This window comes from Altererythrobacter aquiaggeris, assembly GCF_037154015.1.
In the GTDB taxonomy this organism is placed as follows: Bacteria; Pseudomonadota; Alphaproteobacteria; order Sphingomonadales; family Sphingomonadaceae; genus Aestuarierythrobacter; species Aestuarierythrobacter aquiaggeris.
In genome coordinates, this window is record NZ_JBANRL010000001.1 from 856634 (window position 1) to 969662 (window position 113029).

The following is a 113029-nucleotide window of genomic DNA, read 5'->3' on the forward strand; positions in this document are numbered from 1 at the left end:
TGGCCGGTATTCTTGCTTTAGGTGCGATTGCCTACCGCTGGGTAAGCAATGTTGGCGGGCGAAAAGAATTGGCGAATTCGGCATTTGTCGCCGTTGCGATATTTATCGCGATCGATGTCGGGGTGGCCTTGACAGAGTAACCGGGGGGCGGCGCAAACTTCGCCCAAAAGTCTGATTGATTGTTGGCTGGTTGCGAGGCATCAGCGCCAGAATGGATATTCTTCAACTTTTATCGGACCCGGCAGCCTGGCTTGCCCTGCTGACTCTCATCGCGCTCGAGATAGTTCTCGGCATAGACAACCTCATTTTCATTGCGATCCTGTCCAACAAATTGCCGGTCCATCAGCAAGCCAAAGCGCGGCGGATCGGGCTATCGCTGGCACTTGTGATGCGCATCGGTCTGCTCATGGTAATCGGCTGGATCGTGACGTTGCAAACCCCGCTATTCGATTTGGGCCTGGAGGGTGCGCCGAACGAGTATGGCGCGGCCAGCTTCGAAACCGCTTTTTCCGGGCGAGATCTGATCTTGCTGGCCGGGGGATTGTTTCTTCTTTGGAAGGCAACGAAAGAAATCCACCATTCGATGGAGCCTGAAGATGATTCGGGTGAATTGCTGGACAAGACCCCGGGAATCGCATCAGCAGCGACCGCCACCTTCGGCACAGTAATCGTGCAGATCATTGCGATTGATCTGGTCTTTTCAATCGATTCCATCCTGACGGCAGTGGGCATGACAGATCACATACCCATCATGGTGGCAGCCGTGGTTATCACAGTCGGTGTGATGATGTTGGCCGCTGATCCGCTGGCCAAGTTCATTGAAAAAAATCCCACGCTGGTCATGCTGGCGCTTGCCTTCCTGGTCATGATCGGGCTCGTGTTGATCGCCGACGGTCTCGGTTTCCATGTTCCGAAAGGGTATATCTACGCCGCCATGGGTTTTTCGGTAGGGGTGGAGATACTCAATGTGGTGCAACGAAACCGGAGGATGAAAAAGAAACGGGAAGCAAGCCTGATCTTGGCTGAGTAACCGGACTGGCAGCTTCCCTCCCAATGCTGGACACCGGAGCAGTTTTATCGGTCGTTCGTGTCCGCAGCCCCTTGCCCCAAACGAAAACCGCCCCTTCTGCAGTTACAGAAGGAGCGGTCTATGTGTCAGGGCTGGTTTGCCGGCGATAGGTCCAGCAAGGTTAACCCCGGGCTGAGGACGGCGCGCCGCCTTCACCGACAACCTTCTGCATGGCCTTCAGGATTGCGCCCGATTGTTCCGCGCCCGATTGCGGGGCGATCAGATTGCTCTGCTCCGAAATCTTGTCCCAATTGGCGGCGAAGCCCTCGACCGTGCGGTCTTCTTCTTTAAGCCATACGGCATCGTTCATCGTGACCCATGCCGAATGGAAGCCGCCTGCGCCCGCGCCGACGATGGCGTTGGACGGGGCATCTTCGCTGACAAGGAAGAGTGCGGCGGGTGCCACGTTTTCAGGCGAGAACAACTTGAATGCTTCGGGCGGGAACAGGTCTTCGGTCATCCGCGTGCCGGCAACCGGCGATAGCGAGTTGCATTTGATGTTGTATTTCGCACCTTCGAGATGAAGCGTCTTGGTCAGTCCGGCAAGGCCCAGCTTGGCCGCGCCGTAATTGGCCTGACCGAAATTGCCGAACAGGCCGGTGGAACTGGAAGTCATCAGGATGCGGCCATAGGCCTGCTCGCGGAAGGTTTCCCAGCATGCCTTTGTTGCATAGGCGCTGCCCAGCAGATGAACGCGGACGACGAATTCGAAGTCTTCCGGGCTCATCTTGGCGAAGCTCTTGTCGCGCAGCACGCCGGCATTGTTGATCAGCACGTGCACGCCGCCCCATTTCTGCTTGGCATCGGCAACCATCTTTTCCATCTGGTCATATTCGGTGACCGATGCGCCATTGGCGATCGCTTCGCCGCCGGCCTTTTCAATTTCTTCGACGACCTGTGCGGAGGCATCGGATGTGCCCGTACCATCGCGCGAACCACCCAGATCGTTCACCACGACCTTCGCGCCGCGGCGTGCGAGTTCAAGCGCATATTCGCGGCCCAAGCCGCCGCCTGCACCCGTAACGATGGCAACGCGGTCCTTGAATGAAATGGTCATAGAAAGTCTCCGTATGAAGGCCGCTGGCGTTCTGTCCTGCCAGGCCGGTTGTTGGCACAAGTTGTTGCGGCAAATGGCAGGTTTGCGGCGGGCTTTCAACCGCGCTGCGACAACGGCACGGGCAGGCTCGCATGCCGTAGCGACAGTTGCAGTCGTGCTTGTCACATAGCTGTCATTTTACCGCCATAGGGGCAGCGTCACACACAAAACGAATCGGATCCGGCAGCCTTATGAACAAATCTATCCGCATTTCCGCATTTGCCGCTGCTGCGGCGCTTGGCTGGGCCGCGCCCGCGCAAGCACAGTCCGCATCCGGCGCCGAGGCCCTGCGTGCCGAAATGACGGCGATGCGCGAACAAATGGCTGCGATGGCTGCCAAGATCGATGCCTTGGAAGGCGAGTTGGATGCAACGCAAGTCAAGGCCGAGCAAGCGACCCTGGCCGCCACTTCTGCCACCCAGGCAGCGGCAACAGCCAGCGAGGCACGCAGCGATGTCAAGGTGGCCGAACTGAAAGGCAGCGGCGGGTGGAGTTTCAAACCGTTTGGCCGCCTGATGATCGATGCCGGAACGGTCAACGCACCCGATTCGATCGCCGACCCCGGTCTCGGGTTCGCCAATGAAATCCGCCGTGCGCGGATCGGCGTTGCCGGCGATATCGGCGGCGGGTTCGGATACAAGACCGAGATCGAACTGGCCGACAATGTTACCGAAATCACCGACGCCATCATCACTTATGATGATGGCGGCGCCACGATAACAGTGGGCCAGCACAACAATTTCCAGTCACTGGAAGAACTGACCTCGAGCCGCTTCATCAGTTTCATGGAACGTGCCGCCTTTACCGATGCATTCGGTTTTGCGCGCCGGGTTGGTCTGAGCGGACAGTACACATCGGGCGATGCGACCATCCAGGCGGGCGTGTTCACCGACAATATCGATGATCTTTCGAGTGATGAAAACAACAGCTACAGCCTCGATGGCCGGTTGGTTTTTGCGCCTGAAATGGGCGACACCCAGCTTCACTTCGGCGCTTCGGCGCATTACCGCGATCTCAATGATGCGGCGACTTCGGTTCGTTACCGCCAGCGGCCTTCGGTCCATTTCACCGACACCCGCTTCATCGATACCCGCAATATCGGTGCGACCGGCGAGACCGGTTTGGGTCTTGAAGGCGCGGTGATCGCCGGGCCGTTCCACGCGCAGGCGGAGGGTTATTGGCAAACGGTCAACCGGCCCGGGCTCGAAAACCCGACATTCTTCGGCGGTGCGGTGGAAGCGGGCGTGTATCTGACCAAGGGCGACACGCGCGGTTACAAGGGTAACAAGTTTGACCGAAACAAGCCGAAAAATCCGGTAGGCAGCGGCGGTATGGGCGCTGTGCAACTGAATGTGCGCTATGATTATCTTGATCTGGTCGATGCGGGCATAGTTGGCGGAATACAGAATGCCTATGCTGCATCGCTGGTTTGGTCGCCGACAGCCAACACCCGCTTCACTGCCAATTACACGCGCAATGAATATGATATGGCGAATATCGCTGCCGGGCTGGACCGCAATTACAATGTGGATGCTTTCGCCGTGCGCGCAGGATTTGATTTCTAGGCTGCGGGCCTAAAGTCTCTCCAGCGTCGCGATCAGGGCGTCGAAGCCCGTAATCACCGCATCGGCGCCCAATTCGTGTGGCGGTTTGTCGCAATAGCCATACGCGGCCGCGACCGAAGGAACGCCGGCGGCTTTGGCTGCGGCAATATCATATGTGCTGTCACCGATGAAAACGGTGCGCCCGCCGCCAAGCCGCTGCATCATTTCGATAATCGGGTCGGGCTCGGGCTTTGCGCGGCTCTTGCCTGCCGCATCCTTGCCCAGCGTGTCGCCGCCAATGATTGTCTCGAACCGGGTATCCAGCCCGAGCCGGGCGAGAATATCAGTCGCGAAACTTTCGAATTTATTGGTGACGACGGCCATTTTCACACCGCGTTGGTCCAGCGCGTCAATGGCTTCCACAACACCGGGGTAGGGCCGGGTGTGCACCGCGCTGTTTGCGCCGTAAAATGTCAGCAAGGCTTTATATAGCGGGCGGAATTCATCGTCGGAAATACCGCCGGTATCGTCCAGCGCCTGTTTCAGCATGATTTTCGCGCCGCCGCCGATCAGGCTTTCAATCCGGGCAACCGGCACTTCGGGCCGACCGGCGAGATTTAGCGCGTGATTGACCGCTGCGCCCAGATCCTGATGCGTATCCAGCAACGTGCCGTCCAGATCGAAGCCGACAATATCGAAGCGAAATTTGTCCATAATCACAGTCAGTGCATGGCGGTTCTGGAACTTGCAACAAATTGGTGGCAATGGCTTTGGTCATGACTGCAACAAAACACGCAATCGCTTCGATCATCCTTGCGGCCGGTAAAGGCACGCGGATGAAAAGCGACCTTCACAAGGTGCTGCATCCTGTGGCGGGACGCCCCATGCTCGACCATCTGCTGGCCAGCGTGGATGCGCTGGAACCGGCGCGGCAGGTGGTAATTGTGGGCAGTGGTCGCGACCAGCTCGAATCTGCGCTGGATGGCCGCGCCGAACTGGCCTTGCAGGAGCCGCAGCTGGGCACCGGCCACGCAGTCCAGCAGGCACAGGATGCGCTGGGCGATTTCGACGGCGATGTGCTGATCCTTTACGGCGATGTGCCGTTTGTGCGTCCTCAAACGATGCAACGGATGCTGGACAGGCTGCATCGTGATGACACGCCGGCGGTTGTCGTACTTGGTTTCGAACCGGCGGACACCTTGCAGTATGGCCGGGTGCTTACGGATGGCGACCGGATCACAAAGATGGTCGAACACAAGGACGCATCCGAAGAAGAGCGCGGCTGCGGCCTGTGCAATTCTGGCCTGATGGCAGTCAGGGCAAAAGATCTGTTCGCACTGCTCAGCCGCGTGGGCAATGAAAACAGCCAGGGCGAATATTACCTGGTCGATATCGTCAACGTTGCAAATGCCGACGGGCGCATGTGCGCGGCGGTAACGACGGATGACGAAACCGAGGTGGCAGGCATCAACAGCCGCGCCGAACTGGCCGAGGCGGAGCGCGTGTGGCAACAATACCGCCGCGACGAGGCTATGGCCGAAGGCGCGACACTGAAAGCGCCCGAGACGGTGTTTTTCAGCTGGGATACGAAGCTGGGGCGCGATGTTGTGATCGAACCCAATGTGGTGTTCGGTCCAGGCGTCACGGTGGCCGATAATGTGTTGATCAAAGCGTTCAGCCATCTGGAGGGCGCGACACTGGGCGAGCAGGTTGAAGTTGGCCCTTACGCGCGCTTGCGGCCCGGGGCAGCGCTCGAAAAAGGCGCAAAGATCGGTAATTTTGTCGAAATCAAGAATGCCACCCTGGGCGAGGGTGCAAAGGCCAATCATCTGGCCTATCTCGGCGATGCGGAAATCGGCGCGGGGGCAAACATCGGCGCGGGTACGATTACCTGCAATTATGACGGTTATTTCAAACATCGCACGATTATCGGCGAACGCGCCTTTATCGGCAGCAACAGCGCGCTGATCGCGCCGCTTAAAATCGGGGCCGATGCGATTGTCGGCGCTGGCAGCGCGGTCAGCCGCGATGTTGCGGATGGCGAATTGCGGATGGTGCGCGGCGAGCAACTGGTCAAACCAGGCTGGGCTGACAGCTTCCACGATGCCATGCGCAAGAAAAAGGCCGCGGCCAGGAAATGATCCTGCGTCAAGCAGTGGTCGTCATCAGCTTGCTCTCGGCGCTACCGGGCTGTGGGGCAAGCGGTGGCAGCGACCACACTGCGCGGAGCGATTCGGCTGCGCCCGCGAGAGCAGATGTCGGCGCGGCAAGTCAGGCCGTTACGGACGCCTATAATCAGACAACGTCGGATGCCGCAGGCCCACAGCCGGAATGCGCCGGCAAATCAGCCACTGCCTTTTCCTGCCGCGTCAGCGGGGGCAAGCAATTGTCGGTGTGTGTTGCGGGCGATCCCGCAGTGGCACAATACAGGTTTGGTGCACCAAGGGCACCGGGTGCACCGGGAGCACAGGGAGAAATGGGTGCTGCGCGCGATCCGGCTCAGCTGGTGCTGGTTAGCGGACCAGGCGGCGGCAGGCCTGTCACATCGCGCGCAGCCTATTCGGGCGGGGGAGAAGCGCAGATCCGGTTTGCCAATGGCGGGACGGGATATGTCGTTTTCAGCCGCATCATCCGCACACGCTTTGATGGCGAGGGTAACGAACCGGCGTTTTCAGCCGGAGTGATGATTGAAACCGGCGGTGATCTGGTTTCCGAAATTTTCTGTGTTGATCCCGCTGATGCAGAGCTGGATATTAAAATGCTTGAAGAATTTACCCTTCAGGATGACGAGGAATTTTTCGTGCCGATGCGGCTGATCAACAGATAAAGCAAAACCGGATTGACATGATATCATTGGATGATATCACTGCGGCCATGCGGACGCTGGTCGAAATTCCTGATGACGACATCAAATGGCTTGACCGGCAAGCGGAGGAGCGCGGTATTTCGCGCACGGCCATGGTGCGTGAAGCGGTCGCTCAAATGCGTAGCGGGACGTCGCAAAAGGCTGTCGATGATTTCTTCGGCATGTGGCGTGACCGGTCCGACGTGGGCGACGGGGCCTGCTTCCAGCGCCGTATCCGGTCTGGTGATGCGCAATGAATGCGGCCATTTTCGACAGCGCCATTCTGGTTGATGCGCTGGTCGGCCTGTCCACCGCGCGGACCGAAATTGTCCGCACCCCCGAACGCTGGATAACGCGGCTGGGTTGGACCGAAATCCTTGCGGGGGCCAGCGGCGATGCGGAGCGTGTGGAACAGTTTCTCGATCATTTCAAAGTCGCCGAATTGAGCGAGGACATTGCGAGGCGCGGCGCATCGCTGCGCGAACAGCGCGCCAATCTGGCGCTGGCCGATGCGATCACGCTTGCGACGGCGCAAATAACCGGGCGCATCCTTGTAACCCGCAACGCCAACGCTTTTCCGGCTGAAATGCCCGGAATTCGCATACCCTATACTCTCTGACTGAAGGCCAAATCCATGTGCGGAATTATCGGAATTGTCGGTACGGAGCCGGTAGCAGACAGGTTGGTGGACGGTCTTCGGCGGATGGAATATCGCGGCTATGACAGTGCGGGTATTTGCACGTTGGATGGGGGCAAGCTCATCCGCCGCCGGGCCGAGGGGAAACTCGCCAATCTTGTCACCGAGCTTGCGGCAAATCCGGCGACTGGAGAAGTCGGCATCGCGCACACCCGGTGGGCGACGCATGGCGCGCCCACTGCCAGCAACGCGCACCCGCACGCCACCGATCATCTGGCACTCGTCCACAATGGCATAATCGAGAATTTCAAGAGCCTGCGCGAAGGGTTGCAGGCACGCGGCAAGATTTTCGAAAGCGAAACCGACAGCGAAGTCGTGGCTCACCTGATTTCCGAACAGGTCGAGGGCGGCGCTTCTCCGCAAGAGGCGCTGAAGACCGTGCTGCCGCAGCTGCGCGGCGCATTTGCGCTGGCAATCGCGTTCAAAAGCCACCCAGACATGATTATCGGCGCACGTCTGGGATCGCCGCTGGTCGTGGGTTACGGCGATGGTGAGACATATCTGGGTTCGGATGCGCTCGCGCTTGCCCCGCTTACGCAGCAGATTACCTACCTGGAAGAAGGTGACTGGGTGGTGATCCGGCGTGACGGGGCGGAAATATTCAATTCCGAGAACGAACCCGTCGTTCGCGATATCGTCGCATCGGGTGCATCGGCAGCGGCGGTTGAAAAAGGCCCCTACCGTCATTTCATGCAGAAAGAGATTTTCGAACAGCCGACAGTGGTCGCCCAGACGCTGAATTCCTACGTCCGCCAGAGCGACCGCAGCGTGGCGTTGCCACAGATGGACTTCGATCTGTCGGAGATCAAACGGATCACGATCGTCGCCTGCGGAACAAGCTATTATGCCGGACTGGTTGCGAAATACTGGTTCGAACAGTTTGCCCGCGTACCCGTTGATATCGATGTGGCGAGCGAGTTTCGCTACCGCGATCCGGTGCTGGAGCCGGGCGGTCTGGCCCTGTTCATTTCTCAAAGCGGCGAAACCGCCGATACGCTGGCGGCGCTGCGTCATTGCAAGGAAAACGGGCAAACGATTGCGGTCGTGGTCAATGTTCCGACCAGTTCGATGGCGCGGGAGGCAGATTTGCTGTTGCCGACCCATGCCGGCCCGGAAATCGGCGTGGCATCGACCAAAGCGTTTACTTGCCAGTTGGCCGTGCTGGCTGCTTTGGCTGCACATCTGGCGGTGCGCCGTGGCCGGATGGACCGCACCGAAGAAGCCGAAGTGGTGAAACATCTGGTCGAAGCACCCGCAGCGCTGAACGCCGCGCTTGATCACGATGACGATATCGCCGCCATGGCGCATCTGATCGCGCCCGCGCGCGACGTGCTGTATCTGGGGCGGGGGCCGGATTATCCGTTGGCAATGGAAGGCGCGCTGAAGCTCAAGGAAATCAGTTATATCCATGCCGAAGGATATGCTTCGGGCGAAATGAAACATGGCCCGATCGCGCTGATCGACGAGAATGTTCCCGTCATCGTGCTGGCCCCGTCCGGACCGTTGTTTGAAAAAACCGTTTCCAATATGCAGGAAGTCCGCGCCCGCGGAGGAAAGATTGTTCTGATCTCGGATGCGGAAGGGCTGGAGGAAGCTGGCGAGGGCTGCATGGCAACCATCGAAATGCCAAAGGTTCATCCGCTCATCGCGCCGCTGGTTTACGCAGTACCGGTGCAATTGCTCGCTTACCATGTTGCAGTTGCCAAAGGGACCGATGTCGATCAGCCGCGAAACCTGGCGAAATCGGTTACCGTGGAATAACTTGCAGCGATGCCGGGCGTCGCGGTATTTACCCGAGCGGGATAACTTCAGCCACGTGTTTTTACCTGTAAACATTGGTAAATTAACTAACAAATTTACTAGCTCATAACCTTTGCCCGCTACGCGCAATGCGTGAGCGACGAAAACCCAGAATTGCCGATGCTGCCGAAGCGGATGCCGGTGATGGCTGTGCTTGGCCTGTTTGAATCGGACAGCGGTGACTGGTCGCGCCTTCGCGGGCTGCAATATGCCCATCTGTCGGAGGTTACGCTGATCCGCGTCGGTGCTCACGCATTATCCGCATTGCTCGTGATCAGCCTGTATTTCGGCAAAGTGCCGCACCTTGCGCTGCTGGGCTGGATCGCGGCACTGGCAGGCACACTGTATTACTCCGCCAGGTTCGAGCAGAGCTTTGCCGATAACGAGAAGCGCAAAATCACTGTTGCGGAGGTCCGGTCGCAGGGCACAGGAGCGGCGCTGACGGGAGCCGTGTGGGCGCTGGCCATGGTGCTGTTTCCGCAATACGCCGGGCCGATCGAACAACTGACTGTCTGGACCATTGTGGCCAGTCTGATCACCGGTTCGGCACTGCTGCTGGCCGCGGCTCCGGTTGTCACCATACCGTTCCTGCTGCTCACCGGCATACCGGCCTGCATCGCCGCTTTGCTAGGCGGGGCTTACGAACTGGCGATAACCATTGCCGTGTTTATCATCGTGGTCATTTACGGCACGATCGAGAGTGCGCGCAGCTATCTCGCAGCCCGCATTGCCGAAGCCGGAATGGTCGAAAAAGACGAGGTGGTGTCGCTACTTTTGCGCGAATTCGAGGAAAACGAAGCTGACTGGCTGTGGCAGGTGGACCCCTCGCGCCGGGTGCGCTCCGTCAGTCCGCGTTTTGCATATGCGCTGGGTCATTCCCCTGAAGCGATCGAAGGCAAACCTTTCCTCGAACTTATCGCCGGTGCAGCCTGGGAAACGGGACAGTTCCCGCCAAGTCTGCATGATCTGGCAGAACGGCTCAAACGGCGCGAAAATTTTTCGGCATTGTTGGTCAAGGTCAATATCGGCAAGGCGCAGCGTTGGTGGGAGCTTTCGGGCACGCAAATGCTGGACGAGCACGGCAAGTTCATCGGTTTCCGCGGAGTCGGCTCCGATGTGACCGAACAGCGCGAATCGTCGGAAAAGATCGCCTGGCTGGCGCGCTATGACACGCTTACCGGGCTGCCAAACCGGTTAATGGTAACCGAAGCGCTGGGCGATGCGATGAAATATGCCTCGCAGTGGCGCACCCGCTGCGCATTTCTGATGATCGATCTGGACCGGTTCAAGGCAGTCAACGATTCGCTCGGCCACCTTGTCGGCGACCGGCTGCTGGCACAGGTGTCCAGCCGTCTGAAAGCCACCATGAGCGAAAACGAACTTTGCGGCCGATTGGGAGGCGACGAATTTGCCATCGTCATCCGTGACGCGTCGGAATCGGGGATCGTGCGCCGGGTTGCCACAACAGCCATCGAAGCACTTTCAAAGCCGTACGAAGTCGATAATCACACGCTGTATATCGGGGCGAGTGTCGGTTCGGCAGCCGGACCGCGCGATGGTTCGACTGTGGAAGAATTGATGCGCAATGCCGATCTTGCGCTTTACCGCGCGAAAGACGAGGGCGGCGGCGAGCATTGGTCTTACGAGCCATCGCTGCACGCCACAGCGGAGGAACGGCGCCAGCTTGAATTTTCGCTTCGCCATGCGCTCGATCGCGGCGAGTTGGAGCTTGCCTATCAACCGGTTGTCGATGCCAATGAAGAAACGCTGGTAAGCTTCGAAGCGCTGCTGCGCTGGAACAGCCCGGAACACGGCATTGTCAGCCCCGGCAAGTTCATTCCGATCGCCGAAGACACGCGTCTGATCGTCCCCATTGGCGCATGGGTGATCCACCGTGCCTGCGAGGAAGCGGTCCATTGGCCGCAGGATATGCGGATCGCAGTGAATGTGTCGGGTGAACAGCTGCTCGAACCGGAATTCCCTGCGATTGTCGTGGCGGCCCTTTCGAACAGCGGTCTGCCTGCTCACAGGCTGGAGATCGAGGTTACCGAAAGTATTTTCCTGCGGGATGCGGCTGGCGCCCGGTCCGCACTGGAAAAAATCATGGAGCTGGGCTGCTCGGTCGCGCTTGACGATTTCGGTACCGGCTATTCCTCGCTCGGATATATCCGCAAATTACGCTTTTCCACGATCAAGGTGGATCGCAGCTTCGTGCAAGGCGCGGCCAATGGCCATGCCGAAAGCCTGGCCATTATCCGCGCGGTGGTGGCAATGGCCGACAGTCTTGAAATGTCGACGACAGCAGAAGGGGTTGAAACTGCGGAGGAAGCCGAACTTATCCGCAATCTGGGCTGCAGCAAAATCCAGGGTTATTATTTTGGCAGGCCAATGCCATCGGCAGAGGCTCGTCAGCTGTTTATCACCGAGGCGATGAAACGGGCCTGACCGGTAGTGCCCGCGTCAGGCAGAGGCCAGCGCCCGCATTGCACTTTCGAACAACGCCTTACCGCCGGTGCCGCCATGCGCGGTTTCGATCGCGCGTTCGGGATGCGGCATCATTCCCAGCACATTGCCCGCCTTGTTCAGCAGTCCGGCGATCTCGCGTGACGAACCGTTTACGGCATCGGTATACCGAAACGCTACACGGCCTTCACCCTCGATGCGGTCCAGCACGGCATCATCGGCAAAGAAATTGCCATCGTGATGCGCGACCGGAATGGTGATCCGCTGCCCGGCGTGATACCGCGACGTGAACAGCGACGAGGCGTTTTCGACAATCAGCTGCGCATCGCGGCAAACAAAATTGATGCCTTCATTCCGCATCAGCGCCCCGGGCAGAAGCCCGCTTTCGGTCAGAATCTGGAAACCGTTGCACACGCCAAGAACGGGCACGCCCCGCTCCGCCGCCTTGATAACCGAGCGCATGATCGGACTGCGCGATGCCATGGCACCCGAACGCAGGTAATCGCCATATGAAAATCCGCCGGGCAGAGCGATGAAATCAAGGCCGCCGGGCAAATCGGCATCGCCGTGCCAGACACGCACCGGCGCGGTACCGGAAACCTGTTCGATGGCAACCGCCATATCCCGGTCGCAATTGGACCCCGGAAAAGTGATGACCGCAGTTTTGAAAGCCATCAGGCGTTCTCCGATACCTTTTCGATCCGGTAATTTTCGATGACAGTGTTTGCCAGCAACTTGCGGCACATATCGTCCAGCTGCGCGTCGCTTGTACTGTCAGCAACATCCAGTTCGATCAGACGGCCGATCCGGACATCTTCGATACCGCCGAAACCAAGACCCTCGAGCGCGTGGTGCACTGCGCGGCCTTGCGGATCGAGCACCCCGGGTTTCAAGCTGACATGGACACTTATTTTCATGGCATCGGCCTCTGCAATTACCCGGGCGCGGAATGGATTAAGTTTCTATGCGCGCAGCCTATGCCGCCAGTGCCCGAAAGGTGCAAGCTGTGCGGGGCCTGTTATCATCCGCGACTTGGTGTAACCTTAGCCGGGTTAAGGGCCCCGGTGCTGGATGCGCATACAGGGCGCGCATACAGGCCGCCTGGGCCTGCGTAGGAGCTATACGAATGATCGCGACTGAAAAGTTCACCTTTACCGGTTCCGGAGGGCACGTTCTGGATGGCCGGCTGGAATTGCCGCGATACGGATCTGCGCGGGCGGCTGCGCTGTTCGCGCATTGCTTCACATGCGGAAAACAGAGCCGCGCCGCCACGCGCATTGCCGCAGCATTGGCCAAACAGGGCATCGCTGTCTTGCGGTTCGATTTTACCGGGCTTGGCAACAGCGAAGGCGATTTTGCCAATGCAGGATTTGTGTCCAACGTCGAGGATTTGACCGCTGCGGCGGCGGCCATGCGCGCGCGCGGTTTGGCGCCTTCGCTGCTCATCGGTCACAGTCTGGGCGGGGCCGCGGTCATCGCCGCTGCCAGCCGTATCCCCGAAAGCACGGCCGTGGTCACGCTGGGCGCTCCGTTTGATAGCGCGCATGTGTTTCACCACTTCGGAGACGGGGTTGCGCGCATCGAAGCCGAAGGGGAGGCCGATGTTTCGATCGCCGGCCGCAGTTTCAGAGTGGCCAGAGCATTTCTGGAACAAGGCAGAAACCAGCCGCAGGCGCAGCGGCTGGCGGATCTGGACCGCGCCTTGCTGGTGATGCATTCGCCCACCGATGATGTGGTGGGGATCGATAATGCGAGCAGCATCTTTCTGGCCGCCAAACATCCCAAAAGCTTCGTTGCGCTGGATGGTGCCGACCATCTGCTGACAACGGCCGGCGCAGCGGAATATGCTGCTTCCATAATCACGGCATGGGCGGAACGCTATTTACCCGATCAGGCCGACGTGGGCACCGCGCCCGCCGAAGGAATTGTCACCGTCGAGACTGCGGCGGGAAAATTCGCGCAAAGTGTGCGGACGGCGCACCATACCTTTATTTCGGACGAACCCGAAAGCTACGGCGGAAATGATGATGGACCTGCGCCCTACGATCTGCTGCTGGCCGCGCTGGGCACCTGCACATCGATGACAATCAAGATGTATGCGGACCGCAAGAATATCCCGCTCGATGCCGTGACCGTCGAACTGGAACATTCGCGCAATCACCAGCAGGATTGTCTGGACTGCGATCAGGGCGGCGGACAAATCCAGGCAATTGACCGCACGATAGGCTTGCGCGGAAACCTGACCGCAGACCAGCGAAGCAGGTTAATCGAAATCGCCGACAAATGTCCGGTCCACCGCACATTGGAAGGGGAATTGCACATTCACACCACATCCGCGGAATAGAACTGTCATTTCGCCTCGGGCAGGGTCAGGATTTCCAGCGCCTGTTCGATTGCGATATAACGCGCCGCCATCTGTCTGATATCCTCCGGCGTAATCGTTTCCAGCAGGCCGCGCTGCAACAGAAACCTGTCCCTTGTGTCGGGCTGGCTCTGGGCCAGATCGACCAGCGACATCCAGCCACTGTTCGACTTGAGCGCATTATCGTAATTTTCGATCATCGGACGGCGCGCGCGTTCCAGCGTGTCGTCACTTATGGCCTCACGGCGCAATTTTTCCACGACAGCTGCCATTGCCTCGCGCGCGGCAGCGACATCCGCGACATCGATCGATGCTGAAACGGCAAAGGTACCATATCCTTCATAGGTGCCGCTCGACCGGTTGCTGGCGCCGGGCGAATAGGCCTGGCCCAAAACTTCGCGCAAGCTGTCGGTCAGCTGTAAACGCATCACGCGTTCGAGCACTTCCAATTCCAGAACTTCCTTCAGATCGCTATCATCGCGGGTGGGCCAGGTCAGATAAAGCAGCGCCTGATCAGCCTCGCCGGCATGGCGCAGGATGCGCTGCGAACGGTCCTGCGTGAAACTGCGCTGGCGCCGGTCGTCATAGGGACGAAAATCGATCTCGCGCGCGGGCAGCGCGCCGAGCGTTTTGGCGGCCAGTTCGATCATTTCGTCTTCATCGAAATCACCGACAACCGACAATTCCATCGCGCCGTTGTCCAGCCGCCCTTCGATTGCCGCGCGCAGTCTGGCGAAACTCAAAGCGCGGTAATCATCCAGTGGTTGCAGCGTGAAACGCGGATCGTTGTCGGACACGATCCCGCCCAGCGCATTGCGCATTGCGGAGCCGGGTGTCGCATTGAGATTGGCAAAGAAATTCGCGATGTTGCGGCGATATTGCACTTCACCCTGCTCGCGGTAGCCGGGATCGGTTATCGCGGCAGCCAGCAGCCGCATTTGCAGGTCCAGATCGCGTTTCGTCGTGCCGCCGCCGATCAGGAAGGTCTCGCTGGCTGCGCCGATCGACCAGCCCACGCTGCGTCCTGCAAGAATGCTCTGCAATTCATCTTCGGAATGTTTCCCCAGGCCGCCAACCGCCAGACTGCCAGTCAGCGCGGTTGCCAGCGGTGCGTCTTTGGTATCGAGCATCGTGCCGCCATCGATATGAAGCCGAAAACTGATCCTGTCGGCCTGCAAGTCGGTGCGCTTCAGATTGAGCTTCAGTCCGTTGGTAAAGGTCAGCATCCGAATGCCGAGCCTGCTGTCGGTTTCGTCCGTCACCGCGCGCCCCGGGGTCCCGAAGCCGGTGTAGCCGAATTCCGCAATTGCCGCTTCGGGGGCTGTTACGGCAGGCTTGGCGAGCGCCTCCCGCCAGGCCAGTCGCAGCGCATCCGCACCGCCCTCCGGCGCGAGCCTGCCATAAAATCGGATCAGCGGATCGTCGAGGGTTACCGCGTGCCGTTTCAACGCCGCAAGCACTGTTTGCGGATTCACATCGGCGGCCGCATTTTCAAATCTGATCTGGCCGCTTTCGGGGGTGGTGGGAATAATCCCCTCGTCAAGCATTCGCAAAACGGCCTCCGCAAATACGCCGTGCGAGCGTGTCGGCGCCCCGGACACACCGTTTTCGACCTGCGTCCGGATCGCCGAAAGCTGCTCGGTAACCTCATCCTGCGTGAAGCCGCCCGTCAGCGCGCGGTTCCAGATCTCGACCGCTTTACGGAATGCCGTATCCCACTCGCCATCACCCGCATCGACGATCAGATTGGTCGTGCGCCCTTCGTCAAAAATATCTCCCGTGCCGAAACCGGCACCGCGGAAAGGCGCATTGTCCCCCCGCGCTGCGCGCTGGAAACGGCGATTGACGATGGCATATCCGACCCGTTCCAGCAGCCTTTCTTTCCGCGCGGCGACAGTGTCGGGTTCTTCGATCCACGCACCGATCCGCGATGCGGTAACCCGTTCCGAAAGTGACGGGTCAAGATATATATCGGTTACGCCCGCCCGGGCGGTGTCGATGGGGCCGGCCAGCGGCGTGGTTGGCAGCGGCGCCGGGGCCCAGCTTGCGAAATGTTTTTCAATCGCAGCCTTTACTTCCGCAGGTTCGAAATCCCCCACCACAACAAGCGCCGTATTGGCGGGCACATATTCACGTTCGTAGAACACGCGCAGATTTTCGCCATTGGCCTTGGCCAGCGTATCTGCCGTGCCGATGGGCAAGCGGTCACTATACCGGGCATCCGGGGTCAGGAACTTCATCCGGTCAACCGTTTCTTTAAGGCCGTAAGTTGTGCGGTCGCGCAATTCGGACAAGATAATTCCGCGCTCACGCTCGACCGCCTCATCGGCAATGATGAGCTCGCTCGCCGTTTCGCGCATCAGCATCAGCGCGGTATCCAGCAATGCGGGGTCATTGCGCGGCAAATCGAGCTTATAAAGCGTTTGTTCAAACCCGGTCGATGCATTGGTATCTGCGCCAAACGCCAGCCCTTCGCGTTCGAGCAGCTTGATCATCTCGCCTTCAGGCACCCGGCTCGATCCGTTGAAGGCCATATGTTCGACGAAATGCGCATAGCCGCGTTCGGCATCGGTTTCGGATAGTGAGCCCGAATCCACGGCCATACGCACCAGCGCGGTGCCTTCGGGCGTAGAATTCTGGCGGATTGCATAGCGCATTCCATTGGGCAGCGTGCCCAGTACATAAGCCGGATCAAGCGGAATATCGGTTTGTTCGATCCCCCAGACGGCGGCTGGCGGCAGTGCGGCAGACTGCATCGTTTCGGGCGCCGAGACCGATGCGCAGCCAGCCAGCGCGAGTGACGCAAGTCCGATGAAAATCCGCAACGCTCTCTCCGCAAATCAAGCAAGAAAATATAATATGGTGCAGTCGTCGAATACAGGCACTGACTTGGGCCTGGATAAAGACGCCTGCACAGACACTGACCCAAACATGGGCAGTGGCAATCGCGCAAGCCGAATTTTGTGTTTTCTCAACCCTGCCGCTTTATAGCGGCCGGATGGACAACCAGCCATCCACATCATTTGCAGCGGGGCTTGGGGGGGTCTGCCGGATTGTTGCCGGACTGATTGCCTTTGCGGCCTTTTATGCGGCCGCTAACCGGTTCCAGCTGGTTAATACGGTCTTGTACCGCGCTGCTGCCGATGACTGGGAAAACGCACTGTGGAATTTTGGCGTATTGGCCATCCAGGCCTTTGCATTACTGGCCGCTATCATGTTTCTGCCGCGCCGCTGGTTCCTTGTCGCGGCGAGCATCGCGCTGGTTTCGATCACGCTGAACATCGGGTTTGGCCAAGCCGCCGGTGCTCCGCTGGACGCTGCCGAACTGGGCTGGATGCTTGGCGAAATACGGCAAGCGGGGGCAGCCGCAGGCGAATTTGCGGGCGCGTTGGTGAAGACGGCTGCGCAAGTGGTGGCAGCTGCCGCGCTTCTGGCGATTTCCCGAACATTGCTGGCAAGGCCCGCTACGCGGCGATCGCTACCTGTGCTGGCGCTTGTGATTTTGCCCAGTCTGCTGATAAATTACCCGCAAGCTGCGGAAAGAAACACATACACATTCCTTGCCCGGCTGGTGCTGGCCGAGCCGCCGCCGGAGCGCGCCGCGGTAAAACTGGTGCCGGACACGGCAGATGCCCCGCTGCATATCGTCTGGATAATGGATGAAAGCATTGCTGCTGAGCCGTTCAAGCGGCTGATTTTGCCCGCGCTCTCCGGTATGGGCGTGACCGATTTCGGAACGGCGGCATCAATGGGGTTTTGCAGTGCACCATCCAACGTGGCCCTGCGTTCCGGGGTCGATGTGCGCGGCGCTGGTCCGCAGATGGACTTGCGAACGACGCCGTCGGTCTGGGGATATGCGCGCCGTTCAGGGTACCGGACGATCATGCTGGATGGTCAGGTCAACGGAAGCCCGCAAAATCTGTTGCTGGGCCCCGAACTGGCTCTGATCGACGAATATCGCGGTGTCGCCGGCGATCTGGATACCGATGATGTGATTGCCGCCATGCTGAACAAGCAGATGCACAGCGCCGAAAAGACCTTCACTTACGCCTTGCTGCGCGGAGTCCACTTCCAGTACCAGAGCCACTATCCGGCCGGCGCGATTCCAGCCCAAAGCAGCAAACGCGACCATTACGAGGCTGCGCTCCGATATTCGAAACGGGATTTCTTCGATATCCTGCTCGACGGGGTCGATCGCAGCAAAGTTGCGGTGGCCTATTTATCCGATCACGGCCAGAACCTGGCTGAAGGGCAACTGGCGCATTGCTCGAGCGATCCGGTGAAAGACGAATTCCGGATCCCGCTGATTGCCTTTCTGCCTGATACGCTGCGCGCGAAATACGCCGCATCGCCTGCGGGAGGCCGCAGTTCAAGCCAGCTTTTTCCCGCCACTTTGGCATGGATGGGATATGACGCGGGTCTGGTTGCAAAGCGGTATGACAATGACCTCGACCGGCCAACTGCGCGCTATGTCTGGTTTGGACGCAGCGTGACGCCGCTGAGTACCGGCGACCCGATCGAAGTGACTGCGGGGCAGAGTTTTCCGGGTAAGGGCCGGTGAGGCTGGATCTGGTTTACAACCCGGCCTCGGGCGGTTTCCGGCAGGAAAATCTCGATCAGCTGATCGCCGCGTTTAAAAACTTTGACTGGACGATCACGCCGATCGCGACGCGACCGGACGGCGTCACCTTGTCGCACAACTGCCAGTTGGTTTGTGTCCACGGCGGTGACGGTGCGTTGCGGCAGACAGTTCGCGCGCTGGGCCAGCGCGCCGGCAAGGTGCCGCTGTGCGTATCGCCTGCCGGAACCATCAACCTGGTAGCGCGCGAATTGGGCTATCACGCCGATCCCGACAAATTTGCGGTCCAGATTGCCGCAGCATGGGCGCGCGGACCGCTTAGCTGGGCAGCGTCACCGCTGTTCGAATTTGCGCAAATGCCGGTGCTGGCCTGCCTCTCCATCGGCCCTGACAGCGTCGCGGTAGCGCGCGTTTCCGGTGCGCTGAAGGCTAAAATCGGTCGCTACGCCTATGTGGTCTCGGCGCTGAAACTGCTGCTCCGCTGGCCGCAGGACCCCATGCCGGTAAAGGCACAGGGCCTCGATGGCCGGATATTCGAAACTTCGGCTGAGGCGGTTTTTGCGGCACGGGGCAAATATTACGCAGGGCCGTTTTGCCTGTCACCCAAGGCGCGTCTGACGAATCCGACGCTTGAGCTGGTGATTATAGAACGCAGCACCCGGCTGGCTTGCCTCAGGTTCGTGCTGGCGGTGCTTTCAGGCCGTGATCCCGCAGCGCACGGCATCGCAAAAACCTACACCGTCAAATGGGCGGAAATCGGCGATGGCGATCTGCCTACTCAGGTTGACGGCGACCAGGTGCCGCCGGTGATGGGCCGGATAGCGCCAAGCGGACTGATTGTCCGGTATTGCGTCTAGGAGTCTATTTGCTTTTGCCGCGTAATTTCCCGCGGTGGGCGCTAAGGTCGAACACCTCGCCCGGACCGCCATCGTCATTTTGCAGCAAGCCAAGCCTGCGCGCGACTTCCTGATAAGCGTCCTCGACACCGCCCAGATCACGGCGGAAGCGGTCCTTGTCCAGTTTTTCTCCCGTCGTCATATCCCACAGGCGGCAGCCGTCGGGGCTGATCTCGTCAGCCAGAATCACGCGGCTGTAATCACCGTCAAACACGCGGCCAAATTCAAGTTTGAAATCAACCAGGCGGATGTTGATGGCCGAGAACATCCCCACCATGAAATCATTGATCCGGATCGCCATGGAGGAAATGTCCTGCATTTCCTCATTATTGGCCCAGCCGAAACAGGCGATATGTTCTTCCGCAATCAGCGGATCGCCCAGCGCGTCGTCCTTGTAATAATACTCGATCAGCGTGTGCGGCAGCGCCTCACCCTCCTCGATACCCAGACGTTTGCTGATCGACCCTGCTGCGACATTGCGCACGACGACCTCGATAGGGATAATCTCAGCCTGACGGACCAGTTGTTCGCGCATATTCAGACGGCGGATGAAGTGGGTGGGAATGCCAATGTGCGACAGGCGCGTGAAAACATATTCGCTGATGCGGTTGTTGATCACGCCCTTGCCGTTGATCGTGCCCTTTTTCTGGGCATTGAAAGCGGTCGCGTCGTCTTTGAAATACTGGATGATCGTGCCCGGTTCGGGGCCTTCATACAAAATCTTGGCCTTGCCTTCGTAAATCTGGCGGCGACGGGACATCGGGAATTCCTTGCGATGAAAAAACCGCGCCCCGGCTGACGAAACCATGGTTTCGCGGCAGTGCCGGGGCGCTGCGCGCAGCTATATCTCGGGGCATCGATTCTGGCAATCTTGCCCTAGTGGACGGATCGCCCGATATCTGCCGCCGCATCAGGCTGCGAATTTTCGCGCAAGGTGTCGATCAGTTTGCCCAGCGTTGCGCGCTGGACCAGAACCGAAAACAGCACCGCTGCGAATGTTGCGGCCACCAGCAGATCGCGTGTTTCATTAGCGGGCAGCGACAGAACCAGCGCGATGGAAATACCGCCGCGCAGACCGCCCCACCATAGGACGCGCCCCGCGCCCTTGGTATCCAGCCGCGCAGCCGGCACGACCTTGGTCATCGCACCAACCGCGGCAGCCCGCGCTGCCAGCGTGATCACGATAGCCGCCACGGCCAGCACAATGTGCGGGATACCGGGCACCAGCACGATGAGTTCCAACCCGATCAGCAGGAACAGAACCGAATTGAGCAATTCGTCGACCAATTCCCAGAATTTGACTACGTAATCCTGCGTCACGTCGCTCATCGCGGTGTTCATACCGTGATTTCCGATCAGCAACCCCGCAACCGCCATCGCGAGCGGGCCGGATATATGAAGATAGGTACACAGCGCGTACCCGCCCATCACAATCGCCAGTGTTATCAGCACTTCGAGCGCATATTCATCCATGCTGCCCAGTGCCTTGAAGCCAAGCCAACCGAATATCAGGCCGACAAGCACGCCGCCGCCCGCCTCGATGGTGAACAACCGCGCGCCCTCGGAAACGGAAAAGTCGGCACCCGAAATTGCCGCACCCAGCAATATGGTGAAAATGACGATACCGACACCGTCGTTAAACAGGCTTTCACCGGCGACCGCAGATTGCAGCGAGAGCGGGACGTTCTCTTCCTTCAGCACGCCCAGAACCGAAACCGGATCGGTGGGCGAGATCAGCGCGCCGAACACGAAATACCAGATCGGCAATATCGGCAGGCCAAGCATCAAGCCCACGCCCCACATGGCCAGGCCGACCAGAACGGTTGAGATAATCACCCCGACCGTGGATAGCAGCAGGACCGGCAGCCAGTCGGCTTTCAACCGGTCCAGATCGACATGCAAAGCGCCCGCAAACAGCAGGAAGCTGAGCATCCCTTGCAGCAGCGTGTCGGTGAAATTCATCTGTTCGAGCAGCTGCGCGACATCATTGTCGAGCGTAATGCCCGGGATGAAGGCATCGGCAACAAGCAGTCCGATTGCCGCCAGTGCGCCCATGACAGTCAGGCCGATCACATGGGGCAATTTGATGAACTGATGGTTGAACCAGCCCAGCACGGCGGCCGCGACCACCAGCATAGCGGCAATATCGAAGGCATTAAGGCTTTGGGTTTCATGCATCGCATGGGTGTAGCCAGCCAAGCGCGCGGCGTGAAGTGCCGCGTTTGCCGGAAACGAACCTTGCTTGCAAAATCATGCGGCTGCGCTTTAGTGCGAGGCGATGCCGGAACCGCGCCTATACCATTACGCCCATTCGGGCCTGAATATTGCGTCGGAACTTGAACTGCCGGAGTGGGACGTCTTCGCTGCCAAGGTGCACGGTGATCCCGATATTTCGTTTCACATAGATCACGGGCTTTCGCCAACCGGGCTTGCTCCCCACGAACCGGTGATTTCGGGCAGCCGTCTCATATTCGATGATGACGACGCCGGAACATACGCAGCGGATGCCGGGCGCAAATTGCTGATAGCGCCAAAGCCCGAAGCATCAAGCCGCGAAATCCGCCTGTTTGCGCTTGGGTCCGGCTGGGGCGCGCTGGGCTATCAGCGCGGCCTTCAAATGCTTCACGCCAGCGCAGTAATGGGCCCGCAAGGCGCCGTTATGTTTGCGGGTGAGGCGGGGGCAGGAAAATCGACCCTTGCGGCGGCAATGGGTGATCGGGGACACGCCTGCCTGGCGGACGACCTTAGCCGCGTGGACACCGATGCAGAACGCGCACAGATATGGCCGTCGGCCGCGCGGATGAAATTATGGGACGGCGCGATCGACGCTTTAGGCTGGTCAGACAAGGCGATGGAACAGGATCATTTCCGCGACCGGAAATTCCATTTCAGGTTTGAGACCGCGCCGCCGCGCGCACCGGTATCGCTGCACGCGTGCTATGTTGCAGAATGGGGTCCGCCGGCCATAATCCGCCTGACGGGTGGGCAGGCTGTGCAGGCCCTGTTGCAATCGACAATGTACCGCTCACAGTTCCTGAGATCGCTTGGCAGATTAGGGCACTACACCGTTGAAATCGCTAATCTGGCTTCAAAAATCGAGGTCTATCGACTGTCACGCCCACGTGATTTTTCCGCGCTTGATGACAGTTGCGTGATGCTCGAAGATCACTGGTCGCCATAGCTCTGGCTCCATCTGCACCGGACAGCGTTGAAGCGGCTACTTTTCCAAAGCCTCGCCAATCGCCTGTTCCACAGCATCATGCAACCCATCAAGGTCCGCCTGCCCCGTGCAATATGGGGGCATCACATAAATGGTATTCCCTAGCGGGCGGAGCAGCACGTCCTGCCGAGCCAGAGATGCCTTGAGCCTTGACCCGACCTGCGAGAGATAGCCGGCGTCCACCCCGCTTTCCACATCGACGGCGATCACGGTACCGATTTGCCGTGCGCCGGTGACGCCCGGCAGGCTTGCCAGACGTGTTAGCCCTGCGGACTGCCGTGCGGCAAGTGTGTCGATTCGCCCTGCAACGGGTTCATCCCGCCAGATCTGCAGATTGGCGTTGGCGGCTGCGCAGGCAATCGGATTGGCGGTGTAACTGGACGAGTGGAAAAACTGCTTTGCCGGATCTTTCGAGAAATGCGCGTCAAATATTCGCGGCGTGGCCATTGTCACAGCCAGCGGGATCGCGCCGCCGGTCAGCCCTTTTGACAGACACATTATATCAGGCACCACATTCGCTTGCTCGCAGGCGAACAGGGTGCCGGTTCTGCCCCATCCGGTCATCACCTCATCCGCGATCAGCAACACGTCGGCGGCGCGGCAAATTTCCGCGAGCGAGGCCAGAACCGCGGGCGAGTATATCAGCATTCCGCCCGCGCCCAGCAGCAGTGGTTCGACGATCAGCGCAGCCACATCTCCGCCGGCGCATTCGGCTTCGAGTGCATCAATTGCCAGCTGCTCCTGACCGGCAGCGGGAAACGGGATGGTGGCGACATCGAACAGCAATTGTTCGTAAGCGCGGTTGAACACGCCGCGTTCACCGACCGACATCGTGCCGATCGTATCGCCGTGATAGGAATGTTGCATCACTGCGATGCGGCGGCGTTTTTCGCCGCGATTGACCCAGTGGCCCAGCGCCATTTTCAGTGCCACTTCGACCGCGGTTGATCCGCTATCGGAAAAAAACGCGTAATGGAGCGGGTCGGGTACCAGCGCGGCGAGGCTCGCCGCCAGCTGTTCGGCTGGTTCGTGCGTCCATCCGGCAAAGATAATCTGGTCGAGTTTTTCCGTCTGTCTGGCGATGGCAGCCATGATCCGGGGATTGCAGTGCCCGTGCGTTGTCACCCACCAGCTCGAAATTCCGTCGATTATCCGGCGTCCGTCCGCGGTAAAAATTGCGCTGCCTTCGGCGTGGGTGACCATCGGAATGGGCGCTTCGAGACCGTGCTGCGTGAACGGATGCCAGACAGACGAGAGGTTGCTCACAAGCGAACGCCTTCGGCAAAGGCCGCGTGGAGAGCCTCCGGTGTCAGCGGATCAAGCATCGGCAGCCGGCCAAGATTGCGCACTCTGCCGATCCGCGGAATCGTCTGTTCGGCCACCGGTTCGGCATCGCCGATAAATACGACGCCGTGAACCGGCACCGCGCGCGCCCGCAACGCTTCCAGCGAGAGCAGCGTGTGATTGATCGTGCCCAGTTGGGTGCGCGCGGCAAGGATTAGCGGTAGCCCCCAGATCGCGAATATATCCGCGTATAACAAGTTATCGGTAAGCGGCACGAGCACGCCGCCCGCGCCTTCCACGACCAGCGGGCTATTCCCGGCGGGAAGACCAAGGGCGCTGGCAGAAAGAGTCACACCGTCGATCCGCGCGGCTTCATGCGGCGAGCACGGCGTATTCAGCCGGAATATTTCGGGCAGAATGCTGACGCCGGGACCTGCCAGACGCTTGACCGCAGCACAATCACCGCCATCGTCCAGGCCGGCCTGCACCGGCTTCCAGTATCGCGCGCCCAGATGATGGGCCAACGCCGCCGCAAAAACGGTTTTGCCGATGCCTGTATCGGTGCCGGTTACGACGTAGCGAGACATCGAACGTCCTCTCCATCCCATATTCCGGCAAGTGCGGCACCCAGCGCCCTGATGTTATCTTCTGATGCATTGAGTGTCAGCGAAATCCTCAAACGCGAGGTTCCGTGCGGCACCGTGGGAGGACGTATGCCGCGAACATCGAATCCGGCCTGCCGAAGCTGCCGGGCAATATCCATTGTGCGGCGCTCGTCTCCCAGAACAATCGGGATGATCTGAGATCCTGTTGCGCGTCCCAGAGCAGTCTGCGCCACGGCAATGCGGCTGCGCAGTTGCGCGCGCGGTCCATCATCCTCGATCAATCTCAGCGCCTCCCGCACGCAAGCGGCCATAAGCGGGGATGGGGCGGTTGAAAAAATGAACCCGCGCGCGCGATTGATCAGGAAATCCGTCATCGCAAGCGGTCCGCAAACCAGTGCACCGTCGCAGCCGAGAGCTTTGCCGCAAGTGCGCAACGTGACGACATTCGGCGCGCCTTCGAGATGTGCCGCCAGCCCGCGGCCTGCGGGCCCGAACAAGCCCGTTGTATGCGCTTCGTCGAGCAGCAATATTGCCTCATATCGATCTGCAATCTCTGCCAGATCGTCCAGCGGGGCCTGATCGCCGTCCATGCTGTAAAGTGTCTCGGCCGCGATCCACACCTGCCCCGTACCGCCGTTGGCGCGCCAGTTTTTTATGGCATGTTCGAAAGCTGCAGGATCATTGTGCTGCGCGGCGATAAATTCCGCTCTGCCCAGCTGCATGCCGTCATGCGCGCTGGCATGGATCAGCGCATCATGCACCACCAGATCGCCGCGTTGCGGCAGGGCGGCCAGCAATGCGCCATTGGCGGAAAATCCATTGGCAAAATACAGCGCGCTTTCGCTGCCGAAATGGGCTGCCGCTTCAGCCTCCAACGCCTCGTGTTCGGGATGATTACCCCGCAGCAGCCGCGAACCGCCTGACCCGACGGGCACGCCGCGCTCGATTGCCGTTTTCGCCGCTGCCGCCAATTGGCCTGATGAAGCAAGGCCAAGGTAATCGTTCGATGCAAAGTCGATCCCGTCGCGCGCTGCAAGTGTGCGGCGGCGGCCAAGTTTGTCCAGTTGCAGCAAATCGGCGGTATGCGCGGCGAACGGCCCGGCGGCAGGGTCCGCAAACAAGAAGGAATTGGAACTCACGGATTCTTCCCTAGCGCGCTGTGCGTTCCGCCGCTAGCTCTCCAGACCACTGACAATCGGCACATCTGATTGGCATAGGCCTGGCTGGATTGACGCTGGTGTAGAGGGCCCGTCAATCGCTGGACTACTGACAAAGGATAGCCATTTGCAACTCGGCGTTTGCTATTACCCCGAACACTGGCCCGAAGAACGCTGGGCGATCGACGCGGCGCGGATGGCGGCGATCGGCCTCGCGCGTGTGCGGATCGGGGAATTCGCGTGGAGCCGCATCGAACCCGAACCGGGCCGTTTTGAATGGGAATGGCTGGACCGGGCCATCAACACGCTTGGTAATGCCGGTCTCGGGATTATCCTGGGTACGCCAACGGCAACGCCGCCGAAATGGCTGGTAGATTCGATGCCGGACATGGTCGCGGTGGATGCGCAGGGGCGCCCGCGCAAGTTCGGCTCGCGGCGGCATTACTGTTTTTCGCACCGGCCCTACCGCGATGAATGTGCGCGTATCGTGCAGGCTTTGGCAGCGCGCTATGGCGCAAACCCTGCGGTGGTGGCCTGGCAGACCGACAATGAATATGGCTGTCACGATACGACGATCAGTTATTCTGCCGCCGCGCAGATCGGCTTCCGCAGATGGCTTGCTGCAAAATACACTGACATCGGCGCACTCAACACCGCGTGGGGCAATGTGTTCTGGAGCATGGAGTATCGCAGCTTCGCCGAGATTGACCTGCCCAATTTGACCGTGACCGAACCCAACCCAGCGCAGGTGCTTGATTTCCGCCGCTTCGCTTCGGACGAAGTGGTCGGCTTCAATCGTCTGCAGGCGGAGATATTGCGAAAACATTCGCCCGGGCGCGACATCGTGCATAATTTCATGGGGTTATACACCGAATTTGATCATCATGCTGTGATGGCTGATCTCGATGTGGCGAGCTGGGACAGCTATCCGCTCGGCTTCCTGGAACGTAGCTGGATGAGCGAGGCGGACAAGATACGTTACGCTCGGCAAGGCCATCCGGATATTTCGGCATTTCACCACGATCTCTATCGCGGCTGCGGAACCGGGGATGGCAAGAATGGCCGCTGGTGGGTGATGGAACAGCAGCCCGGCCCGGTTAACTGGGCACCATACAATCCCGCGCCGCTGCCCGGCATGGTGCGGTTCTGGACGCTGGAGGCGATGGCGCACGGGGCGGAACTGGTGAGCTATTTCCGCTGGAGGCAGGCACCTTTCGCGCAAGAGCAGATGCACAGCGGATTACTCCGGCCTGACGGGTCGGGGGATGCGGCCCTTTACGAAGCCGAACAGGTCGCCCGCGAGATTGCGGTATTGGAGTTTTCGGGCGCCGCGCCGCGCCGCGTGGCATTGATATACAGCTATGAAGGGCAGTGGCTGCTGGAAACACAGCCGCAAGGCCAAAGCTTTGTCACGCTGGAACTGATGTTCGCCTATTATACTGCTCTGCGGCGGCTGGGGCTTGATGTCGATATCGTTTCCCCGCACGTGCCGCTCGACGGTTATCCGATGGTGGTGGCGCCCAGCCTGCCGATTGTACGCGCTGATCTGGCCGCCCGTCTGGCGGCGCTCGATTGCCCATTGCTGCTTGGACCGCGCAGCGGCAGTAAAACAGAACATTTTGCGTTTCCCGAAGACCTGCCGCCAGGACCGCTTCAGCAGTTGGTCCCGGTCAAAGTGATGCGGGCTGAAAGCCTGCGGCGCGGCCTCGAAGTTCCTTCCGGCGAGGGAGCGATTTCACGGTGGCTGGAGCAGATCGATTGTGAGGACGAGCCGGAGATTGCACCCGTGTTGTTCCGCCGCGCTAATTGCCGCTATCTTGGCGGCTGGGCTGATCACGCCTTGCTTAGCCAGATTCTCGGGATGATGGCAGCAGAAGCGGGCCTGCAGGCGTACAATTTGCCGCCTGATATCAGACTGCGCAGCCATGGCGATCTGCGGTATGCTTTTAACCACGGTCCAGAGGCGCTTTCGCTGGCAGATGTTCTGCCCGCGGGACGGCGTGATTACGTGCTTGGCGGTGATGACCTGCCGCCGGCGGGTGTCGCAGTCTGGCGCGAGTAACGCGGCCGCGCTATACCAATCCAGGAAAATCGCATGTGCCGGTTCAAGGCATCACGCATCTTTCAGGCGGCCGGAGGACGCACCGGAAAGAAGTGGTGCCCGAGGGCGGATTCGAACCACCGACACCACGATTTTCAATCGTGTGCTCTACCAACTGAGCTACTCGGGCTAACCGTTATCGCGATGCCCGATCAGGCGGTCACGAATGGTTGGAATGCGGGCCTATGGCGAAGCCTCGCGCCTATGGCAAGGGTGAATCAGGCGTCGCGGTCCAAATCATCGTCCGGCACAATCTCGTGCGGCGCGGCAGGCCGCCCCGGCACGGCATAACCGTCACCAAACCACTTGGCCAGATCACGGTCGCGGCAGCGCTGCGAACAGAACGGGCTATGTTCCCGGGTCCGGACCTTTTTACAGATCGGACAGGATTTACGGTCGGTGGTCATACAGGGACGTTTTGCGCGAAGGCTGCATCGACTGCAAGCCCGGGGTCGGTTTCGAGCCGAATTTCGCGTCCTGTCCGGCGGGCCAGATCATCCAGCCACTCGCTCTGCAATTTTGCGCGCACCGCGGGGTGCATGGTCAGCAGCAATGCGCCCGGATCGGCAATTTCCTCCGCGCGTCTTAGCAGCAGCCGCACGGTCGCATCCGCGCGGTGATGGCCAATTATGTGCAGCAGCGAAGGGCGCGTCATTCGGCTGACGATCTGGACAAAGCCGAAGCCGTTCATGGCCGTCCGTTCGTGTTCATGGCGTGCTAGCGCGGCAGCCAGCACATCGTCGATCAGCTTGCGGTCGCTGCGGCTTTCAATGGTCGGGAAATCGATCCCGATCGAGCCGGACAAATCGAACTTGCCGATGGCTGCGGCGATGGCCGGTACGGCAGCCAGAGCGAGCGGACCGGCTGCCATCTGGCCATCGACATCTATCAGCGTCATGGCGGGCGTGGCGGAGCAATGGATGGAACCGCCCGGAAAGGCGATTGTCCCGTCACAGGCTTCGGTCCAGATTTCCTCCCAATCTGAGCCGGAAAACTTGTGCACGACAGTGACCGATTCTGCCGCATCGCGTAATTGTTCGGTAAGGCCCGGGGCAGGGCGAGTGTCAGCCCCGGTCGGGCGAGCTTGCGCCAGCTTGACGCGGCTGCGTTCTGCAATCGCAGCGCGCGTAATCACCAGTCTGACATGCGAACCTTCCTGCGCATTGGCAGGCAACCGATCGACAAGCGCTTGCTCGCCGCTGGCAAATTCCGCCCGGCCGCGCGTCGTATCACGGGGTTTGGAGACCAGCACGGCGTCTTCGATCTGCCCTGCGGTCAGCGATCCGGGCCAGTATATCCGCGCAGCGACCGGAATGCCTTTATCCATCAGCAATGCCCGGTCTTCGGCAACACCATGTTCTACCAGCCACTCAGCCAATTTTGAAACCTGCCGAACCCAGCAGCAGCCGCGTTTCGTACAACGGCATCCCCATCACGCCGGAATGGCTACCGCGGATCCATTCGATCAGGCTTTCCGCAGATCCCTGAATGGCATAACCGCCAGCTTTTCCGCGCCATTCGCCGCCAGCAAGATAACCGGCAAGCTCTTCAGCGGAGAAACGCTTGAAACGGACCGCCGTCTCGCTCAGCTTGGCGCGCAATGTGCCGTCGGGATAGCGCAGCACGACAGCTGACAACACCCGGTGGCGGCGGCCCGAAAGCAGCCGCAGGCATTTGCGCGCTGTGGCCTCGTCTTCGGCTTTGGGCAATATTCTGCGGCCTGCAGCAACCACTGTATCACCGGCCAGCACAAAGGCATGATCGTCTGCGGCCGCAGTTGCTTTTTCGCGGGCCATACGGACCGCGTAATTGGCTGGACGTTCGCCGGGCTGCGGCGTTTCGTCTATGTCGGCCGATGTTACGCGCGCGGGCACGACCCCAAGGCGCGAAAGCAATTCGCGCCGTCTGGGGCTCGCCGACGCAAGGATTAGAGAGGGCAACCTACCCCCGGCCATTTATTGCGGGCCCGGGCCGCCCCGGCCAGGCATGAAACGATAGGTAATGCGCGCCTTGGTCAGATCATACGGTGTCAGTTCGCACAACACCTCGTCACCGACGAGCACACGAATGCGGTTCTTGCGCATCTTGCCGGCAGTATGGCCGAGCACTTCGTGACCGTTTTCCAGTTCGACCCGGAACATGGCATTGGGAAGTAGTTCCAACACCTTACCGCGCATTTCCAGAAGTTCTTCTTTGGCCATAAGGCTCAGCGTCCAATTTCGATAATGTTCATTGCCGCGCGCCATAGCTGCGCGATACGCAAAAGGAAAGCGTTTGCGCAGGAGGCGGCCGCGTCGCCAGCGGAACCGGAGGTGCGACAATTGGTTACATTGCAGTGCTTGTATCGCGCATCGGCCAAGGCCATCTGTCGCTGCGGGGACAGAATATTTTTTCGCAAGGGATTTCAATGCGCCTTTCAGTTTTACTGACGACGGCGGCTGTTGCCGCTCTGTTTCCAAATCCCTTGCTGGCCCAGAACGCGCAGGATGATGACAACGAAATCGTCGTCGTGGCGGAACGTTACCGCGGTCAGCTGGATGTTCCGCAGGCACCCATCGTGCAGCTGGAAGAAGCCGACATTGCCGCCTATGGCGCCAGCTCGATCGAGGAACTGGTCCAGGCGCTGGCGCCCGAGACGGGGTCCGCCCGCGGACGCGGCGGCGGCGGTCAACCGGTTTTCCTGATCAATGGTATCAGGATCGGCAGTTTCCGCGAATTCAGCTCCTATCCTCCCGAGGCGATCAAGCGGTTGGAAGTCTTGCCCGAAGAAACCGCCCAGCTATTCGGATTTCCGCCCGACCGAAGGGTGGTGAATTTTATCCTCAAGGACGATTATTCGGCGATCACCGCTGCCGTAGAACTGGAACAGCCGGATCGCGGCGGTTATTCCTACAACGAACAGGAACTGACGCTTCTAAAAATTGCCGGCGGGGGCCGGCTCAACCTTGATATTCAGGCCAACGATACGTCGCTGCTGACCGAACGCGAGCGCGGCGTCATCCAGAACCCTTCCAGCATACCTGATATTGCGGGTGATCCCGACCCGGCTGGATTCCGCAGCCTGGTTTCCGATAGCCGCGAGCTTGAAGCCACGGCAAACTGGGCTAAGGCCATTATCGATTCCGGATCGTCGATCAGCCTCAACGCGACGGCCAATCGAACCGACACGCGCGGCCTGTTCGGGCTTGACACTGTCTTGCTGTCCGATCCAGCGGGCAACAGCGCATTGCGGACATTGAACAAGGATGATCCGCTCGAACGCCGAAGCCGAACCGAAACCTATTCCAGTGCGGCCACTTACACGGCGCCGTTGGGAGATTTTCGTCTCACTGCGACTGCCGATGCGTCTCTTACCGACACGAATTCGGAAATCGATCAGCGTGCCGGCACGGCCGATCTGCTCGCTGCAGCAGCAGCGGGAACGCTGGCAATTGATAGTGCGCTTCCTGAGCTCACAGATGGCGGATTTGCCATCGCAGATGCCAGAACATACACCGCCGAAACGAAAGTGACCGCGCGCGGTGCGCCCGTCATTTTGCCCGCGGGAGAGCTTTCGACAACATTCGATCTTGGTTATAAATGGAACCGGATCGAAAGCAGCGACACGCGATCGGCGCTTGATACGCAATTGACCCGCGGAAGGATAAACGGCGGTGTCAACGTGGTCGTGCCGATCGCCAGCCGCCGCGAAAACGCCTGGGCCGGAATCGGCGACCTGTCGCTCAATTTGCAGGCCGGGATCGATCGGCTTTCGGATTTCGGAACGCTCTATGACTGGAGCGCAGGACTGACCTGGAAGCCATTTGAAAATCTCGATTTGCAAGCGACATATGTGAATGCCGAAGCGGCGCCCAGTCTGACGCAGCTTGGCGCAGCGACGGTGACGACCTTCAATGTGCCCGTGTTCGATTTTATCAACGGGGATACCGTGCTGGCATCGGTCACGAGCGGCGGCAATCAGGCTTTGGTGGAAGAATCGCAATCCGACTGGAAATTCTCGGCCAATTGGGAATTGCCCTTCATCAAGGATACCCGCTTCCAGGTGGACTATATCCGCAACCGCTCCGATGATGTGTCAGTTTCGTTTCCGTTGCTGACACCCGAAATTGAAGCAGCGTTTCCGGGCCGCGTTACGCGCGATGCCGGTGGAAATCTGGTTGCGATCGATCAGCGGCCGATCACTTTCTCGCAAACGCTGAATGACCGCATTTCGTTTGGCCTTTCAAGCCGCGGCCAATTTGGCAAGACGCCAGATCGGCAGGCCGGGCGGCAGGCCGGGCGCCCGGGTGGACGTCCGGGTGGACGCGGGGGCGAAGGCGCTGGTGAGGGTGCGCGCGGCGGTGCTGGCCGTCCAGGCGGCGGCGGTAATCCCATGGCCATGTTTGGCGGCGGCGGCGATTCGCGCGGGCGCTATTTCGTCAGCCTGAACCACCAGATTGAATTGAAGAACAAGGTCGTGGTCGCGCCCGGCGGCCCGGTACTGGACCTGCTCGGCGGCGACGCGCTTAGCGGAAACGGCAGTCCGCGGCACAGCACAACGCTGGAAGGCGGGATGTTCAAAAGCGGATACGGACTGCGCCTGTCCGGTCGCTATTCGGGCAGTAGCCGTGTCGATGGCAGCGGATTGCCTGGCAGCACGGATCTGCAATTCGGCGATGTCGCGACTATCGACATTCGGATGTTTGCTGATCTGGGCCGCGCTTTCGACAAGGATAGCGGCCCGCTCAAAGGTCTGCGGCTGGCGGTAAAGGTCGATAACGTGTTCGATGCCCGGCGCAGGGTAACCGATGAAAACGGCGACGTTCCGCTAAGCTACCAGCCGTTTCTGATCGATCCGGTCGGGCGCTATATCGGGATCGACATCCGCAAGCTGTTCTAACCGTTCAGTGCAGCAGCGTGCGCGGGAACAGCAGGCTGGACAGGCCGCGCGGTGCAAAAGGTGACCATTTACCCTCGGCCTGCGCCAAGCGGTCTGCCACGGCGACCATGACAGACGGGTTTACTCCAAGGCCGCAGTGGCTGGCGTAAACCTGAATGTTTTCCGTATCCGGATTGTTTTGCGCATCCGGGCGCTGAACCGAGCCGCGCCATCCGACTACGCCGTCGCTTTTCGTCAGGATCGAGGTGGTGGGGACCGGCGGGGCCTGATGCAGACCCTCGAATTGGCCGTCGCGCATCGGTTCAGGCTTCTCGCCATTGAGAAATTCGAACAACCTGCGTGCATTGGTGTGGTTCCGGTCGTCTGAAATCGGGCTGCCGAGCGAAATAACCTGGCGGACCTTTTCCGGTGCCAGTTTGGCCAGTTCGCGCGCGAATACGCCTCCAAGGCTCCAGCCGACAATCGAGATTTTCCCTCCGGTGTTGTCGGACAATTCCTCGACGCAGCCCATCATGGCTTCGATTCGCGCATTATCGACGCGCACATTACGGCCGAGTTTCCAGCCGGCAACGTCATAGCCAAGATCGGTCAGCAGCGAGCGCATCGGACGGGTCGATCCGTCAGAAGCCATAAAGCCCGGCAGAACCAGCACCCCGTGGCCATCACCCTTCGGCAGCATACCCATCGCAGGGCGCAGCGCATAAAACGCCGCCATTTCGGTGAGGGCGCGGCCCGGTTCGGCCAGCGCGAGCAGGCGACTGGGCGGCCGCGCGGGGCGGGCCATGGTAGCGGTTGAAGCGGTCATTTCTTGGGCCCGTTTGTGGTTGTTGTGGTGGTTGATGTTGTCTTGGCCGGCGGCTTGCGCCTTGGCGTGGCAGTCGTTCGCTTTGTAGCGGGCTTTCTAGCCGCTTTTGCGGAAGGTTTACGCTTGGCCGGCGGTTTTTTTCCGGCGGGCGGTTTGGGCTTTACGTCACGTGTGGTGGCCCCATGCTGAACGGCTCTTTTTGCCGCATCGCGCAATTCCTCGAAGCTTTCCTCGATGCAATCAGCGTAAAATTCCGGATCGGGCAGCAATTTGCGGCACGCGGTGAAGGCAATCGTCGCCTCGTCCACATAACTTTGGACGACATGGCCGAGGCCAAGCCCGTCAGTCAGGCACAACAGCCCCATCATGCTTTCCAGCCGCGCCCCGGTCGAATAAATCGGAACCGGCGGACCCGGCACATTGGTCACGACCGTTGTGAAGGGCGGACCCATCCGGTTGGCCAGTCCCAGACTGGTGTACAGCCGCGCGCCCAGCGACATGTAAAGTGCCGGGCTGACCTTGCTCATTTCAGTCATGTTGCGCGCGCCGACAGCTTCGGTCATTGCCTTGCTGTTCCTGGTCCGCGAGTGGACGTATTCAAGCCGTTCGAGCGGATCGGCAATATGCGTCCCCAATTGCACGACCATTGCGGCAACCTGATTGCCCATATCGCCCTTCTCTTCTTCGGAGCGGACCGAAATCGGGGCCATCGCGGTGAGTGTCTTATCGGGCAGGTCGTGCTTGGCTGCGAGATATTTCCGCATCGAGCCGCCGATAATGGCAAGGAACACGTCATTCACTTTGGCACCGGGCACGGCGTGACGGATGGCCTTTATATCGGCGAGCGCGACGCTGCGCCCTTCGACAACGCGGGCGGCGGAAATCACCTTGTTGAACCGTGTTCGCGGCGCGATCATTTCGCGGCTGACACTGAATTCCTTGGCTGCCAGACCTTTGATCGCCTTGGCCAGCCCGGGGGCTGCCTTTGCCGCGACCTCCAGCTGCTTCATCGGATTGGTCACAGCGTTCAAGTAACTTTTGCCAAGCAGTTCGGGGCCGGTCGGAATGCGTTCCGGCTTCCAGTTATCGGGTTCGCCGGGCGGCGGGGTGTCGGGATCAAGCGTATGCAGGACCTCCATCAGATCCACGCCGCTTTTTCCGTCGATGGCCGAATGGTGGACCTTGGTCACCATCGCATAGCTTCCCGGTGCAACGCCCGGAATATTATCCAACCCTTCGATTGCGGTAAATTCCCACGGCGGGCGGGTAAGGTCTAGCGGGCGGGCAAAAATCCTTGCAGCCTGAATGCACAACTGCCGCCAGTCGCCAGGTTTGGGCAAGGCCAGATGGCGGACGTGATATTCGAGATCGAAATCGGGATCTTCGATCCAATAAGGGTAGTCGAGATCGAAAGGCACCTTGACCAGGCGCTGGCGCATGGTCTTGGACATTTGCATCCGGCCTTCGAAGAAACCCAGAATATCCTTGAAGCGAACAAACCCGCCCGGCGCCGTTTCAGGATTATAAATCAGGATGGACCCGATATGCATCGGCGAGTTGCGCGTTTCGAGCGCAACAAACGATGCATCCATACCCTGTAATTGACGCAATATTTCTCTCCTGCGGCTCCGGTTATTACCGGTAGCGTGATCGAAACCTAACAGAAGCGGGTTTTGCGTCAACTAAGGGGTGTTCAATCGGCGCATAGAGTGCCTATTTTACCACCATGGCTCGCACTCCCGCAGGAACACCCACCACGCCCGCAGGGGCGGAGCGTTTTCACGAGGATCGGGCCAGCTATACCGTGCGCGGAAGCGGCCAGCCCGATCTGGAAGCGGGGGTCGCCGCTATCCGCGAGGTTGTCCAGACGCTGCGGCCCAAGCCGGGCGTTTACCGGATGCTCGATACACGCGGCGATGTGCTGTATGTGGGTAAGGCGCGGGCGCTGAAAAACCGCGTCGCCAATTATCTGCAGATCGCCAATCTGACCAACCGGTTGCAGCGGATGGTCAGCCAGACACGCGGCATGGAAATCATCACAACCAATTCGGAGGCCGAGGCGCTGCTGCTCGAAGCGCAGCTTATCAAGCGTTACCGCCCGCCTTACAATGTCTTGCTGCGCGACGATAAAAGTTTTCCGTTTATCCTGCTGCGCGCCGATCACGGTTTTCCCCGCATCATGAAGCACCGCGGTGCGCGGCGCGCAAAGGGCAATTATTATGGCCCGTTTGCCAGTGCCGGCAGCGTTAACACGACGATTAACGCGCTACAAAAGCTGTTTCTTCTAAGGTCTTGTACCGACAGCTTTTTCAGCCGGCGTGACAGACCGTGCCTGTTGTATCAGATCAAGCGCTGTTCGGCGCCGTGCGTTGGCCGCATCGACGAGGCCGGTTACGGCGAACTGGTGCAGGAGGCGAAGGATTTTCTTGGCGGGAAATCGTCGGCCGTGCAGACCAAAATCGAAGCGCAAATGGCCAAGGCTGCCGAAGATCTCGACTTCGAAAGCGCAGCGATGCTGCGTGACCGGCTGCGCGCAGCGACTTTCATCCAGGGCTCGCAAGCGATCAATGCGGAAGCAATGGGCGATGCGGATGTTTTCGCCATGCATTCCAAAGGCGGGCAGATTGCCATCCAGGCGTTTTTCATTCGCGGCGGGCAGAACTGGGGCCACCGGGCATTTTTCCCACGCAATGTTGCTGGCATGGAGGAGGGCGATGTGATGAGCGCCTTCCTCGCGCAGTTTTACGAAGAGGTGCCGCCAGCCCGGCACATTCTGGTCGATCGTAACCTGGCGGAAAGGGCGCTACTGCAAGAAGCGTTCGGCGAAGTCGCGCAGCACAGGGTCGAAATCTCCGTCCCCCAGCGCGGCGATCGGCGGCGGCTGATGGAACAGGCGCAGCGCAACGCGGTCGAATCGCTGGACCGGCGGCTGGCCGAAACCGGCACCAGGGCCAGAACGCTGCGCGAAATGGCCGAATTTCTTGATCTGGCGGAAACCCCGCAGCGCATCGAAGTTTATGACAACAGTCACATTCAGGGGGCCAAGGCAGTCGGCGGGATGATCGTTGCCGGGCCGGAGGGTTTTATCAAAGGCCAATATCGTAAATTCAATATCAAGGAGGCGCAATCGAACGACGATTTCGGGATGATGCGTGAAGTGATGCAGCGCCGATTCAGCCGGGCGATGCGCGAAGATCCCGACCGCGAAAGCGGCACCTGGCCCGATCTGGTGCTGATCGACGGCGGGAAGGGGCATATGAGCGCAGTGAAAGACACGCTGGAAGAACTGGGCATAGAGGATGTCCCGTTGATCGCCATTGCCAAGGGTCCGCATCATGGCCGGGAGGGGCGCGAAGTGTTCCATTTCCCCGATGGCCGTGAAAAAACCCTGCCCACCAATTCGCCCGTGTTGTTCCAGCTGCAGCTGCTGCGTGACGAAGTGCACCGCTATGCAATCGGGGCGCACAGGGCAAAACGCAGCCGCGCGATCACTGCTTCGCCGTTGGACGAAATTCCGGGCATCGGTCCGGCCAGAAAGCGCGCCTTGCTGCTGCATTTCGGTACTGCCGGGAAAGTTCGCGCAGCGTCACTGGAAGATCTGCAACGGGCGCCCGGTGTCAGCGCCGCGGTCGCGCAGACGATTTACGATTACTACCATACTGGCGGGTAAATCCGCCAAAAATCGGCAAATTTTGATCGACATCAAAGGTTCCGGAGCCCGAACGGGGTATTCTCCAGTCTGACCGCCGAGATACCATCGGCATCCTATCGAGGAGACACCCCATGCGATCAATTCTTGTCAATGCCTACGACGACAGCGGGCTCGATGCCCGGTTGCAGGTTTCCGCCGATCTTGTGCGCGCTTTTGAAGGCCATCTCACCTGTCTGAATGCAACCCCCTACGAAATGTCGCCGCCAGGCGATCCCTACGGCGCAGCCTTTGCAGTGATGATCCCGGTAATGCGTGAAGCAGCCGAGCAACTGGAGAAAAGGGTGGTGGCGCATCTCGAAAAGGAAGACATTGCGTGGGATTTTGTCAGTCAGGCGGGGACGGCGGAGGACCGATTGCTTGCCCACTCCGCAATCAACGATCTGGTGGTGGCGGGATCGCGGGAGCCGGTTGCCGGCGGTAAGGCGCCTTCAAGGACTGTCAGCGCGCTTGTTGTCAAAGCGCGCACGCCGGTCCTGATCGTACCCGATGATGCCAGATCGTTCGACACAGCTGCCCCTGCGGTGGTTGCATGGAATGGATCGACCGAAGCGTGTAACGCGCTGCGGGCCGCATTGCCGCTGCTGAAAAAGGCCGGTTCGGTGTTTTTGATCTGCGCCAATGAACCGGCCAAGAAGCGCGAATATGATTTTCCGTCACTTGCGGGCGCAAACTACCTCTCTCGCCACGGCATTGCGAGCGAGATTGTGGAACTGCCTAGTGGTAAACCGGAAATCGCCGACCAGATTCTCAAGGCTGCGAACGCGCGTGATGCCGGACTGATCGTGATGGGGGCCTATGGCCACCGCCGACTGACGGAAACCATCCTTGGCGGCGTGACGAGACGGATGCTGTCCAACGTCACCGTCCCGCTTTTGCTGGCTCACTAGTCAATCGGCAGATGCGCGCTTGACCCGCCTGACCATGCCTTCCTGCGCGACACTGGCGATCAGCCGCCCATCGACGCTGTAAATGCTGCCGCGATTGAACCCGCGGCCATGCCCGGTCCATGGGCTATCGCTTTGATAAAGCATCCACTCGTCAGCCCGGAACGGTTCGTGAAACCAGATCGTGTGATCCAGACTGGCGCCGACGATTTCGTCGCGCGCCCAGCTCAGCCCGTGCGGCAGCATGGATGTGCCGAGCAATTGCATATCGCTGGCATAGGCCAGAACCGCGCGGTGGATGCGCGGATCGTCGGGCAAGGCTGCGGCGGCGCGGATCCAGCTATGCGAAACGGGCGGGGCGGGCTGATCGTTATTCCAGTGGCGCCCTTCGACGGCGAGGGTTTCGATCGGGCGCGGCCGCAGGAACCATGCTGCCTTGTCCTCGGGTAGTTTACTCGCCATTTCGGCGCGCGTTTCGGCCTCGTCCGGCAGATCACCCGGCATCGGGACGTCGGGCAATTGCCCGGCCTGGTGATGCAAACCGTCTTCAGGGCGTTGGAAACTGGCCGTTACATTCAGGATTGGCCGCCCTGCCTGGCTGGCGACAACGCGGCGATTGGAAAAGCTGCCGCCATCAAACTGGCGATCGATCTGGTAATCGACTTCGAACCCCTCGCTACCGCCGCGCAGGAAATAGGCGTGGAGCGAATGGGCGGCGCGGTCCGGCGCCACGGTTTTTTCTGCGGCCATCAATGCCTGCGCGATAACCTGGCCGCCGAAAACACGGCCAACCCCGTCCTTCTTCTTGCGACCGCGAAACAGATCCTCACCGGTTTGCTCCACGTCGAGCAAGCGGATAAGCGATGCGACAAGTTTTTCTGGTGAAGGTTGGGTTTCCATCGGCAATCTTTGCGGGGCAGTTGCAACCGCGTCAATCGGTCACAGACGGTATCCCGCACGTCTGAGCGTTCTTGCGGCGATTGATTTCACCCGGTTTGAAGCTGGCCACCGTCCTGGCGGCCTTGGCGCCAGTCCGAATTTTCGCAAAGCGTGGTTGAAAGCCCGTGAATCTGCTTCGGCATAGCTCCATTTGCTGCGCCAGGTGATCGACAGCGAGATCGACGTGGCGGGGCCATTGCGAACGAAATGCGGGGCCATAACGGGCACGTATAGCGCATCGCCCGGTCCGAGCGGAAACTCCCGCCCGCCAGCGATGAAATCGTCGCTCCAGGCCAGTTCGCGCGCGCCGCCGGTGTGATAGGTCTCGTGCGCCGTATCGGCTGCAAATTGAGTATTGCCAGCAGTGAATTGGGTCATGACCTTATGCCCTGCCAGCTGCAGCAGAATGTTATGTTCCGGATCGAAATGATAGGGTGTGACCGCGTTTGGCGAAGAAACGAAGATAAAACCCTGGGTCAGCAGCATCGGGCCGGTCTTCGCTTCGATTTCCGGTCGGATTTCGCCGAGCAGGCTGGTCAGCAGGGCGGAATAAGCCGGGTCCTGTTCGATGTTCTTGAGCACAGCCCAGCTGTTCGTGCCGTCGGCACCGCGGATAGTGTCGCCAATCGAGAGGCCTGTAGCAGCCGGTTTTTCGCCGACACCGATCGGGCAGTCGCCGCGGTTATATTCGGCACAATGCGCCGGAAGCGTTTCGCCCAATCGCGCAATGGCATCCAGGGTGAGCAAATCATGGCGTGACAGATCGTGACGCAATGTATGCGGCGTTTCGGGATATCTGGCAGCAAAGACCTGCCGCGCAGATGGCGAGAACACGGCGTTGGCAGCATTGCTGGCAAACCTGACGGTAACGTTCATCGGATTGATCCCGGATTGGCGATACCTGCCGCGATGTTGCGGGTTTCACGGCGCAGCAATTGCCCGAAAACAGAACGTCGCAATTTTCCGCCGATCGCCACATTGATACAGCCAACCCCGCGCCTTTCGCGCCAGATATGGTCGATCATCGGGTGATCCGCAGCGGCACAACTGTCGCACCATGCCAGCCCTTTGCGATCAAGCAGGTCGAGATTTTCGCATTGCAGCAACACGCCGGGCGAAAACCGCGAATATGTCTCGTCGAATGCGGTCTTGTAAGCAAACGAGCCTTCGCGGCAGATGAAGGTGGCCAGCATGGCAATCGGCTTACCGCCGAGTGTTATGGACAGCCGGTCCAGAATTCCGCGTTCTGCCGCACCGGCAAGCGCCTGTTTGAATAATGTCCGAGTGCCGGCATCGTGAGAAAGCGCAGAACCCGCTGTACCCTTCCAACCGGCAGATTCCAGCGCGAGAAAGGCAGCGGTCCATTCGCCGATGCCATCGGACCCTTCCGACCGGACTATGGCCATGTTGCCCAGTTCGCCCAGACGCTTTTTCTGGCGGCGCAACTCCTTGCGTTTTTTTCCGCTCAGCGCCGCTTCGAGATATTGCGCCGGTGAAAGGCGCGAGCATAATTTTGCCCGCTCCTGATGCTTGACCACTCCGGCTGTTCGGCCCTGTTTTGTGGTTACGGCGTGCAAGGCATCGTACAGCGGGCCATCCAGCGGTAGGCTGGCAAAATGCAAAAACAGGCTGGTGCCGCAATTACGGTCGGCCCAATCGAACAGGCTCTCGTAAAACTGCTGTTCCGATCCGGCGAGAACCAGCGGCGCACCGAGAAAACTGTTGGGATGTACCCAGCCGGCCATATTGGGGATCGGATGACCGTAATAGCGCGGAGCGCGCATGACGGGCAATATTCCGGCCAGCCGCCCGGCGGCATAGACCGCGAAAATACTGATTTCTTTACCATCGGCCAGTTCCGCCATCGAAGGCAGCAGATACCAGCTTTCGTAAAACGGATTTGGTTCGCTGGCACGCCGGGCAAGCGCGTCCCACTGGGCCACGAATTGCGGCCTGGCGGCGCTTGCATACGAAACCAGCCGGGCCCCGTCAGCGCAGGCAGGTGCATCCGCCACTCCGGGCAGTGCTGCGCCTTGCCTGAGGTTAAGCGATAAACCCACCGCACCATTAACCTTTATCATCTGCGGCAATCTGCGCCGCGTATCGGCTCTAGCGTGAATAGGCGAAGGAAGATTTAACGCCGATAATGGTGCGAAATATATTCCGGTAAGGCCATGCAGCAATCAGACAAAGAAAAACCCCGCCCGGATCGCTCCGGACGGGGTTTCCTGATTGGTTGGTCGGGAAATCAGCCGGCGGCCAGCGCCGCCAACAACAAGAGAGCCACGATGTTCGTGATTTTGATCATCGGGTTTACCGCTGGTCCGGCCGTGTCCTTGTAAGGATCGCCAACCGTATCGCCGGTTACCGCAGCCTTGTGCGCTTCCGAACCCTTGCCGCCGTGATTGCCGTCTTCGATGTATTTCTTGGCGTTGTCCCAGGCGCCGCCGCCGGCGGTCATGGAAAGTGCCACGAAGATACCCGAAACGATCACGCCGAGCAGCAACGCGCCAAGCGCTGCAAACCCGTTTGCCTGGCCCGCAACCGCAGTAATCGCAAAGTAAACGACGATCGGGGCCAGAACCGGCAACATCGACGGAACGATCATTTCCTTGATCGCCGCTTTGGTCACCAGATCGACGGTGCGGGCATAGTTGGGACGGCTGGTGCCGGCCATGATACCCGGATCAGCCGCGAACTGTGCGCGAACGTCTTTCACCACATCGCCCGCAGCGCGGCCGACAGCGGTCATGCCCATCGCACCAAACAGATACGGGAGCAGCGCGCCAAGCAGCAGGCCGACGATCACGTAGGGGTTTTCAAGGCTGAAGCTGACTTCAAGGTTGGGGAAGAATTCCTTGAGGTCGGCGGTGTAGGCCGAGAACAGCACCAGAGCGGCAAGACCTGCCGAACCGATGGCATAACCCTTGGTAACGGCTTTGGTGGTGTTGCCGACCGCGTCGAGCGCATCGGTTTTCTCGCGGACGCTTTCGTCCAGATCGGCCATTTCGGCGATGCCGCCAGCGTTATCGGTCACAGGACCGTATGCGTCGAGCGCCACGACCATACCCGCCAGGGCCAGCATCGATGTTGCCGCAAAAGCGATGCCCATCAGGCCTGCAAGCTGATACGTCACGATGATGCCGACAACGATAACCAGCGTTGGCAAGGCAGTCGATTCAAGGCTGATCGCCAGACCCTGAATGACGTTGGTGCCGTGGCCCGTTTCCGAAGATTTCGCGATCGAGCGGACCGGGCGATATTGTGTTCCGGTATAATATTCGGTGATCCAGATGATCAGGCCGGTAACAACCAGACCCACCATCATCGCCCAGAACAGGCTCATGCCGGTGAATGTCTGATCGCCGACCGTATAGGACTGACCCATGCCGATCGCATAATCGGTTGCCCAGTAAATCGCCGGGATCGACAGAACGGCAGTGGTGATAAACCCCTTGTACAAGGCGCCCATTATGTTGTTCGATTTGCCGAGGCGAACCATGTACGTCCCGATGATCGAGGTGACGATGCAAACACCGCCAACCAGCAGCGGCAGGCTCATCAATGCGGTCAGTTCCGCACTGGCGAGACCGGTAAAGAGCAGCGCGGTCAGAACCATGGTCGCACCGACCGTGACGACATAGGTTTCGAAAAGATCGGCAGCCATGCCGGCACAGTCACCGACGTTGTCACCAACATTATCGGCGATGGTCGCCGGATTGCGTGGATCGTCTTCGGGGATTCCCGCTTCGACCTTGCCCACCAGATCGGCGCCAACGTCGGCAGCCTTGGTAAAGATACCGCCGCCAAGTCGGGCAAAGATCGAAATCAGCGAAGCACCAAATGCAAGGCCGACCAGAGCATCGATCACTTCACGCTTGTCGCCAAGCACCGTGAGGTCGAGGCCCATCGGGCCGGTCAGCACATAGAAGAATACGGAGATCGCGAGCAGCGCAAGGCCGGCGACCAGCATTCCGGTAACCGCACCTGCGCGGAACGCCACGGTGAGGCCTTCCTGCAAGCTGGTCTGGGCGGCGGCTGCCGTGCGGACGTTGGCCCGCACCGAAATGTTCATCCCGATAAATCCGGCAATTCCCGAAAGCACCGCGCCAATTACAAAGCCGATGGCTGAAATCGGGCCGAGCGCGAGAAACACGATGATCGCGACAACTACGCCGACGATTGAAATCGCGGTATATTGACGTTTCAGATAGGCTTGCGCGCCTTCCTGGATAGCGCCAGCGATAGACTGCATTTTTTCATTGCCGGCAGATGCGCCGAGCACTTGGCGGCTGGTGATGAAACCGTACAATACGGCAACAAGACCAAGCACAATTGCGATGATTACGAGGTTCACAAGAAGCCCCCTCCCTGGGTACAAATAGCGAAAAGGCCCTCGAACTGGGGCCAGACAACCGCGTGGCTATAAGGCAGGACAGGGCGCGCGCAAGCCCCCACGGGGCCAGTTTTGCCCAATGTTGATGCCTCGCGCCGTTCGCAGAGGCGATATCCGGCATTGCGATGAAACATGGTATATATTAGGTTAACCCCATGGAAAACGCTGTAAGGAAGCTTTTCGCGATAATGCCCTTCCTGTTCGGGATCGGGTTTATCGCGCCTTTGACTGCCCGGATTCTGGTAACATTTGACGCAGCGGCGCCCTTTGGCATCAGCCCGATCATGTTCGGGCTGGTATTTGGCGGCACATGGGGTTTGATCGCCAATATTCGCGGACGGTGGCTGTAAATGGACGCTGATCCCGCGCTTCGCCGTCATCCGGGCGAATCCGACGATGCATTCGTCATGCCGCTGGAAAATGAGCCGGCAATCGCACTGACCGGATCCGGCACGCTGGACCGGCATACCCGGGTGGATCTGCTGAAGCAGGAACGCGCCATCGCCAGGACTTTCCACGGCGGGCCGATGTGGATGTATCCTGCCGCAGCATTCGCGGGCTATTTCGCGTGGCTCGCGCTGTTTCCGCTGACGATGTTTTACGATTTCAACCTGTTTGCGGCGCTGGTTATCGCCAGCGTGCTGGCGACGGGCGGATATGTTACCAGCCACGAAGCGATGCATTCAAACATTGCCCGCAAGGGCGACAAATTGCGCTGGCTGAACGAATGGACGGGGAAGGTTTCGACCATTCCGATCGTATTCCCGTTTTCGATGGCCCGATTGATGCATCTGGAGCATCATTATCACACCAATGATCCGATGAAAGATCCGGATTATACCGACGAAGCGCCGAACGCGGTGATGGCCTGGTACAAAACCTGGTACAACCGTCAGCCGGGCGTCGATGGTTCGATCCATCACTACAAGCGTATTCTGGCCGACATGGGCACGCCCGAAGCTGCCGAAGCGCTCAAAGACACGATGAAGCTGCAACTGGTTTTCATGGCCGTGCTGTTTGCAATGGCGTGGAGCGGTTATGCACTTGAGGCCGCGATGGTCTGGTGGTTGCCGCGTCATATCGGGCTCAGCTACATCCGGTTCTATCTCAGCTGGGCGCCGCATCATCCGCGCGAGGGCAAGACGGGGCGGTATGAGCAGTCGCATATTTTCAAAAGCCGGCTGGGTCATGTGATGTCGATGGGAATGCAGACGCATTTCGTGCATCATCTATATCCGGGCATTCCGAACCACAAAACGCTGGACGCGTACCATGCGCTGAAACCGGTGCTTAAACAGCGCGGCGTGGATTGTTCGGCGCTTTAGAAGTGCCGGTAACCCAGATTATCGGTTTCGGTAAGCGGCTGACCATCCAGCGTAATCGGCGCACCCGAAGGTTCAACAACATAGCCGATTTTGCGCGCACCGACAGCAGGCAGGTCCGCGCCGTCCGCAGTGAATAGCAGCGCATAATCATCGCCCCACCGCAGCGCTTCCTTTCGGCGGTTGACGGGGCAGCCGAGCAACACGCGTTCGCTGTTGATTTCCAGCGTCACCTCGCTTGCCGCCGCCATCCGCGCTGCATCGAGCAAAAGCCCGTCCGACACATCCATCATTGCACTGACATGGGGGGCAAGTGCTTGCCCTTCACCCAGCAAGGCCCGGGGGCGGCGGTAAGCCAGACTGCCCTCCGCAGACCCCGCGCGCAAAGCTTCCAGCCCGATCATCGCCGCGCCGACAGTGCCCACCATATAAAGTCCTTGCCCGGGCTTCGCGCCGCCGCGCGATGGTACGGGGCAGTGCACAGCGCGTCCGATAGCGGTCATTCCGAAGCTGCGCTGGGCGATGCCCGAAACCGTATCGCCGCCCAGCAGCGCGCAGCCGTAATGTTCCAGTGCTTCGGAAAGTCCGGCAACAAACCTGTCATCATCGCGGCCAAGCATATGGCCCAGCATGGCGCCCATCGGCACCGCGCCCTTGGCGGCAAGGTCGCTCATGTTCGTGGCGACAAGTTTCCATGCGACATCGCCCATGTCCGCTTCGGGCAGAAAATGAACGCCTTCGACCAGCACATCGTGCGTTATGACCAGCGTTTCCCCGCCTGTTTCGAGGACTGCAGCATCATCATCGAGCCCGCGTGCCGCGGGATGCACAGCGAGGCTGCGCAGCGCCTCGATAAAGGCGGTTTCCGCGCTCAGCGCACCGCCTTGCCGATAGCGTCGAGAATTCCGTTCACGAATTTTGCTTCCCGTTCATCGAAAAACGCGTGTGCGACATCGACATATTCGCTGATGACGGAGCGTTTGGGCACATCAGGCCGGGCTATCAGCTCATAAGTTCCCGTCCGCAAAATTTGCAGCATGGTCTTGTCGAGCCGCTTGATCGTCCAGCCATCCGCCAGCCGTTCGGCAAGCAGCGTATCAATCTCGTCCTGACGGCGCACAGTTCCCTGAACCAGATCATCGAAAAATTCGGTTTCCGCCTCGGCATATTGATCGTCTTCGATCTCCGCGCCGAGCCTGTGCATATGGAATTCGTCCAGCAGTTTGGCGAGGGCGGTGCCTTCCATATGCCACTGGTATAATGCCTGGACTGCAGCAAGCCGCGCTGCAGAGCGGGCCTGTGATCTGGGGGGTGTCTGGTTCATTTAAGCCGCAATTCTATGGATTTGGCGTGGGCAGGAAGGCCTTCGGCATGAGCAAGTCGCGCCGCGGCGGGGCCAATTCGCGCAAGGCTGGCGGCGTCACATTTGATAAAGCTGGTGCGTTTCATGAAGTCCAGAACCGACAGGCCCGAGGCAAAACGCGCACGGCGTCCCGTCGGCAAGACATGATTGGGGCCGGCAACATAATCGCCAACCGCTTCGGGGGTCATACGGCCAAGAAATATGCTGCCCGCATGGCGTATTTGTTCTGCCAGCGCTTCGGGTTCGTCGGTCGCGATCTCGACGTGTTCCGCAGCGAGCATATTGGCGAGGCGCGGTGCCTCCGCCGCCAGATCGCCGACCACGATCAGCACGCCATGATCATCCCAGCTGTTCCGAGCGACCTTGCGGGTGGCAAGCATGGAGCATTGCACATCGATCCGGTCTTCGACCTGGAGGGCGAAATCCAGATCATCCGTAATCAGGATAGATTGCGCAACCGGATCGTGCTCCGCCTGGCTGAGTAAATCGGCGGCAGTCCATTCAGGATCGTTCTTGCCGTCCGCCAGCACCAGAATCTCGCTGGGACCGGCAACCATATCGATGCCCACAACGCCAAATAGCTGGCGCTTGGCCTCCGCCACCCAGGCATTTCCGGGGCCGGTGATGACATCGACAGGATTGATTGTTGCGGTGCCGTAGGCCAGCGCGCCGACGGCCTGCGCCCCGCCGATCCGCCAGATTTCATCGACCTGGGCCAGATGCGCGGCTGCCAGTACCAGCGCGTTCACTTCGCCCTTGGGTGTCGGCGTGACGACCACCAATCGCTCGACCCCCGCAACACGCGCGGGGATCGCATTCATAAGCAGCGACGACGGATAGCTGGCGCGGCCGCCCGGAACATATAGTCCGGCGGCATCGACCGGCCGCCATTTTGCACCCAGCCGGAGCCCGGTATCGTCCGTCCAGTCACGGTCCTGCGGCAATTGGTCGGCGTGATAGGCGCGGATACGCGTCGCGGCGAGCGTCAGAGCATCACGCAAATCGCCGTCCAGCGCTTCGTACGCTTCACGGCATTCATCCGCGGTGATCCGCCAGTCAGCTTGATTTACGAGCCGATGTCCGTCGAACCGCTGCGTATATTCAACCAGCGCAGCATCGCCGCGGCTGCGGACTTCGTTCAGGATCGCGGTAACGTCCGCCGACACATCGCCGCTGCTTTCGCGCCGGTCATTCACGATACGCGCAAATGCCTTCTCGAAACCGGGATCGGAAGATTTAAGCAGACGCATCAGGCGGCATCCCTGCTTTCGGCACCGGCACGGAAGGCTTCGACCAACGCACTGACGCGCGGGTCGGTCTTGAGCGCGGCGCGGTTTACGATCAGCCGCGCGCTGATGTTTATGATGGTCGCGCTTTCAGCCAATCCGTTGTCACGCATGGTCTTGCCGGTGGACACCAGATCGACAATCCGGCTGGCGAGGCCAAGACCCGGCGCCAGTTCCATCGCGCCGTTCAGCTTCACGCATTCAGCCTGAATGCCTTGCTGTTCGAAATAGCGGCGCGTCAGGTTGGGATATTTTGTCGCGACCCGCAGGTGGCTGCCATTACCGCGGTCCGCCGCACCATCAACCGGTTCTGCCACGCACAGGCGGCAATGGCCGATATCCAGATCAACCGGGCTATAAAGCTCCGAATAGTCGAATTCTTCGATCACGTCTGATCCGACAATACCGATCTGTGCAGCCCCGTGCGCCACGAATGTAGCCACATCGAACGCGCGCACGCGGATAAGCCGCAAGTCTGCGCGCGTGGTGCCGAACGACAGCGAGCGGTTGGACTTGTCGTGAAAGGCTTCCTCGGGCACGACACCGGCACGCGCCATCACGGGCAAGGCTTCGTCAAGGATGCGGCCTTTGGGAATGGCGAAGGTTAGCTGGGCAGGCTTGATACTGGACATTGCGCGCAGATAGGGTTTGCAGCGGTAAAGGGCAACGCACAATGGCGCAGGATTTGATGCAAGTGAACGATGTCGCCGCCGGAATCATCTGGCAGGCCGAACATGCGGCGAAAGCTGGCGCGCAGGGCACAGCCCGCATCGTACTGGCCCAATTACCGCTGATCCGCGGAAGTACGGCAACCGGAGCGCGAATGCGCGATTGGCCGGGTAATGTGGTCGAGGACGCGCTACCCTTGCGGCTCACCGGCGGATTGCACAATTTGCTGCTGACCGAAACGGATGATGCGTTGCAGCCGGTGTATAGCGGACAGATCACCGATCAGGCGGAAATTGACCGGATCGTGGCTGATATGGTGCAGCGCCATGATGCGCGATTAATGCCGTGGCTTGATGGCCCGCCGCAAACCAATGAAGCGGGCCGGTCTGCCAGCATCATGGCCGGGCTGATGTGGCTGTCAGGCAAGGTGGGACCGCGGTTTGAAATGAACGAATTGGGATCGAGCGCCGGGGTGAACACCATGATGGAACGCTTTGCCTTCGATCTGGGCGGCGTGAAGGCCGGCGTTTGCGGCTCGGCCATGAACATCACGCCCGATTGGCGCGGCGCGCCGCCGCCGGACAATCCGGTGGATATCGTCTCGATACAAGGCTGCGATCTGATGCCGATCGACTTGTCGCAACCTGAAATGGGCTTGCGGCTGAAAAGTTACGTTTGGCCCGAAGTCACCGGGCGGATCGCGCGGATCGACGCCGCGATAGGGTTAGCCAGCGAAAAGCGCCCGGACGTAGTGAAAATGGACGCAGGAGAATGGACCGCGCAGCGATTGGCCGCACCGCAGACGCGCGGCGTCAGCCGTGTCCTGTTCCATTCGATCGTATGGCAATATATTCCGGCCAATATCCGTGCCGGGATCGAAACTGCGATGGCGCAGGCCGGAAGCAGGGCGACGATGGCGTCTCCGCTGGCGTGGGTGGCACTTGAAACCAACCGCGAAACATTTCGCCATGAATTGACGGTGCGATACTGGCCCGGCGGCGAGCAACCGGCGCTGCTCGGCTGCGCGCATCCGCACGGCGCATGGGTAGAATGGTTCGGTGATTAGCCCCTATGGCGATCCAGAAACGCCTCCATCGCAGTGTTCACCTGATCGGGGGCTGCCCAGGGGACGAAGTGTCCGCAATCGGGCACCTTTACCAAGGTCAGGTCAGCGACAAATTCGTCCAGACCTTCGATATTGGCGGCAGGTAGGGCAAGGTCCTCCATCGCCCAGATAACCAGGGTCGGAATTTCCAGCCTGGGCAAGGCAGGCGCGGTGTAGTCAGACGGTAACTCGAACGGTGCATCCATCGGCGGCACGACCAGCGGCGTCGCGCGGTACCAGTTCAGCATCCCGAACGCTGCATCGCGGTCCTGCCAGTCTTCCAGCAAGGCTTCGCGTTCCGCAGGCTCCATCGCGGTGGGCCGGTCCCATTTCACTACCTTCAGTAAAAGTGCCGTCAGTCCGTGTTCGCGGATAAGCTCGTCATTCGCGGAATCGCGAAATGCGCGCATATACTGGCTCGATTCGCGCTGTCCCTTGTCGGTGTAGAGCAATTTCGAAAAGATAACCGGGTGCGGCGCGTTGGCGATGACAGCGCCCGTAACGCGGCCGGTCATTTGCCCCGCCAATGCGGTTCCCCACGCGATTGCGCCGCCCCAGTCATGGCCCACGATCGTGAACTTGTCGGCGCCGAGCGCATCGGCCAGCTGGAAGATATCACCGATCAGTTTGTCAGGCGTGTAACTTTCGGCGTCCTGCGGCCTGGACGACCCGCGATATCCGCGCTGGTCAGGGGCGATACACCGGTAACGGTCTGAAAAATACCTGATCTGGTGGCGCCATGTGCGGTGGCTTTCGGGAAATCCGTGCAGAAAAATCAATACCGGACCGTCTTTCGGTCCCACATCCAGCACATCCAGTTCGATACCGCTGGCCAGCGTAACCCGGGTTTGCGGCGCCTTCATCACATCAGCCATCAGTCCTGCGCCTCCATTTTCTCGATATATCCGTCGGCAACCATTGCGGCAATCTGGTCAAACATCTGGTCGGGCGTGCGCCGCGCCTCGCCCATTGCCAGCTCAAATCCGCGCGCGACGATGATTTCGCGCTGCCCGGCTTCGATCCCGCTGATTATTTCTGCCGCGGCTTCATCCGCCGGGATACCGTTATCAATCGCGCGGTCGCTCATGCCGCGCCGCTCACCTTTGGCGTTGAGCGCGTTGCGCGAAACATTGGTGGCCACCGAACCCGGCGCGACAACGTGAACATCGACGCCCTTGACCGAAAGTTCGCCGCGCAAGGCATCGGCATATCCGATCAGCCCGTGTTTGGCGGCGCAATAGGCAGTCCGCAGCGGCACGCCGACCTTGCCCGCGATCGATGACATGAATACCAGCCTGCCGCTGCCGCGCTGTGCCATATGCGGCAGCAATGCCTGTGTCAGCGCGATGGGCGCGAGCAAATCGATATCCACGATGTCCTGATAGACTTGCATTGGCGTTTGGATGGCCTGCGAGCGCTGCGAAATACCCGCATTGTTGACGAACATATCGACATTTCCGGTCCATGCGATCGCCTGATCCGCAGCGGCTGACCGTGCATCCTGGTCTCGCACTTCAAATGGCAGCACCAGCGACGCAGTGTCAATTTCATCGGCCACGTGTCGCAATCGCGCCTCGTCCCGGCCCGACAGGACCAGTTTTGCGCCTTTGCCGCTCAGTTCTATTGCCAGCGCATGGCCAATGCCGCTGCTTGCGCCCGTGATCCAGATCGTTTGACCTTCAAAGCTCATGGATAACTCACTGTTTTGGGTTGGCCCGGAATCGGGATGAATTCTTCGCTATCGCCCGGTACCGTGGGAAAACGAGCCGCTTGCCAGTCTTGTTTTGCCTGATCGATCCGCTCGCGGCTGGAACTGACAAAATTCCACCATGCGTGGCGTTTGGTGGCAAATGCTTCGCCGCCCAGCAGCATCACACGGCCGCCCTCGCGCGAAGTCAGCTGCATCGGCACGCCCGGAGCAAGCACTGTGAGCGTGTAAAGTTCAAGATCGATACCATCCAGCGTTGCCGCGCCGCCAACCAGCATCACCGCGCGTTCGTCGGCCCCGGCATCGATCGGTATCGCGCCGCTACCCGCCAGGACAATCTCGGCGTAAACTGTTTCGGCATGGGTCGTGGTTGGCGCGGTCTTGCCCCACAAGGTTCCCATGATGACGTGGGCTTTGGCACAGCGGTCCTCCACCAGAGGGATATCGGTCACAGCTTCGAAGGCAGGGTCGATCTCCTCCTGTCCATCAGGTAGCGCCAGCCACGTCTGCATCCCGTAAAGCCGCGGTCCGGATGCACGTTCGGCCGCGGGGCTGCGTTCTGAATGGACAATTCCGCGCCCCGCGGTCATCAAATTGACCTGACCGGGGCGAATGGTCGAAAACGTGCCAAGACTGTCGCGGTGGTCAATTGCCCCCTCGAACAGCCACGTTACCGTCGATAAATTGATATGCGGGTGAGGGCGGACATCCATACCATTGCCGATATCAAGCCGGGCAGGACCAAATTCGTCCACAAAGATAAATGGGCCGACCATGGTTCGTTCGCGCTTGGGCAACACGCGGCGGACTTTGAAATCACCAAGGTCGTGCGTTGTCGGGGCGATGGTCTGGATTATGCTCATGCTGCGTCTTCGGGCGCGCTCGCTTTGATTGCAAGGGCATGGACCCGGTCGCCGGGAATATCGCCAAGCGCCGCATTGATCATCCGCTGTCGCTGCAGCCTGCTTTGCCCCGTGAAGGCTGCGGATTCGATGACAATCGTGAAATGCGATGAACCGCTGCCATCATCGCCCGCATGGCCGTGATGGGCAGCGCTGTCGTTTATAACGTCCAGCCGCGCGGGCGAAAATGTCTCGCGCAGCAGGGATTCCATTTCTTCGGCAATTCCGGTCACAAGTTTACTCCGCTTCGGGGGTTCCCTTATCACGTGGGCATCCCCATTCTAAAGAACAATGAAACAATCCAGATTTCACGGGCGCCATGATCCCGAAGGCAGGCTTTGCGAGCGGCCGGGCTGCCGCGAGGGCGGTGAATTTCGCGCACCCGGCGGGCGCGGGCCGGGCTTTGACGGTCCGGGAAACTGGCGCTGGTACTGCCTCGATCATGTGCGCGAATTCAACGCCGGCTACGACTGGTTCGAAGGGATGGAGGCGGACGAGATTATCGCAGCCCAGTCACCCACTGCCGGCTGGGAAACCGAAACGCGCGCATTCAAACCCGATGCCGGGATCGACGGTATGCCGAACTGGGCCAATTTCAAGGATCCGCTTGACGCGATCGGAGCGCGTTCCGCGAACATCAGGCGCCAGGCGTCAAACGGCGCCACGCGCGCCACCAGGGGCCGCTTTGCGCCAGAAGAAATCAAGGCGCTCGACGTATTGGGGCTTGGCAATCAAATCGATCGCACCGAGCTGCGTAAGCGATACGCGGAACTGGTCCGGCGCTATCACCCGGATCGCAATGGCGGCGACCGCAGCTACGAAGCGCGGCTGGGCCGCGTTGTCGAAGCCTATAGTTTACTCAAGGTAAGCCGGGCTCTGGCTTAGCCGCCTTTGCGAGCGGCTTCGGTCTTCGCAATGTCGATTTTGGTCATTTCCATCATCGCCGCCATCACGCGGTTTTGAACTTCCGGTTGGGGATCGCGTATCCCTTCCATCAGTGCCCGCGGGACGATTTGCCAGTGTAAACCGAACTTGTCGCGGCACCGGCTGCACACATCGGGCTCTGCGCCATCAGCTATCTGTTTGCGCGTCCTCGATCAGTTTCATGTCGATGGATTTCGCCGCCTTATAGGCTTCCCTGCCGCGCAGGCGCTCGGCATATGCAGTGAATTCCGGGCGCGTCGGGAGGCTGCTGAATTGTAGCCCCCAGTCGACCTGACTGCCGACATAGACATCCGCCATGGTGAAGCGGTCTCCGCAGACATAATCTGCCTGCGAAACCAGCATCGCGAGCATTTCGACAGTGCGATCATAATTACCGAAACCCGCCATCATCTCGCGATTTGCAGGAACCTCCCATGCCATGCTTTTTGCCACAACAGCCTGCTCGACAGGACCTGAAGCAAAGAACATCGCACGGTAATAGTCGGCCCGCTCGTGATCGCGGGGTGCCAGCGCTCCGCCGCGTTCGGTATCACCCAGATATGCACAGATCGCCGCCGCTTCGGATATAACGTGCACATGGTCGCCGTGATGGTGAACCAGCGTCGGGACTTTACCCATCGGATTGGCGTCGAATAGCGACTGCGGCTTTGCCTCCCAGTCAACAAGTTGTGTGTCATAGTCGGCCCCGGCCTCATGCAGCGCCCATCGCGCTATCTGTCCGCGGCTCATCGGATGGGTGAAGAATGTATAGTCGGACAAAGTCGCTCTCCTAGGTTTTCGGACCGACCAGTGCGAATCCCGCGCCTTGAGGATCCGTAGCGTTTAACTGGAATTCACCGCCCGGAATTTCGGTTGGCTCCAAGGTTATGTGTCCACCATTCGCCTTGATGGTTGCCAACGCCTTATCGATATTGCGCACGCGGAAGTAATAGGTCCAAGCGCTTACCGGCATTTCGTCGGGTTTGGCCATCACAGCGCCGATCATTCCTGGGCCATGGTGGAAGAACTGGTACGCGCCCATCGGGCCCATATCCATTTCGCCTTCCTGCTTCCAGCCAAACTGTTTGGTGTAGAATTCGACAGCGCCGGGCTGATCGCTGGTCGCAAGCTCGTTCCACGCGCAATGACCCAACTTGGGTTCAGTAGAGGCGAATGCGGTGCTGGGCGCCTCGCTGGTGCCGTGCATGATGTAGATCATTGCTCCTTGAGCATCGGCAACAAAGGCCATTCGCCCTACGCCCGTAATTTCCCACGGTTCGCGGTGAACTTTGCCGCCTGCCTTAGCTATAGAAGCGGCGGCGCCGTCGACATCGTCGACGTTGAGATAGCCGAGCCACGCGGGACGCGCGCCGTTTGCAGTCATCTCACCGGATAACGGCATGATTCCGCCAACACCACCATCGCTACCCGTAATCATCCGATAATCCATGTCGTCGCGCTGCTCGAACGACCAGTCGAGCACTTTACCGTAGAAATCTTGCGCCGCATCGGCATCAGAAGTCAGTAGTTCATACCAAACGAAATTTCCGTGTTGGTCGGACATGAGTGTGCTCCTGTTTTCCAAGTTTAAGCGAGCTCGCCAGCGGTATCGAAGATCGGCGCGAAGCCCGAGAAGATCATCCGCTTTCCATCCATCGGCATTTCGCCCATTTCTTCAAATCGCGGGTCGTTCTCCATTTTAACATAGGCCTCGTCGCGCGTTTCCCTGTCGGGATATTCCATCCAGCTGAACACGACCGTTTCGCCGTCTTTGGCATCAACTGCGCGATAGAAATCGGTTTGCTTACCTCGCATCAGATCGTCGCCCCAGCACTCAACCATGCGGGTCACGCCGATATCTTTAAAGAGTGGCGCCGCTTTTTTCGTGAATGCCAGATACTCGTCCTTTTTGTCAGACGGCACGGGTGCCAAAAATCCTTCAATGTAAGGCATGATTTCCCCTATCATCGTTATCCGAATCGAGATTGCTTGGACAAGAATGAAACAATGAGTTACAAAAAGCAACTGTGAAGTTACTAAAAGAAACCAATCAAGCAACTCAGCTTCACGGACGCTGGTATGATGACGCCTGCGGAACAGCTTTTGCCTTGGAAGTGATCGGCGAGCGTTGGTCGTTACTGATCGTTCGCGAATTGATGCTCGGTGGGCGGCGCTTTTCCGATTTGCGCCGAAGTCTGCCTGGTATCAGTGCGAAAGTACTGACCGAGAGGCTGGAGAATCTCGAACGGTCCGCTGTACTCATCCGGCGCATCGAGCCACCCCCAGCGTCGGTCCGGCTCTACGAGTTGACCGAATGGGGTTATGAGGCTGAAGGTATGTTGCAGGAGATGGGCCGGTGGGCCGCACGCTCGCCGCTACACGATCCAACCATGCCGTTGTCTTCGGTCTCGCTGATGCTGTCGATGCGGACGATGTTTGACCGCGAGGCCGCGACAGAATTCTCAGGAATTATTGGTTTCATTGTCGGGGAAGACCATTTCTTGGCCGAAGTCGGACATGGCGAGCTGAATATTCGGCGGAGTAATTCTGTAGAGGATGCGAAAGCCGTATTCGCTACACCGTCTGCGCCAGTGATCGCCGCCGCATTTTTTAGCGGGCAGCCTCTCTCCGAGTTTGAGGGCTCGGCGGGTTTGCAAATTATCGGCGACCGCACATTGGCGCAGCGCTATTCCGATATGCTGGAGCTGCCTGCCAAGATCGCTTGATCAATTTTGCCGAAAGGCCCAGCGCAGGGTTCCGGCCATCACGCCGGTGGCAAGCCGTGCAGGCGCGGCGCGAATGACCGATTGGTCCAGGCCGAGCTTGTTTTTTGCAAACCGGGGCAGCAGGTCAACCGCCGCTGTGCCCAGCATCCTTTGCACCGCCAGCGGGGTTCCGGGCGTGCGTTCGGAAAGCACCAGATCGGCAATTTCGCGTGTTGCATCCGTCACGCTCAGCTTGGGGCGCATATCCTGAATGAACTGCTGCGCCCCGCGCCTTGTCTCAGGCACGGGGTGTGCGCCCAATGCGTGGGCAATCTCGGCAAATTGGCGGAAATATTCATCCTGGTGGCTGCGCGGCATGGCTGGTTTGGCGTAGCGGATATAAGCATCGAGAAAGCTCGTCGCCTCGCACGCATGGACCCATGCGAGTATTTCCGGATCTGTGGCAGCATAGCGCGATCCATCTGGCAGGGTTCCGCCGACCGCAGCATGGATTCGGTTCACGCGCTCGATCGCCTTGGCAGCATCGTTACGGTCGCCAAAGGTCGTAACCGCAATAAACCGTGCAGTGCGCCGCAGCCGGCCAAGCATATCATGGCGGAAATCGGAATGATCGAGCACGCCCTGCAATGCGCCGGGATGCAACATCTGGAGGAGCAATGCCGACATCCCGCCGGCCATCATCCCGACGACATCGGCATGGACCATTCTGATCGGCGTGTCCTTGGCAAACAGCGCATTGTCCGACAGGCCGACAGGCTGCTGACCGTTCTTCTGATCGTTGAACACGGCCCTTACCGACTGGATCAACTGTTTACGGATGAATTCGGATGGGGAGGGTGCGGCCATGTTACGGTGGACATACACACGATCAGTGGCTTGCAGCAACGCGTTTGCCAAGCTAACCGCTCCTGTGATGAACGACATGACCAATAGCAGCCACGGCGAAAAGACCGTATTACCAGCACCGGACACCGAAATTTCGGTACGCGAAACCTTTGGTATAGATATCGATATGAAGGTTCCGGCCTTCTCGAAAGCCGACAGCCGGGTGCCTGATCTGGACGAAGGATATGTCTTCGATCCCGACACGACATTGGCGATTCTGGCCGGTTTTGCCTTCAATCGGCGGGTGATGGTCCAGGGTTATCACGGAACGGGTAAATCGACGCATATCGAACAGGTCGCAGCGCGGTTGAACTGGCCGACAGTGCGGATCAATCTGGATGCGCATATCAGCCGGATCGATCTGGTCGGGCGCGATGCCATCGTGCTGCGTGACGGGTTGCAGGTTACCGAATTTCGGGAAGGTCTGCTGCCATGGGCGTTGCAGACGCCGACCGCGCTGGTGTTCGATGAATATGATGCGGGGCGTCCCGATGTGATGTTCGTCATCCAGCGTGTACTGGAAACCGAAGGCAAGCTGACGCTGCTCGATCAGAACCGCGTAATCCGGCCCGATCCGCATTTCCGCCTGTTCGCCACGGCCAACACGGTCGGCCTTGGCGACACCAGCGGACTTTATCACGGGACGCAGGCGATCAACCAGGGGCAGATGGACCGCTGGAATATCGTGGTCGGGCTGAACTATCTGGCGGAGGAAACCGAGCAGAAAATCGTCGCGGCCAAATCTCCCGACACATCGAATGACGATATTACGAAGATGGTGCGGGTGGCGGAACTGACCCGCCAGGGCTTTATCAGTGGCGATATCTCGACTGTGATGAGCCCGCGCACCGTTATCACCTGGGCGCAGAATGCGGGCATCTTCAAAGACATCGGCTTCGCATTCCGGCTCAGCTTCCTGAACAAATGCGACGAAGCCGAGCGGATGCTGGTGGCAGAATATTATCAGCGCGTGTTCGGCGTTGATTTGCCTGAAAGCGTTGTCGGCAAGGCGTAACGCCTTGTAGCCGGGTTTCCGGTTACGTCCGCAATGCCGAGCATTTGCCGGAAACGATCACAAGCAGGGAAGGAAAGGCCAAGGTATGGTGCGCGCGGTAATTCGCAAACCGTTCACAAATGTGGTCCTCGCCCCCATGCTGGGTAAGATCGAGCGGCGGGAACCCCCGACCCGCCCGTTTGCCCGTATATCTCCAAGCAACCCCGTAAGTCCCCCGGAATGCCGGGCAACCTGCGATAGGAGACCGGCATTCCGCAGCGAATTAATGCGACGGGCGTTAGATATTCACTTCATGAGCTGATATTGCGGATATCAGGGAACGACAAGATATTTTTCGCCGGTCGCCTTGGCGTCATAATCCTGCGCCGCCTGTTTAGTCAGCATCTCGTCAAGATTTACGCGCGCCTTATAGCTGCTTGCGAAAGTCGTGGTGATATTGTTCAGCACGCGTTCCTGCATTTGCCGGATTTTTTCCTGACCGGCGCTGGCGAGGAACGGTGTGAGCAGCCAGCCTGAAAGATCCCACGCGAAACCGTATCCCGGCATCAGCGTCATCGGCGCGACGTTAAGCACCCCGTAAACATACATCCGTTTTTGCTGGGTCGAACCGTAACGGCTATATTCCTGCGTAGCCGAGGCGACCGCTTCCATCGCGGTAAAGACATCATTGACCATCGTTCCGCCATAGATCGGATCGAACCCGATATAAGCGCCGGTTTCTTCGATCGCGCTCATCAGCTGTTTCATGAAATCATCATCCGACGAATTGACCACGTGCTTCGCGCCGATACCCTTCAGCAAATCAACCTGTTCCTGCTTGCGGACGATATTGACGATTTCAAAGCCGTCTTCCTGACAGATCTTGTTGAGCATTTGCCCAAGGTTTGATGCTGCCGCCGAATGGATAATTGCCTTGTGCCCCTCGCGGCGCGCAGTCTCGACAAAGCCCAGTGCGGTCATCGGATTTACAAAAGCAGATGCCCCCTGTTCAGGCGTGACATCATCGCCCAGCGGCATACACATCCGCGCATCGGCGATGACGTGGGTGGCAAACATTTCGCCCGTGACGCAGGCGACCTTCTTGCCCAGCATCGCCTGCGCTTCTTCGCCCGCTGCGATAATTATGCCCGCGCCCTCATTGCCCGCAGGCAAGGCATCGCCAACCCGGTTGGCCATCCGCTTGACCGAGCCCGGCGGCATTTCGGCGACAATCTTGCCCGGCGAATATCGGGCATTTTCAAGGTCTGCGCCTGGCATCAGCAGGCCAAGGTCCGACGGATTTATCGGCGCAGCTTCGACGCGAACTACTACCTGATGGCCTGTCGGATCTGGCAGTTCATGTCCCGCAACTTCAACGGTGATCGTGTTGTCTGATCCCAGAGTGGTTAGAATACGGCGTGTCGAAGTCGGCATGAAATTCTCCAGAAATGGACCGGAACCGGATATGCGGTCTTTTGCTTACCTTAAGTAAGGCCCCTAAGTGCGGCCCCTAAGTGCTACTTTGCAACTCATCTGACAAGGCCCGTGAATGACAATGGCCGCGAATGACAAGGGCCGCGCAATTTCGCTGCTTCCGACCAACCGCCAGACTTTACCGACAGACGTGCTGGATTGGGCGGACCCGATCTGCCAAAAGCCGGAAAGTTTAGGGGACTTTTATGCGTTACAGAAATCTTACCAGCGCAATCGCGCTTGCTGCACTTGCCACACTCCCGGCAGCGGTGCTGGCAAATGACGGACACGGCCCGATGGCCGGCCATGATGCGGCCCATTCTTCTGGCCATTCTTCTGACCATGCTCCTGGCCATTCGCCGGATCAGGTTGCCGCCCAGATCAACGGTGCGGATCGGGCGCGGCTGGAGGCCAATGTCCGTTTTCTGGCCGACGACTCACTCGAAGGGCGCGAAACCGGGACGACCGGTTATGAACTCGCTGCAGGCTATGTGGCGGGACAGCTTGCCGCGATGGGAGTGGCGCCCGGCGGCGAAAACGGCACCTATTTCCAAACAGTGCCGCTGATTGTCGGCAAATCTACTGGCGCGCAGGGATCTGTTCTTGAACTCGGCGGCAAAGATTTGCCCACCGGCCTGACCTTTGGTGACGACTTCGTCACGTACGGCAAGGTTGGCAGCGGCGCCGGCGAAGTTGAAGGCGATCTGGTATTCGTAAGTTACGGCTTTGCGGCTGACGGTTACGAGCGCGATGATTTTGCCGGGGTTGATCTGAACGGCAAGATTGCCGTCGTCTTGCGCGGTTCACATTCTGACATGAATTCGGAAGAGCAGGCGCATTTCCGCTCGACGATGAATGAACGTTTGTCCGAACGCGGCGCTATCGCGACAATCATGCTGTTTACACCAAAATCCTCCGCACAGTTTCCGTTTTCAGCCGTAAAACGGTTTGTCTCCGGTTCCACTTCGATGGATTGGCGCACTGCGGATGGCAAGGTATTCTCAAGCTCTCCCAATATCATGGCTTCGGCAATCGTCAGCCCTGAACTGTCCGAGAAGCTGTTTGCCGGTCAACCGGTGACCTGGGATCAGCTTGTCGAATTCGAAAGCGGCGAAAGTGACACGATACAAAGCTTCGACATGGGGATTTCCGCGAAAATCGCCTGGGATAATACCAGCGAACTTAGCGAGAGCCGCAATGTGCTGGGCTTCATCCCGGGGACGGACCCCGCCTTGAAGGATGAAATCGTGATCGTGACTGCGCATCTCGATCATACCGGCAAAGATGATGATCACGGCACGGCTGCCGAAGACGGCGCGGAAGGCGAAGTGAAAGACGGTATCAACAACGGCGCGATGGACAACGCCACCGGCACCGCATCGATGCTGGAGGTTGCCCGTCTTTTGGCGGCCAAACCTGCCCGCCGTCCGGTGCTGGTTGTGGCGCTTACTGCGGAGGAAAAAGGCCTCGTCGGGTCTGATTACATGGCGCGCAATCCGCTACCCATGGGGGGCAAGCCGGTTGCAAATATCAATCTGGACATGCCCATCGTGACATACGAGCTTATGGATGTGGTTGCGTTTGGCGCGGAACGCACCACGATGATCGGCCCGATCACGCAGGCGGTCGAGAAAGCCGGAATGAAACTCAGCCCCGATCCGATTCCCGAACAGGGCCTGTTTACCCGCAGTGATCAATACAGTTTCGTCCAGCAGGGCGTACCCTCGCTGTTTCTGGTTACCGGCCACGCCAACGGAGGTCGGGAAGCGCAATCAGAATTTCTCGGCAAACATTATCACAAACCGTCCGATGAAGTCGGATTGGTCGATTTCCAGCAACTGAAACGGTTCGCCGATGTCAACCACGACATCACCCGATCGGTCGCCGATATGGAGCAGCGCCCGGTCTGGTTGAAAGGCGATTTCTTCGGCAGGGCTTTTGGCGGCGAAATGCAGGAATAATCTGCAAGTGCGTCAGCTTTCGGGATAATGCGCCGCGACGAAATAAAGCCCTTGCGGCGGGGCATTGAGGCCAAGTTCGTGCCGGTCTTTTGCGGCAAGGGCTTGGCCCATTCGTTTGCTGTCCCAGGTCCCTTGACCCACCAGCGAGAGACAGCCCACCATCGAGCGTACCTGATGATGGAGGAAACTGCGCGCATCGGCTTCGATAGTTATCAGTTCGCCCTCACGCCGGACATCCAGCCGGTCAAGGGTCTTGACCGGATCTGCCGATTGGCAATGGGCGGAACGGAAGGTTGTGAAATCATGCCGGCCCACAAGTAACTGCGCCGCGTCGTGCATGGCGAAATGGTCCAGAGGTTTGGCTATTTGCCAGGCCCGGCCCGCTTCGATTGCCAGCGGCGCCCGCCGGTTGACTATTCGGTAAATATAACTGCGGCCGATGCATGAAAAACGTGCGTGCCAATCATCGGCAACTTCGGCGCACTGCGTCACCGCCACAGGATGTGGACGCATTTTGGCATTGAGCGCTGCCATCAGCCGGAAAGGTTCGAAAGACTTGGCGATGTCGATATGCGCGCGCATCGCAATCGCGTGGACACCCGAATCCGTACGGCCCGCGGCGTGCATTCGCACATCTTCGCCGGTGACGGCCTTGGCGGCATCTTCGACCGTTTGTTGCACGGTCAGCCCGTGGTCCTGCCGCTGAAGGCCCACGAACGGCGTGCCGTCAAATTCCAGAGTGAGCGCGAAGCGTGTCACTGTACAGGCGTGCCCGGCGCCACCGGTTTGCCGCGCAGGAATTCTGCTGCATCCATAACCGGCTTGCCTGCGCGTTGAATGCGGGTTGGCCTGATTGCAGCGGCTCCGCAGGCGATTGTCAGCCGGTCGTCCAGGGTCGTGCCTGCGTACCCTGCAGCTTCGACGATGTCTGCTGCCAACACTTTCATCCGTTCGCCGTCCAGACTGAACCATGCACCGGGGAAGGGGGCAAAAGCCCTGACCTGCCGTTCGACCAGTTGCGCGTCCTGCGTAAAGTCGATTTTCGCCTCGGCCTTATCGATCTTGGGCGCGTGGCTGGCATCCTTGCCATCTTGCGCGACTTTGGTGAGCATCGGCAGATCGATCAGCGTTCCCACCATCAACTGCGCGCCTATCTCGGCCAGTTCTTCGGTCAGTTCGCCGGCGGTCTTGTCGTCGATCGGGGTGCGCGCCGTGGCCAGCATGGGGCCGGTATCAAGCCCCGCTTCCATCTGCATGATCGTGATTCCGGTCACCGGATCCCCCGCCAGGATCGATCGCTGTATCGGTGCCGCCCCGCGCCAAGCCGGGAGCAGCGAGGCGTGAACGTTCAGGCAGCCGTGCCGGGGTATATCCAGCACGGCTTGCGGCAGGATCATTCCATAGGCGGCCACAACGGCAATATCGGGCTCAAACGCTGCAAATTCGGCCTGCACTTCCGCGCTTTTAAGACTGGTCGGTGATCTGACTTCTATCCCGCGAATTTCCGCTTCGATCTGCACCGCTGACGGCTGCACTTTTTTGCCCCTGCCGGCACGGCGCGGCGGCTGGGTATAGGCGGCCACCACCGTATGACCTGCCTCGTGCAAGGCGGCGAGGGTGGGGACTGCAAAATCGGGCGTCCCCATGAAGATGATACGCATGTCGTTCGCGGCCTTCCTAAATCGGGTTGCAACCCCTATCTGCGGGGGCATGGCATCGCAAGAGATCGAAACACTCGCCGCTGCATTGGCACGGCTGCCCGGTTTGGGACCGCGCTCTGCCCGGCGCGCGGTTCTGTGGCTGGTGAAAAAGCGGGAAACCGCGCTGCCCGCCATGATCGAGGCGTTGGGCGCGGTGCGTGATAATCTGGTGGAATGCACCACCTGCGGCAATGTGGACACGCGCGATCCGTGCGGCATTTGCAGCGACCACCGGCGCGATGCCAAATCGCTTTGCGTGGTGGAAGATGTCGCTGATCTGTGGGCGCTTGACCGGGCCAAACTGTTCACCGGGAAATATCATGTGCTGGGCGGCAGATTATCTGCGCTGGACGGTGTTCGCCCCGAAGATCTCTCGATTGACCTGCTGATCGGCAGAGTGGCGGCGGGCGGCTTCGACGAAGTGGTCCTCGCCATGAATGCGACGCTCGAAGGCCAGACCACCGCGCACTATATTGCCGAACGCCTGGAAGACCGCCCTGTGCGGATTACCCAGCTGGCGCATGGATTGCCCGTCGGCGGCGAGCTTGATTATCTTGATGAAGGCACACTGGCACAGGCGCTGAGAGCGCGGCGACCGGTTTAGCGATACAGCGTTGCGAAATCGCCAAACGCACACTATCTGACCCCATTATGGCTATCCGCGAAATTCTCGAAGTTCCCGATCCACGGCTCAAAACCGTTTCCGCACCCGTCGATACGTTCGACGGCGAGCTCAGGACGCTCGTCGATGACATGTTTGAAACGATGTATGATGCACCCGGCATCGGCCTCGCCGCCATTCAGGTCGGTGTACCGCAACGTGTGCTGGTTATCGATTTGCAGGAACCTGACACGGATGCGGAGCCGGAGGAATGCGGCCATGATCACGGAGACGGGGAAGGTTCGCACAAACATTATCCGGTGAAAAACGACCCGCGGGTTTTCATCAATCCCGAAATTCTTGACCCGGCGGAAGAGCTGGCGACATACCAGGAAGGCTGCCTGTCAGTCCCCGAAATCTATGCCGATGTTGACCGCCCGGCAAGGTGCCGCGTCCGCTATCAGGATCTGGACGGCAAGGTTCACGAGGAAGATCTGGATGGTCTGATGGCAACCTGCATCCAGCACGAAATGGATCACCTCGAAGGTGTCTTGTTCATCGACCATTTGAGCCGTCTGAAGAAACAGATGGCGCTCAAAAAGCTCGACAAGCTGCGCAAGGCAGCCTGACGAGCCCGGAGATCGGGGCCTAGCCTTCGTTTTCCATCAATTCGAGCGCCTTGCGGCAATCATCGGCACACTCGCGGCACATTTTGGCGCAGCGTCTGCAATGCGGATTGTCATGTTTGCCGCATTCCTGCTCGCACGTTTCACACGCTTCGATACAGGCTGCCAGCATCGTTTTGATAACCGCGACATTGCCGCCGGTCCGGCGTGTTGCCACGCGGTAAGTGGCGGTGCAGATGTCGCTGCAATCGCTGCAGGTGCGGATACATTGCGACATATCCCCGTCTTCGCCGCTGCACGCATCGGCGCAGCTATTGCAGATCGCCGCGCAATACATCGCATATTTCACTGCTTGCGAAAGTTGCTCGTCATAGCCTTCCTTACTGACATGGGGGTGCTCGGAAATCATTTTCTTGATAGACATCGGGGTTCCTTTCGCCTGATTACCAAATAAGCGATCGAGAGCGGGGGATTGTTCCGGAATGGTCGGAAACAGGGCTTCCCCGCGCCCCCTGTTCCGACTATGTTCCAAAAATGGAATTGACTGGAATACTCGTCGCATTGGGGGCTCTGATCTTAGGGGCGGCCGCTGGCTATTTCTTCGGCACCCGCCCTCTCGCTGATCTGAAGGCGCGGCATGGGGAGCGCGACTCCGAAGCGCGCAAGCTTGCCGAAGTTGTCGCGCGAATGGCCCCCGAATTGGCCACGATGAGCGAGCGTGCTGCGCGGGCCGATAGCCTGGCGGAAAATCTCGACCGGACGCGCGAAGAACTGACCACACTCAAGACTCAGGCCGCTGGTTTCGAGGAGCAGAAGCGGGCGCTGATTGAAACGCGCGAGCAATTGTTGAAGGAATTCCAGAACACCGGCGCGGCTGTATTGGGCAAGGCGCAGGAAGCATTTCTGGCGCGGGCGAGCGAGAAATTCGGCGACAGCGAAAAGACCAATAAAGCCGCGGTTGCTGCGCTGCTCGAACCCGTCAACCAGCGGCTCAAGAGCTATGAAGACCAGGTGACAAGCCTTGAAAAGCAACGGGTTGATTCGTTCGGCCAGCTGACCGGTCTGATCGAGAATATGCGGCTGGGACAGGAGGAAGTCCGCCGCGAAGCGCAGCGGCTTGGGAATTCGCTCACGAACGCTCCCAAGGCCCGTGGGCGGTGGGGAGAACGGGCACTGCAAAATGTTCTGGAGCAATGCGGGCTGTCGCAGCACACGGACTTCAATCTTGAACAATCCATCGACACCGAAGATGGCCGGCTGCGGCCTGATGCCATCGTCAATGTGCCCGGACAGAAGAAACTGATTATCGACGCGAAAGTATCGCTCAACGCGTATCAGGAAGCGTTTGAAGCTGACGACGATGATGTGCGAAAACTGGCACTTGCGGCCCATGCAAAATCGATGCGCAACCATGTCCAGCAACTCGGCGCCAAAAGTTACCAGAGCCAGTTTGAAGAAGCGCCCGACTACGTCGTGATGTTTGTTCCGGGCGAACATTTCGTATCGGCTGCGCTGGAGTCTGATCCGGAACTGTGGGATTTCGCATTCCAGAACGGCGTGTTGTTGGCCAGTCCGACAAATCTGGTGGCGATTGCCCGCACAATCGCGCAGGTTTGGCGGCAGGACCAACTGGCCGATGAAGCCCGCGAAATCGGCCGGGCCGGGGCTGAACTGTACAGCCGGCTCGAAACCGCTTCGCAGCATCTGAAACGGGTTGGTTCGGGCCTTGAAACCGCGGTGGGCAATTATAACAAGTTTGTCGGCAGTTTCGAACGCAATGTCCTGTCATCGGGCAGGCGCCTGGCTGACAAGGGGATCGAGATCGGCAAGCGCGAAATTGAAGACGTTCCGCTGGTCGAAAGCACCCCGCGCTACACTGCAAAAGACGCGGAAGACACGCCTCAGCTCGAAGACGGCTCCAGCATAGCCAAAGCTTCGTAAGCCAATACTGCGGCGGCCATTGCAGCGTTCAGGCTGTCTGCCCGTCCCAGCATCGGCATGGTAACGCGCAGGTCGCATTCGCTCTCGTAATTTTCAGGCAGGCCGCGCGATTCGTTGCCCACCATCAGGAAACACGGCGCCGCATACGCCGCGCCGCGATAGGGGACAGCATCGCGCAGGGATGCGGCGACCAGCTGGCCATTTGCGTTTCGCAACCATGGCAGGAAATCGTTCCAGCTGGCTTGCGCGATTTTTTGCGTGAAGACCGCGCCCATGCTGGCCCGCACTGCTTCCGAACTGAACGGGTCGGCGCAATCATCGATCAGGATCAATCCGCCCGCGCCAACCGCATCGCCGGTTCGCAGCATGGTGCCCAGATTGCCAGGATCGCGCAATGCCTGCGCCACCAGCCAGATGTCAGCTGCACCGCGATCTACCGAGCCAAGTGAGGTATCGAATTCTTCAAACACCCCGAGGACGGCCTGCGGGTTATCTTTGCCGGTAATCTTGCCGAGAATATCTGGCCCGGTTTCGATAATCTCGCCGCCCGCATCAGTGACCGCGTTTTCAAGTGCGGTCAGCAGCGGGTGGGGATCGCGCTTGTCCGCCATCACCAGCATTTCTGGCAGCCGGCCGCTTTCCCGCGCATCGGTTAGCAATCGCAGTCCCTCGGCCAGAAATTGGCCCTCGCGCTTGCGGTGTTTCTTGTCGCGCAGGCTGCGGAGATATTTTACCGTCGGATTGGAAAAGCCGGTAATTATGCGGCGCATCGCCGGGTCACCCTAATCTTCGCCAAACCGGTCGATTATAAGGCCGCTCAGCTTGGTCAGGACCGCTTCGCTATCGGGGCCTTCGACAATCAGCTCGACACTGTCGCCCTTGGCCGCACCCAGCATCATCAGCCCCAATATCGAGCCCCCGGCCGCTTCGTTACCGTCTTTTGCGACGCGGACGTCATGACCATCGGGCAGTTGGCTGACAATGTTGACGAACTTGGCGCTTGCCCGCGCGTGCAGCCCGCGTTGGTTGGTGATTTCCACCATTTTCCGCGCTTCGGTCATGTTGCCTTGCAGTCTTCGGCCAGAAATTGCGATGCGACAGTGATATAATTGCGGCCCGCATCGCGCGCGGCGCAAACCGTGTCTTTGACCGACATCGTTTTTCGCGCCGACGCGAGCCGGATCAACATCGGTAGATTGATCCCTGCAATGACTTCGATCCTGCCTGCATCGAGCAGCGATATTGCCAGATTGCTGGGAGTGCCGCCAAACAGGTCGGTCAGGATGATCGCACCGTCGCCGCTATCCACCTCGGCAATCGCGTTCGCGATTTCTTCCCGTCGCTGTTCCATATCGTCCTTGGGACCGATGCAAACTGTCGCGATCGCCTTCTGCTTGCCCACGACGTGTTCCATCGCACCGACGAATTCTTCAGCCAACCGGCCATGCGTAACGAGAATAATACCGATCATGCTGTGAGCCAATGGCTGAGACGAGAGATGGTTTCCATAAGCAAGTGCGGCATTGTCATCATGATTGTTGCGAACCTTCGATCTGGTCTTCTGCGCGCGATGCCAGATTGCGGTGGAGTACGGTGGGCGAAAAGCCTGCCTCGCGCAAGCCGAGCGCTATTTCTTCAGCAGTGAAAACCGAACGGTGGCGCCCGCCGGTGCAGCCAAAAGCGATATGGACATAGCTTTTGCCCTGAGCTTCGTAACGCGGCAATAGCAACAACAGCAGATCGGAAATCTGGTTCAGGGCAGGGGCAAAGGCGATGTCTTTGCGAATGTGGTCCGCGACTGCAGGATCCTTGCCCGTCTGTTCCCGCAAACCGTCGATCCAATGCGGGTTGTCGAGGAAGCGCATATCGAAAACCAGATCTGAAACCGGCGGCATACCCCGAGCAAAACCGAAACTCGAAACCGTCACGACCATTTCGGCAGGCGCGCTGTCAGCGAACCGTTCGCGTATTTCCTGCTGTAAATCGTTGGCTGCAAATCCGCTCGTATCGATCACCGCATCTGCCCACCGGCGGAGCGGTTCAAGCAGTTCCCGTTCGGCCGCAATACCCGCCATCAGCGGCCGGCCTTGCGCCAGCGGATGTCTGCGGCGCGTCTCGTTGTAACGCCGCTCCAGTTCGGCTGAATTGCAATCCAGAAACAGGGTGGCGATTGAAATGTCGCTGCGGCCCGCCAGTCTTTTGACCCGCCGGATTATGTTATCCGGGGCAAAGCCGCGCGTGCGCGTGTCGAAACCGATGGCTAGCGGCGGACGGATCCCATCATCAGGCGCATCTGTCCCCAGCATCCGGTCGAGCAGGCGTATCGGGAAATTGTCGATGGCTTCCCAGCCCAGATCTTCCAACACCCGCAACGCGGTGGTTTTCCCCGCGCCAGAAGTGCCGGTAACCAGCAGGATGCGTTGTTTTCCATCTGCCGGAACAGCAGAATCCTTATCGGGCGAATCGTCTGACATTGGCCGCGCGTTGTGCGCCCTAGACTTCAGGATGTGAAGGGTTGGCAGTCCGTTCACCCAGACCATACCGGGTTAGTGCCCATTCGGCACGGATCGGGGCGGCTGCATCGCCCGGCCAAAATTTGATCGAGGGAATTGAAATACCGCAAAGTTTCCGGAAATCCGCTGCATCGATAAATCGCGGCGCATCTTCGGCGAGTTCCAGAAGCAGCGCAATCGGCGCTTCACCGGCTGCCATTTTCACCAGACCGACATTCCGAATTTCGAACAAGTTTTCAGTATTGGGATGCGGCGCTGCCACCAGAGATCCCCCGATGTTCGACAGTATTACTGCATCGTCGCCAACCAGCGTCGCACCGCGATCGATCAATGACAGCGCGAGGCTGGATTTCCCGCTGCCGGGCTGCCCTGTAATCAATATGCCGCGCCCGTTTACCGACACGCAGGATGCCTGGAAAGTCTCCGTTCCGGCCATCAAGCGTCTGCGGCGGGCAAGATCAGCGTCAAACAGGCACCGCATTGCCGGTCGGATCTTTCATTCGCAATCAGCGATCCGTCATGCGCTTCGGCAATTGTCCTGCCGATAGCGAGGCCAAGGCCACTGTGGTTTCCGAAATCTTCCTCATCGGGCCGTACCGAGTGGAATCGCTGAAAAATCTTTTCGCGCTCGGTTTCGGGTATGCCTGGACCTTCATCGCAAACAGTCAGTTCGACAGCATCGCCCTCATGCGCCAGATCAATCCGGATCCTGCCGTCTCTGGGCGAAAACGAGACTGCATTATCAAGCAGGTTTTCGATTACCCGTTCCAACCGCGCGGCCACCCCCATCACGGTGAGCGAGCCGTTTGGATCGATTTGGAGATCTATCCTGCGGCCGTCATTTTCGCGCCGGTCTGCGCGCGTGCCCAGAATGTTGACGATCAAATCATGCATATCGATTCGCTCGAACGTCGTCCGGCTGATTTCAGCGTCGATTCTGCTGGCTTCGGCTATATCGGTGACGAGGCGGTCGATACGCCGCACATCGTGCGAAGCTATTTCGGTCAGCTGTTTGCGCAGTTCGGGATCTTCCACTTTTCCCAGCGATTCGACAGCACTACGCAGCGAAGCGAGCGGGTTCTTGATTTCGTGCGCGACATCCGCGGCAAAACTTTCCACCGCATCGATCCGTTGTCTCAGCGCGGTGGTCATATCCGAAATCGTGCGTGCCAGCGATCCGATCTCGTCACCGCGCTCGGGCAATCGGGGCACGACAACTTCGCGGTCACGGCCAAGGCGAACCCGCACAGCAGCCTTGGCCAACATTCTGAGCGGGCTGATAATCGTGCGAGCAAGAAACAGCGATGCAAGAACGGACAGGAGCAAGGCCCCCAGAAAAGCAATCCCCAGCGTGGTTCTGGCGCTGCGCACGGCTTCGGTAATGTCTTTGGCGTTGCGTGTGGTCAGCAAGGTCGAACCTTGAAGCCCGACAGGTGCGGCCGCGGTGATGACGGGCGTGCGATCGGGTGCCTTGCGCAGTTCGATCTGGCTGACACCGGTCCCTCTGGCTCGCGCCAGTTCGGGCCAGATGTCGGCTTGCATGCTTTCCGTCTCGATATAGTTGGGGACGGGCGCTGCGCCCGTTATCCGGTCAACCATCCGGTCGAGCCAGCGGGCCAGATCCTTGTCCCAGTCTTCGCTTTCGGGATCGGCAAATTCGAAACTGGGGCCGTCCAGCGCGAAACTGTCGGCCCACAGGCGCCCCTCGGCATCATACATCCGCAGGCGCATCTGCTGTTCCTTGCCGATCTGTATGAGCAACGCCTCCTGTCGTTCACGGGTTGCCCCGGCCAGGGCTTCGGCCGTGATCTGCGCCTCGATCCGGGCAAGCTTGTAGCGTTCACCCAGCAACTGGCTGCTATAGTTGTCGAGGTAAAACACCCCGCCGCCAAGCAAGGCAAGCGGCAGTATGTTGACGACCAGAATTCGCGAGGTCAGTGACAGGTGCCGCGTCCAGCCCAGGCGCGTGACATCCCTGTCTGCCGCCCGGTTGTTACTCATCGGAATAACTGTATCCTGCACCATAAAGTGTTGAAATTGCGGAGAACTGGCGATCAATTACGCGAAACTTCCGGCGCATCCGTTTGATGTGGCTGTCAACCGTCCGGTCATCGACAAACACATCGTCGGGATATGCAGCGTCCATCAGTTGATTGCGTGATTTGATCACTCCCGGGCGCTGCGCCAGCGCCTCGAGGATGAGAAATTCGGTCACAGTCAGCGATACGGATTTGCCATCCCATTCGACATGGTGCCGCGCGGGATCCATGGCCAGGCGTCCGCGGACCCACAACCTGTCACTTTCGGGCAGCGTTGCATCAAGGCCGAGAGACGGTGGGTTGAGACGTGCATCGGTGCGCCGCAAAATCGCCCTGATGCGCGCAATCAGCAAACGCTGGCTGAAAGGTTTCGCGATATAATCGTCGGCCCCGATTGCCAGCCCCAGTTCCTCGTCCTCTTCATGATCCTTGCTGGTCAGGAAGATAACCGGAAGCGGGGTATGCTCGCGCACTTTGCGAAGCAGTTCCATTCCGTCCATTTTGGGCATCTTGATGTCGAACACACCCAGATCGGGCGGATTATCGAGCAAGGCGCGCAAGGCCGCCTCGCTGTCGGAATAGACCCGCGTGGCAAATCCTTCTGCCTGCAGCGCGATCGACACCGAGGTGAGGATATTGCGATCATCATCGACGAGCGCAATCGAATTTCCGCCGGCGGTTGTTTCAGTGGGTGGGCTGGCTTGAGCCATGCGTGGATCGATCCTGTTCAGCTTGAAAATGATCTAGCCCGTTTGAAAAGGGGATACAACGCAAGGCTGGCCGGCCCGCCGCAAACCCGGCAAATATGATTAGATCGGTCTGCAAATTGACGCTCGGCGTCCACCTCTTTAAAGAACATTCGTAACGGCTTCGCATTCGTATGCAGAACGCAACGATTCGTCAGCCTCATCAATTTCCAGGAGAACGAATTGACCCCCGCGCTTTCCACTTCGCTTGATAAACAGGGCATCACCACTGGTGCGACAATCCATGCCAATCTCGGCACTGACGCGCTGATTGCGGCCGCTGTCGCCAATGGCGAAGGCAAACTCGCTGCAGAAGGTCCGCTGGTGGTCGAAACAGGGCCGCATACCGGCCGCTCTGCGAAAGATAAATTCATTGTCCGTGATGCGGTGACCGAAGACACGGTCTGGTGGGGCAAGACCAATGCGAGCATGACGCCGGAACATTTCGCCGCATTGAAAGACGATTTCCTCGCTGCGGTTAAAGACAGGCAAACGCTGTATGTCGCGGATTTGTTTGGCGGCTCGCAGCCGGAACACCGGGTAAATGTTCGTGTGATCAACGAACTTGCATGGCACAACCAGTTCATCCGGACATTGCTGGTTCGGCCGACCACTGCGGAACTGGACGGATTCGTACCGGAATATACAATTATCGATTTGCCCAGCTTTCGTGCCGATCCCCAACGCCATGGTACGCGCAGCGAAACCGTAGTTGCCGTCAATCTGACCGAAAAACTGATTTTGATCGGCGGGACCAAATACGCCGGCGAGATGAAGAAAAGCGTGTTCGGCATTCTCAACTATCTGCTTCCTGCCAAGGGCGTAATGCCGATGCATTGCAGTGCCAACATCGGTCCCGATGGAAAAACCGCAGTGTTTTTCGGCCTTTCGGGCACGGGCAAAACAACCCTGAGCGCGGATGCAAGCCGCACGTTGATCGGCGATGACGAACATGGCTGGTCGGACACGGCGGTTTTCAATTTCGAAGGCGGCTGTTACGCCAAGATGATCAGGCTTTCCGAAGAAGCCGAGCCCGAGATTTTCGCGACGACCAGGATGCACGGCACGGTCCTGGAAAACGTGGTGATGGACGCAAACGGAAAGCTCGATCTCGACGATAACTCGCTGGCGGAAAACACCCGCGGTGCCTATCCGCTCGAGTTTATTCCCAACACGTCCAAAGACAATCTGGGTCCGGTTCCATCGAACGTGATCATGTTGACGGCAGACGCATTTGGCGTGTTACCCCCGATTGCCCGTTTGACACCGGATCAGGCCATGTATCACTTCTTGTCCGGTTATACCGCGAAGGTAGCCGGCACCGAAATCGGGGTGACCGAACCCGAGGCGACCTTCAGCACGTGTTTTGGCGCACCATTCATGCCGCGCCACCCCAGTGTGTACGGCAATCTGCTGAAAGAACGCATCGCTTCGGGCGGCGCGCAATGCTGGTTGGTCAATACCGGCTGGACGGGCGGCAAATACGGGACCGGCCACCGGATGCCGATCAAGGCCACCAGAGCATTGCTCAACGCAGCGCTCGATGGTTCGCTGAACGACGCACAGTTCCGCAAGGACGAAAACTTCGGGTTCGATGTTCCGGTCGCCGTCGATGGCGTGGATAGCGCGATCCTCGACCCGCGTTCGACCTGGTCGGACAAGGCGGAATATGACCGGACAGCGCAGAAACTGGTCAAACTGTTTGTCGATAACTTTACCGAATTCGAAGCGCACGTGGATGAAGGCGTAAGACAAGCCGCACCCGCCGCAGCCTGATCGAGACGACCGCTTTGGAGAGGAGAGCCCTCTTCCCCTCGCAGAAGGGGAAGGGGGCTTTTTCTTTGCATTCGGGCGCGGCGCAACTGCGGGGGTTAATGTACGAATTGACCGTAAAATGGGACTTTTCGCCCTCTGATGCGTTGAAAAGACAGAGACCCCAACAAAAGGATGAAGCGATGAACCTTGGACAATTGCTGCAACAAAGCGGCGCAATCGAAAGCATGGCAGGTGAACTGGGAATTGATCCCAAAACTGCCCAGACAGGCGCCTCGGTATTGCTGCCGGCGATCATGGCCGGAATGGGCCGGCAGAGCGCGGGCTCGTCAGGCATGGGCGGGCTTGGCAGTCTGATCGGCGGCATGGGCGGCGGCGGTCTGCTGGACGCCGTGCTGGGCGGCAGCCCGACGCCGGTTAACCAGGGTAACGAAATACTTGGCCAGATTTTCGGAAACAAGGATGTCAGTCGCGGCGTCGCAGCCGAAGCTGCGGGCGCCACGGGCATCGATCCGTCGATCCTGAAAAAGATGCTCCCGATCCTTGCGATGGCAGCGGCGGGCTATATGGCCAAGCAGAAATCCGGCGGCGCAGCGGGTGCGGGTGGCGGCGCGCTGGGCGGTCTGCTGGGTACGCTGATCGGCGGATTGGCACGTTAGTCATGCGCCGCGCACTGGTAGTCCTGACAATCATGTTCGGGGCCACCTGCGCGGCAATCGCTCTGGTCCACATAGCGTTTGGTCCATCGTCGATACCCGGCTCGGTTCCGGTGAACGCGACGATGGACAGTCAGGACAGATTTTATGCAAGTCTGTTTCTGGGATTCGGAGCTGCGCTGATCTGGTGTGCGCGTAATTTACGGCGGCGCCGGACAATATACTTTGCGCTTCTTGCGGTCTTTTTTGTCGGCGGTCTGGCACGCGGTGTGTCCGCGTTGCAGGCTGGATTACCAGACCCTTTATTTCAGGTGCTCTGGGCACTGGAACTTGTGTTGCCGCCGGTATTCTGGCTGTGGCACCGGGCCGTGTTCGGCAACAATCGCCTCAGGTAATCACGCGGATGTTCTTAGTCAGCACGGCGTCGGGATCATCATCGCCGTGAAGCACTGAAATATCGCCGGTCGTCTCCAGCACCACCGCTTTGACTTTGTTGATTTCGAGCGCATTGGCCTCGCGCAATTTGGCATACAGATCGGACAGCGTCACACGCTCCGCCGCCATGGCTGCTTCGCAAATCTTTCCGTTTTTCATCAGGTACACAGCATTGTTCTGCAGCGCATGTTCAGCGGCCTGTGACGAACGTCTGAGCCGCGCGACGATATTCTGAAACACGAACAGAACCAGCATCGCTGCGCCAATTTGCAAAGTCTGGTTCCATTCACTGGCCTGCGCACCGCCAGCGACCAGCGATCCCATCGCAATGGTCATCACGAAGTCGAAATTGGTCATTTTGGAAAGCGACCGAAGGCCGTTGACGCGAATGAGCGCAACCACCCAGATCATCGCAAGAGTGCCGAGGACAAAACCCCTGACCAGCGCATCGGATGTTGGATAGTCAGGTAAAAACATAAAATAATCAGCCCTTTCCGCCGGTTATTCCACGTATCACAAAAATAGCTAATCGCGCAATTCAGGTCCCGCCAGCGATGTAGCGGCCAACATTGTTTGCCATCACGGTGAGCGGTGCGTTTCCGCCCAGCACGACCGCATCGTTGAACGCCTTGAAATCATAGGCTGCGCCCATTTCCTGCCGGGCCCGATTTCTCTGGCGAATGATCTCGCTATGTCCGACCTTGTATCCGCAGGCCTGACCGGGCCAGCTGCAGTAGCGATCGACTTCGCTTTCGACTTCTTCGCGCTTGCTTCCGTTACGTTCGACAAAAAAGTTGACCGCTTTGTCGCGGCTCCAGCGCTTGTTATGCAGCCCGGTATCGACGACCATTCGGCAAGCCCGAAATGCCAGCGACTGGAGATAACCCAGCCGTCCGACCTTGTAATCTTCATAAGCGCCCAGTTCATCGGCCAACTGCTCACCGTACAGCGCCCAGCCTTCGCTGAACGCGTTAAAGGCCAGAATCGAACGGATAAGCGGCAGCGTGTTGGAATATTCGCCCTCCCACACATGACCCGGGATCGTTTCATGATAGGTCAAATCGGCAAGGTCATATTTGCGGTGCAGATCGGTGGTCCGCAGGTTGATCCACATACGGCCCGGGATGCTGCCGTCCTTCGAACCCGCGCCGCCATAAGCGCCCGGTGCGCCAACCTCTTCGGCCACGGGGATGCGGCGAACCTCCAGATTGGGATCGACTAGGGTGTTGAACGCGCGCGGCATCTGCGATCTGATCCAGCCGATCCGGTCCTGGATGAAGGCGATAATCTCGGCGCGTCCGGTGTCCCCTTCGGCGAATTTATACCGCGGATCTGCCCCAAGCGCCTGCATCCGTTCGCCAACGCTGCCCGATGTATAACCGATTTCGCGGAGGATCGGATCCATCTGGCCATGCAGATCGGCCAATTCCTCAAGCCCGCGTTGATGGATTTCGTCAGGCGTCATCGTGGTTGTCGTGCTGGCTCGCAGAGCCCAGGCATACCATTCGTCGCCTTTGGGACGGGCAGAAATGCCGGGCGCCGAACCGGCGAGCTTTTGTTGGCGGAAAAGTTCCGCAAGCTGCGCCTCCAGCGCGGGGGCGACGGTGCGGGTCACGATTTCGGTGGCTTCGCCCGTCCAGTTGCGACCATTGCCAAGTTCGCCGGCCTTGGCCGACAAAGGCGCCACCAGCACCCCGCCTACCATCGCGTCCTGCAAGGTGGTTCGCATCTGGCCAACGGCTTTGGCCAGCAGGAAATCGGGCGGCACCACGCCCATGTCCGTCGCCGCTTTCATGCGTTCCAGCTCGCCGTCCAGAACCGCGGGCAGCTGTCTCAGGCGGGCGAGATAAGCGTCCGCGTCGCTCGCGCCGGACAGCGGATGATTGCTTTCGAGGAACCGCGGCATGTCGATATAAGTGCCGACATTCTGGATGACGACATAAGGCGCATTGCGCCAGCTTCCCACTGCTACATCGCCGTACGGTAGTGCAAAACCTTCCAGTGCGGTGGCATAGGCGCTCTCGACCACCTCGTAACTGGTGCGCATTGCGGGATCGAAACCTGCAGTGTCGGTTGACCGGACGAACGCCAGATCTTCGCGCAATGTTGCTGCATAGGCGCGCTGGCCGGAAATGGATTTGTCGGTAAGCTGACTGCGCAATGGAGCATAAACCCCCGTATCGACCCCAAGGCCGGTCGCGCGTTCGGGTTCATGCGCGAGCAGACGGTAGGCAACCGTGTCCAGTGCGCCTGCCGGGGTTGCCGCAGCAATCGCTCCTGCACCCCGAAGCGGAGCGCACGCCGATATTGCAGCCAGAGAAAAACCCGCCCCAATCCCGGACAGGGTTTGGCGGCGGGTTATCGAAAATGATGCGGGATTTTTCATTCCCGCTGTCTGGCTGCACAGCCCCGGCGTGTCAAACGGCGGAGCCGCAGCAATTTAGTCGAGGAATTCGGCCGGAACCTTCCCGCCATTACGCGACAGTTCCTGCATCGTCTGCTTGTGGAGCAAAATGTTGTCTTCAGCCGAGCCGGAGTAATCGGAATTACCCAGTTCCTGAGCCAGTTCCTTGCGGTTTGCATAGCTGGCATCGATGCCCAGCAATTTAAGCAAATCGACAATCGATGATCGCCAGTTCAGTTTGTCGGCACCGCTCATCGCGTCAAGTTGAGCTTCCACATCGACTTCCGATACCGAAACACTGCGCGACGAAGCTGACGGCGCGATTGGAGCAGTCCCGACGGGCGGTGTCGCCGCCTTGGCCTGCTTGCCGAAAATCGCATCCTTGATTGAGCTAAAAATTCCCATTTAAAAACCTTCCCGTTAAACGAATATTGTTCCACCCTATCAACGGGTGAGGGGGGCTAAAGTTCCGGTCCACCGCCTGCGGCAAGCCTTGCCCGATCGCTCGGGCCGGGCTTATGAAGTGGCGCACTGGCCACCGCGAAGGTCGGCGTGGCAGGCGGCGTGGCAGGCGACGTGACAGTCGATGTGACAGGCGATGTGACAGGCGACGTGACAGTCGGCGCTTCCGGGCAGAAAACGATACAGGACAGACTTTATGGATATTATCCTTTCAATACTGTCGCTTGCCGCACTTGCATTGCTGGGCGGTGCCGCTTGGCTGTGGAAGCAGGGGGGGCATGCCAAGCAGGTCCGCCTGATGCTGGTTCTGGCGATCATCATGGCAATCAACGTGGCGATCTGGACCTTGCCCGCCGGCAGCGGCACCGCGCCGGTCGATCAGATCAAGGAAACCGCCGCGGGCGAAGAAACAACAGAATAAACCCCGGCTGCGGGTGAGCGCAGCCGGAGCTTTCGCGGATCATCAATGATTAGGATTACTTCGGGATTACCCACCTGACCGAGCTGGCATAGGTCCCGGTCACCTTTTCGCCTGAATTGCCGCGTGCCGCATCGAACCGCGCGCGCCTGGTTACCAGATCGCAGGTGACAGCATCCAGTGATGCGTGCCCGCTGCTCCCCAGCACCTGACATCGCGAAACGCGCCCGTCGGTGCCAATCGCAAGCTGGAACCGGACAACGCCTTCGTTGCCTTCGCGCAGATCGCGCCGCGGATAATCGCGGGTCAGCGCCCAAGTCTCGGGATTGTTTCGGGCTTTGACACCAACCGGATCAAACGTCCGCGGCGGTTCAATCACCGGTTCTGCGACGAATATATCCTTGGTGCCTGTGCCGGGGTTCGGATTGACCACGACATCTTCAATGCCCGTAAAATCAGCAACCGGAACATCAAGTGTGTTTTCCGCCGCAAGATCCATTTTCGAAGGCGGAGAAGTGACTTTCGATGTCGCTGCAGAAGGTTCAGCCGGTTCGCTCGACTTTGGCGGCGGCGGTGGGGGGGCGGCCGGTTTGGTCGGAAACTGGTTCGCTACAAACGGTGATTTGTCGATCAGATCCGTAATCGGTCCGGCAAATCCGTAAAACAGCGCGGCGGCCAGGGCTGCGTGAATTCCTGCGACTGCAATGACACTACGCGGGTTTGGCGGCTGTTTCGCCTGGTCAAGAAATGACATTCTCTCTCTCCACTTGTCCCCGCGGTACATTGCCGCGCGGCTTAATGGAGGCCAGCATAACGCCGTTGCTACCACAAAAGAAAGAATTATCGCATATTTATCAGATACTTATGAGTAAGCGTATTAATCGCAACCGCATCATAAGCCGGCTTATCATCAGCCTATTTGATCGGGCAGTCGGGGGAGAGCCTGAAATCGAGATAGTTGTCAGCCGACCGCATCAGTTCTTCCAACTCGTTTTCGAAGAAGTGGTTTGCCCGGGGGATTTCTTCGTGATGGATGGTGATGTGTTTCTGCGTGCGCAATTTATCGACCAGTTTCTGCACCGCCGATGGTTGAACAACCGTATCGGCTGCGCCCTGAATGATGATCCCCGATGCCGGGCATGGGGCCAGAAAGCTGAAGTCATACATGTTGGCGGGCGGCGCCACGGAAATGAAGCCGCGGATTTCCGGGCGGCGCATCAGCAGTTGCATCCCGATCAGCGACCCGAAACTTACACCGGCAACCCAGGTCGTCTGCGCTTCGGGATGGATCGACTGTACCCAGTCAAGCGCGGCTGCGGCATCGGATAATTCGCCAATACCGTTGTCAAAGCTGCCCTGACTGCGGCCCACACCGCGAAAATTGAACCGGAGGACTGCAAAGCCGCGATCGACAAAGGTTTTGTACATCCGCTGCACAACCCGGTCATTCATCGTGCCGCCGCCCTGCGAATGGGGGTGCAGGATCATGGCAACAGGAGCGCGCGGGCGCGGCCCGGGCTGGAACCGTCCCTCGAGACGACCTTCGGGACCGGGAAAAATTACGGTAGGCATTGGCTGGCTAGCTTTCGAAAGAGCTGGGACTGGCTGGCGGTGCGGGTGGCGCACGCCGTTAGCTGGGCTATATAGTGACTAACCAGCCAATCGCAATCGCGCTAACCTTCATAAGGATCACCCACTGCGTATCTATCTCGACCATGCGGCGACGACACCGATCCGGCCGGAAGCCCTGGCGGCTGTACAGGAAGGCTTCGCGTTATGGGCCAATCCGTCCAGCCCGCACGCCGAAGGGCGAAAAGCCAGGCAGGCGCTGGAAAATGCCCGCGGCAGAGTGACTGATGCGCTTGGCTGGGACGGCGACATCATATTCACCAGCGGTGCGAGCGAGGCTGCGGACATCGCGATTGCCCGCACCAAAGGCGGGGCGCGGCTGGTCAGCGCAGTCGAACACGATGCCTTGCTAAGATCCGCGCCGGATGCGGAACGGCTGCCTGTCATGCCGGATGGCGCGGTTGATCTGGACATCCTGCGCGAAGCGGCCGGCGGACGCGAAGTGCCCGTCGTGGCTGTCCAGCATATCAATTCCGAAACGGGCAACATGCAGGACATACCGCAAATCGCCGAAATCGTGCACGAAGCCGGCGGTTTGCTGCTGGTTGATTGTGCACAAAGCGCCGGAAAATATCCTGTGCCAGCCAAGGCAGATATGGCCATCGTGTCAGCGCATAAATTCGGCGGTCCCGTGGGCGTGGGTGCTCTGCTGGTGAAGAAACTGGCGCTCCTCGCACCGTCTGGCGGGCACGAGCGCGGATATCGCCGCGGAACCGAGAATTTGCCGGGTATTCTGGGGATGGCGGCAGCGCTGGAAAGTTGCGGCGATCATTTTGTCGGGCCGCACGTGCTCGCGCCGATTGGCGAGATTCTGGCTCCCGCTGTCGATCGGTTGGGCGGTGTGCGGCTTGATACGCGATTGTCCGGTCCCACACCCTATATCCAGGCATTGGCGATGAAGGGTATGTCGGGCAGCGCTCAACTGATGCGTTTCGACATGGCGGGCATTGCCGTCTCGCAGGGCAGCGCGTGTTCTTCGGGCAGTCTCAAGCCCAGTCACGTTCTCGAAGCGATGGGTCTGCCGGATGAACTGGCCGCACGTATGATCCGCGTCAGTTTCGGCTGGAACACGACGCGCGAGGAAGTGGAACGCTTTTGTGCGGCATGGATAGATATGGCGGAAGGCGCCGCATGATTTATCTGGATTACCAAGCGACCACTCCGCTTGCACCCGAAGCGCGCGATGCGATGCTGCGCTGGCTGGACGGACCGGGCGGCACCGGCTTCGGTAATCCGCACAGCCCGCACACGCTGGGGCGTCAGGCAGCGGCGGCGATAGAACTGGCGCGCGAACGCGTTGCGGCGCTGCTTCCGCCAGACGGGAAAGTGATTTTTACATCGGGCGCGACCGAAGCAATCAATCTGGCCATTCGCGGCGCGCCGGGTTCCGGGCCGATTGCGGTGTCGGCCATCGAACATTCGGCAGTGGGTGATACGGCGGATGCGGTTGGCCCGGCCGAGCGTTGGCCGGTTGGCGGGGATGGGTTGGTAAACCTTGATTACAAGTTCGAAAACAAGCCGCGCATGATAGCGGTGATGCAGGTCAACAACGAGATTGGTTCTGTCCAGCCCATCGTCGAGGTCGAACGCAGAGCGCGCAAATCGGGCGCGCTGTTGTTGGTCGATGCGGTTCAGGCAGCGGGCAAGATCGAGGTCGCTCATGCAGACATGATCGCCATCACCGGCCACAAGATGCACGGGCCAAAGGGCATCGGTGCGCTGTGGTTGCGCAGCGGGGTGGAACTGGAGACCACATCGACCGGCGGCGGACAGGAAGGCAGCCTCCGCTCTGGAACATTGAGCCCTGCGTTATGTGCCGGGTTCGGTGCTGCTGCGAAGCTGGCAATGGAGCGCCGCAACGCTGACGCAAAGCACATCGAAAGTCTGTGGAACCTCGCGCTCGAATTGTTCGGCAACTGGACCTTGAATGGCAGCGCGGACGCGCGCTGGCACGGCAATCTCAACATCCGCCGTGAAGGTCTTGATGCAAACCGGTTGATATCAGAAGTTCGCGGCGTGGCGTTCTCTGCCGGATCGGCCTGTGCCAGCGGTTCGGGGCGGCCCAGCCATGTGCTCAAGGCAATCGGGCTGGACGACAAACAGGCAAAATCGTCCATCAGGCTTGGTTTCGGGCGCTATACGACTGCCAAAGAGCTGGAAGAAGCAGCCAGTGCGATCAATCACGCCGCAGAGGCGCAATTATGACTGTTAAGGTAAAATTCGTCTCCGCCCGCGGTGACATGATAGATACGTGCGCCGAGCGCGGCATCTCGCTGCTCGAAGCCGGACAGGCCGCAGGCTTACCGCTGGAGGGCACTTGCGAGGGTCAAATGGCCTGTTCCACATGTCACGTCATTGTGGCGCGCGAGTGGTTCGGCAAACTGGTCGCGGCAAGCGAGGAAGAGGAAGATATGCTCGACCTTGCCGCTGGGGTTCAGCCAACCAGCCGCCTGTCCTGCCAGATTGACCTGACAGACGAACTGGACGGCCTTGAAGTGCATGTCCCGGGCGAAAGCCGGGATATGCGCGGCCTGTAATTCAGGCGCTTGAGTCGGATTTCGGCATAACTTCCGCTTCGATTGGTTCGTCCTGATCGCTTGTGTAGCGGCGGCGGCCCCACAGAATGGCCGCTATGATCGCCGCGATAGGAAGGCCGATTGCCAGCAGAACAATCAGCGCTGCTACCATCACGCCCAGAATCGAGCCGATCGACCCAAACGCGCTCCTGATGGGATCAAAGAAGCCGCCGGTTTCGGGCGTACCCGACCGGTAGGCAATGTTGACGCGGCTGAACGCGACACGGGTTTTCATCTCGGATAACCAGCTGCGCGCCTGATCGATTTCTTCATTCACTTGTGCCACACCGCGCTCGGCCTCGACGAGTTCGGCGACTGTGCCGCGGCGCGTCTCGAGCACTTCCATCAGGCGGTCGCGCAGGACGGTTCGTGCGCGCAAGCGGGCTTCGGTATCGACTATCGCTTTGGACAGGTCTTCGCCCTGGATGCTGGCCGAAACCTGCTCGCCGCCGCGGCCCTCGGCCTCGGCAGACAGCTTTGCGCCAAAGTCACGTGCGCGCGGAGAAGCCACGGCAAGTCGGAGCTCGCCGCCAGCATAAGCGCCTTCGCTGCCCGTTTGGCTGAGTGACAGAATCTGGCAACTCGTCGGCCCCATCGCTTCGCACATATCGGCGTGCTTCTGCTGCAACGGAGCGATTTCTTCGGCACTGATGCGGAAACCGTAGTCGTAAATATAGGCAATTTTCGGCGCGCTGACGGGCATTTCGCTGCGGCTACCGACAGCCCCGCTGATGTCACGCGAAGAAAACCCGCCCGATGACGGGCTTACTTCCGAGGATGGCGGGGGGACCGGGGCAGGCGCTCCAGTCGGTGCAGGAGGAGGGGGCGGCGGCGGCGGCCGCATCGCCATATCGGTCCCAGACATTGCGACATCGGTCGTCGTGATACGCTCGGTCATTTCAGTTGGCTGGTTGTCGCTGCAGGAAACCAGTGTGATGCTGCCCGCGATTACCAAAAAGCTGATTTTCCTCATGAAAGTCTTCTCCGGGTGAAGATTGCCTTATTTTTGCCACAATTGTGGCAGGGTGTCAGAATTTAGCAAGGCCCAAACGAAAGGCCACGCTGATTTTACCCAGCGTGGCCATTATTCTTCTTTGACTTGAGTTGCTTAGGCCGATTGAAGCTCTGCCTTTTTGGCGTGTTCGCCCAGCATATCCAGCAGTGCCTTGGAAAATGCCGGAATGTCTTCTGGCTTGCGGCTGGTGATGAATTGGCCATCGACAACGACCTCGGCATCGACAACTTCGGCGCCGGCGTTTTTCAGATCCGTGCGGATCGAAGGCCAGGCGGTCACTTTCCTGCCCTTTATCACATCGGCCTCGGCCAGAAGCCAAGGCGCGTGGCAGATCGCCGCGATAGGCTTACCCGAAAATGCAAATTCCTTGATGAGGCTGATCGCGTCGGCGTTCATGCGCAAAATATCCGGGTTCATCTGACCGCCGGGCAGTAACAGCGCATCATATTCGCTGACCGTCACATTGCTGATCTTGAGATCGACCTTTACACTTTCGCCCCAGTCCTTGTCATCCCAGCCTTTGATCTCGCCTTCTTCCGGACTGGCGACGTCGGTTGCGATCCCGGCGTTTTCCAGGTTCGCTTTGGGAACGGTCAATTCCGACTGTTCGAAACCGTCGGTGGACATGATAAGTACGCGTGTCATGTTGGTTAACTCCTTGAATTGGGTGTGACCTTTTAACGGTTGGGGAAGGTGAAACGTTCCGGATTGTTCCGCGAGTGGTTTCACTGATAAGGCGGGCCGCATGACCACCACCAAAGCTGACGACATAATCCCCGATCCCTTCGACGCCATCGTTGATGCGCCGTTCGATTCCGCGCTCGAAGAACGCTATCTGGTCTATGCGCTGTCCACGATCACTGCCCGTTCGCTGCCCGATCTGCGTGACGGTCTCAAACCCGTCCACCGCCGCCTTTTGTGGACCATGCGCCAGCTGAAACTGGACCCGTCCAACAATTACAAGAAGTCGGCCCGCGTGGTGGGCGAGGTTATCGGTAAATATCACCCCCACGGCGATACCGCCGCCTATGATGCGATGGTGCGGCTGGCGCAGGATTTTTCGCTGCGATATCCGCTGGTGGAAGGGCAAGGCAATTTCGGCAATATCGACGGGGATAATGCCGCCGCTTACCGTTACACCGAAGCCCGTCTGACCAAAACCGCGATGAGCCTGATGGCCGGTCTGGATGACGGTACGGTCGATTTCATCCCGACATATAATAACGAGGATGAAGAGCCGGAACTTATGCCCGGTCTGTTCCCCAATCTGCTCGCCAATGGTGCCAGCGGTATTGCGGTGGGCATGGCAACCAACATTCCCAGCCATAACGTGGCCGAGATTATCGACGCGACATTGGAACTGATCGATATTCCGCATGTCGAACATTCCCGGCTGATGGAATTGTTCCACGGGCCCGATCTGCCCACCGGCGGCCTGATTGTGGACAGTCCGGCGGTGATTTCGAATGCTTACGAAACCGGGCGGGGATCGTTTCGGATCCGCGGGCGCTTCCGCTCGGCCGAAGCGGAAAAGCAGGCCGACAGGGATGCCGGGATCGAACGATTGGGCAGCGGGCAGTACCAGCTGGTGATCAGCGAAATCCCCTACCAGGTGCAAAAGGGCAAACTGATCGAACAGATCGCCCAGCTCATTGCCGACAAGAAGCTCCCGATCCTCGAGGATGTCCGCGACGAAAGCGATGAGAATATCCGTCTCGTGCTGGTGCCGAAGAACCGCAATGTCGATCCCGAATTGCTCAAGGAATCGCTCTACAAGCTGACCGATCTGGAAACCCGGTTCGGCCTCAACCTCAACGTCCTCGACGCCACCCGCACACCGATGGTGATGGGGCTGAAGGAACTGCTGAATAACTGGACGGCAGCACAGATCGAAATCCTCCAGCGCCGCACACGGCACCGGCTGGACAAGATCGCCGCGCGGCTGGAACTGGTCGAAGGTTATATCAAAGCCTTCCTCAATCTCGACCGGGTCATCGAAATCATCCGCACCGAGGATGAGCCCAAACCGATCATGATGAAGGAGTTCGAGCTAACCGACCGGCAGGCCGAAGCTATCCTGAATATGCGTCTGCGCAGCTTGCGCAAACTCGAGGAAATGCAACTGCGCGGCGAGCGGGACGATCTGCTGACGGAACGCGAGGAACTGGAAACACTGCTGGGTTCACCAGCCCGCCAGCGTACGCGACTGAAACGCGATCTGAAGGCATTGCGCAAGGAATACGGCGAAGACACGCTGCTTGGCGCGCGGCGGACGACCATCGCCGAAGCTGCCCCGGCGGTTGAATTCAGCATGGACGCGATGATCGAAAAAGAGCCGGTCACGGTTATCCTGTCCGAAAAAGGCTGGATCCGCGGCGCAAAGGGCCATGTCGATCTGGCGACGGATGACGGTATGGGCGACTTCAAATACAAGGAAGGCGATGCCCCCGCCTTTGCGCTGCACGCGCAGACAACCGATAAATTGCTGCTGATTGCAAACAATGGCCGCGTATATACGCTGGGCGGTGACAAACTGCCCGGCGCGCGCGGCTTTGGCGAGCCGATCCGAAACACGCTGGATATCGATGCGGAGGCCGATATCGTCGGCCTCGTGGTGCACAAGCCGGACGGCCAGATGCTGTTCGCCAGTTCGAACGGCAAAGGCTTCGCCGCGCAGACTTCCGAACTGCTGGCCGAAACCAAGAAGGGCCGTCAGGTGGTCAACCTCAAGCCGGGCGTCAAACTGGTAGTGGTCCGTGAAATCGCATCCGAGCATGATCATGTGGCCGTGGTCGGCGACAACCGCAAAATGGTAATCTTCAACATGGAAGAACTACCCGTTCTGGCGCGGGGGCAGGGCGTCATGCTGCAACGCTACCGTGATGGCGGTTTGTCCGATGCAACCACACTGACACTGGACGAAGGGCTTAGCTGGGCAATGGGCGGCAAGGGTGACAGGACCCGCACCGAAAAAGACGTGTGGCAATGGAAAGTCGCGCGCGGTGCTGCCGGCCGCCTGCCGCCGCAAGGCTTCCCGCGGGATAACAAGTTCTAGGTAAAAATAGGGCCTCCCTGTTTCCAGAGAGGCCCGGTTTTTGTGTTTAGCTGCTGCGGCGCTGTCCGCCGCTGGCCGGTTTGGCAGAGTAGGTTTTCCTGCGGCTCCCGCCGCCATAATTCTTGCCGCCACCCGAGTTGGCACCCGAATTGCTGCCCGAACCGCCGCCCGAACCGGACCGACCGCGATTGCCGCCGGAAGGGCGTCCGCCGCGATTGCCGCCGCCTGCGCCGCGTCCGCCGGCATATTCGCCGCCCGATGCTTTCTTTGCTGGGGCGGGCAAGGATTTTGCCTGCGCCTGAAAATCTTCGATCAGCGGAACCGGTGTCAGTCGCAGTCCGGTCAATTTTTCGATGTCGCGGATATATGGCCGTTCGTCTGGGGCGATATAGCTGATTGCCATCCCGCCTTTGCCGGCCCGCGCAGTGCGGCCGATCCGGTGCACATATTGTTCGGCAACATTGGGAATTTCAAAATTGAAGACCGCGCTTACGCCCGGCACATCGATGCCGCGTGCCGCAATGTCGGTTGCGACCAATACAGGCACTGCACCGCGGCGGAAACCGTCAAGTGCGCGGGTGCGCTGCGCCTGTGTCTTGTTGCCATGGATTGCAGCGGCGTTGATGCCCGCCGAAACCAGATGGCGCACGACCCGGTCCGCACCGTGTTTGGTGCGGGTAAAGACCAGCGCGCTTTCAATCTCGCCATTGGCGATACCCTTGCGCAGGCTGAGAGTGAGCAGAGCCTGCTTCTCGGCCTGATTGATAAAGGTGCAATATTGCTCGACCCGCTCTGCCGTGGTGGATTGCGGCGCAACCTCGACGCGCACGGGGTTGTCGATAAAGCGCTTGCCAAGATCGGCGATCGCCTTGGGCATGGTGGCGCTGAAAAACAGGCTCTGCCGCTCTTTGGGCAGCATATTGGCGATCCGCGTCAGCGGCTTGATAAAGCCCAGGTCCATCATCTGGTCGGCTTCGTCGAGAACAAAGATTTCGACATCGCGAAGGGTCAGTGCGCGCTGTTCGACAAGATCGATCAGGCGACCCGGTGTCGCCACCAGAACATCGGTGCCGTTCACCAGCTTGCGCGCCTGTTTGCTGGCGGGAACACCGCCAAAAATGCACTGGATCGAAAGCGGCAGGTTTTTGGCATAGAAACGCATGTTCTCGGCGATCTGTGCGGCAAGTTCGCGCGTCGGGGAAAGGATCAGCATCCGGCAAGACGCAGGCTTTGGCTTCACATTGCCCTGCGCCAGCTTGTGCAGCGAGGGTAGCGAGAACGCTGCGGTTTTACCCGTTCCCGTCTGGGCGATACCCAGAAGGTCGCGGCCCTGCATCAATGCAGGAATGCTTTCGCGCTGGATCGGCGTCGGGGTGTCATAACCCTTCGACTTCAATGCGCGCAGGATAGGCTCGGCCAGGCCGAGCTCTTCGAAATAGGACATAAATATACTCTCAGTGTGCGCCAGACGGACATGGGTCCGGGCGCAGTGGGTCATTCGGCGACCCAAGCGTGAGGGGGAAGCTTTACAAAGGAACGAGCCCGATTGATCGCTGCGGGACCTTGGCCATTTTATGTGGGCCAGGTTCACGCTCGCAGTCGATTACGCGGTACATTCCGCGCAGGTCGTTGGGGCCCATGTAGGGGGGGTTTTATGAAAGCGCAATTAACTTGCGCAAAATAGTTTCACAATTGCGCCAGTAGCGTGTCGAGAATGGCGGAAACGCGGGCTTTATCGGGAAACCCTTCGGCAACCCACTGGTCTTCCAACTGGCTTTGAATTGCTGAAACCTGCGGACCGGGTTTGATCCCCCGCGCAATGATCGCACCCCCGTTGAGTGGAAACTCGGGGATTTCCCAGTCTTGGATGGAGGCGATATCCGCGCCGGCCAACAGCAGCCGGTCGATCGCGCAATCCTTGCCGATATTGTAGGCAAGGGCGCGCGGGTTATCGACGTCGGCCGGGGTCCGTTCGGCAACGCAGGCAATCCGCGCCTGCTGCGCGCGTGACAGGCGCAGGCGTGATGCGGTACTGGCTGCGACGGCAGGCAGGGCAGGCAACAATGCCGCCAAACGGCGTAACGCATCGGGCCGGGCACTGGCCGCCTGTTCGGTGGTTATGAGCGAGCGCAATTTTGTGATTTCGCGCTGGCCGCATTCGGGTAACACCACTGGCAGCACGCCCAGCGTGTGCATCCGCGCGACCGTTTCCGCGGGATCTGGCAGGCCAAGCAGGTTCAGCAATTCCCACCCAACCCGTTCGCGTGACAGGCCCGCGAGCTGCCCGGCAAGTGCGCTGCAAGCCTCCTCGGCGATGGCGTCAGGCTTTGCACCGAACCGGGCCTGAAAGCGGAAATACCGCAGGATGCGCAGATAATCCTCGGCAATCCGTGTGCGCGCATCACCGATAAAGCGGACGCGCTGCGTGGCCAGATCATCGCGCCCGCCGAAGTAATCGAACAATTCCAGCGTCACCGGATCGGCATAAAGCGCATTGATCGTGAAATCGCGCCGCGCCGCATCCTCTTTCCAGTCGCTGGCAAATTGCACCTCGGCATGGCGCCCGTCGGTGGCGATATCCTTGCGCAGAGTGGTTATTTCTACCGTCCCGTCATCCAGAATGGCGGTTACCGTGCCGTGTTTCAGCCCGGTCGGGATGGTGCGGATGCCTGCGGCCTGCAACCGGACGATCACCTCATGCGGGGGCAACGGTGTCGCGGCGTCGATGTCCTGCACATCCTTGCCCACCAATGTATCGCGGACCGCCCCGCCGACCCAACGCGCATGACCGCTGCCAAGGGCACGCACCAATGCGGCGAGCGTATCGCGCTGTGTCCATTCGGCCGGCGGGAGCGTGTCAGCCATCGGTGATACCCCGCCAGTCTATCCGGCGTGAAAGGTTCGCGATGATCGCCGCGGTAACACCCCAGATCCGGTAACCTTCCCAGTTGATCTGGTAATAATGCCGGTTTTCGCCTTTCCAGTAGGCCTCGTGCGCGCTGCGGTTGGCCGGATCGACCACGAAATCGAGCGGAGCCTCGAACCAGTCGGCCACTTCGCCGGGATCGGGTGTAATCGCGATATCATGCGGGACGACCGCCAGCACCGGGGTCACGGCAAAGCCGCTGCCTGTGTTGAACAGGTCGGTCGGGCCGATCACGCGCACTGCACCGCGTGCGATCCCCAGTTCCTCCTCCGCCTCGCGCAGCGCGGCTTCGACGGCATTTTCGCCGCGTTCGATCTTGCCGCCGGGGAAGGCGACCTGACCCGGATGATCGGCCATCGTGTCGGGGCGCCTGGTCAGCAGCATGCCGGGGCGAGGGCGGTCGGTGATAGCGATCAGCACGGCTGCATCACGCGAAGTTTCATGCGGTCCCAACCCCGCATCATCGAGCAAATCGTGAATATCCACGTCATGGCCGGCGCGGTGCAGGCGGGCAAGTTCGTCGAACAGCGCGCTCATCCCGGTAACAAGGAAAATTCCGCACCCTGGCTCTGAACGCTCCAGCCATCACCAAGGCTGGCGGAATGTTCGGCGATCTGGGCGTAGGTGCTACGGTTCAGCCGGGCTTCGCAGCCGTGCCTTACGTCCAGATACAGGGCCGGCGTGTCACTGTCGCCGCGCGCGATGATCGGGTGTTCGGGACCGGCCAGCACAATGTCATCGGTATTGAGACGGAAAGCCAAAGCGCCTTCGCTTTGCTGCATATCGACCGCAATGAACGCGGCGTCCTCCACCGCGATTGTCAGCTTCTGATAAGGCGTCATCAGCCAATGCTGACCGGTCCGGTCGCGGATCAGCAGCGAGGCGAAGGCGCGGACCATCGCGGGGCGCGTGATTTCGCTGTCCTGATGAAACCAGGTTCCGTCGCGGGCAATCCGCATTTCGCTGTCGCCGCTGGCATCGGGCGACCATTGATCGACCGGCGGCAATTTGCGCGCTGCGACCGCTTCGGCGATCTGGCTTAGTGACAATCCGGCAAGCTCTGGTGGGGGTTCGTAAGGCATTGTTGAACGGATGCCACAGCGCTGCGTCCCGGTCTAGTTAGGGCGGTCCCACGGGCCCAGCATTCCGGTGGACGGCAATATCGCGGGATTGGGGGTGCGGACCAGCAAGCGATGTTGCTCGAATGGCCCGGGGCAGCGCCAGCCTGACGTGTGCGCGGCGGTGAATTCGAAAAACCGTTCGTAATATTCGGGATCGCCGATCATCACCTGCGGCAATGTCGCATCCTGTGCCATGCCGCCCAGCGTGGCCAGCATCAGTGCCTTGCCGTAACCATCGTTCTGTTTTTCCGGGAGCACGGCGACCGGGCCGATCATGACCATGGGATGGCGGCGGCCATCGTCGTCGGTCAAGGCAACGGGCCACGCCTGGATCGCGCCCGCGAGCATATCGTCCTCGTCCAAGGCGGCGAAGCTGAGCGGGGGGAGATATTCCTGCCCTTCGCGGATCCGGTAAGCAGTACGCTTGTGCCGGTCTTGTCCGAATGCAGCATCCAGCAATGCTTCGATCAGGCCGGGGTCAACGTCGCCGAGAGGGATAATGTTCGCCATACCGGGCGGGCCGTTAAGTGGCCGCGCACGGTTTGCCAACTGCAATTCGGCTTGAGGTCAGCGAGGGGTCAATTTCAGCAGCCGCGCATTTTCACCGTCTTCAAGCACCCAGATCGCGCCATCGGGGCCTTCGACAATCTGCCTGATCCGGCTATCCATTGCATAGCGGCCCGTCTCGCTGGCGGTTTCGCCGTTAATCGAAACGCGAACGATCGCCTCCGATTTCAGTCCGGCAATGATCGCATCGCCTTTCCATGCGTCAAACAGGTCGCCGCGGTAGAATATGAAGTTGCCCGGTGCGATTACGGGGGTCCAGCTGATGGCAGGGGCGGCAAATTCGGGCCGGGTGGAATGATCGGGAATGTTCGCGCCATTATAGTCATTGCCGTTGGAAACGATCGGCCAACCATAGTTCTGGCCCTGCTTTACCAGATTGAGCTCGTCACCACCCGCCGGACCATGTTCAAGATCCCACAAACGGTTCTGATCATCGAACTGCATTCCCAGAATATTTCGGTGGCCATAGGTCCAGATGTCGCCGGAGGCGCCCGATCTCGCGGCGAACGGATTGCCTGCGGCGGGCTTACCATCCATCGTCAGTCGCACGATGGTACCCAGATTGTTGGACAGGTCCTGTGCCGGATCCTTCTTCTGACGGTCACCCGAAGCGACGTAGAGATATTGTTCATCGGGCGAGACCGTGATGCGGTGCGAATAATGACCGCGTCCCGAAACCTTGGGCTGACGCCAGATCACCTGCAACCCGCGAATGTCGCATGTCTGGTGTTCTTCGCAAACGATTTGCCCCTTGCCCACAACGGCGCCGCGCGTATCGCCGCTACCTGCTTCGGCCCAGCTTAAATAAATGGTTCGGGGGGTTAGCGTGTCTGCCGCTTCGCTCGGCAGAAAGGCGATATCGCCAAGCCCGCCCTGACCGCCGTAATCCACCTCGGGGACGCCGGTAAAGAACAGCGCGCGCCCGTTCCTGATGTCATTCCCGACAATCCTGCCGCCCTGTTCGGTTACCACGATAATCTCGGTCCCGGGTATGAATGCTGCCGCCCACGGCTCGTCATAAGTCCCGACCTCGGCGACGTTGAACGGCTTGCCATTTTCAACATCGGCAGAAGATGCCGCGGCGTCAGGGCTGTTTTCCCCATTCGCCACCGCGCCGCAGCTTGCGAGCAGCAGTGCGCTGGATGATAGAAGGAAGGCGGAGCGGAGAGCGTTTGTCATCATGTTATCTGGAACACCTCACAGCGGATTTGGTGCCGAAATGGCAATCGACGGCCTGATTATCGGCGTTGACGAGGCGGGCCGGGGCCCGCTGGCGGGGCCTGTTGTGGCCGCAGCGGTTGTGCTGTGCAAGCCATGCCCTGCCGGGCTGGACGATTCCAAGAAACTGACCGCCAAAAGGCGCGGCGTGCTCGAAGCTGATATTCGCGGCCGTTGTGCTTTCGGTATCGGCGTTGTCGATGTGGAGGATATCGACCGGCTGAACATCTTTGGTGCTACGATGCTGGCGATGAGCCTTGCGGTGGAAGAACTTTGCGCAGTGATAAGGCGCGATCCAGCACAAATTTTGATCGACGGCAACATGACGCCCGCGGGCCGCTGCGATAAATGGCGCTGGGCCAACGCGCGCGCCATCGTGGGCGGTGACGGGATCGAACCGTGTATTTCCGCCGCGTCGATTATTGCCAAGGAATATCGCGACCGGATCATGTGCGAAGCCGCCATGCGTCATCCGCAATATGGCTGGGAACGCAACAAGGGTTACGGCACCAGGGATCATATGGCGGCCTTGCATCAACATGGCCCCACGCCGCTCCATCGCCGCAGCTTTGCACCCGTTGCCCGGATGCTTCTGGTGTAGATTTCGGAAATTGCGGTGAAGCGAGTCCTTGCCGCCACACCCCAACATATCGAGTTCGCATGGCATCGGCGCACACCCCATGATGTGCCGGACTCGCTATGTTCTTTTATGGTTAGCAAGGCGTTAACCATATGCTGCGACAATCGGCACTTGACGCGGAGTCCGCTTGGACTCACCCTGTGGATAACTGGGGGGAAATCAGGAATGGGGCAGGTTTTGGCCGATACAAAAACACGCGCGCGCAAGACGAAGGTCGAGACGCAGCTGGCGAAAGATGCCGCCGATCAGGCAGTGCGCGCAGGCCTGCCGCTGGGCCGGATTCTGGACGGCGACTGTGTGGAAGCTATGCGCGAATTGCCCGATAATTCGGTCGATATGGTGTTTGCCGATCCGCCCTACAATTTGCAGCTGGGCGGCGATCTCAACCGGCCCGACGGAAGCCAGGTCGATGCCGTAACCGATCATTGGGACCAGTTTGACAGCTTTGCAATCTATGACAAATTTACAGAGGATTGGCTGACAGAGGCGAGAAGGATTCTCAAACCCGATGGCGCGCTGTGGGTCATTGGCAGCTATCACAACATCTTTCGCGTCGGTGCGATATTGCAGGATCTGGGTTTCTGGATACTCAACGATATCATCTGGCGTAAATCCAACCCGATGCCGAATTTCAAGGGCACCCGCTTTACCAATGCGCACGAGACGCTGATCTGGGCGGGTATGGGCGAAAAGGCGCGCTACCAGTTCAATTACCGCGCAATGAAAACTCTGAATGACGAACTGCAGATGCGCAGCGATTGGGTGCTGCCGATTTGTGGCGGGGCCGAACGGCTGAAGCGTGACGGACATAAAGCACACCCCACACAGAAGCCCGAAGCCCTGCTTTACCGCGTGATGCTGGCGACAACAGAAAAGGGCGACGTGGTGCTCGATCCGTTTTTCGGCACTGGTACCACCGGCGCAGTGGCCAAACGGCTTGGCCGCGAATGGATCGGGTGCGAGCGCGAGAGCATCTACCGCGAAGTCGCCATGGAACGGATCGAGCTGGCTCTGCCGCTGGACGAAAGCGCGCTGGAGACGATGCAAAGCAAGAAAAATGCGCCGCGGGTGGCCTTTGGCGCACTGGTTGAAAACGGTTATATCCAGCCTGGTACCGAATTGTTCGACAAACAGCGCCGCTGGATTGCAAAAGTCCGCGCCGATGGCTCGCTGGCTTATGAAAAGCAGACCGGTTCGATCCACGGATTGGGCAAGGACCTGCAGGGCGCGCCCAGCTGCAACGGCTGGACGTTCTGGCATATCGAACATGAAGGCACGGTAAAGCCGGTGGATGCTATCCGGCAGGATTATCTGCTGGCGATCGAGGATTGATGCCCAACCGGATTTATATCCGCCCGATTGGTTTCCCGCCAAATCCGCAAAGCGAAGCCAGATCGCCCACCGGCGAAGCTGAATCCGTCCGGCTGGCTGGCGGGATGGTTCACGCCAGCAGGTTTGCAATCATTCTGCGGCGCGACAATGCAGTAATCCAGCGCGACATTGTGCCGCCTTCGGGTGTCGCGGACGTACTGGCGCGGTTGCCGGACGATGCGGCTGCTGATGGTCACCGGCAATGGGCGGCGTTGCGTTCTGCCCATCCACCGCTGCAATTGGGTGACCGGACAATCCGCCTCGATCAGCCGCAGATCATGGGTATTCTCAACGTCACGCCTGACAGTTTTTCTGACGGCGGGGCGTTTCTGGATGATCCCGAAGAAGGCCGCGCTCACGCCTCGGCCATGCTGGAGGCGGGTGCTGCAATCGTCGATATTGGCGGCGAAAGCACGCGCCCGGGTGCAGCAGCCGTATGGGAGGGCGACGAGATTGAACGTGTGCGCCCGGCTACCGAATATTGCGCGGCGATGGGCGCGGCGATCAGTGTGGACACGCGGCGCCCGGCAGTGATGGAGGCTGCGCTGGGGGCTGGCGCGCAGATGATCAACGATGTGTCCGCTCTGCGGCATGATCCGCGCAGTCTGGAGATCGTTGCCCGGGCTGCAGTGCCCGTCATATTGATGCACGCGCCGGGCGATGGCGATAATCTGCACGCTGACGGCGTATATGACAACGTTGTGTTCGATGTGTTCGACTGGCTCAATGCCCGCCGCGATGCGGCGATTGCAGCAGGGGTAAAGCAAGAGAATATCGTGCTTGATCCCGGCATCGGATTTGGAAAATCGCTGGCCGACAATCTGGCCCTGCTCAACGCGCTCGCGTTATTTCATGCGCTGGGTCAGCCGCTCATGCTGGGCGCAAGCCGGAAACGCATGATCGGCGCGCTATCGAACGAAGCACCCGCTGCAGAACGGCTGGGCGGTTCGCTGGCCTTGGCCGTGGCAGGAATGAATGCAGGCGTGCAGCTGCTGCGCGTGCACGACGTTGCCGCGACGGTGCAGGCGCGCAACGTGTGGCGCGGACTGAGGGACGCGGCGTTGACCGATTTCAGCGAAATGGCCGGGGATTAGACAAACCCGGATTTCAGGCTTAGCTCTCTGGTAGAAAGAGGGGGCTCTTTATGTCGAGAATTCTGAAAATTGCGCTGATACTGAGTGTGGCAGTATGGGCATTATTGGGTGTAACCGGGAACATCACCGACTGGGCAGGCACGACCGGCGCAGTATCCGCGACGACATCGATGGCTACATTCGAAGGCGCTGCGGAGCCTTGGCGGGCAACCACCAGCCCGGCGATTGTTCTGGGCGGCGCGATCTTTATCGTGCTTGGAAAGGCGCTTTGCAGCGCGCTCTGTTTTACGGGTGCGTACCGGATGTGGAAGGCGCGCGGTCTTGCTGCGGCGGATTTTGCTGCCAGCAAGAAACTGGCGCTCAGCGGCTGCGGCGTTGCGGTGCTGATGCTTTTCTCCGGCTGGATTATCATCGCAGAGACCTGGTTTGAACTCTGGCGGTCGTACGCGCTGCGTGATGCGGCGCTTGGATCGGCATTTCGCTATGCCGGCATAATCGGTTTGATTGCGTTGCTTGTGGGTGCGGCAGAAGATTGATCGTCACATTCGTCCGGCGTCCGTCCGGCGTCCATTGGACGTCTAGAAACTGAAACCGCCATCGCTAACCAGCACGGTTCCGGTGATATTTGCCGCCATGTCACTCAGCAGAAAGCCGATTTCTCCCGCCAGTTCGTCGGGCGTAGCAAATTGTCCGCGCGGAGTTGTCGAAGCCATCACTTTCAGCGCAGCCGCGCGACCATGCAGCGCAACCGCCTGGCGAAACTGTTCGCCTTCGTCCCAGATCGACGTGTCCACCCCGCCGGGCGCCACTGCATTTACCCGGATATTGTGGGCTGCGTTTTCCGCTGCGGCGATCCTGGCCATGTGCGCCACGCCGGCCTTGGCAACGCCGTAGGGGCCGATGCCGGGAACAGGCTTTATCCCGGTGATTGATGAAACCACAACGGCTGCACCGCCGCCATTTTCGCGCATCGCCCGCAACCCGGCGCGCAGGGTCATGAAAGCGCCGTCAAGGTTGACCGACATTATCCGGCGCCATTCATCCAGTGACAGATCCGCGATTTCTCCGCCGCCGCCGATCCCTGCATTGACGATGCAATAATCAATCGGACCCAGGCCGGATTCAAGTGTCTCCCAAAAACCGGGATCAGAAACGTCGCCTACTTCACGTTGAATTTCGCAACCTGACCCAAATGTGTTCAGCCCGCTTTCGCTGATGTCCACCAATATGAGCTTGCCGATATCATGCCTGGACAGCCAGCGTGCAACGCAGGCTCCAATGCCGGACCCGGCGCCGGTAACGAGCGCCGTTCTGCCGGCAAATTCTGAAAAACTTTCATGACCCATGTCGCGGGCCATAAGGCGGTTTATGCCGCGTTATCAATCCCGAGATCGCCAAGTTTGCGATAAAGTGTCGAACGCCCAATCCCAAGTCGCCGGGCCACTTCGGTCATTCGGCCCCTGTAGTGTCCGATTGCAAGCCGGATCACGTCCGCTTCGATATCGTCCAATGAACGAAGATTTCCGTCGGCAGTATACAGCATCACGCCGATACCTTCGTGGTGCGGATCAAGAGTTTCGTCAAATTCGCCGATCAGTTCGGATAACTGGGGAAAATCTTGCCCGGTTAGCGCATTACCATCGCAGAACACTGCTGCGCGGAACAGCACCGCTTGCAACTGGCGGACATTGCCCGGCCAATCAAATGCCGCGAGCAGCGACAAGGCGCTGTCGGTAATAGAAAGCGGCCGCAATCCGGGCTGTTCACCGATCCTGGCGAGAAAATGCCGGGCCAGTGCTGGGATGTCGCCCTGCCGTTCTCGCAAAGGCGGTAGTTCGATGACCGTGCCCGAAATTGCTTGCAGCAAATCTTTCCGGAAATGTCCCGCTTCGGCCAGTTCGCTCAGAGGAATGTTGCTTGCACCGATGATACGTACATCGACACGGAAGCTGTGCGCCGCGCCGATCGGACGGACAACCCCGTCCGAAACAGCCTTTACCAGCCGTTCCTGCACGTCAGGCGTCAGCCGGTCGAGCTCGTCCAGCACCAGGGTGCCTCCATCACAATGCTGGATAGCGCCAATTTGGCGGTCGAATGCGCCAGCAAAAGCTCCTTTTTCATGACCGAACAGAACGGATTCGACCGAATTGCCTGCCACACCGCCTATATTGACGATCCGCAACGGCAATTTCGCGCGCGGGCTGGCGGCGTGCATTGCGCGAACCAGCATTTCCTTGCCGGTACCGGTCTCACCCTCGATCAGCAGCGGGCCGTGTCCGCGCGCAGCCTTTGCGCCGCGAGCCAGCGCGGCTCTGAAAATCGGTGCGTTACCGATCATCGCGTCGAAATCGAGCACGGCCGGCATTTTCTCGGTCAGTGGCTGCAATTCATCCTTGGGCGCTTCCCGCTTGGTTGCGCTGCGCAAAGCCTGCATCAATCTGTCGGGTGCAACCGGTTTTATGAGATAGTCTGTCGCGCCCGCGCGCATCGCCTCTACCGCGAGCAGCGGGCTGGCGCTGGTGGTCAGCATCAGGATCGGCATTGCCGGACGGCGGGTTTTCAATTCGTCGATAAGCTCGCAGGCATCATCGCCCGGCACCCATTGGTCGAGGATAATTGCAGCGCAGGCCATCCCCTGGCGCGTACCAAGCGTGGCAATTGCGGTTTCGGCATCGTGGACAACAAGCGTGCGCCAACCCTCGCGCGCGGCGAGCGCTGTGATGAGGCGGCTTTGCGCCGGTTCATCATCGATCAGCATCAAAAGGCGATCTTCGTTGTCCGACATTCCGTCGCTACCACTCCCCAACCGTCCCATTACGGTACGAGGGCAGTATTTACCGCGAACGTGTAAAGTTCTGCTTAAGCTCGATAGGAAACTTGAGACTTTCCGCGGCGCTGTCTAGTAAGGAAGCCAGCTATTGGAAATTAAGGGAAACGACCTGATGGGAAATGATATGAAAGCCGCCGAACGGACCTACGGTTCGTTTATCGGAACGCTTAAATGGAGTGTGCCGCTGATTGCAGTGATCACTGCAATCGTCGTTCTGCTGATCAGCTGATCATCCAAACGTGCGGATAGCGATCCTGAAAGAACGCGCCGCTGGCGAAAGCCGCGTTGCGATCACTCCGGAAACGGTGAAAAAGTTCTCGGCCCTGGGCGCGACGCTCGCGGTGGAGCAGGGTGCCGGAGACGGCGCATCGATATCCGACGCGGATTACGAGACGGCGGGTGCGGAGCTTGGCACAGCCGAGCAGGCTGTGTCCGGCGCGGATATAATCCTGGCTGTGCAAGCCCCGGATCCTGCTCTGCTTACAGGCGCGAAGGACGGCGCGTGGGTCGCCGCGACTTTTGATCCGTTCAGCGCAAAGGACCGGGTCGATGCGTACGCCGCGGCCGGTCTGGAGGCGCTGTCGATGGAATTCATGCCGCGCATCACCCGCGCACAAAGCATGGATGTCTTATCCAGCCAGTCGAACCTTGCCGGCTACAAGGCTGTGATTGCGTCGGCCAACACATACGGCCGGGCATTTCCGATGATGATGACAGCGGCAGGCACTGTGCAGGCCGCGCGCGTTTTCGTGATGGGTGTAGGTGTCGCCGGACTGCAAGCTATCGCGACAGCCAAGCGGCTTGGAGCGCAGGTAAGTGCGACAGACGTCCGGTCAGCCACCAAGGAGCAGATCCGGTCGCTGGGTGCAAAACCGGTGTTTGTCGAGACGGTTGAAGGTATCGAAGGCGAGGGCAGCGGCGGTTACGCCGCCGAAATGTCCGACGAATATAAGACCGCACAGGCCGAACTGGTTTCAAGCCATATCGCCAAGCAAGATATCGTGATCACCACCGCATTGATACCTGGCCGCGCAGCCCCGCGGCTTATCAGTGATGTCCAGATTGCCAGCATGAAACCGGGCAGCGTGGTTTTTGATCTTGCCGTGGCACAAGGCGGCAATGTCGAGGGATCACAGCCCGACCAGACCGTAACGCGGCATGGTGTGAAAATCATCGGATTCAGCAACGCCGCCGGCCATCTGGCAGCGGACGCTTCGGCGTTATTCGCGCGCAACCTCTACAACTTCCTCAGCGCATTTTGGGATGAGGAAAAGGGAAGGCCGGTTCTGGACGCGGAGATCGGTGATGCAGTGCGCCTGACGCAGAACGGGAAGGTCGTGAACGCACGACTGACAAATTAGTTTCTAAAAATTCTTTGCAACCAAAAGACGATCTCTTGCGTAGTTTTAGCAGACACCAACAGGAGATTTTCCAATGCGTTATTCAATCCCGATGAAACTGCTCGCCGCCGGTTCTGCCCTTGCCCTGGGCGGATGTATGACCATGGAAGGCGACATGAACGATGATATGGCTACCGCGACAAGCACGACGACCGTCGCATATCCTACGGTTGGCGGTGCGAAGATGTACCCGACCTATAATATCGTGCAGAATGCGCAGAATTCACCGATCCACACGACGCTGGTCAAAGCCGTCGTCGCTGCCGACCTTGCCGCCACGCTCAGCAGTGCAGGGCCGTTCACTGTGTTTGCCCCGACAGACGAAGCATTTGGCAGAATGCCCGCAGCGACGCTGAACACCTTGCTGATGCCGGCGAACAAGGCTGCGCTACAAAAGGTTCTGACCTATCACGTGGTGCCCGGCCGGGTGACCGCCGCGGACCTGGTTGCCAAGATCAAAGCGGGCGGCGGTACCACGACGATTACCACTGTCCAGGGCGGAACGCTAACCGCTTCGATGGTCGGCGGTGACGTAAAGCTCGCCGGTCAGAATGGCAGTTTGGGTTACGTCAAACAGGCAGACGTGATGCAATCCAATGGTATCATTCACGTGGTAAACGGGGTTTTGCTGCCCAGTATGTAAGCACTGCAGCCAATTCTGACACATAATAGATGCCCGGGCAGAAATGTCCGGGCATTTCGTGCGTGGATTGAACTTCAACTCCCCCTCGACTTGTAAAGCTGTACTTGCGATAGACAGTGCACAACGAGTTGGGGAAATCATGGACTTTATTTCAATCCTTTCGATTTTCGTGCTGGCCTGTTTCGTCGGCTACTACGTGGTCTGGTCGGTAACGCCCGCGCTGCACACACCGCTGATGGCGGTGACCAATGCGATCTCCAGTGTCATCATCGTCGGCGCGCTGATTGCCGCTGCGGCGAGCGGGGCTCCAGCGGCGAAGTGGCTGGGACTGGCGGGCGTGGTGCTGGCGAGCGTCAACATCTTCGGCGGTTTCGCTGTGACCGCGCGAATGCTGGCGATGTATAAGAAGAAGGAGAAGAAATGATGTTTTCTCTCCTTGCCGCACCAGTTGCTGAATGCATGCGCGACGATTGCGGCCCGACATATCCGATGACTTACGACCAGATGGCGATGCAGACCGCAGAGGTGGCGACGACACACGGTCCGGTGAACCCTTGGGTCGCGCTTGCCTATCTCGCGGCGGGCGTGTTCTTCATCCTCGCATTGCGCGGTCTTTCTTCGCCCGCGACCAGCCAGCGCGGCAACCGCTTCGGCATGGCGGGTATGTTGGTTGCGGTGGTCACGACGCTGGTAACGCACGACATCGCCAACCTTGCCGAGATCATGATTGCGATTGCTGTTGGTGGCTTCATCGGGCTCATTATCGCCCGCCGTATCGCGATGACTGCGATGCCAGAACTGGTTGCGGCTTTTCACTCGCTTGTTGGTCTTGCGGCAGTGCTCGTGGGCTGGGCAGCCTATCTGAATCCGGGCGCCTTCGGCCTGCTTGTGCCGATGGATACAATCGGGACCGACTACAGCCTTCCGATGCAGATCGGCGCTGTCAGCAAGATCGAAATGGGGCTGGGCATCGCGATTGGTGCAATCACCTTCTCAGGTTCAGTCATCGCATTTCTCAAACTGTCGGGCCGGATGAGCGGTTCGCCGATCCTGCTACCCGCGCGCCACATCATCAACCTTGGAATGCTGGCTGCCATCATTGTGCTGACCGCGCTGTTCGCGATGTCAGGCCCTGCCGAGACCCTGCCGCTGATCGCCGGGCTAACGGTGCTCGCCTTTATCATAGGCTTTTTGTTGATCATCCCCATCGGCGGGGCGGATATGCCGGTCGTCGTGTCGATGCTGAACTCCTACTCGGGCTGGGCGGCCGCGGCGATGGGCTTCACGCTCGGCAATACCGCTATGATCATTACCGGTGCGCTCGTCGGTTCTTCGGGCGCGATCCTCAGCTACATCATGTGCCGCGCGATGAACCGCAGCTTTATCTCGGTGATCGCGGGCGGGTTCGGGGCGGATGCAGGCCCGGTTGGCGGCGAGGCAAAGGAGCAACGTCCCTACAAACAGGGCAGCGCGGCGGACGCAGCCTTCATGCTGGAACAAGCGGAGAAGGTCATCATCATCCCCGGCTACGGCATGGCGGTGGCGCAGGCGCAGCACGCGCTGCGCGAAATGGGAGATATGCTGAAGGAAAAGGGCGTCGAGGTAAAATACGCCATTCACCCGGTTGCGGGCCGGATGCCTGGCCATATGAATGTCCTGCTCGCTGAAGCCAATGTGCCGTACGATGACGTGTTCGAACTGGAAGATATCAATTCTGAATTTGCGCAGGCCGATGTTGCCTTTATTATCGGCGCGAACGATGTGGTGAACCCTGCGGCCAAGACCGACAAAACCAGCCCGATATACGGGATGCCGGTGTTCGATGTGGAAAAAGCCAAGCAGGTCTTCTTCATCAAACGCAGCATGGGCGGCGTGGGTTATTCGGGTGTCGATAACGATGTCTTTTACATGGACCAGACGATGATGCTGTTGTCCGATGCCAAAAAGATGGTCGAAGAAATCGTCAAGGCGATGGACTGAGGTAGGGTCCGCACGTGAAAAAAGCCCTAGTTGTGTTTATCGCGGCGTTGCTGGCCGCGGGCGTTTATCTGCTGTTTTTTGGCGGAATCGAACAAGTTACCCAATACCGTGTCAAGACAGCGCTTACGGACGCAGGCGTTGGTGAACGCACGGCAGACTGTATGGCGCGGCGGATGACCGACAGACTGACAATCGAACAGTTGCGAAGGCTCGAAACGCTGGGCGCGGCGGAGGGCGGAAAATTGAACCTGGGCGATTATGTCGAGCGTGTTCGCGATATTGGCGACGACAAGGTTGTTACTGTCACAGCGACTTCCGCCGGCTTGTGCGCCATCGGCCTTGGCTGACATTCAAGCCCGCGTAAAAGTCACCGTACGGCAAAACACAAGAACGCAGCCTTTTACTTTCAACCTGTTACCCGCACGCGAGATTGCCGCGTTGAAGTCGCGGCCTTCCTCGGGGCTGTATCCCTTGCCGGCATAGCTGCCGCCCTTGACCTTGAGATTCCAGAATATGGTCAAGCCAAGCAGCTTTCGGCTGCGCTTGGCTTTGTCAGGATTTGCGTTGTCGCGCGCTCCGCCAGCCGGTTCCGGCACCAGAAAGCGGGAGATTTTGCCGCACATTGTCTGGCCGCAGGGTGCAAACGTCACAATCGCCTTGCCGTCATCGGTTTTCCAATTGCCCGCGATGGATGTCGCGGCGGCCTGCGCGGGAAACGCCAACGATGCTGCAAGCGGGGCGAGGGCCAAGGCACATTTATACAGCGTCATTCAGTCTCGCTCCGGACAGTTTGCTTCTGGCGCAGAATCGCGCAATATGCATTTCGGAGAGAGACTTATGACAGAAAAAGTGAACTTTGCCTGCATGGCAGCCGTTGCTGCGGTTCTTTGGACAAGCCCTGTGTCGGCTGAGACAATCCGGGTCGAGCCTGGTGAAGGCGCGCAAGAACGTTTGCAGGAAGCGCTGATACTGGCTGAACCGGGCGACGAGATCGTTCTGGGCGAAGGCCGTTTCGAACTGACCGACGGGCTTTCGCTCGATGTCGACGGTGTCACGCTGCGCGGCGCAGGCAGTGAATTTTCGGTACTTGATTTTACCGCCCAACAAGGCGCGGGCGAGGGGTTGCTGGTTACATCGGACAATGTCACGTTACGCGACTTCGGTATGGAAAACCCCAAGGGCGACGGGATAAAATCAAAAGGCGCCGATGCCATCGTTTATTACAAAATTCGGGTCGAATGGACGGGCGGACCGCTGGAAACAAATGGTGCCTATGCAATTTATCCTGTCGAAAGCAATGAAGTGCTGGTTGACAGTGTTCATGTAAGCGGTGCGTCCGATGCGGGCATTTATGTGGGACAAAGCACCAATATCGTCGTCCGCAATTCGGTTGCCGAATATAACGTCGCCGGGATCGAAATTGAAAACAGCCGCAAGGCACGCGTCACCGGAAATTTTGTCAGCCATAATACCGGCGGCATTCTGGTGTTTGATTTGCCAAACCTGCCGGTCATGGGCGGGGGTGAAGTGTTGGTCGATCACAATCTGGTCATCGATAATGACACGATCAATTTTGCCCCTAAGGGCAATATCGTTGCTTCCGTCCCCATGGGGGCAGCGATGATGGTGATTGCGAATGATGATGTCACGATTGCCCATAACGTGGTTTCCGGAAATGCGACTGCGGGCGTGATGGTTGTCTCCTACACGCAAGACTTCGATGATCCGAGATATAATCCCTATCCGCGCGAAGTGGTCGTTTCGGAAACTAATTCTTTTTATAATAATGGCTTCAATCCGCAGTTCGAAGGCGGAACCCAGTTGGCGCAGGCGTTTGGCGGGCGCATACCGACTGTGCTTTGGGATGGTTTGGGGGGCAATGCCCTGAAGGCGCATTCGAGTGTGGGGATAGTCTCCTTGGGTCTGCCGGAAATCGGCGCCGATTTATCCAGAGCACAGCCGGCACCCGTGCAAGGAAGTATGACTGAGGCGGATGGTGCGCGCAGCTACATCATGCAGATGCGGCCTGAAATCGAGGCACGAATTACCCCGTGATCCAGAAAGCTATCCTTGCCTTATCCGTGGGACTGTTCGGTGCGGCGGTACTGGCCGCGTCTCCGTCAGCAACGCTACCGGCTCAAGAAGTTAGCGATACCGCAGTGACCGGCGGGGGGATGCCGCGCGCATTGTCGGAATTCGGCTTTTTTGCCGATGCGCCTGCCCAGATACCGGCACGCGGCGTCACTGCCTACCGGCTTAACACGCCGCTCTATTCCGATGGCGCGGATAAATTGCGGTTTATCTATTTGCCGCAAGGTCAACAAGCGTTGTCCGGTGGAGCGGGGCTACTTAAGCTCCCGGTGGGCGCGGCAATCATTAAAACCTTTGCATTTGGAGCAGGCGCGGACCGCAAATTGATTGAGACACGCGTGTTGCTTCACCGCGCAGACGGCTGGCTCGCGCTTCCTTATCAATGGGATGCTGACCAGACCGATGCGAGATTGGCGCTCGCCGGCGCGCGGGTCGAACTGGTCACCCCCTCGGGGCAGGCAATCAGTTACCGTGTCCCGAACAAGAACCAGTGCAAGGAATGTCACGGTTTGAACGGCAAGGTTGTGCCGATCGGGCCCAAGGCGCGCAATTTGTCACCCGACTGGCTTACCGCATTTGCCGCAAGAGGCGGGCTTGATGAAGTTCCGCAGCTGGCCGCGCCAATGCCGCTTTGGGAAAACCGCAATGATGTGCCCGCCGAAGCTGCGGCCAGGGCCTATCTCGACGTAAACTGCGCGCATTGTCACAGGCCGGGTGCAACCGCCTCGAACTCCGGGCTGGATCTGCGCTGGGAGCAGTCGGCCCCTGACGCGATCGGAATCAACAAACGGCCCGTGGCGGCAGGGCGCGGATCGGGCGGTCTGCTGTTCGATATTGTGCCGGGCAACCCCGGCCAGTCGATTCTGGTTCACCGGATGAAGAGTAACGAGCCTGGTGTGGCGATGCCCGAGTTGGGAAAATCTACGGTCGATCATGATGGCGTTGCTGCAATGGAACGCTGGATCAAGGGATTGTGACCGGATGAAATTGTTGGGCAAAACTCTCGCAGTCCTGATTGGTCTGCTGTTTCTGGCATTCTTAATTTTTCGTACGCCCGATACCGATCCACAGAAAATGCGCGCCAAATACGGAGGCGAACCTTCCCAATTTCTGGCTCTGGAGGATGGACTGACAGTGCATTTTCGGGATGAGGGACCCGAGAATGCGCCGGTTATCATGTTACTTCACGGGTCGAGCGCCGATTTGCACACCTGGCAGCCGTGGGTCGATGCACTGAAGGATGATTACCGCGTCATTCGCTTCGATCAGATCGGTCATGGCCTGACCGGACCAGCGCCGGATGACAATTATGAAATGGCCGCATTCACCGGCACCATTACACAGGTAGCCGATAGGCTCGGTCTAAAAAAATTCATACTCGGCGGCAATTCGATGGGCGGCGGAATTGCCATGGCTTATGCGCTGGAGAACCCTGACAGGCTGGACGGTCTGGTGCTGGTTGACGCATCGGGCGCCCCGGTAAAGCGCGATACCAGGGGGGGCGGTAATCTGGCATATAAAATCACCGCCATCCCCGGTTTACGAAACCTCATGACGCAAATCACGCCTCGCTCGCTGATCGAACAGAGCTATGCGCGCAGTGTTTACAATCAGGACATTGTGACACCCGAGGCCGTCGATCGTTATTGGGAAATGCTTCGCTATCCCGGCAATCGCGCAGCGACGCTGAAGCGGTTTGATGTCGCAAGGGTTCCATTTACTTCCGGGCAAGCTGAAGGGATGCGTGTGCCGACATTGGTAATGTGGGGCGAGGAGGACTCGCTCATTCCGTTTGCCGCATCCGCCTGGTTTACCCGGCACATTCCGAATTCCGCAGAAGTCAGCTATCCGCAGATCGGGCATTTGCCGATGGAAGAAACGCCAGACCGCAGCGCAAATGACCTACGCGAGTGGCTAGCTACTCTGTCCTTAACCAAAGATCCCGTTTGATTCGCACAGGTATTTCGGTCGTCTGGACGGACGCCCGCTTCCCACGTAAAGCGTGACGGTTCGTCACGTCATAGAGTCCTTTGGAAGGTACTAATTTGCGCAAACTGGGTATGATCGGGGGTATGAGCTGGGCCTCAACCCGCCGGTATTACGAACTTATCAATCGCGCCGTCCAACAGGCCAGCAACAAACGGACAAGCGCGCCCTTATTGCTCGAAAGCCTGGATTTCAATTGCGTCTATCGCCTGCGAAGCGATGAAGAATGGGCCCGTGCGACAGATATTCTGGCTGATGCCGGTAACCGGCTGAAAGATGCCGGCGCGGAAGCGATCATCATTTGCGCCAATTCCATGCACAAAATATATCCCCAGCTGGCCGAGCGTATCGACGTTCCAATTTTGCATATTGCCGAATGTGTCGGCGCGAAGATGCAGTCCGACAATGTAAAAACCGCGTCATTGATAGGCACGCACAATGTGATGGTGGAAGGCTTCTACCGGCGGCATCTCGTGTCTTACGGCATAGATCTGTTGCCGCCCGACCCGTCCGTGGTCGAGCAGGTCGACAGTCTGATTTACGACGAGCTTATGCAAGGGCGCGCAACACGAGATGCCGAACGGATGCTGAAGACGATCATCACCAATCAGTCACGCGACGGCGCGCAAGCTATCGTTCTGGCATGTACCGAACTGGAAATGGTCGTCGATATCGATGCGAATGTCTTGCCGATCTACGATTCCACCACAATCCACGCCCAAAAGGCAGCAGACTGGATTTTAGGCAACGATTGACTGTAGGGCGGCCACCGATGGACCGTGCAAAATATGCCAGTGATCCTGCGACCAGTCGCGGGCGTGAGTTTCCCGAAGATCGCGGCGATGTTCGCGGTCCGCGCAGTGCATTTCAACGCGACCGCGACAGGATAATCCATTCCATCAGTTTCCGCCGCCTGCGGCACAAGACGCAGGTTTTTGTCGCGCCTGACGGTGACCATTACAGGGTCCGGTTGACCCACAGCCTCGAATGCGCGCAGATCGGGCGTACCGTCGCGCGGGCGCTGCGGCTGGATGAAGATTTGACCGAAGCGCTTTGTCTGGCTCACGATATCGGGCATCCGCCCTTTGGCCACGCAGGCGAGGCTGCGCTTCAGTCTTCCATGGCCCGTTATGGCGGTTTCGATCACAATGCGCAGACGCTGCGCACGTTGATGCGGCTCGATAGCCCGTACTGCTCGCACGACGGGCTCAATTTGAGTTGGGAGGTTCTGGAAGGATTGGCCAAGCACAATGGCCCGGTCCAGACCCCGAATTGGGCGCTGACGCAGCTTGACGAGGCATTCCCGATGGATTTGGGCGAATTTGCCGGGCTTGAAGCGCAAGTATCCGCACTGGCGGATGACATAGCTTATGATAATCACGACATCGATGACGGGCTGCGCGCAGGTTTCCTGAATCTGGATGATCTGCTTACACTCGATTTCGTCGCGGATCAGTGGCGTCTGGTCGAAGCGCGCTTTCCATCAGCGCCGCTGGAGCGTCAATTGCGCGAATTGGTGCGCGGGCAAATCGGTCTGATGGTAAACGATCTGGTCGAAAACACGCGCGAAAATTTGCAGCGCACCGACAATATCGCGGATGTGCGCGCCGCCGGAATGCCTTTGGCCAGATTCAGCCTCGAAATGGCGGAGCAGGAACGCAAATTGAAAGCCTTTATGTACGACCGGCTTTATTATCACCCCGACCAGCAGAACACGGCCGAGCGGGCGGGCGATGTCGTGGCGCGTCTGTATGCTGCCTATGACCAGAGCCCCGACGAACTGGCAGATGGCTGGCGGCAGATCATGCCCGAAGACCAGCCTGCACGTGCAAGGCACATTGCGGACTTTATTGCGGGCATGACGGACCGCTACGCGATTAACGAATGCGCCCGCATTTATGGCAGTGTTCCCGAAGGTTTGCGCAATGTCTGATGTTACCCGCATTGCTCTTGTCGGTTCGACCGGCCTGATCGGCAGCGAGATAGTCCGCCGCGCTGTCGGCCGGAATGATTACCGGATTGTCGCAATCTCGCGGCGTGAACTCGATTTGCCGCCTGGCGCAAAAATGGAGGTTCTCATTGCTCCGCCCGAACAATGGGGGGATGCTATTGCGGCTGCCAACGCCGCCGTTTTCGCCTGCGCGCTGGGCACGACATGGAACAAGTCAGGACGCAGCGAAGACGCATTTAGGGCGGTCGATCAACGGTTGGTGCTGGACAGCGCCAGAGCAGCAAAAGGCGCGGGAGCCCGCCAGGCTGTAATCATCAGTTCGATCGGGGCGGACGCCCGGTCAAAAAACTTTTATTTGCGCGTCAAGGGCGAGGTGGAAGATGCGTTTCAAAAGATGAAGTTCAAGCGGCTGGATATTTTGCGGCCCGGATTGCTGCGCGGGCATCGGGGCGATGACCGGCGGGTACTGGAACGGCTCGGCATTCTGGCCAGCCCGATCACCAACCTGGTGCTGCAAGGTCCGAACCGCAAATATCGTGCGATTGACGCAAGCACCGTTGCCGAAGCCATGCTTGTGCTGGCCGCGCAAAAGGCTGGCGGCCGGTTTATGCACGATAATGACGCTATCAACCGCGCGGCGAGCAGAATCGACCGATAATTTGTGTCGGGGCGATTGACTCAGGCTGGCCCCGCCTGCAACCAATTGAAACGTCGCTGAACCGCGCGGGAGAGTTCTCATGATTCGAAGTTCGGATCGGAGAACGCCGAAGGAGCAACCACCCCGGAATCTCTCAGGCCAATGGACCGCATGTGTTCGATAGCGATGCTCTGGAAAGCGCCTTTCGCACAATCGCGGCGGGCCACCGAAGGGGGAAGTCCGGCAGTTCCGGGCGATGCTCTCAGGTTATCCGACAGAGGGGGTCCGCAAGCGTGGCTTGAAAGGACTACCCATGACCGACGAAAATAAGCCTGACGAAAATATGCCTGACGAAAATATGCCTGACGCACAGGATCTGGACGAGGCCATCGAAACGCAGGCGCTGCCGCTTGATGCATGGCATCGCGGGCAAGGTGCGCGGATGGTCGAATTTGCCGGCTATCATATGCCGATCCAGTATGAGGGCATTATTGCCGAACACCTCTGGACGCGCGAACACGCCGGGCTGTTTGATGTCAGCCATATGGGTCAGCTTACCATCGAAGAACCCGGCGGCGATACAAAGCGCGCTGCCGAAGCGCTGGAGGCAATCCTTCCGGGCGATATTTCGGCGCTCAAGCCCGGCCGAATGCGTTATTCACTACTGCTGGGCGAGGATGGCGGCATCCTCGACGATCTGATTGTGACCAACACCGGCCAGCATCTGGCTTTGGTGGTGAACGGCGCGATGAAGTGGGATGACATAGCATATCTTTACGAAGCGCTGCCCGAAGACCTGACGCTCAATCATCATGACGAACAGGCTTTGCTGGCATTGCAAGGGCCGGAGGCTGCCAAGGTCATGGCACGCATTGTGCCGGCTGCGGCAGATCTCAAATTCATGCAGGCAGGCATGTTCGACTGGGGCGGAGTGCCGCTGTGGATCAGCCGCGCTGGCTATACCGGCGAGGATGGTTTTGAAATTTCGATCCCGGGTGCGTCGGTCGAAAGTCTTGCCGAAATGCTGGCGACAATGGACGAAGTGAAGCCGGTTGGTCTTGGCGCGCGCGATTCGCTGCGCCTTGAAGCCGGCTTGCCGCTTTACGGACATGATCTCACACCCGAGAGCGATCCGGTAAGCGCGGGATTGAGCTTTGCGGTTTCCAAGGCACGCCGTGATGCGGGTGGATTTGCCGGCGCGGAACGCATCCTGAAAATGCTGGCCGACGGTGCGCCAACCACACGCATCGGCCTTGCGCTCGAAGGGCGGCAAGCTGCCCGCGAAGGCGCAGAGGTTTATGCCGGCGAAACCAGGGTCGGTACCGTGACGTCAGGGGGCTTCTCGCCCAGCCTGCAGCATCCGATTGCCATGGCAAGTATCGATTCAAAACATGCCTTTTCCGACAGTCTTGAGATCGAAATGCGCGGCAGGCGTTTGCCCGCAAAGATTGTCAAAATGCCTTTTGTACCAACCAACTACTTCCGCTGAGGAGACCTGTTCAATGACCCGCTATTACACTGAAGAACACGAATGGATCGACGTTGACGGCGAAGTCGGCACAATTGGCATAACCGATTACGCACAAAGCCAGCTTGGCGACATCACTTATGTGGAACTGCCTGAAGAAGGCGCCGAAGTGAGCAAAGGCGATGCCCCATGTGTGGTCGATTCGGTCAAGGCGGCCTCGGACGTTTACACGCCTGTTTCGGGGGTCGTGCTTGAATTGAACGAAGATCTCGAGGACCAGCCGGACCTGATCAATTCCGATGCCGAGGAAGATGGCTGGCTGTTCAAGCTGACACTGAGCGATATGTCAGAGCTGGATGATCTTATGACAGAAGCGAAATATAACGACTTTTTAGGCACTTTATAAAACCATGCGCTATTTGCCCCTGACCGCCGATGACCGCGTCGCCATGTTGACCAAAATTGGCGCAGATACGATTGACGATCTGTTTGTCGATGTTCCGCATCAGGCGCGGCTCGGCGGGCCGATCAGCGATCTGCCAATGCATGCAAGCGAAATGGCGGTCGAACGGCATATGGGGAAGCTCGCCGCGCGGAACCTGAATGCCGGCGATGCGCCGTTTTTTCTGGGGGCGGGCGCTTACCGTCATCATATTCCCGCCAGCGTCGATCATTTGATCCAGCGCGGCGAGTTTCTCACCGCATACACGCCCTATCAACCTGAAATTGCACAGGGCACATTGCAGGTCCTGTTCGAATTTCAAAGTCAGGTAGCGCGGCTGTTCGGCACCGATATTGCTAACGCGTCGCTGTATGACGGTTCGACAGCCTGCTGGGAAGCGGTTGCGATGGCTGGCCGGATTACCAAGCGAAACCGGGTGGTGTTGTCAGGTGCGCTGCATCCACATTACACCTCGACGATCAAGACCATGGCGAAATTCACCAAAGATGTGATCGCCGATACGTTACCTACAATTCAAGGGTTGCCCGACAATGGCGGCTTGATTGACCGGATCGATGACCAGACGAGTGCCGTCGTGGTGCAATATCCGGACATCTTGGGCCGGGTCGGTGATTTGCAACAGGTTGCAGAAGCCGCCCACGCGAAGGGCGCATTGCTGATTGCCGTCGTGACAGAACCGGTTGCACTCGGTTTGCTCGAGGCGCCAGGTGCGCTGGGCGCAGATGTCGTGGTGGGTGAGGGCCAGTCGATCGGTGTCGGCCTCAACTTCGGCGGGCCGTATCTGGGACTTTTCGGATGCCGCGAAAAATACGTCCGCCAAATGCCGGGACGGCTGTGCGGCGAAACTGTTGATGCTGATGGCAAACGCAGCTTTGTGCTGACGCTATCGACCCGCGAACAGCACATAAGGCGCGAAAAGGCGACCAGCAATATTTGCACAAATTCAGGTCTTTGTGCGCTGGCCTTCAGCATCCACATGACCTTGCTTGGCGGCGGGGGACTAAACGCACTGGCCCGGCTGAACCATTCCCGGGCACGCGAGACTGCAGCGCGTATTGCCAAGGTGCCCGGCGTGACCATTATCAACGATAATTATTTCAATGAATTCGCGGTCATGTTGCCGCGTGATGCCCGGGGAATCGTTCGTGAACTGGCAGATGCGGGCGTGCTTGGCGGCGTGTCGCTGGGGCGGCTCTATCCCGATAATCCTGCGCTTCAAAACGGGCTGTTGGTAACCGCAACCGAGACCACGACAAGCGACGATATAGAAGCGCTTGGTTCGGCACTGGAGCGAATTCTTGCAGGAGATGCGCAATGAACGCGCCCAACAACAGCGGCTGGAAGCCCGAAATGCACGCCGACAGTGAGAAAAACGCGCCAGCTACGGTGAGCGGCGACAAGGGGCTGATGCTGGAAGAGAAGCTGATTTTCGAGCTCGGCAGTACGGGCAATTCGGGTGTCGATATCGATGAGCCCGGATACGGGGTATTGGCATCGCTCAGAGGCCATCTGCGAAAAGGACCGGCGCCTTTGCCCGGGCTGACAGAGCCTGAAACAGTACGGCACTATACCCGGCTCAGTCGCCAGAATTACGGGATTGATCTGGGTCCGTTTCCGCTGGGAAGCTGTACAATGAAGCACAATCCGCGGTTGAACGAAAAAGTTGCCCGGATGCCGGGTTTCGCCGATGTCCATCCGCTGCAGCCTGTGCAGACGGTGCAGGGCGCGCTGGGTGTGATAAACGAACTGGCACACTGGCTTATTACCCTCACCGGAATGCACGGCGTTGCCATGACGCCCAAGGCAGGCGCGCACGGCGAATTGTGCGGTATATTGTGTATCCGCGCAGCGTTGGAAGCCAAGGGTGACGCACGTGAGGTAATTCTGGTGCCCGAGAGCGCGCATGGCACAAATCCCGCGACCGCCGCATTTGCCGGTTACCGGGTCGAAAATATTCCCGCGACCGCCGACGGGCGCGTGGATCTGGCAGCGTTGAAATCGCGGCTGGGCCCCGATGTTGCCGGTGTGATGATCACCAACCCCAATACTTGCGGTCTGTTTGAACGTGATCTCAAAGCTATCTCGGATGCGGTCCACGCTGCTGGCGGATATGTCTATTGTGATGGAGCAAACTTCAACGCCATCGTCGGTAAGGTTCGCCCTGGCGATCTGGGCGTCGATGCCATGCACATCAACTTGCACAAGACGTTCTCCACTCCGCACGGCGGCGGCGGACCGGGCAGCGGGCCTGTTGTTCTAAGCGAGGCACTGTGTCCCTATGGCCCGATCCCGTTCACCGAACTGCACGCGGACGGCACTTTGACATTGGTGGAGGAAGAAACCGCCGGTGATCGCCAGCCAGACAGCTTTGGCCGGATGGCTGCATTTCACGGGCAGATGGGGATGTTCACCCGCGCACTGGCCTATATCCTCAGCCATGGCGCGGACGGCTTGCGGCAAGTCGCCGAAGATTGCGTGCTCAACGCCAATTATATCTTGCGGAGCGTGGAAGACGTTTTGGAAGCGCCTTACGCTGGCTCCGGCCCCTGTATGCACGAAGCCTTGTTCAGCGATAACGGGCTCGCGGAAGGGTTCTCCACGCTCGATATTGCCAAGGGGCTGATCGACGAGGGTTTTCATCCCATGACGGTCTATTTCCCGTTGGTCGTGCATGGAGCAATGTTGATCGAGCCCACCGAAACCGAAAGCAAAGACGGAACAGATCGCCTGATCGCGTCGCTGCGATCGGTGGCCGAACGGGCTGTGGCGGGTGATGAAAGCCTGCACAGCGCACCGCACTTCACACCGCGTCGGCGGCTTGACGAAACATTGGCTGCACGCAAACCTGTGCTGGTTTACAAGGGCCATGTTGCCCCGGCCGGCGCGCCATCGGCAAGCGAGATTGGCGGGCGCTAGGAGACGGAAATGTGGGAAGGGCTGTTCAGCTTCGTCAATATTCTGGCGCTGGCCGCGTGGGCGGCGTTGATACTTGCGCCGCGCTCGGCCCTGCTCAACACCGCAATTCTATATCTGGGTGTTGGCTTGCTGTGTCTGATCTACACATTCTTCATCATTCTGTTGATGACCGGAATAATTGACGGAAATCCAGTGCCAGGTGCAGCCGCTGGCGGTGCCAACTTCACCACAATCGAAGGCGTCCGCGGCATTTTTCTGTCTGACGGGGGCGTGGTGATCGGCTGGACGCATTATCTGGCCTTCGATTTATTCGTCGGATTGTGGATTTCCAAAGATGCCGATGCGAAGGGCATCTCGCGCATCGTACAGGCGCCCGTTCTGTTCGCGACATTGATGGCCGGGCCAGCCGGATTGCTGGTCTGGCTGATTTACCGCGAACGATACCGTAAGACCCGCATAGCCTAGCCTATTGGCCTAACGCTTCCTT

Annotated in this window: 116 protein-coding genes, 1 tRNA gene and 2 riboswitches (1 of these 119 only partly in view); of the genes, 57 read left to right on the forward strand and 60 right to left on the reverse strand. The window is 59.2% G+C overall.

The window, feature by feature from the left end:
* Positions 1-140: the end of a hypothetical protein gene (locus WFP06_RS04120; protein WP_336985975.1), read on the forward strand. It extends 142 nt beyond the left edge of the window; the window shows 140 of its 282 coding nt (coding positions 143-282); the start codon falls outside the window, past its left edge; the stop codon is at positions 138-140.
* A gap of 71 nt (positions 141-211) precedes the next feature.
* A complete protein-coding gene (locus tag WFP06_RS04125) occupies positions 212-1030 on the forward strand; it encodes a TerC family protein (protein WP_336985976.1) in 819 nt (272 codons plus the stop codon).
* A 160-nt stretch (positions 1031-1190) separates the two neighbouring features.
* Here the strand turns inward: WFP06_RS04125 and WFP06_RS04130 are convergent, their stop codons facing one another.
* Positions 1191-2126 (reverse strand): SDR family NAD(P)-dependent oxidoreductase, encoded by a 936-nt coding sequence (locus WFP06_RS04130; RefSeq protein ID WP_336985977.1) that lies wholly within the window; start codon positions 2124-2126, stop codon positions 1191-1193.
* Positions 2127-2356: 230 nt separating this feature from the next.
* Here WFP06_RS04130 and WFP06_RS04135 point away from each other — a divergent pair, with 230 nt between their 5' ends.
* Positions 2357-3730 (forward strand): OprO/OprP family phosphate-selective porin, encoded by a 1374-nt coding sequence (locus WFP06_RS04135; RefSeq protein ID WP_336985978.1) that lies wholly within the window; start codon positions 2357-2359, stop codon positions 3728-3730.
* A 9-nt stretch (positions 3731-3739) separates the two neighbouring features.
* Here the strand turns inward: WFP06_RS04135 and WFP06_RS04140 are convergent, their stop codons facing one another.
* The gene (locus WFP06_RS04140) at positions 3740-4423 is read right to left on the reverse strand and encodes an HAD-IA family hydrolase (RefSeq protein WP_336985979.1); all 684 of its coding nucleotides are present in this window, start codon (positions 4421-4423) and stop codon (positions 3740-3742) included.
* Between the two features lie 62 nt (positions 4424-4485).
* Between WFP06_RS04140 and glmU the strand changes: the two genes are divergently transcribed.
* From glmU to WFP06_RS04170, 6 genes are all read left to right on the forward strand, one after another.
* A complete protein-coding gene (glmU, locus tag WFP06_RS04145) occupies positions 4486-5850 on the forward strand; it encodes a bifunctional UDP-N-acetylglucosamine diphosphorylase/glucosamine-1-phosphate N-acetyltransferase GlmU (protein ID WP_336985980.1) in 1365 nt (454 codons plus the stop codon).
* Entirely contained in the window at positions 5847-6536 is a 690-nt protein-coding gene (locus tag WFP06_RS04150; protein ID WP_336985981.1) for a hypothetical protein, read from the forward strand. Before glmU ends, WFP06_RS04150 begins: the two co-directional genes overlap by 4 nt.
* Before the next feature lie 17 nt (positions 6537-6553).
* The gene (locus tag WFP06_RS04155) at positions 6554-6811 is read left to right on the forward strand and encodes a ribbon-helix-helix domain-containing protein (protein WP_336985982.1); all 258 of its coding nucleotides are present in this window, start codon (positions 6554-6556) and stop codon (positions 6809-6811) included.
* On the forward strand, positions 6808-7173 hold the full coding sequence (locus WFP06_RS04160) for a PIN domain-containing protein (protein WP_336985983.1): 366 nt from the start codon (positions 6808-6810) through the stop codon (positions 7171-7173). Before WFP06_RS04155 ends, WFP06_RS04160 begins: the two co-directional genes overlap by 4 nt.
* A gap of 15 nt (positions 7174-7188) precedes the next feature.
* Entirely contained in the window at positions 7189-9012 is a 1824-nt protein-coding gene (glmS, locus tag WFP06_RS04165) for a glutamine--fructose-6-phosphate transaminase (isomerizing) (RefSeq protein WP_336985984.1), read from the forward strand.
* Between the two features lie 183 nt (positions 9013-9195).
* A complete protein-coding gene (locus tag WFP06_RS04170; RefSeq protein ID WP_336987621.1) occupies positions 9196-11496 on the forward strand; it encodes a putative bifunctional diguanylate cyclase/phosphodiesterase in 2301 nt (766 codons plus the stop codon).
* Positions 11497-11511: 15 nt separating this feature from the next.
* Here the strand turns inward: WFP06_RS04170 and purQ are convergent, their stop codons facing one another.
* Both purQ and purS read right to left on the reverse strand, forming a co-directional pair.
* Positions 11512-12189, reverse strand: a complete 678-nt coding sequence (gene purQ / locus WFP06_RS04175) for a phosphoribosylformylglycinamidine synthase subunit PurQ (RefSeq protein ID WP_336985985.1) — start codon at positions 12187-12189, stop codon at positions 11512-11514.
* Positions 12189-12431, reverse strand: coding sequence for a phosphoribosylformylglycinamidine synthase subunit PurS (purS, locus tag WFP06_RS04180; protein ID WP_336985986.1), 243 nt, complete (start codon positions 12429-12431; stop codon positions 12189-12191). The genes purQ and purS overlap by 1 nt, the downstream gene beginning before the upstream one ends.
* Before the next feature lie 209 nt (positions 12432-12640).
* On the opposite strand from purS, the gene WFP06_RS04185 reads away from it, so the two are divergent.
* Positions 12641-13858 (forward strand): bifunctional alpha/beta hydrolase/OsmC family protein, encoded by a 1218-nt coding sequence (locus WFP06_RS04185; RefSeq protein ID WP_336985987.1) that lies wholly within the window; start codon positions 12641-12643, stop codon positions 13856-13858.
* Positions 13859-13863: 5 nt separating this feature from the next.
* On the opposite strand, the gene WFP06_RS04190 is transcribed toward WFP06_RS04185, so the two are convergent.
* Positions 13864-16701: a M16 family metallopeptidase gene (locus tag WFP06_RS04190; RefSeq protein WP_336985988.1), complete on the reverse strand. Its 2838-nt coding sequence runs from the start codon at positions 16699-16701 to the stop codon at positions 13864-13866.
* A gap of 113 nt (positions 16702-16814) precedes the next feature.
* Between WFP06_RS04190 and WFP06_RS04195 the strand changes: the two genes are divergently transcribed.
* On the forward strand, positions 16815-18437 hold the full coding sequence (locus WFP06_RS04195; RefSeq protein WP_336985989.1) for a sulfatase-like hydrolase/transferase: 1623 nt from the start codon (positions 16815-16817) through the stop codon (positions 18435-18437).
* A complete protein-coding gene (locus WFP06_RS04200; RefSeq protein ID WP_336985990.1) occupies positions 18434-19312 on the forward strand; it encodes a diacylglycerol/lipid kinase family protein in 879 nt (292 codons plus the stop codon). Before WFP06_RS04195 ends, WFP06_RS04200 begins: the two co-directional genes overlap by 4 nt.
* A 4-nt stretch (positions 19313-19316) precedes the next feature.
* On the opposite strand, the gene purC is transcribed toward WFP06_RS04200, so the two are convergent.
* Positions 19317-20111 carry a phosphoribosylaminoimidazolesuccinocarboxamide synthase gene (purC, locus tag WFP06_RS04205; RefSeq protein WP_336985991.1) on the reverse strand — a complete coding sequence of 265 codons (795 nt, stop codon included), beginning with the start codon at positions 20109-20111 and terminating at the stop codon, positions 19317-19319.
* Positions 20112-20227: 116 nt separating this feature from the next.
* Positions 20228-21529 (reverse strand): cation:proton antiporter, encoded by a 1302-nt coding sequence (locus tag WFP06_RS04210; protein ID WP_336985992.1) that lies wholly within the window; start codon positions 21527-21529, stop codon positions 20228-20230.
* A 100-nt stretch (positions 21530-21629) separates the two neighbouring features.
* Between WFP06_RS04210 and WFP06_RS04215 the strand changes: the two genes are divergently transcribed.
* Entirely contained in the window at positions 21630-22532 is a 903-nt protein-coding gene (locus WFP06_RS04215) for a phosphoenolpyruvate carboxykinase (ATP) (protein WP_336985993.1), read from the forward strand.
* Between the two features lie 36 nt (positions 22533-22568).
* On the opposite strand, the gene WFP06_RS04220 is transcribed toward WFP06_RS04215, so the two are convergent.
* The 3 genes from WFP06_RS04220 to WFP06_RS04230 are packed head-to-tail and all read right to left on the reverse strand — an operon-like array spanning position 22569 to position 25599.
* On the reverse strand, positions 22569-23837 hold the full coding sequence (locus WFP06_RS04220; RefSeq protein WP_336985994.1) for an adenosylmethionine--8-amino-7-oxononanoate transaminase: 1269 nt from the start codon (positions 23835-23837) through the stop codon (positions 22569-22571).
* Positions 23834-24442 (reverse strand): dethiobiotin synthase, encoded by a 609-nt coding sequence (gene bioD / locus WFP06_RS04225; RefSeq protein WP_336985995.1) that lies wholly within the window; start codon positions 24440-24442, stop codon positions 23834-23836. Before bioD ends, WFP06_RS04220 begins: the two co-directional genes overlap by 4 nt.
* Positions 24424-25599 (reverse strand): 8-amino-7-oxononanoate synthase, encoded by a 1176-nt coding sequence (locus WFP06_RS04230; protein ID WP_419716213.1) that lies wholly within the window; start codon positions 25597-25599, stop codon positions 24424-24426. Before WFP06_RS04230 ends, bioD begins: the two co-directional genes overlap by 19 nt.
* A gap of 145 nt (positions 25600-25744) precedes the next feature.
* On the opposite strand from WFP06_RS04230, the gene WFP06_RS04235 reads away from it, so the two are divergent.
* Positions 25745-27679: a beta-galactosidase gene (locus WFP06_RS04235; RefSeq protein ID WP_336985996.1), complete on the forward strand. Its 1935-nt coding sequence runs from the start codon at positions 25745-25747 to the stop codon at positions 27677-27679.
* 93 nt (positions 27680-27772) lie between these two features.
* Here the strand turns inward: WFP06_RS04235 and WFP06_RS04240 are convergent.
* From WFP06_RS04240 to infA, 5 genes are all read right to left on the reverse strand, one after another.
* Positions 27773-27848, reverse strand: a tRNA-Phe gene (locus tag WFP06_RS04240).
* Between the two features lie 88 nt (positions 27849-27936).
* Complete coding sequence (locus tag WFP06_RS04245) at positions 27937-28125, reverse strand: DNA gyrase inhibitor YacG (RefSeq protein ID WP_336985997.1); 189 nt, start codon at positions 28123-28125, stop codon at positions 27937-27939.
* Positions 28122-29096, reverse strand: coding sequence for an Rne/Rng family ribonuclease (locus tag WFP06_RS04250; protein WP_336985998.1), 975 nt, complete (start codon positions 29094-29096; stop codon positions 28122-28124). The genes WFP06_RS04245 and WFP06_RS04250 overlap by 4 nt, the downstream gene beginning before the upstream one ends.
* On the reverse strand, positions 29089-29673 hold the full coding sequence (locus WFP06_RS04255) for a Maf family protein (protein ID WP_336985999.1): 585 nt from the start codon (positions 29671-29673) through the stop codon (positions 29089-29091). The genes WFP06_RS04250 and WFP06_RS04255 overlap by 8 nt, the downstream gene beginning before the upstream one ends.
* Complete coding sequence (infA, locus tag WFP06_RS04260; protein ID WP_114520428.1) at positions 29674-29919, reverse strand: translation initiation factor IF-1; 246 nt, start codon at positions 29917-29919, stop codon at positions 29674-29676. It lies immediately after the preceding gene.
* A gap of 206 nt (positions 29920-30125) precedes the next feature.
* Between infA and WFP06_RS04265 the strand changes: the two genes are divergently transcribed.
* Positions 30126-32597 carry a TonB-dependent receptor gene (locus tag WFP06_RS04265; RefSeq protein ID WP_336986000.1) on the forward strand — a complete coding sequence of 824 codons (2472 nt, stop codon included), beginning with the start codon at positions 30126-30128 and terminating at the stop codon, positions 32595-32597.
* Between the two features lie 4 nt (positions 32598-32601).
* Here WFP06_RS04265 and WFP06_RS04270 read toward each other — a convergent pair whose 3' ends face one another.
* Together WFP06_RS04270 and WFP06_RS04275 are read right to left on the reverse strand one after the other, a co-directional pair.
* Positions 32602-33402 carry an esterase/lipase family protein gene (locus tag WFP06_RS04270; protein ID WP_336986001.1) on the reverse strand — a complete coding sequence of 267 codons (801 nt, stop codon included), beginning with the start codon at positions 33400-33402 and terminating at the stop codon, positions 32602-32604.
* Positions 33399-35012, reverse strand: a complete 1614-nt coding sequence (locus tag WFP06_RS04275) for a WS/DGAT/MGAT family O-acyltransferase (RefSeq protein WP_336986002.1) — start codon at positions 35010-35012, stop codon at positions 33399-33401. Before WFP06_RS04275 ends, WFP06_RS04270 begins: the two co-directional genes overlap by 4 nt.
* A 116-nt stretch (positions 35013-35128) precedes the next feature.
* Here WFP06_RS04275 and uvrC point away from each other — a divergent pair, with 116 nt between their 5' ends.
* Positions 35129-37072 carry an excinuclease ABC subunit UvrC gene (gene uvrC / locus WFP06_RS04280; RefSeq protein ID WP_336986003.1) on the forward strand — a complete coding sequence of 648 codons (1944 nt, stop codon included), beginning with the start codon at positions 35129-35131 and terminating at the stop codon, positions 37070-37072.
* A gap of 113 nt (positions 37073-37185) precedes the next feature.
* Positions 37186-38001 carry a universal stress protein gene (locus WFP06_RS04285; RefSeq protein ID WP_336986004.1) on the forward strand — a complete coding sequence of 272 codons (816 nt, stop codon included), beginning with the start codon at positions 37186-37188 and terminating at the stop codon, positions 37999-38001.
* Here the strand turns inward: WFP06_RS04285 and WFP06_RS04290 are convergent, their stop codons facing one another.
* From WFP06_RS04290 to WFP06_RS04305, 4 genes are all read right to left on the reverse strand, one after another.
* Positions 38002-38898: an acyl-CoA thioesterase gene (locus tag WFP06_RS04290; RefSeq protein WP_336986005.1), complete on the reverse strand. Its 897-nt coding sequence runs from the start codon at positions 38896-38898 to the stop codon at positions 38002-38004. It lies immediately after the preceding gene.
* A gap of 39 nt (positions 38899-38937) precedes the next feature.
* The gene (locus tag WFP06_RS04295) at positions 38938-39813 is read right to left on the reverse strand and encodes a JmjC domain-containing protein (RefSeq protein WP_336986006.1); all 876 of its coding nucleotides are present in this window, start codon (positions 39811-39813) and stop codon (positions 38938-38940) included.
* A complete protein-coding gene (locus WFP06_RS04300) occupies positions 39810-41018 on the reverse strand; it encodes a GNAT family N-acetyltransferase (RefSeq protein WP_336986007.1) in 1209 nt (402 codons plus the stop codon). The genes WFP06_RS04295 and WFP06_RS04300 overlap by 4 nt, the downstream gene beginning before the upstream one ends.
* A 167-nt stretch (positions 41019-41185) precedes the next feature.
* Positions 41186-43294, reverse strand: coding sequence for a sodium-translocating pyrophosphatase (locus tag WFP06_RS04305; RefSeq protein WP_336986008.1), 2109 nt, complete (start codon positions 43292-43294; stop codon positions 41186-41188).
* Positions 43295-43488: 194 nt separating this feature from the next.
* Between WFP06_RS04305 and WFP06_RS04310 the strand changes: the two genes are divergently transcribed.
* Positions 43489-43683 (forward strand): hypothetical protein, encoded by a 195-nt coding sequence (locus tag WFP06_RS04310; RefSeq protein ID WP_336986009.1) that lies wholly within the window; start codon positions 43489-43491, stop codon positions 43681-43683.
* Positions 43684-44658: a fatty acid desaturase gene (locus WFP06_RS04315; RefSeq protein ID WP_336986010.1), complete on the forward strand. Its 975-nt coding sequence runs from the start codon at positions 43684-43686 to the stop codon at positions 44656-44658.
* Here WFP06_RS04315 and thiL read toward each other — a convergent pair.
* From thiL to hisG, 4 genes are read right to left on the reverse strand one after another with little or no spacing between them, the layout of a single operon-like run.
* Positions 44655-45530, reverse strand: coding sequence for a thiamine-phosphate kinase (gene thiL, locus WFP06_RS04320; protein ID WP_336987623.1), 876 nt, complete (start codon positions 45528-45530; stop codon positions 44655-44657). The genes WFP06_RS04315 and thiL overlap by 4 nt on opposite strands.
* The gene (nusB, locus tag WFP06_RS04325) at positions 45527-45979 is read right to left on the reverse strand and encodes a transcription antitermination factor NusB (RefSeq protein ID WP_336986011.1); all 453 of its coding nucleotides are present in this window, start codon (positions 45977-45979) and stop codon (positions 45527-45529) included. The genes thiL and nusB overlap by 4 nt, the downstream gene beginning before the upstream one ends.
* Positions 45976-47268 carry a histidinol dehydrogenase gene (hisD, locus tag WFP06_RS04330; RefSeq protein ID WP_336986012.1) on the reverse strand — a complete coding sequence of 431 codons (1293 nt, stop codon included), beginning with the start codon at positions 47266-47268 and terminating at the stop codon, positions 45976-45978. Before hisD ends, nusB begins: the two co-directional genes overlap by 4 nt.
* A complete protein-coding gene (gene hisG, locus WFP06_RS04335; protein WP_336986013.1) occupies positions 47268-47936 on the reverse strand; it encodes an ATP phosphoribosyltransferase in 669 nt (222 codons plus the stop codon). Before hisG ends, hisD begins: the two co-directional genes overlap by 1 nt.
* Positions 47937-47977: 41 nt before the next feature.
* Between hisG and WFP06_RS04340 the strand changes: the two genes are divergently transcribed.
* Positions 47978-49039: a DUF2332 domain-containing protein gene (locus tag WFP06_RS04340; RefSeq protein WP_336986014.1), complete on the forward strand. Its 1062-nt coding sequence runs from the start codon at positions 47978-47980 to the stop codon at positions 49037-49039.
* Here the strand turns inward: WFP06_RS04340 and WFP06_RS04345 are convergent.
* Genes WFP06_RS04345 through WFP06_RS04360 form a run of 4 tightly spaced genes read right to left on the reverse strand, consistent with a single transcriptional unit; the run spans position 49036 to position 51900 of the window.
* Positions 49036-49953, reverse strand: coding sequence for an alpha/beta fold hydrolase (locus tag WFP06_RS04345; protein WP_336986015.1), 918 nt, complete (start codon positions 49951-49953; stop codon positions 49036-49038). The genes WFP06_RS04340 and WFP06_RS04345 overlap by 4 nt on opposite strands.
* Positions 49953-50768, reverse strand: a complete 816-nt coding sequence (locus WFP06_RS04350; protein WP_336986016.1) for an SDR family NAD(P)-dependent oxidoreductase — start codon at positions 50766-50768, stop codon at positions 49953-49955. Before WFP06_RS04350 ends, WFP06_RS04345 begins: the two co-directional genes overlap by 1 nt.
* Positions 50765-51649, reverse strand: a complete 885-nt coding sequence (locus WFP06_RS04355; protein WP_336986017.1) for a pirin family protein — start codon at positions 51647-51649, stop codon at positions 50765-50767. The genes WFP06_RS04350 and WFP06_RS04355 overlap by 4 nt, the downstream gene beginning before the upstream one ends.
* Positions 51646-51900 carry a BolA family protein gene (locus WFP06_RS04360; RefSeq protein ID WP_419716238.1) on the reverse strand — a complete coding sequence of 85 codons (255 nt, stop codon included), beginning with the start codon at positions 51898-51900 and terminating at the stop codon, positions 51646-51648. The genes WFP06_RS04355 and WFP06_RS04360 overlap by 4 nt, the downstream gene beginning before the upstream one ends.
* 79 nt (positions 51901-51979) lie before the next feature.
* On the opposite strand from WFP06_RS04360, the gene WFP06_RS04365 reads away from it, so the two are divergent.
* Positions 51980-52573, forward strand: a complete 594-nt coding sequence (locus WFP06_RS04365; protein WP_336986019.1) for a J domain-containing protein — start codon at positions 51980-51982, stop codon at positions 52571-52573.
* Between the two features lie 186 nt (positions 52574-52759).
* On the opposite strand, the gene WFP06_RS04370 is transcribed toward WFP06_RS04365, so the two are convergent.
* Genes WFP06_RS04370 through WFP06_RS04380 form a run of 3 tightly spaced genes read right to left on the reverse strand, consistent with a single transcriptional unit; the run spans position 52760 to position 54565 of the window.
* Positions 52760-53392 carry a glutathione S-transferase family protein gene (locus tag WFP06_RS04370; protein ID WP_336986020.1) on the reverse strand — a complete coding sequence of 211 codons (633 nt, stop codon included), beginning with the start codon at positions 53390-53392 and terminating at the stop codon, positions 52760-52762.
* 10 nt (positions 53393-53402) lie between these two features.
* Positions 53403-54176 (reverse strand): VOC family protein, encoded by a 774-nt coding sequence (locus WFP06_RS04375; protein WP_336986021.1) that lies wholly within the window; start codon positions 54174-54176, stop codon positions 53403-53405.
* Between the two features lie 23 nt (positions 54177-54199).
* Complete coding sequence (locus WFP06_RS04380; RefSeq protein ID WP_336986022.1) at positions 54200-54565, reverse strand: DUF1428 domain-containing protein; 366 nt, start codon at positions 54563-54565, stop codon at positions 54200-54202.
* A gap of 74 nt (positions 54566-54639) precedes the next feature.
* On the opposite strand from WFP06_RS04380, the gene WFP06_RS04385 reads away from it, so the two are divergent.
* Positions 54640-55338, forward strand: a complete 699-nt coding sequence (locus WFP06_RS04385) for a winged helix-turn-helix transcriptional regulator (protein WP_336986023.1) — start codon at positions 54640-54642, stop codon at positions 55336-55338.
* On the opposite strand, the gene WFP06_RS04390 is transcribed toward WFP06_RS04385, so the two are convergent.
* Positions 55339-56235 carry an oxygenase MpaB family protein gene (locus WFP06_RS04390; RefSeq protein ID WP_336986024.1) on the reverse strand — a complete coding sequence of 299 codons (897 nt, stop codon included), beginning with the start codon at positions 56233-56235 and terminating at the stop codon, positions 55339-55341.
* Between the two features lie 16 nt (positions 56236-56251).
* Between WFP06_RS04390 and cobS the strand changes: the two genes are divergently transcribed.
* Positions 56252-57238, forward strand: a complete 987-nt coding sequence (cobS, locus tag WFP06_RS04395) for a cobaltochelatase subunit CobS (protein ID WP_336986025.1) — start codon at positions 56252-56254, stop codon at positions 57236-57238.
* A gap of 312 nt (positions 57239-57550) precedes the next feature.
* Here cobS and WFP06_RS04400 read toward each other — a convergent pair whose 3' ends face one another.
* Complete coding sequence (locus tag WFP06_RS04400) at positions 57551-58651, reverse strand: zinc-binding dehydrogenase (protein WP_336986026.1); 1101 nt, start codon at positions 58649-58651, stop codon at positions 57551-57553.
* A gap of 245 nt (positions 58652-58896) precedes the next feature.
* Between WFP06_RS04400 and WFP06_RS04405 the strand changes: the two genes are divergently transcribed.
* Entirely contained in the window at positions 58897-60651 is a 1755-nt protein-coding gene (locus WFP06_RS04405) for a M28 family peptidase (protein WP_336986027.1), read from the forward strand.
* 12 nt (positions 60652-60663) lie between these two features.
* On the opposite strand, the gene truA is transcribed toward WFP06_RS04405, so the two are convergent.
* On the reverse strand, positions 60664-61410 hold the full coding sequence (gene truA / locus WFP06_RS04410) for a tRNA pseudouridine(38-40) synthase TruA (protein ID WP_336986028.1): 747 nt from the start codon (positions 61408-61410) through the stop codon (positions 60664-60666).
* Positions 61407-62312, reverse strand: coding sequence for a methionyl-tRNA formyltransferase (gene fmt, locus WFP06_RS04415; RefSeq protein WP_336986029.1), 906 nt, complete (start codon positions 62310-62312; stop codon positions 61407-61409). Before fmt ends, truA begins: the two co-directional genes overlap by 4 nt.
* A 49-nt stretch (positions 62313-62361) precedes the next feature.
* Here fmt and recR point away from each other — a divergent pair, with 49 nt between their 5' ends.
* Positions 62362-62955 carry a recombination mediator RecR gene (gene recR / locus WFP06_RS04420; protein WP_336986030.1) on the forward strand — a complete coding sequence of 198 codons (594 nt, stop codon included), beginning with the start codon at positions 62362-62364 and terminating at the stop codon, positions 62953-62955.
* Between the two features lie 47 nt (positions 62956-63002).
* Entirely contained in the window at positions 63003-63581 is a 579-nt protein-coding gene (def, locus tag WFP06_RS04425; RefSeq protein WP_336986031.1) for a peptide deformylase, read from the forward strand.
* 19 nt (positions 63582-63600) lie between these two features.
* Here def and WFP06_RS04430 read toward each other — a convergent pair whose 3' ends face one another.
* Positions 63601-64002 carry a four-helix bundle copper-binding protein gene (locus WFP06_RS04430; RefSeq protein ID WP_336986032.1) on the reverse strand — a complete coding sequence of 134 codons (402 nt, stop codon included), beginning with the start codon at positions 64000-64002 and terminating at the stop codon, positions 63601-63603.
* Between the two features lie 110 nt (positions 64003-64112).
* Between WFP06_RS04430 and WFP06_RS04435 the strand changes: the two genes are divergently transcribed.
* Positions 64113-65519: a DNA recombination protein RmuC gene (locus tag WFP06_RS04435; RefSeq protein ID WP_336986033.1), complete on the forward strand. Its 1407-nt coding sequence runs from the start codon at positions 64113-64115 to the stop codon at positions 65517-65519.
* Here WFP06_RS04435 and WFP06_RS04440 read toward each other — a convergent pair.
* From WFP06_RS04440 to WFP06_RS04470, 7 genes are read right to left on the reverse strand one after another with little or no spacing between them, the layout of a single operon-like run.
* A complete protein-coding gene (locus tag WFP06_RS04440; RefSeq protein WP_336986034.1) occupies positions 65480-66289 on the reverse strand; it encodes a TrmH family RNA methyltransferase in 810 nt (269 codons plus the stop codon). The genes WFP06_RS04435 and WFP06_RS04440 overlap by 40 nt on opposite strands.
* Positions 66290-66301: 12 nt before the next feature.
* Positions 66302-66580, reverse strand: a complete 279-nt coding sequence (locus WFP06_RS04445; protein WP_336986035.1) for an HPr family phosphocarrier protein — start codon at positions 66578-66580, stop codon at positions 66302-66304.
* Positions 66577-66990 (reverse strand): PTS sugar transporter subunit IIA, encoded by a 414-nt coding sequence (locus WFP06_RS04450; protein ID WP_336986036.1) that lies wholly within the window; start codon positions 66988-66990, stop codon positions 66577-66579. Before WFP06_RS04450 ends, WFP06_RS04445 begins: the two co-directional genes overlap by 4 nt.
* Positions 66991-67048: 58 nt before the next feature.
* Entirely contained in the window at positions 67049-67993 is a 945-nt protein-coding gene (gene rapZ, locus WFP06_RS04455; protein WP_336986037.1) for an RNase adapter RapZ, read from the reverse strand.
* A 19-nt stretch (positions 67994-68012) separates the two neighbouring features.
* Positions 68013-68468 carry an HPr kinase/phosphorylase gene (locus WFP06_RS04460; protein WP_336986038.1) on the reverse strand — a complete coding sequence of 152 codons (456 nt, stop codon included), beginning with the start codon at positions 68466-68468 and terminating at the stop codon, positions 68013-68015.
* The gene (locus WFP06_RS04465; protein ID WP_336986039.1) at positions 68468-70033 is read right to left on the reverse strand and encodes an ATP-binding protein; all 1566 of its coding nucleotides are present in this window, start codon (positions 70031-70033) and stop codon (positions 68468-68470) included. Before WFP06_RS04465 ends, WFP06_RS04460 begins: the two co-directional genes overlap by 1 nt.
* Entirely contained in the window at positions 70026-70781 is a 756-nt protein-coding gene (locus WFP06_RS04470) for a response regulator transcription factor (protein WP_336986040.1), read from the reverse strand. The genes WFP06_RS04465 and WFP06_RS04470 overlap by 8 nt, the downstream gene beginning before the upstream one ends.
* 219 nt (positions 70782-71000) lie before the next feature.
* On the opposite strand from WFP06_RS04470, the gene WFP06_RS04475 reads away from it, so the two are divergent.
* The 3 genes from WFP06_RS04475 (at position 71001) to WFP06_RS04485 (ending at position 73641) form a co-directional block, all read left to right on the forward strand.
* Positions 71001-72593, forward strand: coding sequence for a phosphoenolpyruvate carboxykinase (locus WFP06_RS04475; RefSeq protein WP_336986041.1), 1593 nt, complete (start codon positions 71001-71003; stop codon positions 72591-72593).
* 179 nt (positions 72594-72772) lie between these two features.
* A complete protein-coding gene (locus tag WFP06_RS04480; RefSeq protein ID WP_336986042.1) occupies positions 72773-73249 on the forward strand; it encodes a DUF937 domain-containing protein in 477 nt (158 codons plus the stop codon).
* Positions 73250-73251: 2 nt separating this feature from the next.
* Positions 73252-73641, forward strand: a complete 390-nt coding sequence (locus WFP06_RS04485) for a DUF4345 domain-containing protein (RefSeq protein WP_336986043.1) — start codon at positions 73252-73254, stop codon at positions 73639-73641.
* Here WFP06_RS04485 and WFP06_RS04490 read toward each other — a convergent pair.
* From WFP06_RS04490 to WFP06_RS04500, 3 genes are all read right to left on the reverse strand, one after another.
* Positions 73634-74158 carry a DUF421 domain-containing protein gene (locus tag WFP06_RS04490; RefSeq protein WP_336986044.1) on the reverse strand — a complete coding sequence of 175 codons (525 nt, stop codon included), beginning with the start codon at positions 74156-74158 and terminating at the stop codon, positions 73634-73636. The two genes, WFP06_RS04485 and WFP06_RS04490, sit on opposite strands and share 8 nt — an antisense overlap.
* 61 nt (positions 74159-74219) lie before the next feature.
* Positions 74220-76067, reverse strand: coding sequence for a DUF885 domain-containing protein (locus WFP06_RS04495; RefSeq protein WP_336986045.1), 1848 nt, complete (start codon positions 76065-76067; stop codon positions 74220-74222).
* Between the two features lie 54 nt (positions 76068-76121).
* On the reverse strand, positions 76122-76490 hold the full coding sequence (locus tag WFP06_RS04500) for a DUF3597 domain-containing protein (protein ID WP_336986046.1): 369 nt from the start codon (positions 76488-76490) through the stop codon (positions 76122-76124).
* A 253-nt stretch (positions 76491-76743) separates the two neighbouring features.
* On the opposite strand from WFP06_RS04500, the gene WFP06_RS04505 reads away from it, so the two are divergent.
* Positions 76744-76968: a hypothetical protein gene (locus WFP06_RS04505; protein WP_336986047.1), complete on the forward strand. Its 225-nt coding sequence runs from the start codon at positions 76744-76746 to the stop codon at positions 76966-76968.
* 55 nt (positions 76969-77023) lie between these two features.
* Here WFP06_RS04505 and WFP06_RS04510 read toward each other — a convergent pair whose 3' ends face one another.
* Entirely contained in the window at positions 77024-77719 is a 696-nt protein-coding gene (locus WFP06_RS04510; protein WP_336986048.1) for an energy transducer TonB, read from the reverse strand.
* A gap of 161 nt (positions 77720-77880) precedes the next feature.
* Positions 77881-78537: an alpha/beta hydrolase gene (locus tag WFP06_RS04515; protein ID WP_336986049.1), complete on the reverse strand. Its 657-nt coding sequence runs from the start codon at positions 78535-78537 to the stop codon at positions 77881-77883.
* A gap of 124 nt (positions 78538-78661) precedes the next feature.
* Here WFP06_RS04515 and WFP06_RS04520 point away from each other — a divergent pair, with 124 nt between their 5' ends.
* From WFP06_RS04520 to WFP06_RS04530, 3 genes are read left to right on the forward strand one after another with little or no spacing between them, the layout of a single operon-like run.
* Positions 78662-79729, forward strand: coding sequence for a cysteine desulfurase family protein (locus tag WFP06_RS04520; protein ID WP_336987624.1), 1068 nt, complete (start codon positions 78662-78664; stop codon positions 79727-79729).
* Positions 79726-80799, forward strand: a complete 1074-nt coding sequence (locus tag WFP06_RS04525) for a cysteine desulfurase family protein (protein WP_336986050.1) — start codon at positions 79726-79728, stop codon at positions 80797-80799. The genes WFP06_RS04520 and WFP06_RS04525 overlap by 4 nt, the downstream gene beginning before the upstream one ends.
* On the forward strand, positions 80796-81131 hold the full coding sequence (locus WFP06_RS04530; protein WP_336986051.1) for a 2Fe-2S iron-sulfur cluster-binding protein: 336 nt from the start codon (positions 80796-80798) through the stop codon (positions 81129-81131). Before WFP06_RS04525 ends, WFP06_RS04530 begins: the two co-directional genes overlap by 4 nt.
* Before the next feature lies 1 nt (position 81132).
* On the opposite strand, the gene WFP06_RS04535 is transcribed toward WFP06_RS04530, so the two are convergent.
* Complete coding sequence (locus WFP06_RS04535) at positions 81133-81873, reverse strand: DUF4349 domain-containing protein (protein ID WP_336986052.1); 741 nt, start codon at positions 81871-81873, stop codon at positions 81133-81135.
* A gap of 28 nt (positions 81874-81901) precedes the next feature.
* Here WFP06_RS04535 and WFP06_RS04540 point away from each other — a divergent pair, with 28 nt between their 5' ends.
* Positions 81902-82162 carry a hypothetical protein gene (locus tag WFP06_RS04540; RefSeq protein ID WP_336986053.1) on the forward strand — a complete coding sequence of 87 codons (261 nt, stop codon included), beginning with the start codon at positions 81902-81904 and terminating at the stop codon, positions 82160-82162.
* A 116-nt stretch (positions 82163-82278) separates the two neighbouring features.
* Here WFP06_RS04540 and WFP06_RS04545 read toward each other — a convergent pair whose 3' ends face one another.
* Positions 82279-82830: a type 1 glutamine amidotransferase domain-containing protein gene (locus WFP06_RS04545; RefSeq protein ID WP_336986054.1), complete on the reverse strand. Its 552-nt coding sequence runs from the start codon at positions 82828-82830 to the stop codon at positions 82279-82281.
* A gap of 100 nt (positions 82831-82930) precedes the next feature.
* On the opposite strand from WFP06_RS04545, the gene parC reads away from it, so the two are divergent.
* Complete coding sequence (gene parC, locus WFP06_RS04550; protein WP_336986055.1) at positions 82931-85240, forward strand: DNA topoisomerase IV subunit A; 2310 nt, start codon at positions 82931-82933, stop codon at positions 85238-85240.
* Positions 85241-85286: 46 nt separating this feature from the next.
* Here the strand turns inward: parC and WFP06_RS04555 are convergent, their stop codons facing one another.
* From WFP06_RS04555 to WFP06_RS04580, 6 genes are all read right to left on the reverse strand, one after another.
* Positions 85287-86684: a DEAD/DEAH box helicase gene (locus WFP06_RS04555; protein WP_336987625.1), complete on the reverse strand. Its 1398-nt coding sequence runs from the start codon at positions 86682-86684 to the stop codon at positions 85287-85289.
* A gap of 242 nt (positions 86685-86926) precedes the next feature.
* Positions 86927-88105 carry a CCA tRNA nucleotidyltransferase gene (locus WFP06_RS04560; protein ID WP_336986056.1) on the reverse strand — a complete coding sequence of 393 codons (1179 nt, stop codon included), beginning with the start codon at positions 88103-88105 and terminating at the stop codon, positions 86927-86929.
* A complete protein-coding gene (locus WFP06_RS04565) occupies positions 88098-88703 on the reverse strand; it encodes a CoA pyrophosphatase (RefSeq protein ID WP_336986057.1) in 606 nt (201 codons plus the stop codon). The genes WFP06_RS04560 and WFP06_RS04565 overlap by 8 nt, the downstream gene beginning before the upstream one ends.
* On the reverse strand, positions 88700-89248 hold the full coding sequence (locus tag WFP06_RS04570; RefSeq protein WP_336986058.1) for a DUF1285 domain-containing protein: 549 nt from the start codon (positions 89246-89248) through the stop codon (positions 88700-88702). The genes WFP06_RS04565 and WFP06_RS04570 overlap by 4 nt, the downstream gene beginning before the upstream one ends.
* A gap of 33 nt (positions 89249-89281) precedes the next feature.
* Entirely contained in the window at positions 89282-89797 is a 516-nt protein-coding gene (locus tag WFP06_RS04575; protein WP_336986059.1) for a GNAT family N-acetyltransferase, read from the reverse strand.
* Positions 89798-89854: 57 nt separating this feature from the next.
* On the reverse strand, positions 89855-91036 hold the full coding sequence (locus WFP06_RS04580; protein ID WP_336986060.1) for a PQQ-dependent sugar dehydrogenase: 1182 nt from the start codon (positions 91034-91036) through the stop codon (positions 89855-89857).
* Between WFP06_RS04580 and WFP06_RS04585 the strand changes: the two genes are divergently transcribed.
* The 4 genes from WFP06_RS04585 to WFP06_RS04600 all read left to right on the forward strand — a co-directional run bounded on the left by WFP06_RS04585 (position 91035) and on the right by WFP06_RS04600 (position 94713).
* Complete coding sequence (locus WFP06_RS04585; protein WP_336986061.1) at positions 91035-91673, forward strand: ribonuclease HII; 639 nt, start codon at positions 91035-91037, stop codon at positions 91671-91673. The two genes, WFP06_RS04580 and WFP06_RS04585, sit on opposite strands and share 2 nt — an antisense overlap.
* Positions 91674-91877: 204 nt before the next feature.
* Positions 91878-93044 (forward strand): site-specific DNA-methyltransferase, encoded by a 1167-nt coding sequence (locus WFP06_RS04590; protein ID WP_336986062.1) that lies wholly within the window; start codon positions 91878-91880, stop codon positions 93042-93044.
* Positions 93044-94177, forward strand: a complete 1134-nt coding sequence (gene folP, locus WFP06_RS04595; protein ID WP_336986063.1) for a dihydropteroate synthase — start codon at positions 93044-93046, stop codon at positions 94175-94177. Before WFP06_RS04590 ends, folP begins: the two co-directional genes overlap by 1 nt.
* A 50-nt stretch (positions 94178-94227) precedes the next feature.
* Complete coding sequence (locus WFP06_RS04600; RefSeq protein WP_336986064.1) at positions 94228-94713, forward strand: DUF2165 family protein; 486 nt, start codon at positions 94228-94230, stop codon at positions 94711-94713.
* A 42-nt stretch (positions 94714-94755) separates the two neighbouring features.
* Here WFP06_RS04600 and WFP06_RS04605 read toward each other — a convergent pair whose 3' ends face one another.
* Entirely contained in the window at positions 94756-95535 is a 780-nt protein-coding gene (locus tag WFP06_RS04605) for an SDR family NAD(P)-dependent oxidoreductase (RefSeq protein WP_336986065.1), read from the reverse strand.
* An 8-nt stretch (positions 95536-95543) separates the two neighbouring features.
* Positions 95544-96962: a sigma-54-dependent transcriptional regulator gene (locus WFP06_RS04610; RefSeq protein WP_336987626.1), complete on the reverse strand. Its 1419-nt coding sequence runs from the start codon at positions 96960-96962 to the stop codon at positions 95544-95546.
* Positions 96963-97095: 133 nt separating this feature from the next.
* Between WFP06_RS04610 and WFP06_RS04615 the strand changes: the two genes are divergently transcribed.
* From WFP06_RS04615 to WFP06_RS04640, 6 genes are all read left to right on the forward strand, one after another.
* On the forward strand, positions 97096-97236 hold the full coding sequence (locus WFP06_RS04615) for a hypothetical protein (RefSeq protein WP_336986066.1): 141 nt from the start codon (positions 97096-97098) through the stop codon (positions 97234-97236).
* A gap of 10 nt (positions 97237-97246) precedes the next feature.
* A complete protein-coding gene (locus WFP06_RS04620; RefSeq protein ID WP_336986067.1) occupies positions 97247-98368 on the forward strand; it encodes an NAD(P) transhydrogenase subunit alpha in 1122 nt (373 codons plus the stop codon).
* A gap of 73 nt (positions 98369-98441) precedes the next feature.
* Positions 98442-99050, forward strand: coding sequence for a fasciclin domain-containing protein (locus WFP06_RS04625; protein WP_336986068.1), 609 nt, complete (start codon positions 98442-98444; stop codon positions 99048-99050).
* Positions 99051-99189: 139 nt separating this feature from the next.
* Entirely contained in the window at positions 99190-99474 is a 285-nt protein-coding gene (locus WFP06_RS04630; RefSeq protein ID WP_336986069.1) for an NAD(P) transhydrogenase subunit alpha part 2, read from the forward strand.
* An 80-nt stretch (positions 99475-99554) separates the two neighbouring features.
* A complete protein-coding gene (locus tag WFP06_RS04635) occupies positions 99555-101030 on the forward strand; it encodes an NAD(P)(+) transhydrogenase (Re/Si-specific) subunit beta (RefSeq protein WP_336987627.1) in 1476 nt (491 codons plus the stop codon).
* Between the two features lie 14 nt (positions 101031-101044).
* Positions 101045-101377, forward strand: a complete 333-nt coding sequence (locus tag WFP06_RS04640; protein WP_336986070.1) for a hypothetical protein — start codon at positions 101045-101047, stop codon at positions 101375-101377.
* A gap of 3 nt (positions 101378-101380) precedes the next feature.
* Here the strand turns inward: WFP06_RS04640 and WFP06_RS04645 are convergent, their stop codons facing one another.
* A complete protein-coding gene (locus WFP06_RS04645) occupies positions 101381-101800 on the reverse strand; it encodes a DUF2147 domain-containing protein (protein WP_336986071.1) in 420 nt (139 codons plus the stop codon).
* 67 nt (positions 101801-101867) lie between these two features.
* Here WFP06_RS04645 and WFP06_RS04650 point away from each other — a divergent pair, with 67 nt between their 5' ends.
* The 11 genes from WFP06_RS04650 to WFP06_RS04700 all read left to right on the forward strand — a co-directional run bounded on the left by WFP06_RS04650 (position 101868) and on the right by WFP06_RS04700 (position 113007).
* Positions 101868-103085, forward strand: coding sequence for a parallel beta-helix domain-containing protein (locus tag WFP06_RS04650; RefSeq protein ID WP_336986072.1), 1218 nt, complete (start codon positions 101868-101870; stop codon positions 103083-103085).
* Positions 103082-104098: an SO2930 family diheme c-type cytochrome gene (locus tag WFP06_RS04655; protein ID WP_336986073.1), complete on the forward strand. Its 1017-nt coding sequence runs from the start codon at positions 103082-103084 to the stop codon at positions 104096-104098. The genes WFP06_RS04650 and WFP06_RS04655 overlap by 4 nt, the downstream gene beginning before the upstream one ends.
* 4 nt (positions 104099-104102) lie before the next feature.
* Positions 104103-105071 (forward strand): alpha/beta fold hydrolase, encoded by a 969-nt coding sequence (locus WFP06_RS04660; protein ID WP_336986074.1) that lies wholly within the window; start codon positions 104103-104105, stop codon positions 105069-105071.
* Between the two features lie 95 nt (positions 105072-105166).
* Positions 105167-105862 (forward strand): aspartate/glutamate racemase family protein, encoded by a 696-nt coding sequence (locus WFP06_RS04665; RefSeq protein WP_336986075.1) that lies wholly within the window; start codon positions 105167-105169, stop codon positions 105860-105862.
* Positions 105863-105879: 17 nt separating this feature from the next.
* Positions 105880-107040 (forward strand): deoxyguanosinetriphosphate triphosphohydrolase, encoded by a 1161-nt coding sequence (locus WFP06_RS04670; protein ID WP_336986076.1) that lies wholly within the window; start codon positions 105880-105882, stop codon positions 107038-107040.
* The gene (locus WFP06_RS04675) at positions 107033-107716 is read left to right on the forward strand and encodes an NAD(P)H-binding protein (protein WP_336986077.1); all 684 of its coding nucleotides are present in this window, start codon (positions 107033-107035) and stop codon (positions 107714-107716) included. Before WFP06_RS04670 ends, WFP06_RS04675 begins: the two co-directional genes overlap by 8 nt.
* 56 nt (positions 107717-107772) lie before the next feature.
* Positions 107773-107875: riboswitch (glycine riboswitch) on the forward strand.
* 1 nt (position 107876) lies between these two features.
* Positions 107877-107983: riboswitch (glycine riboswitch) on the forward strand.
* Between the two features lie 25 nt (positions 107984-108008).
* Complete coding sequence (gcvT, locus tag WFP06_RS04680; protein WP_419716214.1) at positions 108009-109184, forward strand: glycine cleavage system aminomethyltransferase GcvT; 1176 nt, start codon at positions 108009-108011, stop codon at positions 109182-109184.
* A 13-nt stretch (positions 109185-109197) separates the two neighbouring features.
* Entirely contained in the window at positions 109198-109569 is a 372-nt protein-coding gene (gene gcvH, locus WFP06_RS04685; protein WP_336986078.1) for a glycine cleavage system protein GcvH, read from the forward strand.
* A 4-nt stretch (positions 109570-109573) separates the two neighbouring features.
* A complete protein-coding gene (gene gcvPA / locus WFP06_RS04690) occupies positions 109574-110944 on the forward strand; it encodes an aminomethyl-transferring glycine dehydrogenase subunit GcvPA (RefSeq protein WP_336986079.1) in 1371 nt (456 codons plus the stop codon).
* Positions 110941-112542: an aminomethyl-transferring glycine dehydrogenase subunit GcvPB gene (gcvPB, locus tag WFP06_RS04695; RefSeq protein ID WP_336986080.1), complete on the forward strand. Its 1602-nt coding sequence runs from the start codon at positions 110941-110943 to the stop codon at positions 112540-112542. The genes gcvPA and gcvPB overlap by 4 nt, the downstream gene beginning before the upstream one ends.
* Positions 112543-112551: 9 nt before the next feature.
* Positions 112552-113007, forward strand: a complete 456-nt coding sequence (locus WFP06_RS04700) for an ABA4-like family protein (protein ID WP_336986081.1) — start codon at positions 112552-112554, stop codon at positions 113005-113007.
* Positions 113008-113029 lie beyond the last annotated feature (22 nt).

Coding starts and splice junctions, on each gene's coding strand:
- WFP06_RS04350 (WP_336986016.1), bottom strand. CDS start 50,768: ATGAGCTTTGAAGGTCAAACGATCTGGATCACGGGCGCAAGCAGCGGC.
- WFP06_RS04605 (WP_336986065.1), bottom strand. CDS start 95,535: ATGGCCCGCGACATGGGTCATGAAAGTTTTTCAGAATTTGCCGGCAGA.
- WFP06_RS04435 (WP_336986033.1), top strand. CDS start 64,113: ATGGAATTGACTGGAATACTCGTCGCATTGGGGGCTCTGATCTTAGGG.
- WFP06_RS04160 (WP_336985983.1), top strand. CDS start 6,808: ATGAATGCGGCCATTTTCGACAGCGCCATTCTGGTTGATGCGCTGGTC.
- WFP06_RS04560 (WP_336986056.1), bottom strand. CDS start 88,105: ATGGCTGACACGCTCCCGCCGGCCGAATGGACACAGCGCGATACGCTC.
- WFP06_RS04380 (WP_336986022.1), bottom strand. CDS start 54,565: ATGCCTTACATTGAAGGATTTTTGGCACCCGTGCCGTCTGACAAAAAG.
- fmt (WP_336986029.1), bottom strand. CDS start 62,312: ATGCGTATCATCTTCATGGGGACGCCCGATTTTGCAGTCCCCACCCTC.
- WFP06_RS04590 (WP_336986062.1), top strand. CDS start 91,878: ATGGGGCAGGTTTTGGCCGATACAAAAACACGCGCGCGCAAGACGAAG.
- WFP06_RS04545 (WP_336986054.1), bottom strand. CDS start 82,830: ATGACACGCGTACTTATCATGTCCACCGACGGTTTCGAACAGTCGGAA.
- WFP06_RS04345 (WP_336986015.1), bottom strand. CDS start 49,953: ATGGCTGATGTGATGAAGGCGCCGCAAACCCGGGTTACGCTGGCCAGC.
- WFP06_RS04130 (WP_336985977.1), bottom strand. CDS start 2,126: ATGACCATTTCATTCAAGGACCGCGTTGCCATCGTTACGGGTGCAGGC.
- WFP06_RS04555 (WP_336987625.1), bottom strand. CDS start 86,684: ATGTCCTATTTCGAAGAGCTCGGCCTGGCCGAGCCTATCCTGCGCGCA.
- WFP06_RS04315 (WP_336986010.1), top strand. CDS start 43,684: ATGGACGCTGATCCCGCGCTTCGCCGTCATCCGGGCGAATCCGACGAT.
- WFP06_RS04445 (WP_336986035.1), bottom strand. CDS start 66,580: ATGACCGAAGCGCGGAAAATGGTGGAAATCACCAACCAACGCGGGCTG.
- WFP06_RS04585 (WP_336986061.1), top strand. CDS start 91,035: ATGTTATCTGGAACACCTCACAGCGGATTTGGTGCCGAAATGGCAATC.
- WFP06_RS04270 (WP_336986001.1), bottom strand. CDS start 33,402: ATGACCGCTTCAACCGCTACCATGGCCCGCCCCGCGCGGCCGCCCAGT.
- purQ (WP_336985985.1), bottom strand. CDS start 12,189: ATGGCTTTCAAAACTGCGGTCATCACTTTTCCGGGGTCCAATTGCGAC.
- WFP06_RS04450 (WP_336986036.1), bottom strand. CDS start 66,990: ATGATCGGTATTATTCTCGTTACGCATGGCCGGTTGGCTGAAGAATTC.
- parC (WP_336986055.1), top strand. CDS start 82,931: ATGACCACCACCAAAGCTGACGACATAATCCCCGATCCCTTCGACGCC.
- WFP06_RS04355 (WP_336986017.1), bottom strand. CDS start 51,649: ATGAGCATAATCCAGACCATCGCCCCGACAACGCACGACCTTGGTGAT.
- WFP06_RS04295 (WP_336986006.1), bottom strand. CDS start 39,813: ATGAACGTTACCGTCAGGTTTGCCAGCAATGCTGCCAACGCCGTGTTC.
- WFP06_RS04700 (WP_336986081.1), top strand. CDS start 112,552: ATGTGGGAAGGGCTGTTCAGCTTCGTCAATATTCTGGCGCTGGCCGCG.
- glmS (WP_336985984.1), top strand. CDS start 7,189: ATGTGCGGAATTATCGGAATTGTCGGTACGGAGCCGGTAGCAGACAGG.
- WFP06_RS04650 (WP_336986072.1), top strand. CDS start 101,868: ATGACAGAAAAAGTGAACTTTGCCTGCATGGCAGCCGTTGCTGCGGTT.
- WFP06_RS04460 (WP_336986038.1), bottom strand. CDS start 68,468: ATGGCCGGAACGGAGACTTTCCAGGCATCCTGCGTGTCGGTAAACGGG.
- WFP06_RS04300 (WP_336986007.1), bottom strand. CDS start 41,018: ATGATAAAGGTTAATGGTGCGGTGGGTTTATCGCTTAACCTCAGGCAA.
- WFP06_RS04215 (WP_336985993.1), top strand. CDS start 21,630: ATGCCGGAACCGCGCCTATACCATTACGCCCATTCGGGCCTGAATATT.
- rapZ (WP_336986037.1), bottom strand. CDS start 67,993: ATGTCAGACGATTCGCCCGATAAGGATTCTGCTGTTCCGGCAGATGGA.
- WFP06_RS04570 (WP_336986058.1), bottom strand. CDS start 89,248: ATGCCTTACGAACCCCCACCAGAGCTTGCCGGATTGTCACTAAGCCAG.
- def (WP_336986031.1), top strand. CDS start 63,003: ATGGCTATCCGCGAAATTCTCGAAGTTCCCGATCCACGGCTCAAAACC.
- recR (WP_336986030.1), top strand. CDS start 62,362: ATGGCATCGCAAGAGATCGAAACACTCGCCGCTGCATTGGCACGGCTG.
- bioD (WP_336985995.1), bottom strand. CDS start 24,442: ATGTCTCGCTACGTCGTAACCGGCACCGATACAGGCATCGGCAAAACC.
- WFP06_RS04600 (WP_336986064.1), top strand. CDS start 94,228: ATGTCGAGAATTCTGAAAATTGCGCTGATACTGAGTGTGGCAGTATGG.
- WFP06_RS04490 (WP_336986044.1), bottom strand. CDS start 74,158: ATGTTTTTACCTGACTATCCAACATCCGATGCGCTGGTCAGGGGTTTT.
- WFP06_RS04535 (WP_336986052.1), bottom strand. CDS start 81,873: ATGCCCGTCAGCGCGCCGAAAATTGCCTATATTTACGACTACGGTTTC.
- purS (WP_336985986.1), bottom strand. CDS start 12,431: ATGAAAATAAGTGTCCATGTCAGCTTGAAACCCGGGGTGCTCGATCCG.
- WFP06_RS04530 (WP_336986051.1), top strand. CDS start 80,796: ATGACTGTTAAGGTAAAATTCGTCTCCGCCCGCGGTGACATGATAGAT.
- WFP06_RS04140 (WP_336985979.1), bottom strand. CDS start 4,423: ATGGACAAATTTCGCTTCGATATTGTCGGCTTCGATCTGGACGGCACG.
- gcvPB (WP_336986080.1), top strand. CDS start 110,941: ATGAACGCGCCCAACAACAGCGGCTGGAAGCCCGAAATGCACGCCGAC.
- cobS (WP_336986025.1), top strand. CDS start 56,252: ATGAACGACATGACCAATAGCAGCCACGGCGAAAAGACCGTATTACCA.
- WFP06_RS04630 (WP_336986069.1), top strand. CDS start 99,190: ATGGACTTTATTTCAATCCTTTCGATTTTCGTGCTGGCCTGTTTCGTC.
- folP (WP_336986063.1), top strand. CDS start 93,044: ATGCCCAACCGGATTTATATCCGCCCGATTGGTTTCCCGCCAAATCCG.
- WFP06_RS04290 (WP_336986005.1), bottom strand. CDS start 38,898: ATGGAAACCCAACCTTCACCAGAAAAACTTGTCGCATCGCTTATCCGC.
- glmU (WP_336985980.1), top strand. CDS start 4,486: ATGACTGCAACAAAACACGCAATCGCTTCGATCATCCTTGCGGCCGGT.
- WFP06_RS04660 (WP_336986074.1), top strand. CDS start 104,103: ATGAAATTGTTGGGCAAAACTCTCGCAGTCCTGATTGGTCTGCTGTTT.
- gcvH (WP_336986078.1), top strand. CDS start 109,198: ATGACCCGCTATTACACTGAAGAACACGAATGGATCGACGTTGACGGC.
- WFP06_RS04485 (WP_336986043.1), top strand. CDS start 73,252: ATGCGCCGCGCACTGGTAGTCCTGACAATCATGTTCGGGGCCACCTGC.
- WFP06_RS04310 (WP_336986009.1), top strand. CDS start 43,489: ATGGAAAACGCTGTAAGGAAGCTTTTCGCGATAATGCCCTTCCTGTTC.
- WFP06_RS04375 (WP_336986021.1), bottom strand. CDS start 54,176: ATGTCCGACCAACACGGAAATTTCGTTTGGTATGAACTACTGACTTCT.
- WFP06_RS04480 (WP_336986042.1), top strand. CDS start 72,773: ATGAACCTTGGACAATTGCTGCAACAAAGCGGCGCAATCGAAAGCATG.
- WFP06_RS04670 (WP_336986076.1), top strand. CDS start 105,880: ATGGACCGTGCAAAATATGCCAGTGATCCTGCGACCAGTCGCGGGCGT.
- WFP06_RS04185 (WP_336985987.1), top strand. CDS start 12,641: ATGATCGCGACTGAAAAGTTCACCTTTACCGGTTCCGGAGGGCACGTT.
- gcvT (WP_419716214.1), top strand. CDS start 108,009: ATGACCGACGAAAATAAGCCTGACGAAAATATGCCTGACGAAAATATG.
- WFP06_RS04155 (WP_336985982.1), top strand. CDS start 6,554: ATGATATCATTGGATGATATCACTGCGGCCATGCGGACGCTGGTCGAA.
- WFP06_RS04400 (WP_336986026.1), bottom strand. CDS start 58,651: ATGCCGACTTCGACACGCCGTATTCTAACCACTCTGGGATCAGACAAC.
- WFP06_RS04170 (WP_336987621.1), top strand. CDS start 9,196: ATGGCTGTGCTTGGCCTGTTTGAATCGGACAGCGGTGACTGGTCGCGC.
- purC (WP_336985991.1), bottom strand. CDS start 20,111: ATGTCCCGTCGCCGCCAGATTTACGAAGGCAAGGCCAAGATTTTGTAT.
- WFP06_RS04515 (WP_336986049.1), bottom strand. CDS start 78,537: ATGCCTACCGTAATTTTTCCCGGTCCCGAAGGTCGTCTCGAGGGACGG.
- WFP06_RS04405 (WP_336986027.1), top strand. CDS start 58,897: ATGCGTTACAGAAATCTTACCAGCGCAATCGCGCTTGCTGCACTTGCC.
- WFP06_RS04150 (WP_336985981.1), top strand. CDS start 5,847: ATGATCCTGCGTCAAGCAGTGGTCGTCATCAGCTTGCTCTCGGCGCTA.
- WFP06_RS04500 (WP_336986046.1), bottom strand. CDS start 76,490: ATGGGAATTTTTAGCTCAATCAAGGATGCGATTTTCGGCAAGCAGGCC.
- hisG (WP_336986013.1), bottom strand. CDS start 47,936: ATGTCCAGTATCAAGCCTGCCCAGCTAACCTTCGCCATTCCCAAAGGC.
- WFP06_RS04285 (WP_336986004.1), top strand. CDS start 37,186: ATGCGATCAATTCTTGTCAATGCCTACGACGACAGCGGGCTCGATGCC.
- WFP06_RS04505 (WP_336986047.1), top strand. CDS start 76,744: ATGGATATTATCCTTTCAATACTGTCGCTTGCCGCACTTGCATTGCTG.
- WFP06_RS04645 (WP_336986071.1), bottom strand. CDS start 101,800: ATGACGCTGTATAAATGTGCCTTGGCCCTCGCCCCGCTTGCAGCATCG.
- WFP06_RS04610 (WP_336987626.1), bottom strand. CDS start 96,962: ATGTCGGACAACGAAGATCGCCTTTTGATGCTGATCGATGATGAACCG.
- nusB (WP_336986011.1), bottom strand. CDS start 45,979: ATGAACCAGACACCCCCCAGATCACAGGCCCGCTCTGCAGCGCGGCTT.
- WFP06_RS04580 (WP_336986060.1), bottom strand. CDS start 91,036: ATGATGACAAACGCTCTCCGCTCCGCCTTCCTTCTATCATCCAGCGCA.
- WFP06_RS04510 (WP_336986048.1), bottom strand. CDS start 77,719: ATGTCATTTCTTGACCAGGCGAAACAGCCGCCAAACCCGCGTAGTGTC.
- WFP06_RS04365 (WP_336986019.1), top strand. CDS start 51,980: ATGAAACAATCCAGATTTCACGGGCGCCATGATCCCGAAGGCAGGCTT.
- WFP06_RS04675 (WP_336986077.1), top strand. CDS start 107,033: ATGTCTGATGTTACCCGCATTGCTCTTGTCGGTTCGACCGGCCTGATC.
- WFP06_RS04255 (WP_336985999.1), bottom strand. CDS start 29,673: ATGGCCGGGGGTAGGTTGCCCTCTCTAATCCTTGCGTCGGCGAGCCCC.
- WFP06_RS04575 (WP_336986059.1), bottom strand. CDS start 89,797: ATGGCGAACATTATCCCTCTCGGCGACGTTGACCCCGGCCTGATCGAA.
- WFP06_RS04125 (WP_336985976.1), top strand. CDS start 212: ATGGATATTCTTCAACTTTTATCGGACCCGGCAGCCTGGCTTGCCCTG.
- WFP06_RS04495 (WP_336986045.1), bottom strand. CDS start 76,067: ATGAAAAATCCCGCATCATTTTCGATAACCCGCCGCCAAACCCTGTCC.
- gcvPA (WP_336986079.1), top strand. CDS start 109,574: ATGCGCTATTTGCCCCTGACCGCCGATGACCGCGTCGCCATGTTGACC.
- WFP06_RS04360 (WP_419716238.1), bottom strand. CDS start 51,900: ATGGAATCCCTGCTGCGCGAGACATTTTCGCCCGCGCGGCTGGACGTT.
- WFP06_RS04635 (WP_336987627.1), top strand. CDS start 99,555: ATGGCGATGCAGACCGCAGAGGTGGCGACGACACACGGTCCGGTGAAC.
- infA (WP_114520428.1), bottom strand. CDS start 29,919: ATGGCCAAAGAAGAACTTCTGGAAATGCGCGGTAAGGTGTTGGAACTA.
- WFP06_RS04525 (WP_336986050.1), top strand. CDS start 79,726: ATGATTTATCTGGATTACCAAGCGACCACTCCGCTTGCACCCGAAGCG.
- WFP06_RS04265 (WP_336986000.1), top strand. CDS start 30,126: ATGCGCCTTTCAGTTTTACTGACGACGGCGGCTGTTGCCGCTCTGTTT.
- WFP06_RS04430 (WP_336986032.1), bottom strand. CDS start 64,002: ATGTCTATCAAGAAAATGATTTCCGAGCACCCCCATGTCAGTAAGGAA.
- uvrC (WP_336986003.1), top strand. CDS start 35,129: ATGGCTCGCACTCCCGCAGGAACACCCACCACGCCCGCAGGGGCGGAG.
- WFP06_RS04540 (WP_336986053.1), top strand. CDS start 81,902: ATGTCACGCGAAGAAAACCCGCCCGATGACGGGCTTACTTCCGAGGAT.
- WFP06_RS04340 (WP_336986014.1), top strand. CDS start 47,978: ATGGCGCAGGATTTGATGCAAGTGAACGATGTCGCCGCCGGAATCATC.
- WFP06_RS04210 (WP_336985992.1), bottom strand. CDS start 21,529: ATGCATGAAACCCAAAGCCTTAATGCCTTCGATATTGCCGCTATGCTG.
- WFP06_RS04465 (WP_336986039.1), bottom strand. CDS start 70,033: ATGAGTAACAACCGGGCGGCAGACAGGGATGTCACGCGCCTGGGCTGG.
- WFP06_RS04135 (WP_336985978.1), top strand. CDS start 2,357: ATGAACAAATCTATCCGCATTTCCGCATTTGCCGCTGCTGCGGCGCTT.
- WFP06_RS04470 (WP_336986040.1), bottom strand. CDS start 70,781: ATGGCTCAAGCCAGCCCACCCACTGAAACAACCGCCGGCGGAAATTCG.
- WFP06_RS04440 (WP_336986034.1), bottom strand. CDS start 66,289: ATGCGCCGCATAATTACCGGCTTTTCCAATCCGACGGTAAAATATCTC.
- WFP06_RS04565 (WP_336986057.1), bottom strand. CDS start 88,703: ATGAGCGCGCTGTTCGACGAACTTGCCCGCCTGCACCGCGCCGGCCAT.
- WFP06_RS04245 (WP_336985997.1), bottom strand. CDS start 28,125: ATGACCACCGACCGTAAATCCTGTCCGATCTGTAAAAAGGTCCGGACC.
- hisD (WP_336986012.1), bottom strand. CDS start 47,268: ATGCGTCTGCTTAAATCTTCCGATCCCGGTTTCGAGAAGGCATTTGCG.
- WFP06_RS04625 (WP_336986068.1), top strand. CDS start 98,442: ATGCGTTATTCAATCCCGATGAAACTGCTCGCCGCCGGTTCTGCCCTT.